Genomic DNA, 113892 nt, shown 5'->3' with positions numbered 1-113892 from the left:
CACCGACTGCCCCGCCGACGGCGGCGCCGATACCTCGGCGAGGTTGCCGACCTTGTCGTAGGCGTAGCGGGTGATGTCGGGCGTGCCGTAGCGGGCGTCGCCGGGATCGTGTGGCGAGTGCTTCTCGATGGGCCGGTTGAGTTTGTCGTAGACGGTGCGCGCGGCGAAGTCGTCCGGGTCGTCGGCGGTGTCGACCCCGCGCGGGGTGATCACCCTGGTCTGGTTACCGACCTGGTCGTACTCGACCCTGGTGGTGCGCACGACGGTCTTGCCGTCCACGTTGGCGTGCGGGGCACGCACCTCCACCACCGAGGAGCGTTCGTCGTAGACGTAGGTGGTGGTGACGCTCTCGGCGTCGGTGCTGGTGGTGACGTTGCCGTCGAGGTCGTAGGTCTGACTGGTGACGTGGCCGAGGGCGTCCGTTGTGGACACCTGCCGGTGGTTGCGATCGTAGGCGATCTTCGTGGTGTAGTCGGCCGCGTCGGTGGTCGCGTTCTTACGCGGATCCACCACCGTCACCAGGTTGCCGACGTTGTCGTAGGTGTAGGAGATCGTCTCCCCCGCGGCGTTGGTGGCCGCGGTGAGCTGGGAGATCTCGTCATACGCGTAGCGGGTGACGAAGTCGTCCGGATCGGCGGGGGTGAGGGTGCCCAACGGCTGCGTCTCGGCGAGCAGGTTGCCGATCGTGTCGTAGCTGAACGTCGAGCGCCGCTCGGGACCGTCCGGAGTGTCCTTCGGCTCGGTCGCGGCGGTGAGCTGGTCGGCCGGGTCGTAGGTCGCCGTCGTCATCGCGCCGTTGGGCGCGGTGGACTGCGTGACGTTGTCGTTCGCGTCGTACACCGGCGCCGGGGTCGTGATCAGCTCCCCCGCGTCGGCGTCCTTCGGCACCGTGGTCTCCAGTGGACGCCCGAACACGTCGTAGGCCGCCGTGGTGGTGGCGCCGGCCGCGTCGGTGGCCGAGACCACGTTGCCCCGCACGTCGTAGCCCACGGTGGAGGTGTTCTCCAGCGCGTCGGTCGTGGCCCGCGGGTAGCCGGCCGCGTGGTAGTCGGCGAACGTGGTGGTGTTGCTGTTCGCGTCCGTGGAGGTCAGCAGCTGACCGTGCGGATCGTAGGTGTAGACCGACCGGTAGTCGTCCGCCACATCAGGCGTGGCGACGCCCTTGGGGTCGGTGACCGTCGTCAGGTTGCCGTTGGCGTCGTACCCGAACGCCCAGCGTCTGCCCTCCGGGCTCACCTTCCCGGTGAGTTCCGCGGTGTGGCCGCCGGGTGCGGTCCGATACTCCAATGTGGTCGGTGGCGTGTTGTTCGCGACGGCTTCCGCGTCTCGGATCGACGTCGGATACCCGGTCTTCGGGTCGTAAGTCCACGTCGAGACCGCCCCATTGTCCTCCGTGAGCGACACGACGTTGTTGTCGGCGTCCCACGTCATCGCCGTGGTCTCGTTCTTGGCGTTGGTCGTGGAGGTGGGCCTGCCGAAGCCGTCCATCCGGTAGCTGGAGGTGTGGCCTTCGGCGTCGGTGACCGTGGACGTCATCTCCGATCCGGCCGAGCCGTCGGGGTCGGCGTAGGCGAATCCCGTGTCGTGACTCAGCCGGTCGGTGAGGGTCTTGGCCTTCCACTTGTCCTTCGGGTCCTCGGGAGCGGTGTAGTAGGCCAGACCGCTGGTGTTGCCGCGCGGGTCGGTCACCGCGACGAGCTTGACGTTCTTGTTGCCCTGCTCCGCGTCATAGGCGAACCGGAACGTCTTCGCCAGCGGTGTGCCAGCCCCGTCGACCATCTCGGTCAGCAGGCCCTTGTCGTCGTAGCCGAAGGTCACCTTGCGCCCGGAGATGTCGGTCACCGACTGCACCATGTCCAGCAGCTTCGGGTTCTTCGTCTCCCCCTTCTCCCAGTAGTCCAGCGTCAGGCTCTGCCTGCCCGCTGGATCGGTGACATAGGCCAGGAACTTGCGCGGCTGGTTGTTCGACTTGCGCTCGGTGTAGGTGAAGTTCTGGGTGTTGCCGTTGCGGTCGGCGACCGCCGACAGCCAGCCTTCGTCGTCGAAGAAGAACTTCGTACGGTCCGGGCGGGTCATCACCCACCGCCGCGAGGCGTCCTCACCGGAGGATCGCGCCAGATTCAGGTGTACGCCCGCGGGCTTGTCGTACGTCCACAGCGCCGGGTCGGTCGAGTCGTGCTTGTTCAAGGTGAACTCGTGGCTCGTACCGTCCCCGTCCGGCATCGTGACCCGCGACGGATAGTCCTGCCCCCTCGGATGCAGGTCCAGCGACGTGCCCAGCCGGGTGATTCCCGAGGCCGCCATCGACCAGCCGTAGCCCATCGAGGTGGCCGAGGTGTCCATGCTGTTGTAGGTCATCCGCAGGAACGTCGACAGCCCCCGCCCCGGGTTCGACAAGGCGTCGTAGGAGAACACGGTGTTGCCGGCGTACTGGTTGACCAGCACGTTCGATCCCGCCCCTGTGGACTTGCCCACATAGGAGTAGAACTTCTCCAGCCCCAGCTCATCGCTGGTCGGGTCCTCGACCGTCACGTTCTGCGGCAGCGCCGGAATCCCGCCCGTGCCGGAGAGCCAGCTGCCGTCGGTGGTGTTGCGCAGGTCCCAGCTGAGCACGAACTGCTCGCGCTTGTTCCCCGCCGCGCTCTGGATCGGCGTTTTCACCCGCGCCTGCACGGTAACCGTGCCCATCGGCGGAACATCCGCGGGCAGCGAGGTCTCCAGCCGGTTGCCGCCGGTGGTGACATCGGTGCCGTCCGGCAGACCCCAGCGGTAGGACAGCACCCGGTTGCCCGCCGACCAGGTCTCCCCGGTGGTGTTGGTCAGCGTCACCGGCACCGTGTACTCGTCACCCGGGATCATCCGCATCGAGGGGGTGTCCGGCGCGTAGTAGGTGGACTCCGCCGTCGGCTCGGTGTAGGTCACCACGAGGTTGGGCCGCAACTGCGGTTCCGCGGCCTCGTCAGACAGGAACAAGGCGCGCTGCTCGACCGTCGTGTCATTGAGCCGGACCAGCATTCCGTGGTTCGACGATGGATCGTTGACCCAGTTCTGCACCAAGTCGGAGACGTTCCACCAGTTCCACTTCGGATCGTTCGTCACCGTGGTCAGCTGGTCGGCCATCGTGCCGTACGTGCCGCCGCCCGCGGTCCAGGCAGTTGCCGCCGATGCCCGCCGCCAGGTCGCCTCACTCTCCACGAACGACTCATTCAGCTGGTGCACATTTATCCTGGCACCACTGCCCCAGGAGTAGAAGCCCCACAGGCCGACCTCGGCCTCCTCGATCCGCGCGTTCGCGGGAATCGAGGACAGGTCAGGGAAACTCACCACGGGCCTGGTCGTTCCGTAGGTCGACGAACCGATCCCGGCCGACAACCACTTCTGACCGCCGAACGTGTCCAGGTTCGTGTCCGGTTGTCCCGAGGACAACGTCGTCGCCTCGGCCGTCTGCAGGATCTGCGTGACTCGGCCAGCCTTTGGCAGCCGCGCGACCTGCGTCGGACCGGGGATCAGCTGCCCATCCCTGGTCTTGGCCACGATCATGTAGTAGTACGCCGCCCCGAACGGGTCCGGTGAGTCCGCGGGTGTCGGGCGTGCCGTCGTGTCCGTGAAACTCGTCGTATCCGGTGACAACGGCGCGACGAGCGTGTACCGCGACGGCGTGAACGCCTGATACACCGTGCGGTGCACCTGGTACTCCACGACGTCGTCGGCCGGGTTCGTCGGCTGCGGATCAACGTAGGGATCCCACTGCAACTCCGCACCCGTCGAACGGATCGTCGTCGGGTAGTGCAGGTTCACACTCGGCCTGCCATACGTCAGGATCAGCTTCGGCCGGTTCGCCACCTCGCCGCCGTAGGCGTACTCCGCGGCCTGGTAGATCGCTCCGCCCCGGTTCAGCGCCTCGTCGGTCGCCTTGAGCATCAGCCCGTGGTTCTGCGCCGAGCCCGACACCCAGGACTGCGCGATGTTACGCACGTCGAACTCGTGCCACACGTTCGCCTTGTTCGCCTGCTTGACCTCAGTGGACAGTCCCGCCTCGGCGAAGTCCTGGCTCGCGGAGTTCCAGGTGGCGGTGTCCTCCGAGAAGGCCTGGGTGATTCGACGTGCCTCGATCTCCACGTTGTTCACCGCGGTGTGCAACTCGCTGTCGTAGTACGTCCGCAGCCGCGCCGACGCCAACGACGTACCTGCGGGAACCACCGAGGTGTCGAACTTCAGCAGGCTCCGCGCCACACCCCACGGGTCGGTACCGACCGAGAGCCGGTAGCTCGAACCATCGTTTCGGGTCGGGGTGTCCGACCAGATCTGCACATCCTCGCCGGTGGTCGGGGTCGGCTCGATCTTGATCGTCGGGTCGATCACCACCGGATACTGGCGCTCCGGCGCCCCCAACCAATCCTCGTCCGCGGCCACCGTCACCGTGATGTTCGCACCCTGCTGCTCGACAGTCTGGGTGACCTTGTCGCTGAAAACCTTGCCGTGCGGCGACTTTCCGTCTTCGTTGCTGTCGAACATGAACGGACGCGGCATCACGAACAACGGCGGCCCATGCTCGCCGGCCGCGCCCTTGGCGAAGAACCCGATCGACCCGTCCGGCTGCTGCCGCGCGGTCACGCCGCCCAGCCGCATCGTGAAACGGAACACCGACTCACCCACCGGTGAGGGCAGCACGATCCGCTCCTTCAGGGCCTCCCCGGTCACCTCGTACTCGAGATCCGCGCTACCAAAGGCATCCGGATAGGTGACGGTGTCGCCCTGCACCCGCGGCGTCAGCTCCCGCGACTCGCCCGCGATCCCCAGCGCCACCTGCTTACCGGCCGCCTCGAACCGCACCAGCTTGTCGCTCTTGTCGCCGAAATCACTGCGGAACCTGTTCTTGTCGTTGCCGAACCGGTACCCGTCCCGGCCCCGCTCCACCACCGTCGTGTCGATGTCGGACCATCCATCGCCATCCCGGAAGTGCTGCGGCTCGGGCGAAATCTCCACCTCGGTCCGCCCGTCCGACATCGCGAACACCTTGGTCGTCGCCGACCGCTTCGCCACCAGCTCCTTGACCCGTTTCGGCGGCTTCGGCGGTTGTTCGGGTGCGGAAGCCTTCCGAACGGCCGGTTCCGCGGCTACCGGGTCGGGCGAGAACAGCCCGACAACCGAACTCCACAAACGACCCAGGCCGAGATCCGTGCTCCCGGGCGACGTCACGGGCGCACCCACCGGCATTCCCACCAGCAGCAGCGCCACGAACAACGCCGTGATCAGGGCGCGCGACAAGAACCCCGGCTTACGGGACGAACGCATGAGAGATCCCCTCAGCTTGCAGTGAGCGGCATCCCCGACAGACACAACCCCAGCCATACCGCGACTCCTTGAACAGGCAACCAGCCAGAGCCACAGCAAGCGATCAACCAACAGGAGTAATAACCAGGTAAAGCGCTGAGCCGAGCGGCGGTGTGGCGACGACAGGAACGGTGACACCCCACACGTTCAGAAGTTATGAAACTTAGGTTAGTCTGCCCTTCATACGACTGATCCGAGTCGAGCGCACCCAGCGAAGGACCTCACAGATGAACGCAACCTTGGGAAGACGGCGCCTGCGTGCGCTCGGCGCCGACCTCGCCGTCGCCGCCATCGGCCTCAGCGGCTGCGGTGCCGCGTCCACGACCGAGACCGCGTCGGGTTCCCGGGTCGGTGACGCCTTCCCCGTCACGATCGATAGCGCCCTCGGCACTGCCGAGATCCCGCAGCGCCCGGAACGGATCGTGACGCTGGGCCAGGGCTCCGCCGAGACGGCGATCGCCCTCGGTCAGACCCCGGTCGGAATCGAGAGCTACGAATGGGGCAGCGACGAGACCGGCTACCTGCCGTGGATCCACGAAGCCGTGACAGCCGAGGGTGGGCAGCTGCCCACTCAGTTCACCGGCGGCGAGGACATCGACTTCGAAGCCGTCGTCGAACTCGCGCCCGACGTCATTCTCGCGCCGTGGTCGGGCATCACGCAGGAACAGTTCGACATCCTCAACGACATCGCGCCGACCGTCGCCTACCCCGGCGAGGCCTGGAGCACCGACTGGGACGAACAGATCTCGATCATCGGCAAGGCGCTGGGCAGGACGGCCGACGCTGGCGAGTTGATCGCCGGGATCGAGCAACGGTTCACCGAGACGGCGGCGACGCGGCCCGCCTACGGCGACGTGACGTTCTCCTACATCTACACCAACGGCCCCGGCACGCTCGGCGTGTTCCTCCCCGACGAACAGCGCGTCGCGATGGTGTCCAAACTGGGCCTGGCCGTCGATCCCGTCGTGGAGTCCCTGCCCGAGACCGAGGGAACCGACTCCGCCCTGATCGGATTGGAACAGGCCGACCGGCTGCGTGACAGCGACCTGGTCTTCACGTTCTACGCCAACCCGGAGACGAAGCAGGAGATCGAGGCCCAGCCGCTGTACAGGAGCATTCCGGCCGTCGAGCGGGGCAGCGTCGTGGCCAGTGCGGACAACTCCTTCGTCACCGCCTCCTCCATCATCAACCCATTGACGGTTCCCTGGGTGATCGACCGCTACCTGCCCGAGATCGACGCGGCGATCGCCAAGCTCGACCGGTAACCCACTCCGCCCGTGACCGCACCACCCCAGCAGGCTCGTACCGCGGGCCCACAGCACACGTTGCTCCTGTGCGCCGGACTCGCGCTCCTGGTGACCGCCGCCGGGCTCAGTCTCATGCTGGGCGGCAAAGCCACTTCACCCGCCGACGTCTGGCACGCGCTGACGGGAACCGCGGACCCGTTCCTCACCACGGTCGTCGAGAGCCGATACCCACGCACGGCCCTCGGCATCCTCGCCGGTGCCGGGCTCGCCGTCGCGGGAACGCTCCTGCAGGCCATCACGCGCAACCCGTTGGCGGAACCGGGCCTGCTCGGGATCAACATGGGCGCGGCCGCCGCGATCGTCACCGCCAGCGCGTTGCTCGGCGCGCAGAGCGCAAGCGCGACGGTGTGGTGGGCGCTGCCCGGCGCGGTCGTCGCGGGTGCGGGGGTCTATGTCATCGGCACTGCGGGCGCGGGCACCGGACTCGTCCGGCTGGTGCTGGTCGGCGCGGTGGTGTCCGCCGTGCTCGGCGCCTACATCCAGGCCGTCACCCTGAGCCTGCCGGACGTGTTCGACAGCTACCGCTACTGGGTCGTTGGCTCGCTCGCAGGCCGGGACTTCGACACGCTGCTGTCGGTACTGCCGGTCACGCTCGCCGGATGCCTGCTGGCACTCGTACTGGCGCCCGCGCTGAACGCGCTCGCGCTCGGCGACGAGGCAGCGGTTGCGGTGGGAGCCAACGCGACCCTCGCGCGAGCGGGCGGCCTCGCGGCGGCGACCCTGCTCAGCGCGGGCGCGACGGCGGCCGTCGGCCCGATCGCGTTCGTCGGGCTTGCGGTACCGCACATCGTCCGGGCCGTCGCCGGGATCGACTTCCGGGTGCAGCTTCCGTGTGCGCTCCTGCTCGGCCCCAGCCTGCTGTTGCTGGCCGACGTACTCGGACGGGTACTCGTGCGCCCACAGGAACTCATGGTCGGTGTGGTCGCGGCGTTCGCGGGCGCGCCGTTCCTGCTCTATGCCGTGCGACGCATGCGGGGTGCCATGTGATGGGGTACGCGACCCTGCCCCGGGACGAGCGTCGTCCCGTGGTGCGGCTGGGTGGCGCGGTCGTGGTGCCGGTGCACCGCAGGTCGATGCTGCTGACGATCGCGCTCGCACTCGCCCTCGGACTGGCGGCGGTGGCGACGTTGACCGTCGGGAGAGCGGGTATCCCCCTCGCGGACCTGCCTGCCGCGCTGGCCGGCGGGGCCGAGGGCAGCGCGGAGTTCGTGCTCGAACGGCTGCGCGGGCCACGGCTGGTCGTGGCGATCGGCACGGGACTCGCTCTCGGGATTGCCGGAGCACTCTTCCAGTCGGTCGCCCGAAACCCACTCGGTAGCCCCGATGTGATCGGGGTTGGCTCTGGAGCGGGTGCCGGGGCGGCTTTCTTCGGCCTGCTCGTGCCTGGGTTGATCCCGGTTCCAGTGGGTGCCGTGCTCGGCGGTGCCGCCGCGGTGCTGCTCGTCTATATGTCGACGGGCAGCGGTTTCCGGCATCCGGGACGGCTGATCATCGCCGGGATCGGCGTCGCGGCGATGTCCGCCGCGTTCACGCACTACGTCGTCTATGTGGCGGCACGGGACAGGGCAAGCGTGCTTTCGGCCTACCTGAACGGAAGCCTCGCCGCGCGGTCCTGGGAACACGCGGCGACGATCTGGCTGGCACTCGCGGTCGTCGTACCGGCCGTGTCGCTGCTGGCGGGCCGCGTCGCCGTCACGGAGCTCGGCGATGAGCTGGCAGAAAGCCTGGGAGCCGGGCCGCGCTCGGCGCGGGTGTGGGTGGTCGTCGTCTCGGTCGTCCTTTCGGCTGCGGCGGTGAGTGTGGCCGGCCCCATCGCGTTCGTCGCGCTCACCGCGCCGAACATCGCCAAACGGCTGTCGGGCGCTCCGGGTGCGAATCCGATGTCGTCGGGGCTGACAGGCGCCCTGCTGCTGGTGCTCGCCGACCTCGCCGCACAGCACTCGCCGATCGGCGAACGGCTTCCCGTCGGGATCTTCACGATGGCTATCGGCGGTGTCTACCTCGGGCACCTGCTGATCCGCGAGTGGCGGAAGGGTGTGCTGTGAACGAAAAAGGACTGGATTTCCTGCGAGCCGACCAGGCGACACTGGGGTACGGCGGGGTGCCGGTCGTGCAAGACCTCAACTTGGACATCCCGCAGGGCGAGTTAACCGTCCTGATCGGCCCCAACGGGTGTGGCAAGTCCACTGTGCTCAAGTCCATGGCACGGGTGGTGCGGCCGCAGTCGGGCCAGATCCTGTTGCGCGGAAAGAGCTTGCGCGGCTATCGGGGCAAGGCGGTCGCGCGACAGCTGGCGTTGCTACCACAGAGTCCGGTGGCACCTGATCGAATCACGGTGCGCGACCTGGTCCGCCGAGGGCGCTATCCGCATCACCGGCCACTCCGGCAGTGGAGCCCGGCCGACGACGTGGCCGTCGCGCGGGCGCTGGAGCAGACGGATCTGGCCGGTAGTGCGAGCAGGCAGCTGAGCGAGTTGTCCGGCGGGCAGCGGCAGCGGGCCTGGTTCGCCATGGTCCTCGCGCAGGACACCGACATCGTTCTGCTGGACGAGCCGACCACGTTCCTCGACATCGCGCACCAGTTCGAGGTGCTCGAGCTGTGCGCGCGGTTGCATTACGAAGGGCGCACGGTCGTGGCGGTACTGCACGACCTGAACCAGGCGGCGCGCTATGCCACGAACCTCGTCGTCATGGCCGAGGGCCGGGTCGTGGCGGCCGGCGATCCGGCGACGGTGCTGACCACGGAACTGGTCACCGAGGTGTTCTGCCTCGACTGCGACGTCGTGCCGGATCCGAATGCGGGCACGCCGATGGTCATTCCGCTTCCCCGGCGGGACCGCGTTCGGCCTTGACCCGATCCCACTGCTCGGTGAGCACTTCGTGGTATCCGTCGAGCCAGGTCATGTAGTCCCGCATGTTCACCAGCCGGTTGCGGCTCTTGGCGTCGAGATGCGGCAGCCGGTCGAGCGCGGTCTCCGCCAGCGCGCGCTGCTTCTTCAGGTAGTCCCGCTCGTTGCGCAGGAAGCTGCCCCACACATCGACGTCCATTGTGTACATCCGCGCCTTGCTTTCGCCCGGAACCCGCTGGACGAAGCCGACCTCGGTCAGGCTCCTCAGGTACACAGAGGTCGATCCCCTGCTGACACCCGCACCCTTCGCGATCTCGTCGGCGGAGACGCGGTCCTTGCCGCACACGAGCATGAACCCGACGATCCTGCCTTCGGACTTAGCCGCGCCCTGCGAGCGCCAGAACTGCGCGAACTGGTCGATGAACCAGTCGACGACCTCGTCCTCGTTGCCCGTTTCGCTCACCACCCGAGTATCGCGCTTTACCGGGAAGCTGCCGGATCGGGGGCCAAGAGGCGCTTGAGGGCGTCGAGTTGCGCTCGCGCGAGCTGCTGCTCCTCATCCGCATCCAGCTCTTCGCGATGCCGCACGCCCCATTCGTCGAAGACGCGCACGATCGCCATCGTCATCTGGGCCTGCAACGGCGCGGGCAGATCGTCCCGCACGGAACCGCACGCACGCCCGACCGCGAGTGTCTGCTCGAGCCATGTCTCGATCGCCGCCAGCAGCCTGCCGAGAGCACTGTGCTCCCCCGCAGGCGCACCGGGCAGGTAGAACATCCTGCCGAGGTCCCCGAACGAAGGTTCGCGGCCCGCGAGGTCGAGCAATCGGTCCAGCAGTTCTTCGGCCCTTGCCCAGAAATCGCCGACGGTGAACTCGTGTGGTTGCGGTACCTCGATCTCGCGAGCAAGTGCAGCCGTGATGTCGTCGATGAGACGGTCAAAGAGTTCTTCCTTCGAGCGAACGTAGTGATAGAAGGAGCTCTTACTCATGCCGCAGGCCCGGATGATGCGATTCAACGAAGCCCGCTCGTAGCCATGCGAAGCGAACTCTCGTGCCGCCGCCTCCATGAGCGACTGCCATCGATCGGCAGCCATAACTCCTATCTCGTCCCGCGCCATGGAGCCAGACTACATCTCTGTGGACCAACCGGTCCACTAGGGTCGCATTGGTGTTATCGTTGATGTGGACCATCTGGTCCACACGGAAGGATAGATATGTTAACCCCAACTCCTGCGCTTATTCAGATTGCGACCACCGCGGATGACCCGCTGCGGATACTGATCGTCGGAGCAGGGGTCGCGGGAGTGACCATCGCCCAGTTGTTGCGGCGCCACGGACTCCATCCGACGCTGGTGGAGCGCGCGGGAGCCGACGCGGACGAGGGTTACATGCTCGCACTCATGCCCATGACCGATCCGGTCATTGCCGAACTCGAAGGACGCGACCGCTACCTGGCGGCCAGCGTGGCTCTCGGCCGGTACGGATTGCGCGCGCACACCGGTCGGTTGGTTCGCGAGGACTCGTTGGCCAGAATCGTCGGCCGTTTCGGGGATTACCGGGGGATCAGCAGGGGGCAGTTGCTGTCCGTGTTGTCGGCGGACGGTGGCACCGTCTCCTACGACACGTCGGTGAGACGGCTGAGCGATTCCGGCAAGGAGACCGTGGCGACCCTCCGCAGCGGGAACGAGGAGTTCGAGGCCGGCTTCGACCTGGTGATCGCCGCCGATGGTATTCATTCGACGACCAGGTATCTTGTGCTTCACCGCGATCAGGTCAGCGTCGTCGACACTGGTTGGGGCGGCTGGGTGATCTGGCTTGAGCCCGACGCGGCCACCGACCTCGGCGAGGAGTTGTGGGGCGAGGACTTCTTCGTGGGCAGCTATCCCGTGCGCAACGGCCTCGGCGTCTTTGTCGGTGGAGCGCGCGCGGACACGGAAGCCGGTCCCACACGCTTCGCCGCGCATATCCGGACGAGTCTGACCACATGCGACAGTCGGATCGCGCGGATACTCGACACACTCGCGACCAGCCGGAACCCCTACTACTGGCCGCTGACCGACTGCCGGGCCAAAAGGTGGTCGACCGGCCGGGTCGTTCTACTCGGTGATGCCGCGGCTGGTTTCCTGCCCACCGCGGGAATCGGCGCCGGGATGGCGATGGAGTCCGCGGGAGTGCTGGCCAGGACCTTACGGGGCGCGACCGCACGCGACGTTCCGGAACTGCTGCGCATATACGAGGAGAACCAACGTCCCCGTGTCGAAGCCGCACAGGACACATCGCGCAGACTCGCGCGGCTGATGTTTCGCCAGAGTAAGGTGTTCGCGACCCTGCGCGATCTCGCGATGTCAAAGGTGAGCGTCGAAGCCGCCCTGGGCCCGATCAAGAAGCTGCTGGCCGACAGCCCGCTGCCCACGGCCCCGACCGGCTCGCACGAATGACGGTCTCCCGCGCGCCGCATCGAGACCGTCAGTCATCTCCTCGGTCTAACACAGCGAGGATGCGGGGGTGCGGAAATGGCGAGAGATGTCAGGGGGCGACGTCGGGAAGTGGCAGCCAACTGGGGAGCCGGGAGGACTCGACGCCCCGGCAGGCGAAGTAGTCCATGCCCAGGAGCAAGTCTGGGGATTCGTCGACCTTTCGTTGGTTCGCTCACACCGAACCCTCCCACGCCGATGTTCAGATCGGTGGTGGGTCGAGGGGTTTGTGGAGTGGTTGGGGTCGGCTGTTGTGGTGTTGGCCGGTCGGGGTGGTGATGGTGAGGGTGTTGTCGGTGGGGTTGACGGTGTAGTGCCAGCCGGGCCGGTCCTTCAAGCGGTGGTGTGACTTGCAGAGGCTGATGAGGCGTTGTTCGGTGGTGGTGCCGTGTTTGCGCCAGTCGAGGCTGTGGTCGAGTTCGCAGGACTGCGACGGCCGGTAACACCCCGATGCACGGCACTCTCGATCCCGAATGCGAACGAACTCGTCCAACGGTGCGGTGGGGCGATACCGGGTACGGCCCAGGTCGATGGGATGACCAGTCATCGGATCGGTGAGGATGCGCCGCCAGGTGGTGTTGGGTCCGGTGGCGATCTGGCGGGCGAGCCATGCCGGGATGAACCCGTGTCCGGTCATCTCGGCGGGTTCGTCGTCCAGTTCGAGCAGTGTGGTGGCGGCGACGTAGACGAACACCTCCGCCCGCACATTTCCGGTGCCGGTGCCGTCGCGCAGGCACAGCTTGGCGAAGAGGTCAGCGCGGAGCTGGTCGAGAGTGTCGGTGGCTCCGGCGTGGCGGAGCCTGCGCGCGTCGCGGTCAATACGGGCATAGATCGAGGTGGCTATTTCGGCGGGCAGGTCGGCGATCAGGGTGGCCATGCCCTCACCCTGCTGCACCAACTGCAGCGACCGTCCCTCCCGGCGCCGCGCCACCCGCTTCGCATACCCGTCGGGGTCGACGGTGGCGACAACATGGTGCGCCGCCCGCCGCAACTGCGTCGGATCCTTGCCCGCCAACCGCTGCGAGAGCCGCTCATCGGCCAGCGCCACCAGATCATCGGACAGGGAACCGGTGACGTCGGCGATCTTCGACGCCTTGTACCCGTCCAGCATCCCCGCTTTCATCGCCGCCAGGGTGTGCGGCAGTCGGGTCGTCAACGCCACCGCGAGCGACACCATCCGCTCCGCCGCATGCGGCGTGATCGACAATGCCAGTGCGACTTCTTGAGCGACATCCCGAGTTGCCCCCGGAGATGTTGAGACCAGTTCGGCGATGTCGGACAGTTGCCGGGCCTCCATTTTGGACCGAGTCCGCTCGATCGACTGTAGCCGCGCGACGAGTATCGATCTTCGCCGGGACAGACCCGGCACCGCCACATTTCCCCCTGAACCAGTCACCCCACGATTATAGAAAGAGGGTCCGACAAAAACCGGCGCACAGCCGGTCCGTTCCCTGGGTAATTGTCGCTACCAGCCACCCCGCAAGGGTGATACGTGGAGCGACAATTGCACAGGGCGCGCCGAAGGCGTGCCCGAAACCCGACCACCCCACCCCGCGCCGCGCGCAAACCGCAAACTCGCGCCCCGAAACTGCCAACACGAGCCCCGAAACTGCAAACTCGGGGCCGGAAACTGCAAAGTCGGGTTAGCGGCGGGCTTCGCGGTGGGCGGCCATGCGGATGGGGGCGTTGATCGCGCCGTGGCCGGTGTAGTCGCCGACGCGTTGTACGACCTCGAAGAAGACCCGCGAGCCGAGGACCTCGGTGTGGAAGTGGAAGAACTCGCCGGTCTCGTCTCGGTCGTAGAGCACGTGGCATTCCCGCATGGCCGCCAGAACCTCGGGATCGAGTGCCAGCCGCGCGTCGAGGTCGTCGTAGTAGTTGTCCGAGATGGTCAGCAGCGGCGCTCCTCGCTTCCGCATCGCCCTCGCACAGGCGAACACATCCTCGGTCTCGAAGGCGATGTGTTGTGGATTCGGTACACCGGGCGACCAGCTTCCCCTGCGCAGCAATGTTCCGTGCAACGCGATCCGCACCCGCCTGTCCTGGTCTCCGACCATCCGGCTGCGCACCAGACCGAACGGTGCGGCGAACTCGCTGTCCCCGCTCGGTTCCAGCCCCAGCACGGCTCGGTAGAACAGTCCGGCCTCGTCGAAGTGGTCGAAGGGCTGCGCGAGCGCTACGTGGTCGATTCCGGTCAAGGCCGTGGCCGGGCGGTGTTCCGTGCCGGTGAGGATGAAGTCAGACAGCCAGCTCTTCGTGTCGTCAGCGCCGGTGCGGCAGAAGAACACCGACGTTCCGTCCGGCGCCGCGACCGCACTCAAGTCTGCCTCGGCCGGGCCGCGCGTCCGTGGAATCGCGGGTGCCAGCAACGCTTCCGCTCGACTGGCCGAGCGTGGAGGATCCGCCGACTCGACCGCCAGCGCGCTGATCGCGGTCGCCCCGTCCGCACCGGAATTGAGCAGTACCCGAGCGTCGCCCTGCTGCCACAGTTGCACGGGCTTCGAGCGGTGCTGGCCGAGGTGCGCGAAGCCCATCGCGGCCAGCGCTCGTTCCACCCGTGGTCCCGAGTCGTCGTCCACCGCGATCTCGGCGAACGCGAATCCCGACAGCTCCGGTGCGGCCGGTATCTCGATCCGCTCCCGCCCCGGTGCTGTCGAACTGTTCCCGAGTTGCTCCTCGAGTGCGATGAGTGAACGCATCGCGTCGACGGCCGCACGTTCCGGGGCCGACTGGCGGTACACGTCGTTGAAGACCTCCAGCGACAGCGGACCCCGATAACCGGCGGCCAGTATCGGGCCGACGAATGCGGCCAGGTCGAAGGAGCCCTGACCGGGAAAGAGGCGGTGGTGCCTGCTCCACTGCAGCACGTCCATGTTCAAACGCGGGGCGTCGGCCAGTTGCAGGAAGAACAGCTTCTCACCAGGGACGTCGGCGAGTCCGCTGACATCGCTAGACCGGGACAGCACATGGAAACTGTCCAGACAGAGCCCTAGCGCGGGATGGTCACCCCGCCGGACGATCTCCCAGGAATGCTGCCATGTATCGACAAATCGACCCCAGGCCAGAGCCTCGTAGGCGACTCTGATTCCGTGTTCGGCCGCGAGTTCCGCCAGCGTGTGGAGTTGTTCGGCCGCCAGGTCGTCATCGTCCACCGCCTCGGGGGACACCGAGGAGCAGACGAGGACGGTGTCAGCTCCCAACCGGCGCATCAGCTCGAACTTGCGCTCCGCCCGACGGAGATTGCGCCGCAAGGTCTCCTGCCCGACCGCCTCGAAATCCCGGAACGGCTGGTAGAGGTCGATCGAGAGGCCGAGATCCGCGCACCGGGCCCGGATCTGTTCCGGGGCGGAGGGTGAGGCGATCAGATCGTTCTCGAAGATCTCCACTCCGGCGAAGCCCGCCCCCGCCGCGGCTTTCAGCTTGTCCTCCAGTGTGCCCGAGAGGCACACAGTCGCGATGGCTTTGCGCATTCGCCCTTCCTCCATCATCAGGTTGCCACGAGCTGACCGGAGTCCGCGGCTTCGGCGATCGCCTGCGTCACCCGCAATGTCTCCAGGCCCTGACGACCGTCCACTATGGGCTGTTCCAAGCCTCGGACGACCGCATGGAAATGGGCGAGCTGTCTGGCGAGCGGGTCCGCATTCGGCACCTCGACGGTCGAGGTGCGCAACGGCTTCCACCACGAGCGTTCCCCGGTGAACACCCTCAGCCGCATGCTGGGGATCGACAGCGATCCCTCCGTGCCCGCGAGCACGTAACAGTCCTCGTCGGCGTAGCTCGGGTAGCCCGCGTCCTCTCGCGAGGTCTGTTCCCAGCTCCTCGCCGCCGCCGCGGTATCCGACAGCAGAAAGGTGCCGAGCGCTCCGGAGGCGAACCGCAGCGTGATCGCGACCGTGTCCTCCACCGCGAATCCCCTGACCTCGTTGGAGGCGGTCGCCTGCACGCTAACGATGTCGCCGCACAGCGCGCGTAGGTTGTCGATCTCGTGGATCAGGTTGATCAGGATGGGGCCGCCACCCGGCTCCCGCCGCCACGGCGCCTCGTCGAAGTAGGTGTCCGGCTTGCAGAACACCGCGCTACCCATGACCGCGACCAGACGGCCCAGCACCCCACGCTCCACAAGGGTGCGTGCAGTGGCCAGTATCGGGCTGTGCCGCCGATGGTGTCCCACCAGCAAGGGCACTCCCGACCCCTCGGCGGCCTCGACCAGTATCTCCGCCTCGGCGACGGTGTCGGCGATCGGCTTCTCCACCAGCACGGGGACACCCGCCTTGACGCACTGCAGGCCGTGCCGGACGTGGAACCTGTTCGGTGAGGCCACGATGACCCCATCCGGGTGGACGGTGTCGAGCAGGTCCGCCAGCTCCACATATGCCGGCACCCCGGCGGCCTCGGCGAACTCCCTGGCACCAGACTCGGGGTCCGCGATGCCCACCAGCTCACATTCCGCACTCGCAGACACCAGCGCCGCGTGCCTGCGCCCGATGAGACCGGCACCCGCGACGGCGAGGCGCACTCGACTCACGGCGTTTCCCTGCGAGCCAGCCAACGCAGCGCGAGTTCGTAGCCCTCGGGTCCACAACCGACGATCGACGCGGTGGCGACCGGGGAGATGTAGGAGTGCGCCCGGAACGGCTCACGCGCATGGACGTTGGTGATGTGCACCTCGACGAGTGGGCCGGTGAGCATCGCACACGCGTCCCGAAGCGCGACCGACGTATGCGTCCAGGCCGCCGGGTTCAGTACGACAGCCGCGCCTTCGTCTGCGGCCTCGTGGACCCAGCCCAGCATCTCGTGCTCGGCATTGGTCTGCCGTACCCGCACCGTCAGTCCCAGCTCCTCGCCCACCGTCCGGCACGATTCGGCGAGCTGGTCGTACGTCGTCGTGCCGTACTTGCCTGGCTCCCGGCGACCAGGCTTGGGCCGTTCCCGCCCGCGGTGCGCGGCGGTGCCGCCGCGGCCGATGCCGCATTCGGCCAGGGGGCGACCGCGGCCATCGCCCACAACGACCTGCTCGCGATCGGCATGCTGCGCCGGTTCGTCGACCGGGGGGTCCGCGTGCCGGAGGAGATCAGCGTGGTCGGCTACGACGACATCTTCGGCGCGGACTTCTGCTCGCCCCCGCTGACCACGCTGGCCGGGCAGTTCGACGAGGCAGGCAGGCTGGCCGTCGACCTGCTGCTCGGTGCGCGCGACGACGCGCGGCGCGCACGAGCGGGCCACCTGGTGCTGCCCTCACATCTGGTCGTTCGTGGCTCCAGCGGGCCGGCTCCGACCCGCTGACTCAGCCCGCCCCGCGGTCGTGAAATCGGCGGTGCAGGTCCCGGATCCGTTCCGCGAGTTCGGGTACCGGACCGTCCACGACGGCGTCCGGAACAATCTGCCTGATCGGCAGCGTACGCACGGGTGGTGGCGGAACCCCGAGCTCGGCGAGCCAGGACGCCAGTTGCTGCGACGAGCTCGCGTACACGATCCGGCCGAGGCCGACCCACCCGTGCGCGGCCGCACACATCGGACAGTGCTCGCCCGAGGTGTAGACGGTGGCCGCCGCCCGCTGGGCAGGCGTCAGGTTCGCCGCCGACCAGCGCGCCAGCTCGAACTCGGGGTGCCGGGTGTGGTCACCGCCCGCCACGCGGTTGTGGTCCTCGGCCAGCACGTCCCCCGCCGCGGAGACGAGCACGGAACCGAACGGCTCGTCGCCCGTTTCCAGGGCCTGCGTCGCCAGTTCCACACAACGGCGCAGGTACCGCAACTCGGCTTCGTCGACCATGGTGCTCAGTCGAGGGGCTCGTAGTCGATCTCGAGGAAGTCCTCGACCTCGGTCAGCCAGCGTTCGGCCACGAAACCCGTGTGCACCGGGTGTTCGTTGTAGTTCGTGTAGGCCGTCTGGTCGGCGAACTCCATCGAGAAGCCGAACCGGAAGTCGTTCTTGGGGCTCGTCTGACGCAGTTGTTCGAAACGTTCGACGCCGGGAATGTCGGCGAGTGCGAGCGCCGCCTTCAGGAACTGGCGCTCCTCGTCGGAGCCAGGGGCATGGCGAAGCCGGAACGCGACCGTATGACGAATCATGCGCCTCACCCTATCCGGGCAGGCTCCACACCCCCTCGCACTTTCCCGGGAACGTGCGATGCCATACCGCGCTTTCCCGGGAAAGTGCGACGCCGGGTGTGGGCGCCTTGCGGGTCCGGGTCGGGCCGGGTTAGGTGAGGTGGTGGACCTCCTGGAGGCCGTAGACCGGGGTGGGAATGTTCTCGTGGCGGGCCTTGAGCTGCAGCGCGAGGTACAGCGAGTAGTGCCGCGACTGGTGCAGGTTCCCGCCGTGGAACCAGAGGCCCTCCTGCTGCGTTGGCTTCCACATGTTGCGCTGCTCCCCCTCCCACGGCCCCGGGTCCTTGGTGGTGCCGGACCCGAGGCCCCAGCACTTGCCGACCTTGTCCGCCACGTCCTGACCGATCAGGTCGCCGGCCCAGCCGTTCATCGAGCCGAAGCCCGTCGCGTAAACGACCAGATCCGCGGGCAGGCGGGTGCCATCGGCCAGCACGACCTCGTGTTCGGTCAGCTCGCGAACCTGCCCGTGCGCGAGTTTGATGTCCCCGTTCGCGACGAGTTCGCTCGCACCCACGTCGATGTAGTATCCGGAGCCACGGCGTAGGTACTTCATGAACAGCCCGGAGCCGTCGTCGCCCCAGTCGTGCCGGAAGCCCGCCTTCTCCAGCCGCTCGTAGAAGTCGGCGTCGCGCTCGGCGATCGCCTGGTACACCGGGATCTGGAACTCGTGCATGATCCGGTACGGCAGCGAGGCGAACGTGAGGTCGGCCTTCTGCGTGGTCATCCCGCCGGCCACGGCCCGCTCGGAGTACAGATCGCCCAGTCCCAGCTCCATCAGCGAGTCCGACTTGACCACGTGTGTCGACGACCGCTGGACCATCGTGACGTCGGCACCCGCCTCCCACAGCGCGCCACAGATGTCGTGCGCCGAGTTGTTCGAGCCGATCACCACAGCGCGTTTGCCCGCGTACGCCTCCGGCCCCGGGTGCTGACTGGAATGGTGCTGGTCACCTGCGAATCTGTCCTGCCCTGGCAAGGTGGGCACGCTGGGCTTGCCGGACATTCCCGTGGCGAGCACCAGTTGCTTCGGCCGGAGCGTGACCTGCTCGCCGTCCCGGTCGACGTGAACGGTCCACTCCTTCGTGTGCTCGTCATAGGACGCCGAGGTGCAGGTGCTCGACGTCCAGTACGGCACCTCCATCACCCGTGTGTACATCTCCAGCCAGTCACCGATCTTGTCCTTCGGCGCGAAGACCGGCCAGGTGTCGGGGAAGGGCAGGTACGGCAGGTGGTCGTACCAAACCGGGTCGTGCAGGCAGAGCGTCTTGTACCGGTTGCGCCACGAGTCGCCCGCCCTCGGGTTACGCTCGATCACCAGCGCGGGAACGCCGAGCTGGCGCAATCGTGCACCGAGTGCGATTCCGCCCTGACCACCGCCGACCACGACCACGTACGGCTGCTGCGCGTAGCCGAGCTGAGCGTCCTCCCGTGCCCGCCGATCGGCCCAGCTGACCCGGTCGGGGTCGGCGCCGTGCACCGCACCGAGTGGGCGGCTCACGCCCTTGTTCTCCTCGTGTCCCTTGAGCTCGTGCATCGTGGTGAGCAGCGTCCACGCACCCTCGTCGGTGAGCCGCAGATGCCCGAGACCCCGGCCGACCGCCGTCTCGAAGCCGATCCACGCCGAGGTCACGCCGTCGGCTTCGGTCGCGGGTTCGGTGGTCCGGAATCCGGAGGGATCGGTGTCGTCGAGGCGCGCCGTCAGCATGTCCGCGACCCCCTCGCGGCCCTCCACCGTCTTGAGGTTCCAGGTGAACGCGACGAGGTCGCGCCAGAAGCTGTCGGTGGCGAACATGCCGGCTGCCCGTTGCACGTCACGTGCCGCCAGCGCGGCCTCGAAGTCCGCGAGCCAGGTGTCCACCCGCTGCTGCGGCGTGACGTTCTCGCGCTCCATGTCCTGCCGAATGTCGGGTTGGACCGTCTGCGTCATCGCAATTCCTCTCGCCGGACCTGTCTGTGACTCACAGCACAGTCCACGGGCGGGGTCGCGGACAAGGGTTGCAGCACGTTGCACGTGTCATGGCGCAGCTCACAGTCCAGCAGCTATGGTCGAGGAGGGCCCAAGGACGGGAACGGTGATCGTGAGCGGTTTCGGTGCGATCGAGCAGGGCACGGACCTGCAGGCGTACGCCCGCGCTCTCACCAGGACCCATCACGCGGTCATCGGAGGTTCCCGGCCACCGATGCGGCCACGCGACCTCGTCGCCCGATCGTGGTCCAGGGTGCTCGCACTCGGCCTCGATCCCGACGGACGCAACACCCGCCACCCACTGCCGGTCGAGCAGGTCGAGCGGCTGCGCAGGGAGTCCCCGCTGAGCTCGGTGATCACCGAGCTGAAAGGGCTGATCTCCGCCGTCGCGGACGCGTCTCAGTTCCTGCTGGTGGTCACCAACGGCGAGGGCGTGATCCTCTGGCGGGAGGGCGCGGCGCGCACCAGGATGCGTGCGGACAGCCTCGGGTTCGTCGAAGGTGCGCTCTGGACCGAGTCGGCGGTCGGCACCAACGCGATCGGGACCGCGATCGCCGAGGCGGCGCCGGTGCAACTGTTCTCCGCCGAACACTTCGAGCAGCCGCAGCACCCGTGGTACTGCACTGCCGCCCCGATCCACGATCCGCGTACTGGGGAGTTGCTCGGCATCGTCGATGTCAGTGGGCCTGCGCTCACCCTGCACCCGACCATCGGAGCGCTGGTGGAGACCGCCGTCCGGCTCGCCGAACTACGGCTCTGGCGCCACCATGAGCACCGCCTCGAGCAGCTGCGAACGGCCGCCGCGCCCCGGCTGGCCGCGGTGGACGGCCCCCTGCTCCTCGTCGACGAGCACGGCTGGGTGGCGCACAGCGCGGGTATCGCCGTGCGCGATCGCATCGCGGTACCCCGCGGTGACCGGGCGATCGCCGTGCCCGGGCTCGGCCTGTGTCTACCTGAGGCCGTCGCCGACGGCTGGCTGGTGCGGCCCGCGGGCAGCGACGACACGGTGCGGCTGCTGCTCGACCTCTCAGGTACGCCGTTGATCGAGGTGAGTGGCAGCGGTAACCCGTGGCGCAGCTCCCCTACCGCCCGGCACGCGGAGATCCTGCTCCTGCTGCACCTGGCCGGATCGTCCGGCCTGAGCGCGGCGATGCTCAGCTCGGCGCTCTACGGCGACACCGACCATGTGGTGACGGCACGGGCGGAGGTGTCCCGATTGCGCAAGATCGTCGGTGCGGTGGTCGACACACGGCCCTACCGGCTGGCCGACGGTGTCGAACTGCGGGTGGAGTTCGGTGCGGCGGAGCGCTTGCGCGACTGCGCCCTCATCCGCGACTCCACAGCGCCGGGGATTCGGCGAGTGGCTGATCGCCCTGTGGCGGAACACCCGCACCTGTGAGGTGATCGGCTCTGTTCAGGCCCGGCGGGCGGAAACGATCAGTGACGAGTCCCCGAAAGCCCGCAACGCGTCAGGAGCAACCCCAGCCATACGGCGGTGGTGAACGGCACCAGTACCCCTGGCAGGCGCCACCATCGGGTCACCGATGAAACGCCAGCACGGCGGCGAGTCCTTGGATCTTCTGTTACCGATCAGTGTGAGTGGTCGTGCGAATCCGGTGGCTCAGGATTGGCGGTTGGCGTGGGCGTGGGGGTGGTCTCGTGGTGCCCGGTCTCGTCCTGCCCGCCGGTCTCGTGGTGCCCGGTGCCGTCCTGCTCGTCGGTCCCGTGGTGCCCGGTCTCGTCCTGCCCGCCGGTCCCGTGGTGCCCGGTGCCGCCATGTGTGTGCTCGACGCCCGCGACGACGCCAGGCGCCATGACGGCGGCGACCAGCACGGCCGCACCGCCGAGCGCGAACCGGTACTTCCAGAGCGAGATCCTGGAGGCTTGTTCCCGTGGCAGCATTCCCCACGCCGCGCCTACCACGACCACCAGTTCAAGAAGCACCGTCAGAGTTCCCGCCGGCCCCAGTTGCTCCGGTACACCGGCGTCCGGGCCGAACGGTAGGCCATTGGTGCGGGTCAGGACCCACAGCGCTATCGCGGCGATATTCGCCGCGATGCCGATTCCGAGAACCGCCCGGTGCATCGATCGCAGCGCCACCACGGCCCAGCCGACCTGGAAGATCCCCAGCGCGGCGAAGAACAGCCCGGACAACAGCCACTCCCGCCAGTGGTCCGGTGCCGCCGCGAAATGGATCAGGGCCGCACCCACCGAGGCGAACGCCGCGACGGCCGTGGCCAGCTTGATGTCAGTCCGGTAGTACATCTCGAAGGCTTCCTGGCTCGTCCTGGCACGCGTGCGTGCATGGGTGAGTACCGAGGAGATGCCCGACAGGTGTCGGCGCAGCCACGAAGGGTAATGAGACCGAGTGCCGCCGCGTAGAGCTACGTGCTCGGCGTGCCGATCGCTGCATAAATCACCGTGTGGCCCTCGACGTCGCCCGGGATCGTACACGCGCCCCGGTACGTCACGGGCAGCCGCGGTCGGGCCAGGGTGAGCCTCAGCGGGAGATGCCCTGGTCGGCCAGGGTGCCCTCGTCCGCACTGACCAGTTCGTCGATCAGGGCGAAGAAGGCGTCGATTCCGGGCAGGTTGGGCCCCTTGGCCCGGAATGCGGCGAAATCGGCGGCGGAGCGCCATTCCACGATGTCCAGCCACTCTTTGCCCGCAAGCCGCACCAGGCGGGCATCGAGGAAGCCCACACGATCCGCACGGAAGTCCGCCAGCATGGCCGGATGCACCAACCCTACCCATCCGCATACATCTGGGTTCAGACGCCGACGCCACCGATCAGCGTGCGGACAAGCGAGGTCGCGAACTCGTCGTTGCCCTCCTCGTTCGCGTCTTCACCAGCGAAGTTACTGAGGAACGCGTGTTGCAGGCAGGCGCCCAGCAGGAGTGCGGCGGCGGCCCCGGCGTCGATATCGGCGGAGATCGCGCCCTCCCGCTGCTCAGCGGCGAGGAAACCGGCGACCGCGTCACGCACGGTCTCCGGACCCGATCCGCGCTCGGCCAGCACCTTCCGGTGGGCCGCGAGCAATCCCGGCTCGGAGAACACCGAGGCCGCGATCGGAAACGTCGCCCCGTAGAAGGCGATCGCCGCCCGCGCGACCTCCTCCAGCGTCTCCGCGACCCGCCCCTGCCCGACCCGCTCAGGCAACCCGTCCAGCACCACCAGGAGGTTGCTGGGCACACGCTCGTTCAGCACGCCGACGAACAGCTCGGTCTTGTCCCGGAAATGCTTGTACAGCGTCGCCTCGGAGTAGCCCGCCTGACGCGCGATCTCCTTCGTGGTGGCGTGCGCGAGACCTTTGGTGCGCATCACGTGGGCGGCGGCGTCCAGTACCCGGTCACGAGTGCTCACGACACCTCCCCACGCTGTACGGCCTGCCCCGCGCGACGCAGCATAGTCGGCGAGCGCTCACCCGGTCGCGGCCGCCGAGACGCCGACGATCTGCCGTACCGGCTCCGTTTCAGTGATCATCTCGAGCATGGCGTTGGCCAGATCCGCACGCGAGATCGAGTGACCACCCGCGACGGCGCCACCAAACGCCCGCCGGTGGTCGCCGGTGCGGGGAGTGTCCAGCAGCCGGGGTGGCCGGACGATGGTCCAATCCGTGTCACTGCGCTCCACCTCCTTCTCCATCACCCGCAGATCGGCGTAGACGTCGCGGAAGATGGTGCGCACGAGCGGGATGGCGAGGCGCCCCGCAAGCGTTTCACCCTTGGGCAGCGGCCCGAGCGGCGCGGCACTCACGACCAGGAGGCGGCGCACACCGGTGGTCGCCATGGCGGCCAGCATGCCGCGTACTCCGGCCGTGGCGATCTCGCCCTGTTTCCTGCTCGCCGCGAGTGCCGAGAGCACGGCGTCCTGCCCCTCGATCGCCGCTCGCACCCCCGCCGTGTCCGTGAGTTCCGCCTTGACCACCGTCAGTGCGTGGTGATCGATGGGCAACCTCGCCGGGTCACGCACGACCGCGGTCACCGCATGGCCCTGGTCCAGCGCCTGCTGGACCAGCTGCTTCCCGGTACCGCCGGTGGCCCCGAAAACCGTGATGCGCATTGGATCCTCCAGGATGGTGAGTACTTACTAACCATCCTACCCGAACTCATCGCGGCCGCGGGTCCCATCGGAACCGGCGAATGGCGATCACCGCCCCCACGACGCCCCAGCCGAACAGCACGCCGAGACTGGACCAGGCGAATCCAGTGCCGTGGGCGAAGGCGCCGAGCAGGGCCTCGTTGAACGGCCGCACCGGTAGCGCAGCGGAGACCGTCCGCAGCAGCTCGGACTCGACCGGCAGGTAGGTGCCGGAGACGAACAGCAGCGGGAACAGGACGAACTGCACGACCGCGGGGGCGGCCTCGGCGTTGCGGATCAATGCGGACACCGCGACCCCGAGCGCGCAGAAACCTGCCGCACCGAGCACGAGCACCACGGCGATCGCGAACCAGCGCGACGGACCCGGCAACGGCACACCGAAGAGTCCGCCCAGCCCGACGATCAGCAAGACGGTCACCGCGCTCACCAGTACGCAGTGCGCCAGCAGGCCGGCGAAGTACGTCCATGCCGGTAGCGGCGTTGCACGCAACCGCTTGAGAATCCCGTCCTGACGGCGAGCCGAGAGGACAACGGCCAACTGGCTGTAGCAGGAGCCAAGCACCGAAAGTCCGGCGATCGTGCAGACGTAGTACTGCATCGCCGAAAGCCCCGCGAAGAACGAGGTGGCGCCGACGTCGCCGAACAACAGGCCGAAGACCGCGGTGATCACGACCGGGAAGAGGAACGTGAAGAACACGCTCTGCGGATTGCGCCAGAAGGACAACTGCTCGTAGCGGATCTGGTGCCACAGCAAGGCCAGATCGTGCCGGCGCGAGTGGCGGACGACTGTGGTCATCGGACGCTCCTTCGCATCCCGTGCTCCGGCACGTCGTGGCCGGTGAGACGCAGGTAGACGTCCTCGAGGCTCGGGCGGTCGACCGTGAGCCGGTCGAGCACCGCCGCGCGCCGCAGTGCCCAGCCGGTCAAGTGGTGCAAGGTCTCGGTCGGCTCCTCGGTCTCCACGGTGACCAGCCCTTCGGCGTAGGTGGCCGCGAAGGGCAGCTCACCGAGCACACAGTCGCGCGGCAACGCGAAACGAACGCGAGCACGAGCGTTGTCCCGGCCACCGAGAGCCGAAGGGGCCCCCTCGGACACGATCCGTCCGTCGGCGATCACCGCCACCCGGTCGGCCAGTTCCTGCGCCTCCTCCATGTAATGCGTGGTCAGCAGGATGGTCGTACCCGCATCCCGCAGGTTCCGCACGAGCTGCCAGGCACTGCGGCGCGCGTTCGGATCGAAACCGGTCGTCGGCTCGTCGAGGAACAGCAGGTTCGGGTTTCCGATCATGCCCAACGCGAGATCGAGGCGCCGCTTCTGCCCGCCGGACAGTGTCCGGACCTTGCGTCGCCGCAGTTCCGTGAGGCCGACCAGCCCGAGAACCTCGTCGACATCGCGCGGCCAGCGGTAGTACCCCGCGTTGCGCGCGACCGTCTCGCGGACGGTCAGGTAGGGCTCAACCGCGATGTCCTGCAGCACCAGCCCGATGCGTTCGCGCAGCTCCCGCCCAGCTGCCCGCTCGCCTGGATCCATCCCGAGCACGCCGACCCTGCCCGCGTCCCTGTCCCGGAAACCCTCGAGGATCTCCAGCGTGGTGGACTTTCCCGCGCCGTTCGGCCCGAGCAACGCGAAGATTTCCCCTTGCTCGACCGTGAAACTCACTCCGCGCACCGCCTGAACGGTCCCGTAATCCTTACGCAGACCGACCACTTCCACGGCGTCAGGCATGTGTCGTCTCGCGTACCGCCCTGATCTCCAGCATCAGGTTCAGGTGCCGCCCGGCCAGACCGCGGGCCGCGGTCACGCCGAACTCGGTCCGGTCGACGCGTGCCGTGGCGCGAGCGGTGAACGTATCCCGCAACGCATCGAGTTCACCGACCGAAAGGACGATCCGCCGGGTGGTACCGCATGCGGTGAGCGCGCCGGTGACGGTGGTCTCACCGACCAGTTCGGATTCGAAGGACAGCAGCGGAAACCGTCCCGTGTCGAGGAAACGCGCCGACCTGACATCGGTGTCCCTTCGCTCGTTGCCGGTGTGAAAGCTTTCCGCGTCCACCTCGACGCGAACCGCCGAACCCGGCGCCTCAGCTGCGACGTCCACCGTCCCGTTCCGGATCCTGAAGCTGCCGCGTACCGGCAGGAGTCCAAATAGGTGTCTGCCCGCGAACGTGATGACCGACCTGCTCGTGTCGATCTCGTAGCGCCCCGGCAGGGGCGCGCCTGTGCTGTGCTTCTGGTTGGCTGTCATGGGACAATTGCACGACAGGCGTGAGGCCGCGCGGCAGGGTGAGCGGTCGGTTTCCGGACCGACGAAATGACCGCTGGAATCGGCACCGTGCAACTTTCGTAGGGTCCGTACCCGGCCGATGGTCTCGTCGGCCATCCCGGACGCCCGTGCATGCCATACCGTGTCCGCATGCGAGATCGGCCGTGGCACTGCCGGCACTGGTTTGCCGTCGATGTGGGCGTCGCCGCGTTCTTCCTCCTGCTCGACACCTGGCTGACACTGGCGGGAGCGTCGTGGTGGCCTGCCGATCCCGATACGCCTGCCTGGATCCTGCTGGGCATCCAAGCCGCGGCTTGTTCCACACTGGCCGTTCGCAGGCTCGCCCCGCTCACCGTCCTCACTGTCCTCGCCGGATTCACGCTCCTGGTGACGTTGTCGATCTCCCCGTTCGGCGTGCTGACACCGGCACACGATGCGAACCTGTGGGCTCCGTTCGCGACGGTGGTAGCCGCCTACGGCCCGTTCTTCTACGGCCGGACCAGGCAGGACCGCCGCACCGCGCTGATCGCGCTCGCGGTCCTCACCATCGTTGTCGCGCGCCCGTGGGAACCGTCGCTGATGGTCATCATGATCGGGGTGCTCCGCACGGCGCTCGGTCCGCTACTGGCGTTGTACTTCGATGCGCGCAGGCGACTCGTGCTGGCGTTGACCGAACGCGCCGAACGAGCCGAGCGGGAACGGCATCTGCTCGCGGAACAGGCTCGGACCGAGGAACGGGCACGACTCGCGGGCGAGATGCACGACGTCGTGACCCATCGGGTGAGCTTGATGGTGCTGCAGGCCGGTGCCCTGCGGATCACGACGACCGAGGAGACCACCAAACAGGCCGCGGAGGAATTGCGGGCGGCCGGCTGCCAGGCGCTGGACGAACTGCGCGACCTGATCGGCATTTTGCGGACGAAAACGGAAGGCGAGCAGACACCGCTGGCGGCGGGGCTCGCGGCGCTGGCGGCGGAGTCGACGGCCATCGGTACACCTGCCGAGCTTCGTGAACAGGGGGATCGCTCGCTCGCCTCGCCGGTGGTCGCGCGCACGGCATACCGCATAGTCCGGGAGGCATTGACGAACGTCCGCAAACACGCGCCAGGCGCTCGCGTGACCGTGCGGGTCGAATACCACGAGACGCGGGTAAGGGTCACGGTCCACAACACACCGCCGGCCGGGGAGCCCAGTGACTCTCTTGTGGGCACCGGCTCCGGCTTGGGCCTGGACCACCTCCGGCAACGCATCGAACTCGTGCACGGCACACTGCATGCGGGACCGACGCCGGACGGCGGCTTCGGTGTCGAGGCCACCATGCCCGCATATGTGCCGACGGCGGAGTCGGTTGGAGTGATCCCGTGATCCGAGTGATCGTCGTCGACGACGAGCCGATGGTGTGCGTCTTCCTGCGGACGATCCTCGGCTCAGCGGAGGACATCGAGGTGGTCGGCGAAGCTCACGACGGCGCCGCGGGTGTCGAGGAGGTCGCCCGGCATCGCCCGGATGTCGTGCTCATGGATCTACGTATGCCCGGTGTCGACGGGCTGACGGCGATCGAGCGCATCGGCGAGATGGCAAGCCCGCCCACCATCGTGGTGCTGACGACGTTCGACGCGGACCAGTACGTACTGCGTGCGCTGCGCGCAGGCGCTGCCGGGTTCCTGGTCAAGTCCACACCTCCGGAGGACCTGATCGGGTTGGTGCGCGTCGCCGCTGAAGGACACACCGTGCTCTCGGCGGCCGCCACTCGCCGGTTGGTCGCGGCCTCGACCGAAAAGCAGCCGGCCCGCGACCGCGCACGAGGTCTACTCGAATCGCTGACCGAGCGCGAAGTCCAGGTGCTGGCATTGATCGGGGAGGGGCTTTCGAACGCGCACATCGCGGGCCGGCTGCACCTCTCGGAAGCCACCATCAAGGGCTATGTGTCCCGGATGCTCGACAAACTCGGCTGCCTCAACCGCACGCAGGCCGGGCTCATCGCCCACGACGCGGGCATCGTCGGCCGGTAGTGCCTACGCTCCGTCCAGCCAGCCGAGCGGGTCGTCGACGATTCCGGCGAGGGCGCTCCAGGCGGCTCCCTGCAACGCGGTGTCCGGCCGTGCCGTACCCAACCGCAACCGCGGGTTGACGTGCTGTTCGGCAATCCGTTTGCCGAGCGGTTCCAGCAGGGCGTCACCCAGCGCCGCCAGCCTGCCGCCAATCACGACCACGGCGGGGCCGAGTACGGCCAGCGGCGCCGCGAGCGCGTCGCCCAGGGCGCGCGCGGCCCCGGCCGTCGCCGCGGCAGCCGCCCGATCACCGCCGTGCAGACGGTCGGCGAAGGGTTCCAGGCCGGACAGCAGCCTGGGCAGCGCGGTCTCCGGCTCGCCGATCGCCCTCGCCATGGCCGACCTGCCCGCATACAGCTCCAGGCAGCCGGACCGGCCGCATACGCACGCCCGTCCGCGCGCGCGGACGGGCACGTGCCCGAATGCGCCGAGCGCACCGGTACGGGAAACTCCCCCGCTGACGAGCACCGCGCCGACCTCGGCCTCCCCGCCGACGTACAGCACGTCCTCACCGCTGTGCCCGCATTCGACGTCCGCGGAGAACAACACCGGCGCGCCGAGCCGCACGTCGATACCCAGCGCGCCGATCGCCTCGAGTTCACCGGCGACCAGTTGGCGAACGTCGACGGCTGGCCAGTCGAGATTGGGTACTGAACGCACCAGCAACTGGCCGTCCCTGTCCCTTGAGTACAGCGCTGGCAGTGATACGCCGATGCCGGCGACGAGCTGGCCCGAGGTGGTCGCATGGTCGAAGAGCCTGCGCAGCACCGGCCGAGCAGCCCTGATCGCCTCGGCAGGCGACAACGACCTGGTATCCGTGCGGCGCAGTTCGCGCCTGCGTATCCGCCCGGAGAGGTCCACCACGCATCCCGCCACGTGATCGACCTCCACCTGGAAGCCGATCCCGACGGGGCCGAGCGGATCGGGTGCGACCCGGCTCGCGGGCCTGCCCGGCCCCCCGTGCCTGGTCACCCCCAGGTCGTGCACAAGACCGTTGTCGATCAGTTCGGCGACGAGGTTCGTGACGGTGACCTTTGTCAGGCCGGCGAGGTCCGCCAGCTCGACCCGCGTGACCGGACTCGAATCGCAGATGAGCCGCAGCAACAGGGCGAGGTTGTGCCTGCGAATCCCCCTGCCTCCCACGCCCGTCATAATCGGCCTCTCGCCTGGTTAGTAAAGACAGTAGCTTAATTATATCTATCCCTCGAGAAGGCAGCCGGGTAGACAGAGCACACCTGCACGATCGAGGAAAGGTTGCGAGCGGCATGGCCAAGGTCACGTACCAGTCGGCGTCCCGGATTTTCCCCTCAACTCCCCCGGTCCGTGCCGTGGACAAGCTGGACCTCGACGTCGCCGACGGGGAGTTCCTCGTGCTGGTCGGCCCGTCCGGTTCGGGCAAGTCGACCGCGCTGCGGATGCTGGCGGGACTCGAGGACGTCGACGAGGGTTCCATCCTCATCGACGACCGAGATGTCACCAACGCTCCACCGAAGGACCGCGACATCGCGATGGTGTTCCAGTCCTACGCGCTCTACCCGCATATGACCGTCGCCGAGAACATGGGCTTCGCCCTGAAACTCAAGCGGGTCGCCAAGACGGACATCGCCGCACGCGTCGAGCACGCCGCGAAGCTGCTGGACCTGACCAACTACCTCGATCGCAAGCCGAAGGCGCTGTCGGGCGGTCAGCGGCAGCGGGTGGCCATGGGCCGGGCGATCGTCCGCGAACCCGCCGTGTTCCTGATGGACGAACCACTGTCCAACCTGGACGCCAAGCTGCGAGTCGAGACCCGCGCGAACATCGCCGCACTACAGGAGCGGCTCGGCACCACCACCATCTACGTCACCCACGACCAGGTCGAGGCCATGACGATGGGGCACAGGGTCGCGGTACTCAAGGACGGGCTGCTGCAGCAGTGCGACACACCGCGGGGGCTCTACGACCAGCCGAAGAACGCGTTCGTCGCAGGCTTCATGGGCTCGCCGAGCATGAACCTCGAGACCGTTCCGCTGACCGCCGACGGTGCGCAGATGGACGGCCTGACGATTCCGGTCTCCCGTGCCGCCCTCGCCGATGCGCAGCGAGCCGGGCTGGAGAGTGTCACGGTGGGGCTCCGGCCGGAGGCCCTGAGGCTGGCCGCACCCGACGAGCCCGCGATGAAGCTGAGCGTCAAACTCGTCGAGGAACTCGGCGCCGACGCCTACGTGCACGGATCCGTCCAGCTCGGTCAGCGGTCGGCGAAGTTCGTCGTGCGGGCCGAAACCCGTCAACCGCCGCGGCTCGACGAGGTCGTCAGCGTCACCGTCAGGAACGCGGCTGAGGACGTGCACCTGTTCAACCCGGAGACCGGCGAGCGACTGTCCTCCTGAACGGCCTTGACCTCGACTTAGCTCGAGGTTCGATAGTGGTCCGTATGGACGCGACACAGCTCGAAGAACAGGACCGCTCGACCGAGGTCGAGAGCATCGAGCAGGTGGTGGCAGCACTCCAGCACGCCCAGCAGAACGAACTCGTCGAGGAGTTCGTCGGCCTGTTCAGGGCGGACGCGATCTGGACGACCGCGCACGGCAAGCGGCTGACCGGCCGGGACGAGATCTCGGAGTTCACCGCGAAGGTTCTGCCCGGAGCCATGGCCGGCTTGACGCCGTCCTACGAGGTCGTGCACGTGCTGTTCATCCGTCCCGATGTGGCCGCGGTCAAGGTGCGTCAGCGTTACTTCACCGGTGACGGGGCTCCGGTGACCGAACAGCCGGAAGGCACCCCGCTGTACGTACTGGCCAAGGAAGAAGGCAGGTGGCGCCTGGTCGCAGGCCAGAACACCCAGGTGCTCAGCTCCTGAAAGTTCCCCAATGTGGCATTCGGGTACTTCAACGTCCCCAATGTGGCATTCGGGAACTCCAACGTCCCCAATGCCACCACCGGTGGGCCCCCGGCGGCACCCTCGGTCTCGTAACCGGCGTTCAGCACGGGAGTCATGGTCGGATCGGGAGACAGCTTCACGCGCTGATCCTGTTACCGCCGGGGAATACCACTCGGCGGGCGGGGTACCCGGGGCGGATACCCGACGACGAGGAGGGCAACGATCCCATGCGCGTAGGCAGGCAGAGCACCCCCGAGGCGGAATCGCTGAGCAGGCAGTTCCGCCTCGGCGCCGGTTCCGGACTGACCAGGCAGCGGGCCACGGTGGCCGCCGCGCTGACCGCTACAGCGGCGTTGGGTGTGGTGAGCTGCTATCAGCTCGGGCTGCTCCGCCACCTACCGGATCCACCACTGTCGCTCTTCGACTCCGACACCGTGGACGCATCCGGTGAGGCCTACGTCCTCGGCCACACTCCGGACGGTGTGGCCGGCGCCGCCAGTGCCGCGGCCACTGCCGCGCTGGCCGCGCTCGGCGGAGCAGGCACCCAGCGCCCTCGGTTCCTGCGGGTGCTGACAGCGGTGAAGGCCGCGGGCGACGCGACCGGCGCGGCTCTGCTGTTCGTCGAGCAGTTGCAGACTCACCGCAGGTTGTGCTTCTGGTGCACTCTCGCCAGCGCGGCGCACCTGGCCACGGTGCCGCTCACCGTCCCGGACGCACTTCGCCGCCGCGAGCTCGCTTCGGGCTGACCCGGTTCACCGGCGCGCGAGGTCCGCCTCGACGGCGGCCAGTGCCTGCGCCGGTTCCGCGTCACGGACCAGGACGAGACCATCGCACACCAGTGCGCAGGCCGAGGTCGCGGCGTTGCACTGGCGCAACGCCGCTGGGATGGACAAGCCGCGCCGTCGCGCGTCTCGCCAGATCGCGGGCAGTACCCACGCCGTGTTGCGCGGATCCACGACGACGAGCTCCAACTCGTCCTCCGTGTACCGCTCACGCAGCGCCCGGTACACGGCGCCGACCCGCTCCATATCGCTACGGCAGTGCGCGTACGGATCTTCGCCGTTCCCGCCCAGCGTGCCCAGCGCCTCACTGTCCAGCCTGCCGCAGCAGCCCGAACCGCCCATCTGCTGGTCCCACTGCCGCACCAGCACCACTCTGTGCAGCGGCACGGTCCTCACCTCCGCATTCGAGCGCATGGACTCACTCTGCCGTGTCGAGCAGCGCCGAGGAGTCGACGAGGTGGATCGCGGCGTAACCCACGGAGATCAGCCCCCGCCGCTCGAAGTCCTTGAGGATCTTGTTCAGTGAGGGCCGCTGCACGCCGAGCATCGCGGCGAGGGTGCGTTGCGGCAGGAGCACGTCCTCGTCCACGGCCTCGTCCAGCAGCAGACGGGCGACCTGTGCGGTCAGGGAACGGCCGAGCAAGCCGATGATCCGGCCCTGACTCGTCGCCAGCCGTTGCGCCACGCTGGAGAGCCACCGGCGCGCGAGCCTGCTTTCGGACAGGAGCTGTTCGAACCCCTCGACCGTCAGGGACAGCACGACCGAATCGTCCACGGCTCTGGCGGTGTACGGAAAGGGCATGTCCAGCAGGTGCTGGATATCGCCATCGACATCACCCGGCCGAAGTACCTGAACCACCGCGCGGCGCCTGCCCGAACCGGCCGAAAGCTCCACCCGGCCACGCTGCACGATCCATACGCCCTCGGTGGCCGCACCACCACGGAACAGCACTTCGCCACGCTCATAGGTCCGGCTGTGCAAGGTGGCGGCGAGTGCGCTGACGTCGTCCTGGCTCAACGGGGCCGTATCCCCCCTGCCGACGCAGCGCGCCACCCAGGCTGCCTGGCGGATCGCGTCCTCCGCCGGTCTTCCCGATCCGAGCAGCCGTATCGTCTGCTCCATCGCAGCACCCGGCAGTCTTGACAAAGCCATGTCCTCATCGTGCCAGGGAAACCGCCGTTCGGCGCATTCCGGCCAGAAAGACTGTCAGTGAGATGACAGAGTTCGCTTCTTGTCGCGCATGGGATCAGCTCCAGAGCTTCGCGATTCCGCTGAGGGCGCTCCAGCCCAGGTACAGCGTCAGCAACCAGGCAGCCGTGCCGATCACCAGTAGCCAGCGCGGATAGCGGTAGCCGCGGAGCAGGTCCCTGCGGCGATAGGCGACGTACATCAGCACACCGAAGCCGACCGGCAGGATCAGGCCGTTGAGCGCACCGGCGAGGATCAGCAGTTTCGTCGGCGCCTGGTCGACGATCAGGAAGACCGTCACGGCGACCGCGATGAAGCCGACCACGAGCCAGTTCTGCCGCCGTTTGAGTGCCGGCGAGAAGCTGACGATGAACGACACCGAGGTGTAGGAGGCACCGACGACGGACGTGATGCCCGCGCCCCAGAGAATCATGCCGAAGATCCGCAGGCCGACCTCGCCGGCCGCCGACTCGAAAGCCTGCGCCGCGGGGTTCTCCCCGGTGAGCGTGACACCGCCGACGACGACTCCGAGAATCGCCAGGAACAGCACGGCACGCATGACTCCGGTGACCAGCAACGAAACCACCGCGCTACGGCTCACGTCCCGAATCTGCTCAGGGCCGGTGATTCCGGCGTCCACGAGACGGTGGGCGCCCGCGTAGGTGATGTATCCGCCGACCGTCCCGCCGATCAGCGTTGTGATGACGAGGAAGTTGATGTCGTCGGGAATGACGGCTTGGCGCATCGCCTCGCCGACGGGTGGGCTGGAGACGATCGCGACGTACAGCGTCAGAACGACCATGACGACGCCGAGGACGACCACGATGCGATCCATCGCGATCCCCGCTCGCCTGCTCAGGAAGATGCCGATCGCGATAGCCGCGGACACGGCACCGCCGATCTTGACGTCCAGCCCCAGCAGCGCATCGAGGCCGAGTGACGCACCGGCGACGTTGCCGATGTTGAAGACCAGTCCGCCGAACACGACGAGCACGGCCATCAGTACGCCGAGACCCGGCAGCACGCGGTTGCCCAGTTCCTGCGCCCGCAAGCCGGAGATTCCGATGACCCGCCAGACGTTGAGCTGAACCGCGATGTCGATGATGATCGACAACAGGATCGCGAACGCGAACGCCGCCCCCAACTGCACGGTGAACGTCGTCGTCTGCGCGATGAAGCCCGGCCCGATGGCGCTGGTGGCCATCAGGAAGACAGCGCCGAGCAGGGTGCCTCGCTTGGCGCCCTGCACCACTGTGCCCGTACCCGCCGCCGCTTCCGGCGCGGGCGTTGTCTGAGGAGCTTCCGACGGATCGCCGCTGTTGAGCTTCTCGGTCATTGTCACTCCGATCGCGTGGCGTGAAAGAGCAAAGTATCGAATTGTTCAACAATCCTGCAAGACCCTTGTGCAACGATTTTGTCGTCCACTGTCAGTTCCGGGTCCCGCTGAACCGGATTCGCATGCCAGGCCGTGCCTGTGCCGCCTTGTCCACGTCCGTGGCCACGACGACGGCGACCACCGGGTAACCGCCGGTCACCGGGTGATCGGCGAGAAAGAGGGTCAGCCGGCCGGACGGCGGAACCTGCAGTGCACCCGCCACCATTCCCTCGCTGGGCAACTCCGCGTCGTTGGTGCGAATCAGAGCGGGCCCGTCGAGGCGGATACCGATGCGATTGCTCTCCGGGGTCACGGTGTACGGCTCGCTCAGCAGAGTTACCAATGCCGAACGTTCGAACCAGTCGTCACGTGGTCCCGGCACCACGGTGAGGATCAGGTCGTCCTCGGGCAGGTTCGCCACCGGCGCGAAACCGATCGCCGGCAACGGTCCCGTCGGAGTCTCGATGGGCAGCAGAACACCAGGACGCAGGCACTCGGGACCCAGCCCGGAAAGCAGGTCGGTCGCCCGCGATCCCAGCACCGGCCGTACGTCGATTCCCCCGCGCACCGCGAGGTAACTGCGCAGACCGCGAACTGGTGGACCCAGCCGGAGTACCGCTCCCGCCCTCAGCCGCAGCAGCGAGTTGATCGCTTCGACACGATCGTCCACTGTGACCGGACAACTTGCTCCGGTCACGGCCACGGTGACGTCGTGGCGGGCGCGCACCACGAGACCACCGAAGGTCACCTCCACGGCAGCCGCCGCTTCCTGGTTGCCCACCAGCCTGTTCGCGAGCCGGAACGAGCCGCGGTCAGCCGCGCCGGAAGTACCCACCCCCATGTCCGCGTAACCGCTGCGGCCCAGATCCTGCACTGTCGCCAGTGGACCTGTCTCGATCACCTCGAGGGCGTTCCCCATCAGGTTCACACCACTTCCACGAAGCGAACCCGTACGCCGGGACGCAACAGCGCGGGCGGCTCCCGATCGGCGTTCCAGATCTCGAGCTCGGTACGGCCGATGAGCTGCCAGCCCCCGGGCGACTCACGCGGATAGATCCCGCTGAACTCCCCCGCGAGCGCCACGGCGCCCGGCGGCACCCTCGTGCGCGACTCGCCTCGCCGAGGCACCGCGAGCCGGGCGGAACCGCCTGTCAGATAGCCGAAACCGGGTGCGAAACCGCCGAAGCTCACCGTCCACTCGGTACCGGTGTGCTCGGCGACGACCTGCCGTTCGCTCAGGCCGGTGAGCCGGGCGACGTCCGGCAGGTCGACGCCGTCATAGCGCACGGGAACCCGCAGCAGTTCCGGCTCGTGACGCTTTCCGTCCCCGAACGGGGTAGACCGGACCGAGCGTTCGACCTCCGCCAGATCCGCATGCGACGGGTCCACGCGCAGCAACAACGTTCGTGCGGCGGGTACCAGGTCGGTCACGCCCTCCGGCAACTCCTCGACCAGCGCCGCGTGCAGGGCACGCACGGTGTCCGTGTCACCGAGTTCGACGAGCAACCCCGAATCAGCGCAACGGAGTACGCGCATCACTGATCGCCTCTCCCCCGGCCGGCAGGAACGCGGCCAGTCGCACACCGGCGTCGAGCAAGCGAGCCCGCACCGCTCTCGCGATCTCCACCGCCCGGCTGTTGTCCCCATGTACACAGACCGAGTCGGCGCGCACGGTGATCCAACTGCCGTCGACGGCTTCGATCGGCTCACCGTGGGCCAGCCGGACACACCGCTGCGCGATCAGTTCCGGATCGTGCAGCACGGCCCCAGGCTCCCGTCGTGAGGCCAGGCTGCCGTCGGGCAGATAGGCACGATCGGCGAAGGCTTCGTGAAAGACCGCGAGACCCGCCTCCTCGGCGGCGGTCAGCCACGCCGATCCCGTCTGCCCGAGCACCGCGAGTCCGGGGTCGTACTGCCGGACCGCCTCGACGACCGCCGCGGCCTGACTCGCGTTGCCGCCGATCGCGTTGTACAGAGCGCCATGCGGCTTGACATAGCCGACCTCGGCGCCGGACACCCGGGCGATCCCGGCAAGCGCGCCGATCTGGTAGATCACCTCGTCGGTCAACTCCGCAGGATCGACGTCCAGGAACCGACGCCCGAATCCGGCGAGGTCGCGGTAGCCGACATGGGCGCCGATCGCGACACCGTTCTCGACGGCGAGTCCGCATGCCCTGCGCATCACCCGTGGGTCGCCCGCATGGAACCCGCAGGCCACGTTCGCACTCGTCACCGTGCGCAGTAGCAGCGCGTCGTCGCCGAGTTCCCATCTGCCGAATCCTTCGGCCAGGTCCGCGTTGAGATCCACCGGTCCTCCTCCTCGGTCGGATCGCCGGAACCTACAATATTGTTGAACAATCCTGCAAGACCTTCGTAGAACTTCTTGCTAGGCTGAACTGGGCTCGCGAACGGAGGGTGAATGACCGGCACGGATCCATGGATCGAACTTCTCGCCGGTGACCGCTCCCTGCTCGACCGCACGAGTACCGTCGAACGGGTCGCGGACGTGCTACGGCAACGCATCATCGAGGGCGCCCTGCCACCAGGCACCCGGCTCTCCGAGGAGAACGCGGGAAAGGCGCTCGCCGTCTCCCGCAACACGCTGCGCGAGGCATTCCGGCTGCTGGTGCACGAGCGCCTGCTGGTGCACGAGTTCCATCGCGGCGTGTTCGTCCGGGTGCTGTCCGCCGACGACGTCGTGGACCTCTACCGGATCCGCCGAATTCTGGAGACCGGCGCCGTCCGCAACGCGGGCGCGGCCAAGCCGGAGCGGGTCACCGCGCTCGACACCGCCGTGCGCGACGGTGAGCAGGCGGCCGCGGAGTCCCGCTGGCGTGACGTCGGTACCGCGAACATGGTGTTCCACCAGGCGGTGGCCGGGCTGGCGGGCAGCCCTCGCGTGGACGACAGCATGCGTCAGTTGCTCGCCGAACTGCGACTGGCGTTCCATGTCATGTCACGGCCGCAGGAGTTCCACCAGCCCTATCTGGAGCTGAACCGCGAGCTCACCAAACTGATCATCGGCGGCGAACTGGCCGAGGTCGAGCGCCGGCTCAACGAATACTTCGACACCGCTGAGACCCAGTTGATCGAGGCCTACCGCCAGACCATGGAACTCGCCGAATAGGTTCCCGCGAGTCTTGACGTCGCGACGACGGAGACGCAAGCTCTGCTGATCATCTCCACGTGGGGAGGATCGATGGCTGAGCACGGTGACAACAGCGGCCTCGTCCGCGTACTCGGCAGGCTCGACGTGATCGCGATCGCCTTCGGCGCGATGATCGGTTTCGGCTGGATCGTGCTGACCGGGGGTTTCCTGGAGGACGCCGGTAGCGGTGGTGCCGCCCTCGCGTTCGTCCTGGGTGGCATCGTGGTCGGCCTGGTGGGACTCACCTACGCCGAACTGGTCTCGGCGATGCCGAGCGCGGGCGGTGAGCACAACTACACACTGCGGGCACTCGGGTCCCGGCCCGCGTTCGTCACGTCCTGGACCCTCGTGCTCGGGTACGTCTCGGTCGTGGCTTTCGAGGCCGTCGCCCTCCCCCAGACCCTCCTGTACCTGGCACCGGACCTGCCCGCGGGCAAACTGTGGTCCATCGCTGGCTACGACGTCTACGCGACCTGGGCCGCGGTCGGCGTCGTGGGGGCGATCATCGTGACCACCCTGAACTACGTCGGGATACGACCGGCCGCGGTGTTCCAGACGATCGCGGTGCTCTTCCTCCTCGTGGTCGGCGTACTGCTGACGACGGGGGCGGTGATCGGCGGTTCCGGGGAGAACCTGGAGCCATTGTTCTCCGGGGGCGTTTCCGGAGTTCTGCTCGTTCTCGTCGCCACCCCATTCCTGTTCGTCGGGTTCGACGTGATCCCCCAGTCGGCCGGAGAGATCAACCTGCCACCGCGAAGGATCGGCAGGCTGCTCGTGATCTCCGTCGGGCTGGCCGTCGCCTGGTACGTGATGATCATGCTGACCGTCGGTTCGGGTCTCGTTAGCGGGAAACGCACCGAGTCGGAGCTACCCACGGCGGAAGCGATGTCGGCGTTGTGGAACAGCTCCACGATGGGGACCGTGCTCGTCGTCGGTGGTATCGCGGGAATCCTCACCAGTTGGAACGGCTTCCTGCTCGGCGCCAGCAGACTGGTCTACGCGATGGCGTCCTCCGGGATGCTGCCGCGCTGGTTCGCGCGGATCCATCCGAGGTTCGGGACTCCGGCCAATGCCGTCCTGTTCATCGGCGGGCTGTCGATCCTCGCCCCGCTGTTCGGCAGGCAGATGCTGGTCTGGCTCGTCGACGCGGGCAGTCTGAGCATCATCCTGGCCTACCTGATGGTGGCGCTGAGTTTCCTCGTACTGCGTCGTCGTGAGCCGGAGATGGCGCGCCCGTTCCGGTTACGGTACGGCCGGATCGTCGGCACGCTCGCTGTCCTGCTGAGCTTCGGCACCGGCGTGCTCTTCCTGCCTGGTATGCCCGCCGAACTCATCTGGCCCGCCGAGTGGTTCATCGTCGGCGCCTGGTGGCTGGCGGGCGTCGTACTGGTCCTGCGCCTGCCAAGAATCCGCCCTGGCGCGGACGCCGAGCAACGACTGATCCGAGCCACACGCGCGAAAGGTCCCGCCAGGAACACCGGATGACACCGGCCTGCGCCGGGTCGCGGGACCGGCTATCCGGACCAGTTGTTCGGTTTGGTCGCGCCGGCAGCCCGTTCGTCGGCAGCCTCGACCGCGCGCCCTTCGTACTGTGTGGACAACACGATCGAACTGCGCATCTCGCCGTGTTCGCCGAGTCGTTCGAACAGACCCTCGAGATGCTCGAGCGAAGAGGCACGCACCTTGAGCATGGTGCAGTGATCTCCGCTGAGCTTGTGTATCTCGACGACCTCCGGGTAAGCGTCCGGCGATCCGGTTCGCAGCAGGCATTTACTGTGGACACACCGCAGTTCGACGAACGCGAGCAGCGGGCAACCCGCCTTGCCCGCATCGACCTTGGCCGCGTATCCGGTGATCACTCCGTTGTCCTCGAGCCTGCGCACCCGCTCGGCTACGGCGGGAGCGGACAGATTGATCCTGCGGCCGAGCTCTTTCAGTGACAGCCGCCCGTCTGCCTGGAGCTGGGCCAGTAGCTGCCAGTCGACGTTGTCCAGCGCTTTTTCCGATCGAAAGGCCATCTGCCGATTTTCCCTTTCTGTTCGCGGGTCACTTCGCCTGACTTCCTGTCAGAAAGTATTCGCTTCGCTGATCAGCCTGTCTAGCATTCACAGCCGTGACAACCCCGGTCCCCGTTTTGCCGCCCTCGGTCCGCAATCGGTCCATGGCAGCGCTGTTCGTCGGCGTCGCTGTGCTCAACATCGTGCTCGTCGGCGCGAGCACGGCCGGCAGCCTGCTCGCGGCGCACCGGCACGGACCGGGACTGAGCGGGCTCCCGGTCGCCGCGGGCGTACTGGGCACCGCCGCGGGCGCGCTGGTCACCGCGGCGCTGATCGCTCGCCGTGGCAACCGATTCGCATTGTTGACCCTGTACGGAACCGCCGCCGCCGGAGGCCTCGTCGCGTTCACCGGCGCGGTGACGGCGACCCTGGTGCCGCTGCTCGCCGGGATGGTGATGCTCGGCCTCGGTAACGGCGCAGCGCAGATCTCCCGCTACCTCGCCGCCGACCTGTTTCCGATGGAGCGCAAGGCATTCGGGCTCTCCACAATCGTCCTCGCCGGAACATTGGGCGCGGTGATCGGGCCCACGCTGCTCGCCCCCGCATCGGCGCTGGCGGAGTTCGCCGGCCTGCCCGGGCTTTCCGGCCCGATCGGGATCGCGGCGCTGGTGGCTCTTGCCGCCGTGGCGGCAGCCGCGACATTGCCCGCGTCGACGGTGCGACGAACGATCGTGGCACCGGCGGCCTTGTCGTTGCCCGCGATCGCGGGCGCCCTGCGCAAACGGCGTGTGCTCACTCCACTGGTGGCCATGGTCTCCGCCCAGATGTGCATGGTCGCGGTGATGACCATGACGCCGCTGCAACTGCACGAACACGGGCACGGCCTCGGCCACGTCGGTTGGGTGCTCACCGTGCACATGATCGGCATGTTCGCGCTCGCGCCGCTGTCCGGCTGGGCGGCCGACCGCTGGGGCGCTCACGCGACGATCCGCGCGGGCATCACCACTCTCGTCGCGGCCACGGCCATGGCGGTCGCCATGCCCGACGCCTACGCGGTGGGCCTGCCGGTCGCGCTGTTCCTGCTCGGCTACGGCTGGAACCTGGTCTTCGTCGGCGGAAGCAGTGCACTCAGCCGGGACCTGCCCGCCCGCGAACGAACTCGGCTACAGGGCACAGTGGACGCACTCGTCTGGACCGCGTCGGCGGTGGCCAGCCTCGGCGCGGGACAACTGTTCGGCGCAGGCGGATTCGTGCTGGTCGCGGCAACGGCCGGTGTGCTCGCACTACTGCCTCTGCCTCTGCTGCGCTCGGCACCTGCTTGACACCGTATATTCCAGTGTGGCTATATTGCTGTAATGGCAAATACGTTCGAAGTGCTCGCGGAGCCGCGTCGTCGCGAGATCCTCGATCTGCTGCGTACCGGCGAACGGCCAGTGGGATATCTGGTTGATCAGCTGACACTCACTCAGCCAACCGTCTCCAAACACCTCCGGATCCTCCGAGAGGCGGGTCTGGTGGAGGTGCGCCAGGACGCGCAGCGGAGGTGGTACCGGCTGTGCCCCGAACCGCTGGCCGAGATCGACGACTGGCTCGAGCCCTACCGGCAACTGTGGCGGTCGCGGCTCGACGCACTCGAACGCCACCTGGAGACCATGCCCGACGAGGAGGCGACCTCATGAGAACCGCACGACTGGAGACACTCGACGGAAACCCCGTACTCAGGTTCGAACGCCGGCTTGCGCACTCCCCCGAGAAGGTCTGGCGTGCGGTGAGTGACCCGGGCGAAATGGCGCACTGGTTCCCGGCACTGATCGAAGCCGAACCGCACGCCGGTGCCCGTATGCGCTTCTCCTTCCCCGGAGAGGAGGAGGTTTCCGCCGGCGAGGTCCTGGAGTTCGACCCGCCCAAGGTGTACGCGTTCCGCTGGAACACCGACGTGCTGCGGTTCGAGATCCTGCCCGAAGAAAAGGGCTGTGTGCTGGTCTTCACCCACGTGCTCGGCCAGGACGCCGGTTTCACCGCAGGGCGCTCGGCCGCTGGTTGGGACATCTGCCTTGCCGCACTCGCCGATCGGCTGGACGGCAGGGAGGCCGAGCCGGTCGACCACCGGCCGATCATGGCGTTCTACCTGACGAAGTGGAATCTCGCCGGAGCGGAAATGTCCCGATTGGACGATGGATTCCGGATCCGTTGCCGGCTCGACCTGGTGTGGCGCCCGATCGAGCAGGTGTGGTCGACGCTGTGCGCCGGTGAGCACGCGGAACCGGGCCAGACACCGCCGGAGCGGTTCACCGTGGCACCCACACGTCCCGGTTCAGTCTTCGAGGTGAACCCTCCACACGAGCTCGCTTATCGCTGGCCGCATGAAGGCGATTCCGTGGGTGAGGTGCGCTGGCAGCTCGTGCACGACCCGGAACTGGCCACCTATGTCGAGCTCACCCAGACTCTCCCCTCGGCGCGGGCACGGGAGCTGCCCGCGATTCGGGCGGCATGGCAGATCCACCTCGAGCGGTTGTTCGCGACCCTGCTCGGCGTCGAGCAGGAATCAACGACCGAACGCGTCCAGGATCTGCTCCTGCGATACGAGCAGGAGAGCCGGTAGCCCGGCGGGCGGATCGACACGCTGATCCGGCTCGTGCCCGGCCGGCGAAGGTAGGCTTCGCGACCATTGCAAGTTCAACCGGACCGTGCGATCTCGAGTGCGTCGGTGAGGCTGTGAAAGGCGGAGGCGGTGGGGCGCATGGAACTGGGCAAGGCGGTGGGGCTCGCGCGAGAGCTGGCCGACGACGTTCTCGCACCGCGGGCGGCCGCGGTGGACGCCGAGGGACACTGGCCCGAGGAGGGCATCGCCGCGCTGCGCGAGCAACTGGGCGGCCTGGTGGTGCAGGAGCAGTTCGGCGGGATGGGCCACGGCTTGCTGGCGGTGGCCCAGGTGGGCGAGGTGACCGGCCGAGCGTGCGCCTCGACCTCCATCTGTTTCGGCATGCACCTCGTGGCATCCGCCGTACTCGCGGCGAAGGCGAGTGACGAACAGTACGAGAAATACCTCGCCCCCATCGTGGCCGGGCGGCATTTGACCACGCTCGCGGTGTCGGAACCGGGTACCGGCGCGGAGTTCTGGCTGCCCCAGACCCGGATGGAGCGGGCCGGGGCGGACCAGCTCCAGCTCGCGGGAACCAAGAGCTTCGTCACCAACGGAAGCCATGCCGACTCCTATGTGCTCTCCACCGTGGCGGCCGATCCCGGCGTTCCCCCAGGCCAGTTCTCCTGTGTGGTGGTGGACGCCGGCGCTCCCGGACTGGTCTGGGAGCAGCCGTGGCGGGGTTTCGGCATGCGCGGCAACGACTCACGCGGGGTCCAGCTGCGAGACGTGCGGATCCCCGCCTCGCAGATCCTTGGCGAGGAAGGCGACCAGATCTGGTACGTCTTCAACGTTTTCGCACCGTATTTTCTGCTGGCCATGGCGGGCACCTACCTGGGTGTCGCCGCCGCGGCACTGGAAGAGGCGCGCGGGCACCTGCTGCGGCGCAGGTACGCGCACAGCGGCCGGTCGCTGAGCTCACAGGCGCTCGTGCAGCACCGGCTCGGCACGATGTGGGCGCGGGTGGAGCGCACCCGCCGACTGATCTACCACGCGGCCGCGGAAGCCGAGCTCGGTGGCCAGGACGCCATGCTGGGGCTGTGCTCGGCCAAGGCAGAGGTCGCCGAGACGGCCGAGGCGATCGTCAACGACGCATTGTCGTTGACCGGCGGCATCGGCTACGGCCAGGACTCTCCGCTGCACAGGCATCTGCGTGACTCGCGAGCGGCACACGTGATGTCGCCGCTCACCGACGTGCTGCGGATCTGGGCCGGCAGGACACTGCTCGACGAGCCACTCCTCGAGGGATGAGATGACCGCGACGGGACCCCGGGTTTTCCTGGTCGGAGTCATCCCCAGCCTCGAGTCGACGTTGAGGGCCGCCCTCGCTCGCGAAGCCGAGCTGGTCTCGGTCACCGCCGAGGAGGTCCTCGAACACGTCAACAGCTCCGACGCGCGCGGGCCGACGGTCGTCGTGCTCGGCCGGGAACTACCGGCTCCCGTCGGTCTGGTCAACGCGCTGCGACCGGACGCGATCAAACTGGCCGTGATCGTCGTGGCGACGCCGGCCACCGAGGCCAAGCTCAGCACGCTCCCGTTGCTGTTCACCGACAACCACGCGCGCAGGCTGCCCGTCACAGACGTCGGCAAGCTGCCGGGCATGGTCCGCGAACTACTCGCCAATCTCGCCCGTCAGGCTGCCTACACGGATATGCGTGCCGTAGCCCAACGTCAGTTGAGTGACGGCACGACGATCGCGCATCAGGTCGGTGACCAGCTGTTCGGCGAGTTCCTGACCCAGGCTCCTGTGGGTGCCGTGATGCTCGACGACCGCGGTGGCCTTGCCGCCTGGAACCAGCGGGCGGCCCAGCTCCTCGAGCTGACCGAGCCTGGTTCCCTCGGCCTCCCACTGACCGCCTACTTCCCGCCGGAATCCCAGGAGCCCCTGCGTACGCGACTGGCTCGGCCCGAAGCGGACGAACATGCGGACATTTTCGAACGCACGCGGGCAGGGGGTTGTCCACAGGCCCTGCGCCTGGCCCCGCAGCGAGTCTCGGACGGTGCCGGAGACGAGCGAGTGCTGGTGGTCATCGAGGACGTCACGGACCTGTTGCGGGCACAGCGGCACCTGGCCGAACGCACCGCGCACGCACAGCTCAGTGCCGAGGTCGCCGCCGCGATGACAGCTCCCGGCCCGCTTTCGCAGCACCTGCGCCGCTGCGCCGAATCCGTCGCGAACCGGCTGGACGCGGCCCGGGTCCACATCTGGACCGTTCATCCACGCGGGGACACACTCGATCTGGTGGCTGCGGCCGGGCTCGACCAGGACGACACGCCCGCACAGGTCAGATTCGGGGAGACCACGGCCGGCCGAATCGCGACCGAACGCCTCCCCCAGCTGAACAACCCGGCCTCTGGCGAGGCGAACGGCGTCACCCCCGGAGACGGAGGCCTCCTGTTCGCCGGGTACCCGCTGTTGTTCGACGCGGAACTGATGGGTGTGCTGGCGGTGCACACGCACCAGCCGTTCGCCGCGAACACCCTGGCCGTACTGGAGGGCATCGCCGACCAGATCGCCGTGGGCATCCGGCAGGACCGCCTCGTCCACCGGCTGCGGACGACTGCCGACGCACTCCAGCGGCCGTTGCTGCCGCCACACCTGCCGGACATACCCGGATTCGACCTCGCCGCTCGCTATCACCCTTTCGGTACCGGGGAACACATCGGCGGCGACTTCTACGACGCGTTCACCGCTCCCGACGGCAGTCACGTGCTCGTACTGGGAGACGTCTGTGGCAAGGGGGCGGAAGCCGCCGCGGTCACCGGCCTGGTCCGGCACACGCTGTGGGCGGCCGCGCAACACAGCGCCGATCCCGCCTATGTCCTGCCCATGGTCAACCAGGCGCTGCGTCGCGACGGCAGTCCGTTCTGCACGCTCGTCTACGCCCTGCTCGAGCCCGGAGCAGGTCCGGCTCGGGTGCGACTTGCCTGCGCGGGCCACCCGCCTCCGTTGCTGATCGACCGGGAAGCGACATCCCCGCTCGCACTCAGCGGGCCACTGCTCGGGGTGTTCGACACGGTCAACCATCCGGTGACCAAGGTCGAACTAAGACCTGGCGACACCCTCGTCCTCTACACCGACGGGTTCACCGAGGGAGCGGGCTCCTACCGGCAGCGCGAACCGGAGGACCTGGCAGGCATCGCGGCGGGGATACCCGCCCGGTCCTCGCGACCGGCAGCACAGCTCGCGACGGCACTGATGGAGGACGCTCAGCGCTGGTGGGGTGAGCGGCTGCGCGACGACCTGGCGATCCTCACCCTCACCGCGGTGGAGCCGTTGTCAAGTTGTGACGATCGCGCGAGCTGATCTAGAGTCTGAGCTGTTCGGTTCAAACCAGCAGCCGCGCGAAAGCAATGCTGCGCTGCTCGGTGTCGACGTGAACGGCGCAAACGCTTTCCGCGGCAGCTCGCCTACGAGGAGACACCGCATGACTACGAGTTCCTCGCCGTCAGCCCGCAGCGCCGTCTCCGAGGACCTGCTCACCGTGCGCACGCAACAGCGTGACGGCGTCGTCGTGATCCACCTCGACGGTGACGTCGACCTGGTGACTGTCCCGGTCGTGGCGACGGCACTGAACGAGGCGCTGTCCGCCGAACCGAACGTGGTCCTCGTGGACATGTCCGCGGTCGGATTCCTGTGCAGCAAAGGAGTCTCGCTCCTCATCGAGGTCGACGAGCAGGCGCGGGGAGCCGGCAAACGACTGTGCCTGGCTACCACCCAGCGAGCGGTTCTGCGTCCGTTACAACTGCTTGGACTGCAGGAACGCTTCCAGATCCTGCCTTCGGTATCGCACGCGCTGGCCGAGTTGGCCGGCGACTGACACCCGTCGGTCCGCTACCCCGTCGCCGATCCGGAGCGCTCGGGCTCGTGGGACTCCTTCTCGAACCTCGGCGGCCGGATACACAGCGCGGCGATCGCGACAGCGAGCGGAATCGGGACCGCGACCAGCAACGCGGGGGTGTAGCTGCCGGTGGCTTGGTACAGACCGGCGAACAGCAGCGGGCCGAACGCCGTGGAACCGACGCTGACCGAGGTGACCATCCCGCGGATCGCACCGAGGTGCCGGGTGCCGAAGTGACGCGGAAAGGTCGCCGCCTCCAACGCCCGGATACTGCCGCCCGCCGTGCCCAGAAGCAGACCGAACACGATCGCGAGCACACCGGGCAGCACTACTGTGCCGAGTAGCAACGCGGCCAGCAGGCAGGTCATCGAGGCCGCGATGAGCCACTGACTCCGCAGGCGGTCGGCCAGCATGCCGGTGAGCAAGGTGCCAAGGAGGTTGGCGACGGTCTGCGGCAGGAAGTTGGCCGCCGCCTCCACCGTGCTCAGACCGCGGGCTGTGAGCAGGCTGATCTGGTGGAAGTTGATCGCGGTGGACAGCAGTCCGGTCGCGGCGATACCGCCGGTGACCACCCAGAAGAACGGTGTCCGCAGCGCGATCGCTCGGGGGACGCCCCAGATCTCGCGTGGTGGCCTGGTCTGGTTGGCGGCCTTGCCGTCGGGCTGCTGACCGAGGTCGGCGGGCCGGTTGCGCATCGCCAGCAATGCGACCGGCAGTACCAGCACCGCGATGGCGATGCCCTCCGCCAGCCACGTCCGCCGCCAGCCCCAGTCCGAAACCAGGGTCTCCAGCAGCACCGGGGCCAGCGATATCGCCGATGCCCCCACCGCACTGACCAGGCCGACAGCGGTACCGCGGCGGCGATCGAACCACAACGCCACCGCCGTCGTGGCGACCAGGCCGAGCGCGCCCTGCCCGGCCATCCTGATCACGACGAAACCCGCGGTGAGTCCCACGATCGAACTCACCGCGGCCAGCGAGCACAGCGCCGCCGAGAAGACCACGCCGATCCCGGCCATCACCAGCCGAACGCCGAACCGGTCGAGCATTCTGCCCACGAACGGCATCGCCACCGCTCCGGTCAGCGTGCCGATCAGGTAGGCGGTGGAGATGGCGGCCCGGCTGACCCCCAGGTCGGCGATCATCGGGTCGATGAACACCGACACCGCCGCGGTCTGCCCCGGAGCGGTCGCCGCGACCATCAGGGCGGACCAGCCGACCATATGCCAGCCGTAGAAGCCCGAGGGCGACAGCGAACGCGGCCGGAAGCGAGCGAACGTACTCAGGACTACCCCCAGCGGAGTCGGAAGCCGACGACAACGTTGTCAGGACACCAGCGAAGGACGCCCGGCCAGACGATGACCACGGCCGCCCTCACTGGCAACGTAACGTTCACAGGCGGGCACGCTCGGCAAAGTTGAGCAATGCCACACGACGGGCTCGGCCGCGGCCACCGTCCATCAGTCGTCAGGAAACGGCCTTCCGCAGCCGATCGGCGAGCAGCTTCTTCACCTGCCCCGCGCACTGCTGGTCGTCGTCCTGCAGTTTGTGGAACAACTCGGCCGCGTCGTCATCGCCCGCCTGCTTCGCATCGTCGATGTACTGCTGCAGCGTCTCCACCTCCTGCAGGGTGTGGTACAGGACGCTGATGAGGTTGAAGTTCTCGTCGCGGGTGCCGGTGACGCGTTCGGTGGCCGTCATCGGTCCTCCTTCCAGTGGCTCGGACTGCGTGCCACCGACGGGTACCCCGCGATCCGGCGGTTAACTAAACAGAACCAGTGGCCGGTGCGAGAAGCCGCCAGACCAGGATGGTTCCGGTACTGGCCGTACCGCCCGGCAGCTGTGCCGGACTCCTGCCGACCGGAGCGAACCCCAGCCGCCGCGGTACCGCGGCACTGCGTTCGTTGGCCACGTCGTGCACGATCTCGACCCGGTCCGATCCCATCCGGAACGCCTCTGTCGTCAGCAGTCGTGCCGCTCGCGTGGCCCAGCCGCGACCGGTGCGCGGCTTCGCCAACCAGTACCCGATCTCCAGTCCGCCAGGACCGATCCTGGCCATCAGGCCACAGCTGCCCGCGACCTCCTCGCCGGCCCCGAGGATCGCGTACTCGAACGCCTCCCCCGACTCCCACTTCTTCCGGGTCAGCGCGAGGAAGGCCGCGGCTTCGCTCTCGCCGTAGCCGTCGACAGCCCACGGCATCCACGGAGCGAGGTGGTCGAGTGAACCGGAGACCGCCCGCCGCAGCGCTTCGGCGTCCGCCACGCGCCAGCGGCGCAACGTCACCTCGCCGTCCGACAGGATCTCCACAGGGGTCCGCATGCCGCCATGATTCCCACCTGCGTCGCGCGGCGCATCGGCTTTTTCCGGGGTCGGTATCTTGACCAGCGTCGCGCACGGAAGGACCCAGCCAGTGAGCACGATCGACGGACACGTTCGCAGTCCCGACGGCACCCGCTTGGCCTTCCAGCTCCGCGGCGCGGGCCCGGCGATCTTGCTACTGGCCGGACAGGCCAACAACCACACCTGGTGGAACCGTTCGCGCGAGGACTTCCACAACACCCGCGCCACGATCACGATGGACTACCGAGGAACCGGCGCCAGCGACAAACCCGACCGCGCCTACTCCACCCTTGGCTTCGCCGAGGACGCGATCACGGTGCTCGATCATCTCGAGATCGACCGCGCCGACATCTACGGAACCTCGATGGGCGGGCGCGTCGCGCAGTGGATCGCCGCACGTCACCCGCAACGGGTTCGGCGCCTGGTCCTCGGTTGCACCTCACCGGGCGGAACGCTCGGCATCGAGCGCGGCAACGAGGTCCGTAGAGCACTGAACCGCCCCGATTCCGCCGAGACGCTGGCCGACCTGATGTACACCCCGGCATGGCGCGAAACGCACCCCGGCCCCTACACGACACTCGGTGACCCGGATATGCCCGCCCACGCCAGACGGTGGCACCTGCGGGCCAGCAACGAACACGACACCTGCGCTGTCCTGCCCCAGATCGCCGCGCCCACCCTCGTCCTGCACGGTGACCAGGATTTGCTCGCCCCGCCGGGCAACGCCGCCGTCCTCGCCGCGCACATCCCCGGCGCGCGCACGCACATCTTCCCCGGCGCGCGCCACGGCTACTTCGACGAATGCCGGCCTGCCACCAGTGCCGTGGTCTCGGAGTTCCTTGCCCGGTAACCGGTACCGGCCTCCGGTTCAGCCGAACCAGCCGCTCAGCGCAGCGTCCTGCGAATCGCGGCGCTGGTGAGGTCGACCAGCAGGGTCAGCACGATCAGTGCGATCAGCGTGGTCAGGACCCCGCCGTAGTCGAAGCTGCTGAGCTGCTCGTTGAGCAGCAGCCCGAGACCGCCCGCGCCGACGACACCCACCACGACGGTCTCCCGGATGGCCACCTCCCACCGGTACAGCCCGTACGCGACGAAGCGGGGCGTGGCGGCCGGCACGACGGCATAGCAGAAGACCTGCATCTCCGATGCTCCGTGCGCCCGCAGGGCCCGCAGTGGCCTGCCGTCCAGGTTCTCCGCTGCCTCGGCCATGAGCCTGGCCAGCACGCCCGTGGTGTACACACCGAGTGCCAGCGCGCCGGGCAGGATCCCGGGGAACAGCACGAACAGGAACAGCAGCGCCCAGATCGGGGGCGGAATGGTGCGCAGCACGACGAGCAGCAGCCTGCTGACCGCGACGACCACAAGCCTGCCCCAGCGGCCGGCCGTTCCGGTGCGTGTCCTGCGGCCGAGGTGGGGCAGGTTCGCCGCGGGGAAGGCGAGCAGATACCCGGCGCAGAAGGCGATAGCGGTCGCGATGATCGACATCGCCAGCGTGACGACACCGAGCTCGAACAGGGTGCCGATGCCGGACGCGCCGAGGACCGGTGGCCAGGCCTCCGCCAGCACGGTCTCGGTCAGCTCCAAGGTGCGCCCGTCCCAGATCACCGAGACGTCCAGACCGATCCACCAGGTGGAGAAGCCACAGAGAAACACACCCGCGAGCATCGATCCCACCAGCACCGGGTCCCAGCGCGGCGCGCGTCCTCGCTCGTGCGGCGACGGCACCGCATTCCCCGTCGTACCACCCTCCAGCGGCACGACCCCACGGCGGCGCTGCCGGTGCGCGGCGGACCGGCGCGTGCGCACCACCGAGCTCCAGAAGTCGGCCGCGACGCTGACCAGGATGAGGGCGTAGAGCAGGGTCCAGATCTCCTGATAACGCAACGTCTGAAAACTCAGCGCGATCTGGAAACCCAGGCCGCCCGCGCCGACGAGTCCGAGGATCGTCGCACTGCGGATGGCGCATTCGAAGCGGTAGAAGGCGTAGGACAACAAATCCGACATCGCGGGCGGCAGCAGACCGTAGAGCAGCGCCGCCCGTTTGCCCGCGCCCGCGGCGCGCAGGGCCGAGTAGGGACGGCGCGAGGTCTCGTCGAGCAGTTCGGAGAACACCTTCGCGGTCACCGCGCCGAACGGGATGCCGATGGCGAGCACCGCGACGAGCGGATCGAGACCGAACACGACGAGGAAGAACAGCCCCCACACGACCTCGTGGATGCCGCGGGGCACCACAAGGACTCCCCGCGCCAGCAGCCACCCGGCCGTGCCTCGCCTGCGTCGCCGCCCAGACCCGGCCTCCCACCAGGTTTGCGAGGTCAGTACGCCACCGACCACGCCGAGCACCAGGCTGAGCGCCGTGCCGAGGACCGCGTAGCTGAGCGTGGTCACCGTCTCCTTGCCGACCAAGGCAAGGAATTCGGCGTCGGCCCGCGGATGCAGCGCGGCCGTGAAGAACTCGCCGATCAGCGAGAGACCGTCCGGTTTGACGATGGCGTCGCCGCTGTCGCTGCCCCATCCGGCGAGCACGACCGAGCCGATGACGGCGACGACAGCGGCGAGTATCCACCCCCGCCGGCGCCGCGACCGACGCTGGGTTCCCGGTCGGTCGGGCCGTGCGGGACGGGATGGCCGATTCCCGCCCGGAGTGCGATCAGGAGCGCGCAGGGAGACGGTCATGGCCCTTGCCTCACTCGCCGACGGGCCGCCCATCGCTGGGTGCCGTACCCGGCCAGACCACGGTGCCGGTCGCTCATGCCTCCTGCCTCAAGTCCTGCTCGAACGCATACAGCTCGGCCACGTCCCCTTCGTTGAGCTGTTGGGCGGGCCGGTCGAAGACGATGCGGCCGGCACGCAACCCGATCACCCGGTCGAACCTTCCGAGTGCCATCTCCACGTCGTGCAGGCTGGCGACCAGCGTCGCGTTCTCCTCCGCGCTCAGATCGAGCAGCAGGTTGATGATTTCCAGGCCGCGAGCTGGATCCAGGCTCGCGACGGGCTCATCCGCCAGGATCATCGCTGGCTGCTGAACGAGCACGCGGGCGATGGCGACCCGCTGCTGCTCACCGCCGGAGAGATCACCCGTGCGCTCGTTGAGTTTCCCGCCGATACCCACCCGGTCGAGCGCGGCGTGCACGTCTTTCAGGTCGCGCGGCAGCACCAGGGAAAGCGCCGCCTTCCAGAACGGCCAGGCGCCGAGCCTGCCCGCGTTGACGTTGTGCACCGTCCGCAACTGTTCCACCAGGTCGAACCGTTGGTGGATGGTGCCCACACGGCGCTGGGTAGCGCGCAGTTGTCTGGCCGAGGCCCGCCGGTAGTCACAACCCAGCGTGTGTACCCGTCCGCTGGTGGCGGGAACCGTTCCGTTCATCAGGCCGATGAGCGTGCTCTTGCCCGCGCCGCTCGGGCCGATGACCGCCACCCGCTCGCCCCGGAGGATGGTCAGTTCGATGCCGGAAAGTGCCTGCACGGAACCGAGCCGGACACTGACGTCGCCGAGGTCGATCGCCGCTGGATTCGCCATCGCGATCAGCGCAACAATCCGGCGGAGCGGGCGACCGTCTCGATCCGCTCGTAGTTGGCGGCTTCCGTACTGATGAACCGCTCCGCCTGGAACAGTTCGAGGATCTGGCGTTGCTGCTCGTCATCGCCGTCGAGGGCCAGCAGCACCTCCCGCAGTCGCTCGGTGAACCCCGGTCCGAACCGCTCGTCCACATCGGGCCGCGCCACCCAGTGGTAGTCGTGATACGTGGGTGTCCGGAAGATCTCGCGAACCTTCGTCGTATCGACGGTTCCTTCGCGGACCCGCGCATCCCACACGGCGGCGTTGAGTGCGCCCGCGTCGTAGGTGCCCGCCTCGACCAGCTTCGCCGTGGCGTCGTGAGAGCCGGAAAATCCTGCCTGCCCGTTGAGATCGTCGAGGGTCACCCCAGCCTCGCCGAGGAAGTACTGCGGCATGAGCCTTCCCGAGGTGGACGACTCACTGCCGAAGGTGAAGGAGTGCCCTGTCAGGGACCGCAGTCCGGCCACGTCCTGCACCGGCTTCAGATCACCATCGACACGGGCGACGAACACGCTGCGGAATTCGGCATCGATGTCGCGCTGGGCGATGGGCACCGCGCCGGGAACCTGCGCCCGCGCCTGCACTCCGGTCAGCCCGCCGAAGAACACCAGCTGCAGGTCACCACGCCGGAACGCGGTCACCGATGCGGCGTAGTCGGTAACCGGCACGTATCGGACCTCCACGCCGAGTTCGGCGGAAAGATGATCGGACACGGTGGCGTACAGCCGTTGCAGCTTGTCGGGGTCCTGATCAGGAATGGCGCTGATGGTGAGTACGGGGCCCGTGCCCTCGGCCGCGCTCGCACCGGGATCACCCGGCGCGGGACCACATCCGAGGAGAACCGTGGCGAGCGTGGCCGCGATGGCGGACACCGTGAACCTTCTTAGCATGTTGCCCCTTTTTCAGACTGGGATCACCAGTGACAGTTCGTCGAGCAATGCCGGCCTGCCGCGTACGACCTTCGGTTCGACCAGCGTGCGTAGTTCCGCGTACCACCGGGGTGGCGACTTCCAGTCTCCACCCACGTCAGTATCTACAATGGACGCGAATATTCCCTGCACCGGCTCCCCAGTTTCACCGATGCACCCCAGACCGCGGCGCCGCTGCGCGGGCCAGCGGAGTTCGTATCACCGCAGTGCGAAGGCGTCCTCCCGCCGGGTCGCTACGGTCCTCGTGAGTTGGTGCTCGCGGCCGACCGCCGCGCGGATAACCTTGGGGCGACCCGTTGGTGCCAGGTCGTCTGGGTCGAGAGTTGCCATCGCTGTCCGCCTCCCAGTCCGGTGTTGGTGATGAAAGCACAGCGAAGCGTTCGTGTCAGGACCCTACTCGAAAGTTTCATAGTTCTATGGAACTCGGGAAGGCGCCTGACTTGGCATTCCTCCTGCTGCCCACCACCTTATCGGGTTGGTAACCATTCGCTTCGACTCGCGCACAGCGGGTATGCGGGGTGCGGTGACAACAAGGCCCCTGAACGCCGACCAACAGAGGTTTGATCATGCGACCGGACAAGTCACAGCGCCTCAGCCTGCTCACCATCGCCGCCGCACTGGCGGCGAGCCCGTGGGCCGTGGCCGCGTGCGGGAACGAGAGCGGCTCGGTCCCCGAGGAGACCACCACGGAGCGGGCACCGCTCACCACCACCGCGGGCCAGCAGGGCCAGGGAGACCAAACGGGCAAGGACTACTTCGCCGGCGCGAACCATGTGGGCGAGCACGTCGACGTCACCGCCAAGGTCGATGTGTCCCTCAACAAGCACGCCCTCGTGCTCAGGGCGGGCGACTACGGCGACACCACCCTGCTGGTGCTTCTGCGGCAACAGACCCAGAACTTCACCGAAGGCGATCTCGTGACCGCCGAGGGGACCGTGCAGACGTTCTCCTACGAGAAGTACCGCGAGAAGTACGGCCTGGTCCAGTCCGCGATCTACGACGGCTACGCCAGCGAGGAGTTCCTGCTGAGCACGAAGGTCGAAGCAGCTGATGCACCGGAGTAGTACCGCTGAACGGGTCAGCCGTCCCGTTAGTGGTTGTCACTCACCTGGGCCCGCACCTGACCGGCCATCTGCCGGACCGGGACGACGAGGACTTCCTGCAACCGCCAGTCGAGGCCGGTGATCTGCTCGTAGAGATCCTCCAGCCGGTTCGCGTCCACCGCCTTGTCCCCCACATTGACCACCACTTCGCCGAAGTACACCTGGCCGTACTCGCGCAGGCGCACCTCCGCGTCGCCGGTCCAGTCGACCCGTTCGACAAGTCGCTCGACCTGCTCCACAAGTTCCACTGTCGTCCCGGTTCCGACCTTCGCCGGCATCCGGTCGACCAGCGCCAAAGCGGCCCGCTTGGTGTTGCGCACCCCGTCTCCCATGATCCCGATCGCGATGGCCCCCGCGGCGACGGCATCGGCCCACCACCAGCCGACGGCGATACCCGCCAGGCCGATGGCGGCGGCCAGCGTCGACTGCCAGTCGGCGGCCAGCATTCGCCCGCTGGCGAAGAGGATTTTGTTGTTCACCATGCGGGCCGGGCGAAGCATCATGCGCCCGATGACTACGGGCGCGGCCACACTCAGAATCAGCCAACTCATGACCAGCCATCCCTGCCAGACCCGCTCGCCGAACACCTCTCGGGAGCCGATCGTCGGGTGCTCCAGTTGCAGCAAGGACTGCACCGCCAGCGCGAAGATCACTACGCCGAAAGCCAGCAGTGCCAGGGCCGAGCCGAAGAACCCGAGCGTGACGACCCGATGGAATCCGTATGGGTACTTCGGCGTCGGCGGCTTCTTCCGGATCCGGGTCGTGATCACGAACAGCAGCGGTGGGATGAGTTCTAGTCCGTCCTCGATGACCAGTGCCATCGCCGACTGCGATCCGCCCATGAGCAGGTACAGCACCACGACGTCGACGACCAGGTACGCGATCATCGCGGTGACGAGACAGGTGCCCCTGCGCATCTCCTGGACGAGACCATCCGGCAGTTCGTTGTTCGGTGCCAGTTTCATCGCCCACCTCCCGGCAGGCGCTCCCGGACGGCCGCACCGTGCAGGTCGAGGAACTCGGCGAGTTCGAGCAGCATGCGGTTCTCCCCCGGCGGCACCGCGAGGACGTGCTTGTGCTCGACGAGCGTGACCGGCGTCGGTCGGAGGCCCCTTCCGTCGGCCTCCCAGGCCGGTACGGCGACCAGGGTCCGGCCGCCCGAACTCACCGCACGGAGGTCCTCGACCGGACGTGGTGAACCGCCCTTGTCCCGGATGTAGGCGGCAAGGGCGCGTTCGTCGGAGCGGTAGGCGACCACCTCACCGCCCAGCTCCTCGACCAGTGCCACCCCGGCCGGAGCCGCGACGATCACCCGCTCGGTGAGGTATGGCGGGCTCATGGCGATGTTGCTGCCCGAGGGCGACTTCGTGGTCAGGCCACCGATGATCAGGTCTAGTTCGAACCGGTGCGCCGCGGAGGCCAACTCCGACTCCGTCCCCGGATGGAACACCACCTCGGCGTCGATCGAACCGCCGAACTCGGTGGCCAGACGCGTCTCCACACCCCCGACAACCTCGCCGTCCTCGACGACCGTCCACGGCTCGTGGTCGATCACCCCCACGTGCATCTGGCCCCCGCGGGCTTGCGCGTAAGTGTTGCCAGGGTCGCCGGGCAGACCGCATGCGGCCGCAGGCAGGCATACCGCGAGCAGCGTGACGCTGCGCAACACTCGGCTCCACACCCCACAGCGGCTACCCGAAGCCGGAAGGTGAAAACTTGGGACGCCGTATGGCGATACTCAGGATTCGCCGGCCAGCAGCCGGCCTCGATAGTCACCGTGACCGTGCGCCGCCCACGCGAGCAGTCCCAGTCCCGCCAGCAGTGAGCCGAGCGTGTCCATCGCGAGGTCGGCGATCGTGTCCTCGTAACCGACACCGATGTGCACTCCTACCACGATCTCCGCGAACCATTCGTAGAACTCCCACACGACTCCGGCCGCCATGCCGACCAGAGTCGTCAGGATGACGATCGATGCGCGACGCTGCTCGTGGGGCGACGGCAGTAGTGGGCCGCGCACCAGGAGCAGGTACACCATCGCCGCGAGCGCGCCGGTCGCCATCCCGTGCATCACCCAGTCCAGCCACAACAGTTGCCGATACCAGTTCCATACCGACGCCATGGTCGCCAGGGGCAACAGCAAGCACGCCGCGAGGTCGAACGGCGGCGGAATCCGGAATCGGCGGGCGGTAAGCAGAATCAACAGCACCAGTGTGAACCTGACGGCGCCTTCCACGTCGTTCGAAAGGGCGACAACGGCCACACCCGCCAACACAGCGAGGCGCAGCACATCTGCGACAACGGTGACAGCGCGGACGACGGAGGAAGGACTGGTACTCACCACACCCGGGTACCCCGAACGAGCACGCGACACCCCGATCCGGCGTCCGTCTCCGACCGGTACCCGATTCCAAACTGGACCTTCGGGGCCGATCTCGCCGAGGGCTGCGGCTGCGGACCGTGCCTCGGGTGGTCACGCCGAACGCCCTGATGTGCCCGGTTCTGGTGTCGACGATGTAAAGCCGGGAACCGTCCAGCGCGAAGGCCAACCCGAAGCGGTGGTCGTACTCGGTACCTGACTCGAAGACCGACGTGGTTTCGCCACTGAAACTGCGAACTCATGCCCTGGAACTGCAAACTCACGGCCCGAAACTGCGAACTCGGGGGGGTTGCAGGGGGGCTGCCGTCGCCGACTCGATCTGTGCCTGGCTTACACCGGGCGCGCATTCGACGAGTTCGAGGCCGTACTCGGTCACGTCGATGACGGCGAGGTCGGTGATGATGCGGTCGACGCAGCCCTGGCCGGTCAGCGGCAGTGTGCAGCTTTCCACGATCTTGGGCGCGCCGTCCCTGGTGACGTGCTCGGTCATGGCGATCACCCGGCGGGCACCGTGCACGAGATCCATGGCCCCGCCGACCCCCTTGATCATCTTTCCGGGGATGGCCCAGTTGGCCAGATCGCCGGTGGCGCTGACCTGCATCGCGCCCAGCACCGCGACGTCGATATGCCCGCCGCGGATCATGCCGAAGCTCGCCGAGGACGCGAAGTAGCTGGCCCCGGGGCGAACGGTCACCGTTTCCTTCCCGGCGTTGATCAGATCCGGATCCACCTCGTCCTCGGTCGGATAGGCACCGACACCGAGAATCCCGTTCTCGGAGTGAATGACCACCGTGCGTTCCGGCGGTATGTGCGCGGGAACGCGGGTGGGCATACCGATGCCGAGGTTGACGTACGAGCCGTCGGGTAGCTCTTCGGCGACCCGGGCGGCGAGTTCCTCGCGGCTGCGGCTCACGACGCCTCCTTTGTGGTCCGGAATTCGACCGGTTTGACGAGGTCTGGCACGAGCACGACGCGTTGCACGTGGACTCCGGGCGTGTGCACACTGTCCGGGTCGAGCTCGCCTGGCTCGACGAGGTGCTCGACCTGCGCCACGGTGATCTTCGCTGCCGCGGCACAGTCCGGATTGAAGTTGCTGGCTGCGTGCCGGTACACGAGGTTGCCGTGCCGATCCGCCTTCCACGCGTGGACGAGTGCGAAGTCCGGGGCAAGGGCGTGTTCGAGCAGATACCGCGTCCCGCCGAACTCGCGGACTTCCTTGGCCGGTGAGGCCACGGCGACCGAACCGTCGGCGCCGTAGCGCCACGGCAGCCCACCGTCGGCGACCAGCGTGCCGACACCGGCCGGGGTGTAGAAGGCGGGGATGCCCGCACCGCCGGCACGCAACCGTTCGGCCAGCGTCCCCTGCGGGGTCAGCTCGACCTCCAGCTCCCCAGCCAGATACTGGCGGGCGAACTCCTTGTTGTTGCCGATGTAGGAGCCGATCGTGCGCCGGATCCGGCCCGCGGACAGCATGGTGCCCAGGCCGAAACCGTCGACACCGAGGTTGTTGCTGATGGTCTCGAGTTCGGTGGCGCCCTGCTCCAGCAGGGCCGCGATCAGCACGGTCGGCACACCGCACATACCGAAGCCGCCGACGGCAAGCGAGGCACCGTCGGAAATGTCGGCGACGGCCGCGGCCGCGGTCGGGAAGACCTTATCCATGTCCTGCCTCACTGGACGCGTTCACCAGGTGTGCGGCGAGCTCGTGATTCACGGCGCCGGGCGCCTCGACATTGAGCAGGTGGGCCGTATCCGGCACGACGACCATTCGCGCGTGCGGAACGCCTTCGGCGATCTGCCGCAACATCTCGGGTGGGGTGGCGGGATCGTCGGCGCCCGCGAGCGCCAGCGTCGGGACACGGATTTCGCCGAGGCGATCACGTACGTCGAAGGTGGCGATCGCTTCGCAACACCCGGCATACCCCTCGGCGGCGGTGCCGCGCAACATATCGAGTAACCGCCCGGATTCGGCCGGTTCCCTACGGGCGAACTCGTGGGTGTACCAGGTTCCGGCACGCGAGGCGAGCATGGCCGCCGTGCCTTCGGCGCGCACGGTGGCGGCCCGCACCGGCCAGGAACCGGGGTCGGCGAAGCGCGCGGAGGAAGCGCAGACGGTCAGGCTGGCGAGCCGGTGACCGGCGTCGAGCGCGAGCTGCAAGCCGATCGCGCCGCCGATGGAGACCCCCGCGTAGTGGCAGCGCTCGATGCCGTGGTGATCGAGCAACGCGAGCACGTCGCCTGCCATCCCGGCCATGCTGTACGGCCCGGGCGGAGCCGGGGCGCCGCCGTGGCCAGGCAGGTTGAACCGCAGGACACGGTACCGCTCGGCGAGGGTCGCGACCTGGGCGTCGAACAGGCCGAAGTCGGTCCCCAGCGAGGGCCCGAGGACAAGCACCGGTCCGTCCGCGGGTCCGTCGAAGACAGCTCGCATATCGGTCATCGCAACGCTCCATAGGTCTGTTCGGCGGATTTGACGGTGAACCGGCCGTGGTCCCACCCGTCGGTCAGTGGGGCGAAGTAGTCGAACGCGACCTGCTTGCTGGCGTAGCGCCACTGTCCGTCGAGGCGCACCAGTCTGTCGTGGTACCGCCCCGCGGCCACGTGCGGAATGCCGTTCTGCACGCATGGCTGCCACAGCGCGGAACGCACCTCGGCGGTGTCCCCTTCGATCGCGATCTCGAGGTTGGTGACGTAGTGCCAGAACGCGATCAGGCCCCCTTCGGCGAGCGCACCGAAGAACCGGCGCAGCTCTTCGCGGCCGCGTACCCGGTCGAGTCCGATGAACTCACCGTCCAGAGTGAACAGTTCGACGAGCCTGTCCCAGTCACCGTCATCCAGCAGACGGCAGTACGTGGCATCGAGCTGGCGGATCGCGTCGAGGTCCTCCAGCCGCCGCAGTCGTTGTTCGACGGTGTTCATCGCGGCTCCATCCGGTCGATGAACTCGACACCGCCGGCACCGCGTCGCACACCCGTGGACTCCAGGAGCAACCTGCCGTCACCGGTCACCCGCAACGTGATCGGCCCGGTCCCGCTGAGCCTGCCGAGGTAGCGGCCGGACGCGGGCACCGCGGTTCCCGGGGCGACCACGAGTTCGGTCGCCCCGGCCCCTGCGGGTCGCAGCGTGCCTTCGACGTGATGCGGCCGGCCGAGAATGCGAGTCGCACCGTGGACGTCGCCGAGACGCAGGCACTCCCGAACGGCGGTCGACGAGCATCGGGCACCAACCGCGTGCAGCAGGTCGACGCCGTGCGTGGAGAAGCCGTGCCGGGAACCGAGATCGCGCAGCGTCTCGACGGTGCCCGCGGCCCGGTGCCCGAAGGTGAAGTCGGCGCCGACCACGACCGCCTGCGCACGAAGCCCACCAACCAGAACCTGTTCGACGAACTCGGCCGGACCAAGCGTGGCGAACTCGGGGGTGAAGGGCAGTACGCAGATGGCGTCCACCCCGAGCCTTCGGGCCAGCTCGGCGCGCCGATCGACGGTACTCAGCTGTGCCGTATCCCGGGGCAACCCCAGCACGCGCGCGGGATGCGGGTCGAAGGTGACCACCACCGTGGGCAGCCGCCGGTCGGAACCGACCCGCAGGGCGCGCTCGACGAGCCGGGTATGGCCACGGTGCAGGCCGTCGAAGACTCCGAGCGTCACCACACAGGGACCGAAACCGGCCGGCACCTCACCCACCCCGTGCCACAGGGGCGCCGCTGCCTCAGCGACGGGCGCGCTCATGACTGCGCCGCCAGATCGGAGGGATGCTGTGTCAGCGCGGAGACCTCGATCCGCATGAACGGGAACAACGGCAGGCTCGAGAGGATCCGGTGCAGTTCGTCGGGTGAGTCGACGTCGAGCACGCTGATGTTGCTGTACTTGCCCACGATGCGCCACAGGTGTGGCCATTTGCCCGCGCGCTGAAGTTCCAGTGCGCGGGCTTTCTCCTTGGCTACCAACTCCTCGCGTACTTTCGGCTCAAGGTCGTGTGGGATGGCGACATCCATCCGGAGGTGGAACAGCATGGTTGGATCAGCTCCTGGTGAAGGCGCGTACGGCGTCGGGGTCGAGTTCAACGCCGAGGCCGGGACCGTCGGGCAGGTGCAGTTCGCCGTCGGCATAGCGCAGCGGTGTGGTCAGTAGCTCCTCGCGCAACAGGAGCGGGCCGAACAGTTCACTGCCCCAGGTGACGGCGGGGGCGGCACAGGCGACGTGCAGCGAGGCCGCGGTACCGATACCGGTTTCGATGGACGTGCCCGCATGGCACGGAATCCCCGCGGCCCCGGCGATTTCGGAGATGGCCTTGGTGTTCCGCAATCCGCCGGACTTGGTGGTTTTCAACGAGTAGACGTCGGCGGCGCGCAGCCTGGCCAGACGCAACGCGTCGGTCGGGGTGCGCAGACTCTCGTCTGCCATAACCGGTATCCGGAGCGTCCGCGTGAGTTCGGCAAGGGCCTCGATCTCGCTGCCGGGCACGGGTTGCTCGACCAGTTCGATGCCCGCGTCCGCGAGTTTGGGCAACTGGGCCAGCGCGGTGAGCCGGTCCCAGCGTGCGTTTATGTCGACGCGCACACCCGCGGTGCCCGCGAGTTTCTCGGCGATGGTCGTCACGCGCTCGACATCGGCCTCCGGCGATTGCGCACCCATCTTGAGTTTGAACGTGTGATGGGAACCGGCGTCGAGCTTACCGAGGGCCTCCTCGATCACCACGGGCGCCGATTCGGTGCCCAGTGCCCAGGTGACCGGTATCGAGCGGCGGGCCAACCCGCCGAGCAACGTGTGCACCGGCACGCCGAGACAACGCGCCCAGGCATCGTGCAGTGCGACCTCGACGGCTGTTTTCGCGTAGAGATTGTTGGCCAGCACATCGGCGATGTCCACCCCGATGCCCGCGATGTCGTCGACCTCGCGGCCGAGCAGGATCGGCGCCATATAGCGCTCGATCATCACCTGCATGGTCTCCACCGACTCGCCACCCCACCACGGGCCGCCCGGCACGACTCCTTCGCCGACCCCGGTGATCCCGCCCGCGGTACGGAGGAACACCAGTAGCACCGGCTGTGCGTCCATACCGACGCGGGCGAAACGGTGGGCGCGTCGCAGCGGTACATCCAGCAGCACCGTTTCCACGCGATCGATCTGCAGATCGCTCATCCTAGGACTCTCCAATCAGGCCGTGGGCGCTTTCCGGGGAGCCGCAAAGCGCCCACGGGATCAGGCGGGTTCGAGCACGAAGTCGTACTCGGAGCGACGCCGGCCGTCCGCCTGCGACCGCGGTTCGAGAACCAGCTCGGGTTTGGTCGCCTCGGCTACGTCCGAGTCGAGCCATTCGTCACCGGCGAAGTACAGCTGCGTGGTGATCGGCCGGAAACCCGGCGCCCGCACGATCAGGTGCAGGTGCGCGGGACGCCACGGGTGCCAGCCCGCGGCCTCGATCAACTTGCCGGTGGGACCGTCGGTCGGAATCTGGTACGGGGCGGGCTGGATCGTGCCGATCTCGAACCGGCCGTCCTCGCCTGCGACGACCACACCGCGAAGGTTGCCATCAGGAATGTGCCCGGCGAACCCGGAGTAGTAGCCCTCGTGGTCGGCGTGCCAGATGTCCAGCTCGGCGCCCGGGACGGGCTTGCCCTCGGTGTCACGTACCTGTCCGGCGAGCACGAAAGGCGTCCCCTGCTCGTCCGCACGCATGGGCAGCGTGCTCACCGCGGGCAGTTCTGGTGCGCCGGGCAGGTAGTACGGTCCGAGGATGGTGCCCTTGGTGCCTTGTTGTCTGGCCGCGGCCACCGCCTCGACCTCGTGCTCGACGAACACGTCGAGCAGTAATGGCCATTCGCCACCCTCGCCGACGTCGATCAGCCACTGCTTGGCCGCGACGAACTCGGGATAGGTGACCTGCTGGGTACGGATGGCCTCGTGCACGCCGTCCAGCACCGCCTTCACCACCGCCGAAACCCGCTCGGGGGACGCGGCATCCTCGGTTTGGTGCTGCCGGCTCGCACGAAACGCCTGTGTGGCCGAAACTCCCGAACCCGCCGCCGTCGCCGAATGTTCCGTTGCCGTCATCATGCTTCCCTTCTCAGCGTTGGTGCAGCGCCGCGATGCTGCCGTCGTTGTTGAACAGATCGGGCACGGTCCAACCGTCCAGGTCGTACTCAGCCATGCACTGTTCGGCGAAACCGCGCATCGTGTCGGCCTGGCCGGAGTTCTCCATGGCCATCAGTTGTTCGGCTCGGACACCCTCGTGGTTGCCCGCGTAGTTGCGCTCGTAGAGCTCGTGGCGGCCACCGAACTCGCTGCCGATGGAGTCCCAGATCAACTTCATCAGCTTCACGCGCTCGACCGAGTCCATCCCGTTCGAGCCGCGCACGTACTGGTCGAGGTACGGCCGGACCTCGGGGGACTTGAAGTCGGCGGCGTGCGAGGGCAGGTAGATGAGGCTGGATCCGAGATCCTGCATGATGATCTCGCGCACGCGCGGGTAGCCGACGGTCATGAACCAGCGGTAGGCCATCCCGTAGTTCAGGTTCGGCAGCAACGTGCCGTCCTTCCACTTGCCCGGGTTGGCGGCCATCGCGTCGGAGAGTCCCCAGAACATGTTGCGCCAGGCGATGACCTCACCGATCCGGGTCTGAATCCCGCGGAAGTCCTTGGTGCCAGTGGCCTCCACACCCTTGAGCAGCAGACCGGCGAGGAAGTCGAACTTGACCGCGAGCCGCGTCACGCCCTGGAAGGTGAACCGCTCCAGGAACCCGGAACCGGGCACGAAGCTGCTGACCTTGTCGGCGTCGCCGTAGATGAAGACGTTCTCCCACGGGATTTTGACCTTGTCCAGAATGAAGATCGTGTCGTTCTCATCCAGGCGGCTCGACAGTGGATAGTCGAACGGGGTGCCCATCTGGTTGGCCATGCTGGTGTAGGAGTTGCGGCAGATCAGCTTCATGCCCGGCGCGTTCATCGGCACCGTGCACACGAGGGCGAACTCTTTGTCCTTGAAGGGCAGTCCGTAGTGGGCGATGAAGTTGTAGTGGGTGAGCGCTGAACCGGTGGCCACGACCTTGGCGCCGGAGACGATCAGTCCGTCGTCGCGCTCGTCCTCGACGTGCACGAACACGTCCTTGACCTCGTTCAGCTCCTTGTTGCGATCCACTGGCGGGTGCACGATCGCGTGGTTCCAGTACAGGCACTTCTCCTGGGACTCGGCGTACCAGCGGCGGGCGTTGTCGCCGAACGGCTCGTAGAACTCGGCGTTGGCGCCGAGGGTGCCGAGGAACGCGGCCTTGTAGTCCGGGCTGCGCCCCATCCAGCCGTAGGTCATCCGCGCCCACGCCGCTATCGCATCCCGGTCGGCGAACAGATCGTCGACCGAACGGGCGGCCCGGTAGAACGGGAAGGTGAACCCACCGTTGCCGGTGTCGGTGGGGACGGTCAGCTCGTCCTTCCTGTCCGGGTCGTGCAATGAGTCGTAGAGCCTTGCGGTCATCCGGATCGGGTTGCGGAACGCCGGGTGCGTGGTGATGTCCTTGACCTTCTCGCCGTAGAGGTTGACCTCGCGGCCGTCGCGCAACGACTCGATGTACTCCTCCCCCGTGAACGGGCGGTTGCCGTTGGCACGCTCCGGCGTGGCCTGATCGTTTGGCGTTTCCTGAATGGTCATACTGCTGCTCCTTCGAATGCGTTGTGCTGTTGAGCTGGATTTCAGGACGAGGCGACGAACCACGACGTGCTGGGGCAGTCGGCGGATTCGAACCAGGGCACGGGTTCGTAGACCGGCCCGAGGTGGCGGAAACCGCCGAGGAAGAACACCAGCGGATCGCCGCCGGCGACCTCGAACCGCTGCACCTCGCCGAGGTAGAGAACGTGATCACCGCCGTCGTAGCTGCGCCATGGAGTACACGAGATGGTGGCCAGCGACCCGGCCAGCTGCGGCGCCAACCGCGAGTCGGGGCGCTGCCACTCGGGTTCGCCGTTCATCGGCTTGCCCGCGAAGTGCAGCGCGACCTCGTCCTGCGGTTCGGTCAGCACGTTCACGGTGAACGGCGCGCCGTCGAGGTACTTGCACGCCTTCGACTTGCGGTCCAGCGACACCAACACCAGCGGCGGGTCCAACGAGACCGCACTGAAGGCGTTGACCGTCGCCCCATGCGGCATGCCGTCCCCGGCACAAGTGATCACCGTGACCCCGGTCGCGAAATGACCGAGGCATCGCCGAAGTTCTCGAGCGTCGACCGACATCTGGCTCCACCTCCTGTACACTATGTGTACTCGTTGAACGGAGAGTGTACGATGTCTGATAGTGCGACGCCTCACCCTGACTGTCAAGGAGGACTGCGAAAATGACGTCGGTGAACGACGAGAAGAGCAGTCAGAACCACATCCAGGGGCTGGAGCGCGGCCTCGCGGTACTGCAGGCCTTCGACGCGGAGCGGCCGAATCCGACAGCGAGCGAGCTCGCCGAGGCCACGCAGCTCTCCCGCCCGGTCGTACGCCGGATCCTGCTGACCCTGCAGCGCCTCGGCTATGTGGCGACTTCCGGCGGAAGGTGGACCCTGACGCCGAGGGTGCTTTCCATCGGCCAGCACTACACCGTCACCCATGCGCTGACCGAGCTGGCTCAGCCCTACCTCATGCGGCTGGCGGAGCAGACCGGCGAGTCCACCACCCTGGCTACCCTCGATGGCAACGAGGTCGTCTACATCGCCAGGGTTCCGGTGCGCCGGGTACTCAGCATCACCGTGGCTCCCGGTACCCGGGTGGCAGCGCATGCCACGTCACTCGGCCGCGTACTGCTGGCCTGGGAGCCGGCCGCGCGGATCGATCAGGTCATCGCCGAATGCGGGCTACCCCGCTTCACGCCCTACACCGTCACAGACCCGGACCGCTTCCGCGAGATCCTGGCCGAGGTACGCATGCAAGGCTGGTCCATGGTGATCAACGAACGCGAGGAAGGCCTCATCTCGCTCTCCGCGCCCATCCGTGACCATGAAGAACGCGTCATCGCCGCGGTCGCCTCGTCCACCTCCACCGGACGTGCGACTCCAGAGGGACTACGCGAGGACGTGGTGCCCGCGCTGGTGGAGACCGCGAAACAGATCAGTGCCGAACTGGGCAACCACCGCACCCGTACACCCTGACGGCCATGCCCCGGAATCGCGCACGCTGCGGCGAGGTCGCAGGGACGTTGGGGTTCAGAGCACCTGCACGCCTGCCCTGCGGTCCTCGACGGCGAACGAAGCGAACGTCGATTCCGGCGCGTTCGACCTGCTCACCGTGCTGACCACCTGGAGGTCCGCCCGCAGTTGATCCCGATCGACACGGCAGCGCACGTAACCTCGGCTGTCGCCGTCGAAGAACTTGATATGCGGGTTGTGCTTGATCATCGGACCGTAGTACGGGCCGTAGACATCGCCGTCACCGTTGCTGGAGATCGACGTCCCGACGATCTCCGAGGCCACCACCTTCGACGACGGATCGTCGAAGTCGCGCAGGATGTCGTTGGCGAATGTCGAGTGCCAGTCGCCGGTCAAGGCGACCGGGTTGCGCACACGGTGCCGCTCCCACGCGTCCATCAGGCGGTTCCGGGCCGCGGGGAAGCCGTCCCAGGCGTCGTGCCAGAGCCGGTCACCCGCGTCGCCGTCGTGGTCGAGGCGGCCGAGCATCACGTTGTTGCCGAGGATGTTCCACCGGGCTCGAGAGGTACGGAAGCCGTCGTAGAGCCAGCGTTCCTGTTCGGAGCCGAGCATCGTCACCGACGGGTCGTAGGCGGCGGCACACGCGTCGGCCTCGCCCCAGCCACAGGGCGGCACGGACCGGTACTGCCGGCCGTCGAGCACATCGAGCTGGACGAGGTTGCCCCACCGCAGCCGACGGTAGATCCGCGGCCCGTTCGGTCCGGGCCGCGCCGGGGCGCGTACCGGCTGGTGCTCGTACCAGGCCTGGTAGGCGGCAGCCCGCAGCGCACCGATGTCGCCTTCGTACTGCGACCGGGTGTTGGCGTAGTCGTTCTGTACCTCGTGGTCGTCCCATGTGACGAGCCACGGGAACCGCGCGTGCGCGGCCTGAAGATCGGGGTCGCTCTTGTAGAGGGCGTACTGCATACGCCAGCGTTCCAGGTCGCGGGGCGCCTCGCGCAGGCTGTCGGGGGTACGTGTCCTCCGGTAGCCGCCGTCGGCCGCAATGCCGCCCTCGTACACGTAGTCACCGAGGTGCAGCACGAGGTCGAGGTCCTCACCGGCCATATGGCGGTACGACGGGTAGTAGCCGTTGTCCCAGGCCTGACACGACGCGACCGCGAAGGCGAGCGCTCCGCCATGGACCGGTGCCGTCCTGGTCCGGCCAACCGGCGAGGTGTCCTTGCGGTAGCGGAACCGGTAGAACCACTCACGGTCCGGCCGCAGGCCTTCGACCTCGACGTGCACCGAGTGACCGAGCTGCGGCAGGGCCCAGGCGGTGCCGTCCCGCACGATGTCGCGGAACCGCTCGTCCGAAGCGACCTGCCAGTCGACGGATACCTTCGCCGCGGGCATTCCTGCCCCCGGCTCGAACGGCTTGGGTGCCAGCCGCGTCCACAAGACGACCCCGGTGGCGGTCGGATCGCCACTGGCCACCCCGAGGGTGAAGGGGTACTCGTCTCGTCCCGGCCGGATCGTCGCCTCCGCGGGCATCGTGCCGAGCGCGGCCGCGCCGGCGACACCCGCGACCCCGGCGAGGAAACGCCTCCGGTCCACCCAAGCCATCTCGTTGTTCACAGCAAAGGTCTATCCTCGCGAAGTGGCCTCCGGGTAGCCGCCAAATGAGCGACAGACCAAAGGTGTCCTTCCGGCCAGGCAGGATGGACGTCCAACAGCTATGTCAACGCACCATGGTCGGGTAACGGCGGAGCTCCGAGCAGATCCGCGACCTGCTCGCGAGTCAGCAATCCGCGATCGGCCACCAGGTCCGCGACGGGCACCCCGGTGGCGAGCGACTCCTTCGCGATCGCGCTGGCCTGGCCGTAACCCACGGTCTGACTGAGTACCGTGACCATGCCGACCGAGGTGGAGACACTCTCCCTGAGGCGAGCGGCATCGGCGGCGATGCCGGGGATACATCGCAGGCGTAGCGCCCGGCAGCCGGCGGCAAGATGGTTTATGCCACTGAGCAACTTGTGTGTGATGAGCGGGGTGAACGCGTTCAGCTGCAGTTGACCGGCCTCGGCCGCCATGGTGATGGTGACGTCGTTTCCGATCACCTCGAAGGCGATTTGATTGACCACCTCGGGGATCACCGGATTGACCTTGCCCGGCATGATGCTCGAACCGGCCTGCACCGGTGGCAAGGTGATCTCCGCGAACCCCCAGGTCGGACCGGACGACAACAGCCGAAGGTCATTGCACATCTTCGACAGCTTCACCGCCACCCGCTTCACCGAGTTCGACACCGTGACAAACGCGGCGGCGTCCTGCGTGGCCTCGACCAGGTCGAACGCCTCCCGCACCGGTGAACCCGCGAGTGACGCGAGGTGACGGCGGGCCAGGGCCGGATACCCCGGATGCGCGTTGATACCGGTTCCGATCGCGGTGCCACCCAGATTCGTGTCAGCCAACCCTGCCGCTACCTGCTCCAGGCAGGCCACGTCATCGCCGAACGTCCCCCCGAAGGCGGTGAACTCGCGCCCCAGCGTCATCGGAACGGCTTCTTGCAGCTGGGTGCGCCCCATCTTGACGACGCCGGAGAACTCCCGGCCCTTACCAAGCAGCACTTCCCGCAGCCGGGAGACCTCATCGCCGAGCTCCCGAAGCCTTCCGCGCAATGCGAGCCGCGCAGCGGTCGGGTAGACATCGTTGGTCGACTGGCACAGGTTGACGTCATCGATCGGATCGAGCCGCGAGTAGTCGCCCCGATCGTGTCCGAGCAACTCGAGGGCTCTGTTCGCGATGACCTCGTTGGCGTTCATATTGGTCGAGGTGCCTGCTCCCCCTTGCAGTACGTCGACGACGAACTGGTCCCGTCCCCAACCCGCGCGAATATCGATGCAGGCCTTGATGATCGCGTCCGCCTTGACCGGATCGAGCAGACCGAGGTCCCGGTTCGCCATGGCGGCCGCCTGTTTGACGCAGACAAGAGCGCTGATGAAACCCTCATGCACCGCGATCGGTGTTCCGGTGATCGGGAAGTTGAGCAGCGCGCGGCGGGTGTGCACCCCGTAATAGGCGTGCGCGGGCAGTTCGAGGTCGCCGATCGAATCACGTTCGGTCCGCGTTCCGTCCACCATGGACTCCTTGGTCATGAGGTCAACCGCGTCGATATGCCGGTGTCGAGCGCAAGATCCACAGCGGTGAACGCCATCGCCGCGGCCGCATCGAGTACGGCATTGTCGGCCGCTGGACTGATGCAGTGTGCGGCGAACTCCTGCTGATGGTTGACCGCGGGCAGCGAGTCGATACCGATGTAGGGATGGATGGCGGGCAGTACCCTGGACACATTGCCCATATCCGTTGATGCCCGGTTCATCCTGCTCGCTGGCCCTGGATCGGCGTATCGGCGGCCGATCGCCACCGAGTTCCGGCGGTACGCCGCGACGAGGTCGGGATCGTTGAGGAATTCCGAGTACGGGGCGCTCTCCGGCTCGATCTCGAGTTCGCAACCCGTGGCCAGTGCTCCCGCCTCGAAACACCGCAGCACACGCGGTTCGATGTCGAGTAGTTCGTCGAGAGTGCTGGCCCGCACGTACCAGCGTCCCTCTGTGGACTCGGGAATTGCGTTGGGTGCCTCTCCCCCGTTCGTCAGGATGCCGTGCACCCTTGTCGAATGTGGCAGTTGCTGGCGGAGCAGCCCGATCGCCACCTGAGAAACGGTGAAAGCGTCCGCGGCGTTGATCCCGTGTTCGGGGTACGCGGCGGCGTGTGCCGCCTTGCCGTGGAACTTCACGTTGAGATGAGCGACGGCGAACGGATCCGCCTCGGCGACGTCCACCGGCCCCGGGTGCACCATCATCGCCGCGTGAATTCCGGCGAAAGCGCCCCGCTCCAACATGAGGATCTTCCCACCGCCGCCTTCCTCCGCCGGGGTCCCGAGTATCGAAACGGTCAGCCCGGCGTCGTCCACGACAGGTGCCAGCGCGGCCGCGGCAGCCACCGCCGAAGCGGCGATGATGTTGTGACCACAAGCGTGCCCCAGTCCGGGCAAGGCGTCGTACTCGGCACAGATCCCGATATGCAACGGACCCGTGCCGATGCGCGCGCGAAACGCGGTCGGAAGATCGCAGACCCCGGATGTCACCTCGTAGCCGAGGTCATCCAGTCGTCCGGCCACCCAGGTCGACGCACGCACCTCCTCCCAGGCGACCTCGGGGTTGGCGTGCAGTAGATGACTCAACCTGATCGCGTCCTGCTGACCATGAGCGATCCGGCGTTCGATACGCGAATGCAGATCCATGCCTCAACGGTCTCCCGGTACACCAAAGGCAGGCGCCGCCGCGGGAGCCAGTCCACGCTGGACATACGCGTCCTGTTGCGGCTCCCACATGTCCAGCAGTGCCGCCAGTTCGGCGATCGGATCTGCCTGCGTCCAGTCGACCCGGAGGTCCACGACCGGCCATGGCGCGTCATGGGTGACCAGAATTCCGGCAGACCGTACGGGACCTTCCTCCCCGCCCGCGGCAAGCCCACATTTCAGGGCGTTCAGCAATCGCCTCGGCATGCGTGTGGCCTCATCGTTCTCGAACGCCGAAACCATCGCGTCGAGCACGCCGGGCGTCGCCAGCAGGTTTCCCGCCGCCACGCTGTCGGTACCCACGACGGATCCGAATGTGCCGAGCGCTTTCTCGCCCGTGTAGCTTCCCGGCTTCCCCGTGAGACCTACCGCCGTCAGCTGGCGATAGCCGATGCTGGCTTCCGACCGCACGACCTGTTCGACCGCCTGGTCACTGGGAACACCGAGTTCGAGCAGGTGCAGGAGGCGCGGTCCGAGACGCGGATCGGTGATGTTCTGCGTGCAGACGGCACCCGTACCCGGTCGCACGAAGGCGCACCGGGCCGCGACCGCCGGGCTCGACGAACTGATGGCCACACCGAAAGCGCCGGTGCGCCCGCAGCGCGCGGCGATGGAGAAGGTCACAGTGTCTCCCCTCGTTGGTCCGCTTCCCGCCTGCGTCGCGCGGCGGCCTCGTCACGCCTGCGGGCAGGGATGACCGCGGTGGCGTCGATCTCCACCAGCCATTCCGGCCGCGCGAGGGCGTCCACGACCAGTCCCGTGGAGACGTAGTGCACCCCGGCCAGCCACCGGCCCATCACCCGGTAGACGGGCTCGCGGTAACGGATGTCCACCAGATAGACGGTGATCTTCACGATCTCGTCGAGTTCGCTCCCGCTCTCGGTCAGCAGCGTGCCGATATTGGCCATCGCCTGCTCGGCCTGCGCCGCCACGTCCCCGATGCCGACGCTTTCCCGCGTATCGAGGTCCTGCCCGACCTGGCCGCGCAGGTACACCGTGTCTCCTGCTACGACGGATTGCGCGAGGTCGTTGTCGAGGTTCTGTTCCGGGTAGGTCTTGGCCGAATTGAAGCGACGGATGCGTTGGTGTGTCGTCACTTGAGGCTCCCGAGCACGTTGTCCGACAGTCCCGCCGCATAACGGACCAGGTCGAGCGGGCCGTCCCAGTCGAAGTTGCGGTAAACAGCGGCCAGGTGCGCGAAAGGAGGTGACTGTGCGAAGAGCTGGAAGGTCAGCCGGTGGCCTGCGTAATCCGAGTTGAGCAGATCGCGGGCATAGGCCAGCAGCTTGCGCCGGTCCTCCGCGACCCAGTGCTCGTTGATCGAGTAGTACTTGTCCAGCCATGGCTTGGTGGCCGGGTGCTCGAACGACGCCTTGTCCGGGGTGATGCAGATCTGACCCCCGCACAACTCACGCGCGAGATGCATCATCTCGTGCAGCTGGGAACATGCCAGGATTCGTCCGGTGTAGAGCAGGGACTGGTTCGGCATCAGCAATCCGCCGGGACTCGTCTCGGCGGTCGCGATCGCGCCGGTGAGGTGGGCGTTGATCCCTTCCCGGTAGCAGGCGAGTGTGGAGAGCTTCTCCTGAACCGCGGGCTGGCGCTCCAGGCCGGTCTGCTTCACGTTCCACAGCGCGGCGCCGATCATCAGGTCGGCAAGGCGCAGGTTGCGCTGGACGAACGCGAAGGCGCTGTAGCGGTGCAGGGTCGCACGAATGAAGGTGGCAGCTCTCGTGTGCCGATAGAACAGCACGTTCTCCCAGGGAATTTCGACGTCGTCGAAGATCACCAGGGTGTCGACCTCGTCGAATCGATTCGCCAACGGGTAGTCGGCCGCGGGCGCTCTTCCGGCGAATCCCGTGCGACAGATGTACTTCAGGCCCGGCGAGCCCATGTCGAGGATGAAACCCACCGCGTAGTCCGACAGCGCGTCGTTGCCCCAGTTCGCGATCGTGGGTTTGGTGAACGCCTGGTTCGAGTAGGCGGCCGCCGTCTCGTACTTCGCGCCACGAACCACGATCCCACGGTCTGTTTCCCGCACGACGTGCAGCAGCATGTCGGGATCCTGCTCATCCGGCGTCTTGGACCGGTCGCCCTTCGGGTCCGTGTTCGCCGAAACGTGGAACGGGTCGGCGAAACACGCCTGCTCGATATGCCGCTTGACGTTCGCGGAGAAGGTGGGATCGATTTCGTCGAGCACGTCCTGACCGTCGATCAGTGACCACATCTCGCCGATCGTCTCGTCACCGATCCTGGTGACGACGCCACCGATGTCGGATAGGACGGCGTCGGTCGCCGCGCGCTTGGCGTGCCAGTCGTCGAGGTCTCGTGGCGGCTTCTGGGCAACCGCGTTGCGCTTGCCTGTGCCGGGGTCCACATAGCTCATCACGTCCTGGGTGGCCGGTTCGTGCGCCATGTCGTACACCCTGGCGCGGATATCGACGAGAGGCTTGAACGCCGGGTGCGTGGTGACGTCGCCGACCTGTTCGCCGTTGATCCAGATCTCGCGTCCATCACGCAGGGATTCGCGGTACTGCTCACCGGTACGGATCACTTTGTATACTCTTTTCTTTCAGAAAAATTCAGGCACCCAGCGGCAAGCAGCGGCCATATTGACGTGCCCGATACAGCAAGGGGTCCACCGGCTTGACCCGAGTTGTTTCCACGGCTCCGAGAAACAAGCGGTGTGTTCCCGATTCGACGACGTCGACGAGACGGCAATCGAAAGTCGCCGACGATTCGAGAAGTACCGGCGCACCGGTGCGCAGGGTGGTCCAGGACGCGCAACCGAAGTCATAGGGCTCACCGGCCTCCGGCCTGCCCGCGAAGGTGTCGGCTACCTGAGCCTGGTTCGCTGCCAGTACGTTCACCGAGAAGGATCGGTTGATCTCTGTCGCGGCCACGATAGGGCTGCGCCGGTTCACGCACACCAGGACGGTGGGTGGATCAGCGGAGACGGAGCACATCGCGCTCACGGTCTGCGCGAAGCGCCCGCCTTCCCCGTCGGTCCCGACGACGGTGACGCCTGTTGCGGCGTTTCCCATGGCGGAGATGAACTGCTCACGCAACTTCTCGGAGAACTCCGTGCAGTCGGCTACCGCATCGGATATCGCATTCATCGATACCTCCCGGTTCGATCGACCGTGCATTCTTAGTCTGCGGGAGGGCGAGATATCTGTACAACAGATGTTTTTGAACTAGGCCATCGATTTGATTGATGGTGAACGCAGCAATGCGCGGCAGCACTGGGCGAATGCCTGGGCTCGAGCGGTGAGCCGAGTGCCCTTGACGTAGGCGAGCACGACCGGAAGCGCGGGCAGATCGTCGAGCAGTTCCAGCGCGACCACCCGGCCCCCGTCGTAGGTGCGGTCGGAAACGGGACGCTGGTTGAGGATCGCGTAGCCGTGACCGGCGGCGACGAGCGCGCGCACCATCTCGTAGCTGCTCGTCCGATAGCCGATCCGCGGTTCGACGGTGGTGCGCATCGCCAGGGATCGGAAGTACTCCCTGCTGTGCGGCAGGTCCAGCAGCACCATCGGTTCAGCCGTGAGATCGGCGAGCCGGATCGCGTGCGCGTCCCGAAGAGGATGGTCGGGCGGGAGGATCACATACGGCGGAATCTCGGTGATCCGCTCGACCGCGAGGGCGTCGTGCAGATCAAGGTCATAGAGCAGGGCGAGCTCACAGGTGCCCGAGAGCAGGCCCTGTTCCAACTCCTCGGTCTGCCCTTCCACCGTCGACACCCGGACCGCGGGATAGGTACGACCGAACTCGGTCAGCACCCTGGGGAGGTAGAACGGCGCGAGCGTTTGGAAGCAACCGACGGTCAGGTCTCCGATGAGCGACTCGCCAAGCCCACGCGCCACATCCGCGATCTCTCCGGCGTGCGCGAGAAAGCCCCGCAGTTCCTGCAGGAAACGCACGCCGGCCTCGGTCAGCGCCAGGCCCTGGGCGTGCCGTCGAAGCAACAGTTGCACCCCGAGATCGCGCTCGAGCTGGGCGATCGCGGTAGAGATGGCCGACTGCGAAACGAGCGCCTGTTTGGCCGCCGCCGTCATACTGCGCAGTTCGGCCGCCGCCGCGAAGTAACGCAACTGCACGATCGTGAAACGTGGTTCGCTCGACATCGTCACACCTCCGCGGGCTCGATGGAGCCGCTCATGATCAACCGGTGGTCAAGGCCGGGAGATCGAAGTCGATCGCCTGGTTCGCGTAGGCGAGCAACAGCCCGCGCGCGCTCGCCAGGTCCAGCGACATGTTGTTACTGATCAGGTGCAGACCGAGACCGTCCTCCAGAACGACCAGCGTCCGCGCCACGTCCGCGACCGGCTGGGTCAATCGAAAGTCGCCGCAGGCCCGGCCGATCTCGAGCACCGTCGTATAGAGACTGACCTCGCGATCGAAGAGGCTGCTCATCAACGCTCCGTGCGGTGAGCTCCGGTCGGCGAGCGCGTGCATCGCATAGAGCGTCTTCGCGACGTCGTCGTCCCTGCCCGTCGGCAGGCCGGTTTCGATGGCCGCGACGAGCCTGTTCGCGGGTGCCTGATGGCTCTCCACCTGTTCCGCCCGCCGCCGATAGAAGCGTTCGACGACCGATCGGTGGACGTCGAAGATCAGCTCGCTCAGCTCCGGATAGTGATACAGCACCGAACCCGCCGAGACGCCGGCGAACTCGGCGATGTCTCGCACGCGCACGTTGTCTCTTCCCCGCTCGCTGATCGCCCGGGTTGCGGCGTCGATCAGCTGCTCACGGCGAGCGTAGTGCTTCTTGGTTCGGGCCATGAACACCATTATTGATGTAGTCGTTCAACTTTTTCAATGCCCCAGCCACTGGTGAAACGGCCCGAGCTGGCCAATACTTGCGATCCTGTTCAACTTCCACCCTACCCGCCCTGCGTCAGGACGAAGCAGGGATCAGGCGAAAGGAGCGCGATGGCCACCCCCAGCTACCAGCGTTGGCGCGAGCTAGCAGCAGCGCTTGTGCCCCGCACGGAAGCCTTCATCAACGGCAAACCGGCACCCGCCCGCTCCGGCCGTACGTTCGCGACTGTCAATCCCGCCACCGGTCACACACTCGCCGAAGTCGCGGAATGCGGCCCGGAGGACGTCGACGCAGCCGTGCTGGCGGCCCGCCGCAGTTTCGAGGACGGAGTGTGGTCGCAGGCGAGGCCGGACGACCGCAAGAGTGTCCTGCTCCGGCTCGCCGAACTGATCACCGAGCACGGCGAGGAACTTGCCCTGCTCGACTCGCTCGACATGGGAAAGCTCGTCACCGACGCCCACCAGATAGACGTGCCGGGCGCCGCGGGGCTGTTCCAGTGGTACGGCGAGGCGATCGACAAGCTCTACGGCGAGATCGCACCCACAGGGCCCGGTGACCGAGCGCTGGTCAGCAGAGTACCACTGGGTGTGATCGGTGCCGTCGTACCCTGGAACTTCCCGCTGGACATGGCCACCTGGAAGCTGGCTCCAGCATTGGCGGCGGGTAACTCCGTGGTCCTCAAGCCCGCCGAACAGTCACCGCTCTCGGCGTTGCGTCTCGCCGAACTCGCGACGGAAGCCGGTCTGCCCGACGGCGTACTCAACGTGATTCCCGGCTACGGCGAAATCGCCGGAAGGGCGCTGGGCCTGCATCCGGATGTGGACGCCATCGCTTTCACCGGCTCCACCGCCGTGGGCAAACTCTTCCTGCGCTACTCCTCGGAGTCCAACCTGAAACAGGTCTGGCCGGAGTGCGGTGGCAAGAGCCCCAACATCGTCTTCTCGGACTGTGCCGATCTCGACGCTGCCGCCGACGCGGCATGTGCCGGCATCTTCGCCAATCAGGGCGAGGTGTGCTCGGCCAACTCACGCCTGCTCGTCGCCCGCGAGGTCCACGAAGAACTGGTGGCACGAATCGCCGCCACCGCACCCGACTACGCACCAGGAGACCCGCTCGACCCGGCGAGTCGACTCGGCGCCCTTGTGGACGAGGCCCACACCAGGCGGGTACTCGAGTTCATCGAGGACGGCAGAAACACGGCTCACCTGGTCACCGGCGGATCGCGGACACAGGTCGGCGGGCGCGGTTGCTTCGTCGAGCCGACGGTCTTCGACAATGTGGAACCGGGCAGCCGGATCGAACGCGAAGAAATCTTCGGCCCGGTCCTCTGCGTGACCCCCTTCGACGACGAGGCGCACGCGATCGAACTGGCCAACGCCAGCCGCTACGGCCTCGCCGCTTCGGTGTGGACGTCGGATCTCGCTCGCGCTCTTCGGATGTCCGATGCCCTCCGGGCGGGCACCGTCTCGATCAACAACGTGGACGCACTGAGCCCCCAGACCCCGTTCGGCGGATTCGGCCAGTCCGGGTTCGGCCGCGATCTCTCGTTGCACGCACTCGACAAGTACACCGGCCTGAAAACCACGTGGATCAAGTACTGACGACGGAACCACCGACAAAGGAGCTCGCCATGTCTCTCACCACCCAGGCCGTGGATGTCAGTGTCGATCTGGCCGCAGTGGACCGCGATCGGATCATCCACCCGTACCTGCCATCCACCACTCAGGAACGAGTCATCATGGCTCGTGGACAGGGGTCCGCCCTCTGGGACACCGAAGGGCGCGAGTACCTCGACGCCACCGGGGGGCTCTGGCTCGCACAGGTCGGGCACGGCCGGAAGGAACTGGCCGACGTCGCCGCCGCGCAGATGCGGGAACTGGAGTACTTCACCAGCTTCTGGGAGTTCTCCAACACCCCGGCGATCACACTGGCGGACCGGCTGGCCGGGCTCGCCCCCGACCCGATCAGCCACGTGTACTTCACCAGCGGTGGTTCAGAAGGCGTCGAGGCCGCGTTGAAAATGGCTCGATACCACCACCACCGCCGGGGCGAAGGTGACCGCACGTGGATCCTCGCGCGACGCAACGCGTATCACGGCATCGCCTTCGGCGGTGCGACCGCGAACGGATTTCCGCTCTACCACGAGGGTTTCGGCCCGATGCTGCCGCATGTCGAGCACCTCACTCCGCCGTGGCCGTACCGGCAGGACCTCTTCGAAGGCGACGACTGCACGGACTTCTGCATCGACGAGCTGGAGAAGACCATCGAACGTATCGGCGCGAAGAACATCGCGGCGATGATCGGCGAACCGATCATGGGTGTCGCCGGTATGGTGGTACCCCCGGGCGACTACTGGCCACGGGTACAGGAAGTGCTGCGACGCAACGGGATCCTGCTGATCTTCGACGAGGTCGTCACCGCCTACGGCCGTGTGGGGAACTGGTTCGCCGCGCAACACTTCGGCGTTCAGCCCGACATCATCGTCACCGCGAAGGGCATCACGTCCGGGTACTTCCCGCTTGGCGCGGTACTCACGAGTGAGCAAGTTGCCGAGACGATGCGTAGTGAGCACGGGTTCCCGATGGGCTACACCTACAATGGACATCCGACCGGATGTGCCGTCGCGCTGGCCAATCTCGACATCATCGAGCGGGAAGGCCTGCTCGAGCGCGCCGGCGAGATCGGCACGTACCTGCTGGCGCGCCTGCACCAGGAGCTACAGGATCTACCGATCGTCGGAGAAGTCCGGGGCATCGGCATGATGCTCGGTATCGAACTGGTGACCGACACGAGCAGCCGCACACCACTGCCGAACCCCCAGGCCGTGGCCGACGCCGCACGGCGTGATCACGGCGTCATCGTCCGGGATTCGAGCCAGGGGATCGTCCTGTCGCCCGCACTGACCTTGACACACGAGGAAGCGGATCGCGTCGCCATCGCCCTCCGCGCCGTACTCGAGCGCACCAGCACCGACGGAACCGTGAGGAGCTGAGTGCCATGAGTGCTCCCGCACTTCAACGCGCGCTCGGGTTCTGGGGCGCGCTGTTCACCGGCATCGGGCTGGTCGTGGCCGCGACCACCCTCACCACACTGGGCAACGGGTTCGGTCTGGGTGGCCCGGCGTTCGCGGTCGCTGGGCTCGCCGCGCTGGCCATCATGATCCTCATCGCCTTCTCCTACTCGGAGCTGGCAAACCTGGTGCCGGGCGCGGGGATGATCGGCGCCTACACCGCACCCGCACTCGGGCGCGGTCCGGCGATCTTCGGAGTGCTCGCGGGTTACATCGTCCTGGTGGCCACGGTCGAACCGGCGAACCAGATGGTCGGCGGATTGGCCGCACAGCAGCTCGTCCCGGGAATCTCGCCCACCGTGTTCGCGATCGTCGTCACCCTGACGTTCTGTGTGATCAACCTGGTGGGTGTCCGATGGTTTGGCCGCGCACAAGCGGTGGTCACCACCGCGATGATGCTGGCGCTGGTCGGTTTCGGCATCGCCGGGCTGCTCGAGGTCGGCGGTGGCACCCCGCTGGCCGAGCCGGTTCCGTTCAATCCCGGCGGCTGGCTCGACGTCGCCCACCTCGTCGCGCTCGGTGTCTACCTGTTCATCGGGATCGAGTTCATCTGCCCGATGAGTGAGGAGATTCGCCGCCCTGGCCGGATAATCCCCCGTGCGATGATCGCCGGGCTCGTCCTCGTCTTCACCGTGGACATGATGTTCGGGTTCGCCGCCTTGAAATACGTCGGCCTCGCCGAACTCGCGACGTCGGCGGTCCCGCACCTGCTGGTGGCCGAGGGCATCGCGGGAAAGACGGGACTGCTCATCCTTACCGCCGCGACCGTGCTCGCCGCAGCGAGTTCCGTCTCGGCGATCCTCGCAGCCGTACCGCGCATGCTCTACGGTCTCGCCCGCGACGGCATGCTCCCCAGGGTGTTCGCCTGGGTACACCCGAGGTTCCGCACGCCATGGGTGTCGGTGATCGCCGTCGCAGCGCTCATTGTCATCGCACTGTTGACCGTGGCGGGTAGCGAGTCGGTCCTCACGCTGATTCTGGTGGCGACCGTCATGTGGCTTGCCTCCTACATTCTGGCGCAGGTCGACGTGATCGTTCTCCGCAGGCGCTACCCGGACGCCCCCCGTGGATTCCGGGCACCCCTGTACCCACTGCCGCAGATCGTCGGAATCGCCGCCTGCGTCTGGATGATCGTGAGCATCCATCCCGACTCCGGCGTCCGTACGACGGTCTGGCTCGGGGCCGCGGGATGCACAGCGGTCATCCTCGGCTACGCCTTCGTCTGGCTCAAGCTGATCAAGAAAGTTCCGTTCTTCGCACCCACGCCTCTGCACTCATCGGACGGGTCAGCCGAACCCGCGGCTTCGGTCGTGTCGGGTGAGCCACGATGAGGGCCCGCACCGGGATTTCAGGCGCTTCCCCGTCCGACCCGGTTCGGCAGAGCAGTGGCGTCATGGCACGTTCTCTGGCGGCCCAGGCGATGCCGTTCCAGCAGCACGGCACGCGGGTATCGGTCCGGCAGCCCACACGGATCGAACTGGAAGGCTCGCCTCATCCGATTGTGCTTCGCTACCGCACCCAGCGTCTGCTGCTGGCACGGATCCATCAGCTCCAGGTCTGCGTGACCGTCACCGGTGAAACCGGACCGTCTGAGCCCTGCACCATGGAATTGTCCCACCGTGGCAAGGAGAACGGTCCGAACTGGACCTGCCGTGGCGGCGGAACGGCGGTCAACGGCCCCACCGGTGTCGCGATCGAAGCCCTCGCGCGCACCGTCGATCTGGTCAGCTGCACGGCCGACTGGAGTCCGGCCACCGGTCAATGGCACTTCTGCATCGAGCCCTACGCCGGAAGCCATCTCCGCGTCTACTTTCCACCGATCACCTACACCACGTCGCTGGATCCCCGTGAGGCCGGGGTGATCAGTGGCGCCCTTGCCGAGTTGTCCACCATGCTGCCCGGCCGGAAGGACAAGCGCACTACCCATCTCGAGTCAGCAGGAGGCACGGTATGACCACCGAAACCAACGCCTACCCGGAACCTTCCCATCCCCCGCTGCTCGAGAAGCACACGATCGGCGCGGTTCCGCTGGCAGACCGGCACGGCTCGGGACGTGGACTGTTCGGTATCTGGCTGGGCATCAACATGCTCCCGCTCACGGTCGTCACCGGCGCACTGGCTACTGTCCTGTTCGGACTTTCACTGGGCTGGGCAATGGTGGCGATCGTCGCGGGCAATGTCCTCGGCGGTGTGTTCATGGCCCTGCATGCGGTTCAGGGACCGCAGCTGGGAGTCCCGCAGATGCTGCAGGCGAGAGGTCAGTTCGGTGCCCGTGGTGCCGCGCTCGTCGTGGCCATCGCACTGGTGATGTTCGTCGGCTTCTTCGTGTCCAATCTGGTGGTCGGGGCGCAGGCACTGCACCAGGTCATCCCGGACGTGAGCGTGACTTCGGGCATCGTGCTCGCGGCCGCGGTGAGCCTGGGAATCTCGATCTTCGGGCTTCGGCTGATCCGCTTCTTCATCACGCTCTGGGCCGTGGTCATCGGCATCCTCGCGGTGGTGGCCGCCATCTGGATCTACACCACCGGATTGACCGGATCCGCTCTCGCCGGTGGCGGCTTCTCCATGGTGGGGTTCTTCTCGATGCTGGCCGTCGGGGCCGTCTGGCAGATGGCCTACGCACCCTATGTGTCCGACTACTCTCGCTACCTGCCCGTCGGCACCGGAGCTCGTGGCGCGTTCTGGGGAACCTACGGAGGCTCGGTTCTCAGCGCGGTGCTGATGATGGGACTCGGCGCCGTCGTCGGCGTCGCGGCTCCGGGCGCGGAACCGATGACCGGCCTCGGCAACCTGATGGGCGGTGCGGGCGCGTTCATCCTGCTCGCGTTCGCGCTCGCCTCGGCGAGCACCAACGCGGGCAACATCTACTGCGCGATGCTCAACGCCCTGACTCTCGGCGAGACATTCCGCCCCGGCTGGCTTCCCCGGGTCCGGGCCCGAATCACCACGACGATCGCGCTGCATGTCATCGGACTCGTCGTCGCGATCCTCGGCCAGGGCGATTTCCTCAGCAGCTTCAAGAACTTCATCCTGATCCTGCTCTATGTCCTCGTCCCCTGGTCGGCGATCAACCTGGTCGACTACTTCCTCGTGCGACGTGGACACTACGAGGTCATGGACTTCTTCGCGCCCGACGGTGGCCGCTACGGTCACTGGAACTGGACCGCACTCGCGGTCTATCTGGTCGGCATCGTCGTCCAGGTGCCGTTCGCGGTGACGGCCCTCTACACAGGACCGATCGCGGTCGCGCTCGGCGGTGTCGACCTCGCCTGGATGGCGGGTCTGCTCGTGTCCGGCGGCCTCTACTACCTGCTCGCCATGCGCTCCGAGTCGTCAAGGGCAGGAGACACCGGCCGGTTGGAGACAGCCTCGGCGGTGACGGAATCATGAGCACCACGGGCTTCGACACGATTTTTTTCAACGGCAACGTTCTGACGAGCCCTGGGACTCCCGGCCGGACCGCGGTCGCCGTCAGTTCGGATCGAATAGTCGCGGTCGGCGACGACCGTCTGCTGGAGCACTGTGGCCCGCATACGGAACGAATCGACATGCGCGGCGCGACCCTGCTGCCCGGTTTCCAGGACGCCCATGTTCATCCCATCGAAGCTGGTCTGCGCAGGCTTCGATGCGACCTCTCCGAACTGCCGCATTCGCGCGACGAGTACCTGCGGGCCATCCGCGCGTACGCGGATGGGAACGCGGATGCCTGGATCCTCGGCGCGGGCTGGTACGGCGACGTCTTTCCCGGCGGACTGCCGTCCAGGCAAGACCTGGACGCGGTCGTACCCGACCGGCCTGTAGTGCTCGCGAGCCACGACGCGCACGGGATCTGGGTCAACACCTGCGCGCTCCGCCGCGCGGGAATCGACGACGCGACACCCGACCCGCCTGGCGGCAGGATCAACCGCGACGCCGAAGGAACAGCCACCGGGGTACTCGTCGAGTCGGCGGCAGATCTGGTCACCGAACTGATCCCGCCCCCCAGCCCCGAGTTGATGGAACGGGCTCTGCTGGAGGCGCAGCGGCACCTGCAATCCCTCGGTGTCACCACTTGGCAGGACGCGATCATCGGCTCGATGTGGGGAACCCCGGACAACCTGCCGACATATCTCTCACTCGCCCAGGACGGCAGACTCACCGCTCGTGTTGTCGGGGCTCTGTGGTGGACGGCGAACCGCGGGCTCGGGCAACTGGACGAACTGAAGGAGCGCAGGGCGGCCAGTGGACTCGGCCGCTTCCGCGCGACAAGCGTCAAAATCATGCAGGACGGCATCTGCGAGAACTGCACGGGATCCATGCTGACGCCGTATGCCTCGGGCTCGACCGGGCACGGCGACACCGGAATGTCCTTCATCCCGCCAGGTGAGCTGGCGCAGATCGCCAGGGCGTTGGACGCTGACGGATTCCAGATCCACCTGCACGCGGTCGGTGATCGGGCCGTACGGGAGAGCCTCGACAGCCTCGAGTACGCACTCGGGTCCAACGGACCGACTGACAACAGGCATCAGATCGCACACCTGGACGTCGTCCATCCGACCGACATACCTCGATTCAAACAACTGGGAGTCGTGGCGAACATCCAAGCGCTGTGGGCCAGGAAAGACCGCGAGATCGTGGAACGGAAGCTGCCGCTGCTGGGCCAGGAACGCGCGCGATGGCATTTTCCCTTCGGCTCGCTGGCCCGATCGGGCGCGATTCTCGCGATGGGCAGCGACTGGCCGGTCACCGACCCCAACCCGCTCTGGGCGATTCACACGGCGGTCCATCGAACCGGTCCTCCGGAGGATCCGCACGCCGTCGGGGACGAAGCCCTCACCGAACCGCTGGAGGCCGCAGAAGCCATCGACCTCCGCGCCGCGCTGACCGCGTACACGATGGGATCGGCGTACGCCAACCACCTGGACCACGAGACGGGCACCATCGAGGCAGGCAAACTCGCCGACCTTGTCCTGCTGGACCGGGACATCCTGACGACGCCACAGATCAGCTCGGCGCAGGTGACACTGACAATGGTTGGCGGAGAGACCGTATTCCGATCGCGGTGACGACAACCGGCACGCCGGCACGGTGGTGAACGGGCCGGACCGGGAGGACCGCGAATCGCCCTGCGGCGGGCTCATGAAAAGAATCTCGTCCGCTCTGACCGGAACAGATCGCGCTCGGCGGTGATGGACTCCGGTGCGTGCACCTGCCGACCCGGGCTGATGTTTCCGGCGAGTCGAGGATCCAGCGGAAGTCACCGGAGCGGGGTGCCAGTTGGGCTTCAGACGGCGAGAAAGCCACGGATCTCGCCGCTGATCGCCGGCCAATCACGACCGAGCCAGATGAAGTGGCTGTCGGCGTTGCTCTCGAGCAGATCGCCGTGCGGAAGCATCGCGGCAAGCGCTTCAGCGTGGGCGAACGGTACGGAACCGTCGTTACGGCTGGCGATCACGAGGGTGGGCTGCGACACGTCGGCGAGGTCGTCTCGGACAACGGCGAGATCGTTGCGGAACCCGCGACCTGACCGCATTCGGGAGAACAATTCGATCAACATCCCGCGTTCCTCGGTGGACAGCGCGGCCACGACTTGCCGGGCCGGAAGAGCGGCGAGGTCACCCAGCAGCATGCGCAGGCCGGTATCGGGCGCGGTGCGCATGATCGCGCGAACTGCCGACCATGTGGCGCGTTCGGTGGAAGGGGCGAACGCGACCCGGGCGGCCAAGCGGGTCCGCGCATCCGGCCACGGAATCGGACCGACCGCACTTTCCAGGATGACTCGCCGCACCAGGTCCGGATGGCGGGCGGCTGTCGCCATCGCGGTAGGTCCCCCGGCCGAAATGCCGACGACCGCGGCGACACGAGTGATGCCGAGATGGCCGCACAGCGAACGCACGACATCCGCGAATCCACTGGCTGTCGTGCCAGTCGCCAGGGGCGTACGACCGTAGCCGGGGCGCGAGGGCGCGAGGGCACGAGCACCGAACAGCCGGCATTGACGAACACGTCCTCGCCGAGCGCGAGTCCGGCACGCATATGCCCGCCGTGGAGGACCACCACTGTGGTACCGCCCCGCTGGTCGAACCGGTACTCGACCACGCCACTATCCAGTTCCGCGGTCACGGTGGGACGGGTGACAACGGTCATGACAGCCATGATGGCCCACCGCGTCGAGCGCTGGCGGGCAGCAGCGCGAACATCCGACGGCCACTTGGCGAACTGGGTCGTGCTCATCCGCGATCGGGCGGTCGAGGACAGACAAACTGAACACGGAAACGCCCCAGTGTCAGTAAGGTCGCACGCGCCACTTTCCATCCAGCACAACCAAAGGCCCGCGCAGTCGGGTGGAGGACATCTCTGATGACGACGAAGACAACGCGCGTCGCCGTGGTGACCGGAGCCGGGCGGGGGATCGGCCTGGCCATCGTCAAGGCCCTCGTCGAAGACGGGTACACGGTCGTCGCGGGCAGCCGCACCGTCACCGGCTCACTGAAGGAACTGACCCCGGACGCGCTCGAGGCCGATCTGAGTAGTCCCGACGAACCCGCACGCGTCGTGCAGTACGCCCTCGACCAGCACGGCGGCATCGACCTTTTGGTGAACAACGTCGCGGGCACCTCGACACCTCCAGGTGGCTTCCTGCAGCTCGATGACGAAGCATGGCTGCACACGTTCAACGTGACGTTCATGTCGAACATCCGCGCCACGCGGGCCGCACTCCCGAGCCTGCTCGACCGTCGTGGCGCGGTGATCAACATCAGTTCGGTGAACGCGAAGGTGCCACAGCCGCGCCTGATCGCACAGTCTGCGGTCAAGGCCGCGGTGTCGAACCTCGGCAAGGCGCTCGCCGAGGAGTTCGGCAGCCGTGGTCTGCGGGTGAACACGATCTCGCCGGGCCCGGTGTGGACCGACCTGTGGACCTCCCCCGGCGGGCCCGGTGACATGCTGGCCCAGCGAGCTGGCTCCACTCTGGAGTCCTTCAAGGACCAGCTCCCGGCCACGGTCGGCCTTTCGACCGGCGAGTTCGCCCACCCGGAGGAGATCGCCGCACTCGTGGTGTTCCTCGCTTCCGGGCGAGTGGCCAACATGAGTGGCGCCGATCTGGTGATCGACGGCGGGATGATGAAGACGGTCTGAGCCCACTGGGGATGGCAACCAGCGATCCCGCGCTTGCGGCGGGGTCGCTGGCTACCTGTCGGCGCTGGAATCCTCGATCTTGGGCGGTCTTGTGCCGACGCCGCTGCACGGTTGCGAGCGGGTTCTTCCTCAGCTGTCTTCGTTGACCAGTCGATGGGTGAGTTGCTGCGCGGCGCCGACAACAAATCGGCCTGCTGCCTCGAGCCGGTCCCCAAGGCGCGCTTTGGGTGCGGTGATGTTGATCGCGGCCACGATCCGGCCGTTGAAGTCACGCACCGGCGCGGAGCAACCGACCACTCCGTGTTCGAACTCCTCGTCCACTGTGGCGTACCCGTGTGTCCTAATATTGTCTATTTCGGACAGAAGTTGATCCGGATGCTGTATGCGGGGGTGCGCGCCGGCCGTTGCCAGCTTCTCCGCAGTGAAGAAGGCGCGTATCGCATCGGTGTCCCAGTCGGAAACGAGTACCCTGCCAGCCGATGTCGCCGCGGCAGGTACCGCCACCCCTTCCCAGCCCACCCCGCGGAAAGCGTGTGACGGAGTTTCGCTGGCAATGGTGAGGACGTCGTTTCCGCGGAGCACGCACAACACGGTGGTCTCCTGCACGCGGGCGACGACGCCCCGCAGGTAGGGCGTGGCGATGGTGACCAGCCGCGACTCGAGTGTTCGGGCAGCGAGCGCGAACAGCCGCCAACCGAGGCGGTAACCCAGGGTTTGCTCGTCACGTTCGACCAGCCCCTCTTCCGCCATGGATGACAAGGCCCGCGACACCTGCGACTTCTCCCGGCCGACCAGTTCGGCCACCTTGGTGACACCCATCGGCCCACCTCGGCCGGACGGCCCGTGTGCGAGCACATCGAGAATCTCGAGGTCGCGTCGCAGTCCCGCCGCGTTGACCCGCGTTGCCACATTCGCTCCCATCACCGTTGCCATATGGACAACTCGTATTGCTCGTAAACCTACCCGATTGTAGCTTCCTGTTGTCGCCGTCACACGAAAGGAGGTGGGCAGGTGACGTTCATCGAGTACCTCGACTTCAACTGGGACGACCTCCTCGTGATGAGTCTCGAGCACCTCACGGTCGTGGTGCTGGCGCTGGGAATCGCCACGGTGGTCGGGTTGGGAGTGGGCGTGCTGACCTGGCAGAGCCCGCGCTGGTCCGGCATCGCTGTGTCCACAGCGGGAGGACTTCTCACTATCCCCTCGCTGGCACTGCTGGCCCTGTTGATCCCGTTCTTCGGCCTCGGTTGGGTGCCCTCGGTCATCGCACTGGTGGTCTACTCACTGCTGCCGATCGTGCGGAACACCATCGCCGGGTTGCGAAGCGTCGACACGGCGATCCTCGAGGCTGCCAACGGCATGGGACTGTCGCGACCGACCGCGATCTGGCGCATACAGCTACCGATGGCGTGGCCGGTGATCATCACAGGCATCCGGGTCGCAGCGCAGATGTTGTTCGCCATCGCCGCCATCGCCGCTTACGTCGCCGGGCCTGGCTTCGGCAACGAGATCTTCGCCGGCCTTTCCCGGCTTGGCGCGACGAACGCCCTCAACCAGGCCATCGCCGGCACGGTCGGAGTCGTCCTGCTCGCACTGGCTTTCGACGCCGCTTTCATTCTCATCCGCCGTCTCACGACTTCGAGGGGGCTTCGTGTCTAATCCCGTTCCTGTCGCAGATGCTCGCCGTCCGGACCTTGACTCACCTGCCGCACGTTCGCATGGCGCTGCTATCCAACTCGTCGATCTGACCAAGCAGTACCACGGTCAATCCGTTCCCGCTGTAGAGAATGTCTCGATGGACATCGCCCCCGGCGAGTTGGTGATGTTCCTCGGCCCCTCCGGTTGCGGCAAGACCACCACGATGAAGATGATCAACCGGCTCATCGAGCCGACGAGCGGGCAGATCCTCATCGACGGGCAGGACGTCCTGCGGATCGACCGGAACGAACTCCGCCGCAGCATCGGGTACGTCATTCAGCAGATCGGACTGTTCCCACACATGACGATCGGGGACAACATCGGCCTGATCCCACGGCTGCTCGGCTGGAAGGCGACGAGGATCGCCGGCCGTATCGACGAGTTGCTCGAACTGGTGGGCCTGGACCCATCGGCGTACCGCGGGCGGTATCCGCGGCAACTGTCCGGTGGGCAGCAGCAACGGGTGGGCGTCGCCCGCGCGCTCGCCGCCGATCCGCCGATCATGCTGATGGACGAGCCGTTCGGTGCGACCGATCCGATCACTCGGGAACACCTGCAGAACGAATTCCTGAAACTGCAGAAGGAACTGCGTAAGACGATCATCTTCGTCACGCATGACTTCGACGAGGCCATCAGGCTCGGTGATCGGATCGCGGTTCTCCGAGAGCGTTCCGTGATCGCCCAGTTCGATACCCCCGAGCGGATCTTGTCCGCACCGGCGGACGACTACGTCGCGAGTTTCGTCGGCTCCGGCGCCGCGATTCGGCGGATGGGGTTGACGACGGTCGGCGACGCGATGCACCAGGGCGTGCTCGGTCCGGAGATACCGGGCGGAGGCACCGACGAGATAGTGGTGCGCTGCGAGGACACGATCCGGGACACCATCGACGCCATGCTTCGCGGAGGACGCGCGCGGGTCACCGTGCACGACGCGGCCGGACATCCGCTGGGCAGTCTCGACTTCGACCGGGTGTGTGAACTATGGGCACGAGCAGGCCAGGTGGATGGTTCCCATGTCCGTTGACACGCTCGGTTCAGCATTCGCGGTGAATGCGGGTGAACGCTGGTCGCGGCGCGCACTGGTCAGACATCTGCTGACCCCGGCGGTGCTGGCGAGCGTCGTCCTCGCGCTGTACCTATGGGTTTCGAACCAGGAACTCGACAGTATCGAGGCCAGGGTCCTCAATGCCGGAATGATCGGTGACGCGACGCTGCAGCACCTGAAACTCACGGCGATCGCCACAGCAGCAGTGGTACTGATCGCGATGCCGCTCGGTGTCCTGCTGACGCGACCGGGGACCCAGTGGCTCACACCATTCGCGCTCGTCGCGGCCAATGTGGGTCAGGCGACGCCCGCGCTCGGCGTCCTGGTCATCATGGCGATGGTGTTCTCCATCGGCCAGAACATCGCGATCGCGGCCCTGATCGCCAGCGCCGTGCTACCGGTCCTGCGGAACACCATCGTCGGTATCCAGCAGGTGGACCGGAACCTCGTCGAGGCCGCGAGCGGCATGGGCCTCACTCCGCTGCAGGTGCTGCGCAAGATCGAACTGCCGCTCGCGATACCAGTGATGCTGGCAGGTCTGCGCACCACGATCATCATCTGTGTCGGTGTCGCGACAGTAGCCACCTTCGTCAACGCAGGAGGACTCGGCGACATCATCATCGCCGGGATCAAGACGACCCGGACTCCGATCCTCGTCACCGGCGCCGTACTCACAGCCGTCGTCGCGTTCACCCTCGACTGGCTCGCGGGAGTCCTCGAAAAGTCGGTTCGCCCACGCGGACTCTGATCCGCACACCACCGTTTCTGGAGAACAACCATGTATGTGCGCAAGCTTCTAACCCTGGCGACCGCAGGCCTTGCGACGGTCGCGCTCGCCGGATGCGGGTCCGGGGATGCCTCGGTCGGTGAAGGATCGCTGGCAGGCGCGTCCTTCGTCGTCGGCGCAAAGGACTTCAGTGAGCAGAACATCCTTGCCTCTCTCACAGCCCAGCTACTGGCCGCCAACGGTGCCGACGCCGAACCCAAGCAGATCACCGGCTCGGTCAACACCCGTAAGGCCTTGGAGTCCGGCGAAGTCGACCTGTACTGGGAGTACACCGGGACCGGATGGATCACCTACCTCAAGCACACCAAACCGATCGGTGATCCGGAGGAACAGTACTTGGCGGTGAAGAAGGAAGACGGCTCGCGGAATGCCATCGCGTGGCTGGAGCCGGCTGACTTCAACAACACCTACGCCCTCGCCGTCCGGCGCGAGTTCGCCGAGGAGAAGGACCTGGCCTCCCTATCCGATCTTGCCGCGTTGGCGAAGTCGGATCCACAAGCAGTGACCGTCTGCGTCGAAAGTGAGTTCGCCGCGAGGGACGACGGGCTCAGCGGACTGCTCAAGACCTATGACATCGACGTTCCCCGCCAGCAGATCAAGACCCTTGACACCGGGGTGATCTACACCGAGACGGACAAAGGCGGCACGTGCAACTTCGGCGAGGTGTTCGCCACCGACGGCCGGATCGCGAATCTGGATCTGACCGTGCTTACCGACGACAAGCAGTTCTTTCCCGTCTATCAAGGAGCACCGACCTTGCAGCAGGCGACGCTGGACAAGCACCCGGAGATCACGCAGATCCTGGCACCTCTGTCCGAGAGGCTCGACACCGAGACGATGCGGCGACTCAACGCCCAGGTCGACGTCGATGGCCTGGACGCCGACGACGTGGCGGAGAAGTGGCTGGAAGAGGAGGGACTGCTGTGAGCGAGGTGCAGATCGGCGAGAGCTTCATCGGTGAGGGCGACGAAGCAGCGCACGTCAATACGGTTCTCGGCCCGCGAGACGGCTCCGTGGGTACCGCCTGGGCGAGTGCCTTGGCCAGCCCGAGCCCTGGGCACCAGCCGTTCGTCGCCATCCTTCGCCCCGGGTTACCCGTCAAGCCACTGACCCTCTTCGTCAACAAGGCCACGATCTCCGAGCACGACCACGGATTGCTGCACTGGGGTCCAGCGCAGGCAGGTATCGCGGCCGGAGTCGCGGACGCCGTTGCCGACGGAGTGGTTCGGGCCGAGCAGGTGGATGAGCTCGCGTTGATCACCGCGGTCTGGGTGAACCCGGCCGCGAAAGACCCCGACCTGGTCTACGGCAACAACCGTGCGGCGGTTCGAACCGCGCTGACCGCGGGGGCCGCTCGGGAACCAGACCTCGAAAGCGTGCTCAAGGCCCGCGCCCGCCCCCACAATCCCTTCTACACAGCGGACTGAGAATGAAGATCACCAATATTCGGCTAGACCGGCTCCGGCTGAACCTCGACCCGCCGTTCCACGCCGCATGGGACCCGACCCCGCGAACGCATTTCGACGCGACTGTGGTGCGGGTCGAGACCGACCAGGGCATCGTCGGCATCGGGTCCGGCGACACCATGGACGGGTTCGAGGCGTTCGAGCACCTGTTCATCGGCACCGATCCGTTGCAGATCATGCGTCAGATCAGGGCCATCGAGACCATCAACTTCCATGCCGGACGGTTCTGGCCGCTCGAAGTCGCGCTGTGGGACATCATCGGAAAAGTCACCGGAGTTCCGGTTTCGGTGTTGTTCGGCAACATGGCCACCCGCATTCCCGCTTACATGTCCACCGGGGAGCTGAAGAGTCCAGAGGAACGGGTCGAGTCGGCGCTCATCGCGCGAAAGCAGGGGTTTCGCGCGATGAAGATTCGGATCGACCGGCACGGCATCGAGCGGGGGATCGCGTCGGTACGGGGTGTGCGCGAGGCCTTGGGGGACGACTTCACCATCATGGTCGACCTCAACCAGGCATGGCGGATGGCAGGCGATGTCGACCCGGCATTGGACGTCAAGACCGTATCCCGCACCGTGCGCCGCCTCGAGGAAATGGGCGTGTTCTGGGTCGAGGAACCTCTGCCCTACACCGACCTCTCGGGCCTCAAGGACCTGCGCGCTTCGACGGGACTGCGGATCGCAGGTGGGGAGATGCTTCCCTCGTTCAACGACGTGCTCACCTATCTGGACCACGACCTGCTCGACGTGTATCAAATGGACTGTGTACTGGCCATCGGCATGCACCGCAGCCGTACCGCGGCGGAACTCGCACAACACCGCAACCGCCAGTTCACCCCACACAGCTGGACCAACGGCATCGGCGTGCTCGCCAACCTGCATGTCGCCGCGGGCGTCGGAGCGGCACCCTACTTCGAGTTCCCCTACGACCCGTCGGGATGGACCGCCGAGCGGCGGGACTTCATGCTCACGAAGCCGGTGTGGATCGACACCGATGGATACGTCAATGTCCCTGACACACCAGGGATCGGCGTGGAACTGGACGAGGACGCGGTCGAGAGGTGTGCGGTGCGATGAGCGACTTGCTGAAGCGCAGCCACGAGGACTGGGTGCGGGCCGCGAGGAACAGCACGCCGGAAGGACGCATGTTCGTCGACGGCGACTATCGGCCAGCGCTGTCCGGCGAGACGTTCGAGTCACGTACTCCTCGTGACGGCAGTGTCATCGCCAAGGTGGCGCGCGGGAGGGCGATGGACGTCGACTCGGCGGTCCGCGCCGCTCGATCGTCCTTTGAGGACGGATGCTGGCGATCGCTGGCGCCCCGCGCCCGCAAGCAGATCATGTTGCGGTGGGCCGAACTCGTCCGGGAGCACACCGAGGAACTCGCGCTACTCGAAACACTCGACGTGGGCAAACCGATCGCCGAGTCGGTTCGGGTCGACGTGGCGTCCGCGGCGTTCTGCCTGCAGTGGTATGCCGAAGCGCTGGACAAGATCTACGACGAGGTGGCGCCCAGCGGTGCGGGAACGTTGGTGACGATCACCCGTGAGCCACTCGGGGTGGTCGGTGCCGTTGTCCCGTGGAACTACCCACTGATCATCGCCTCGTGGAAGCTCGCTCCCGCACTGGCCGCCGGCAACAGCGTGGTCCTCAAACCGGCGGAACAGTCGTCGCTGTCCGCGCTGCTGCTGGCCCGGCTGGCGATCGAGGCCGGTGTTCCGGCCGGCGTGTTCAACGTGGTGCCGGGACTGGGCGCGGAAGCAGGCCAGGCCCTCGGCAGGCACCCCGACGTCGACAAGATCGCCTTCACCGGCTCAGGCGAGGTGGGCAAACTCTTCCTGCGCTATGCGGGCGAGTCCAACGGCAAGCAGGTGCAACTCGAGGCGGGCGGCAAGTCGCCGCAGCTCGTACTGGCCGACTCCAGCAACCTGCCTGCCGCGGCCGAGGCGATCGCCTGGGGAATCTGCTACAACGCCGGCCAGACCTGTAACGCGGGATCGCGGCTGCTCGCCGACCGCGCTGTGAAGGACGAACTGCTGTCCCGGGTCGTCGACATCACGGGAAGGTTCGTCGTCGGCGATCCGCTGGATCCCGCCACCACGATGGGACCGATCGTGGATCAGAGTCAGCTCGACACGGTGCTCTCCTACATCGATCTCGGCCGCGAAGAAGGCGCCGATCTGATCGGCGGACGGCGGTTGAATCCGGACAGTGGTGGGTATTTCGTCGAGCCCGCTGTCCTGGACAAGATCGCCAGCACCAGCCGGGTGGCACAGGAAGAGATCTTCGGTCCCGTCCTGTCCGTGCTGGAATTCGAGGGCGTCGAGGAAGGTCTGGAGCTGGCCAACCAGACCGCCTACGGCCTTGCCGCCTCGGTGTGGACCAAGGACCTGGCCACCGCTCACCGCGTCGCCAGCAGACTTCGTGCTGGGACGGTGTGGGTCAACACCTTTGACGCCACGGATGTCTTCGCTCCCTTTGGTGGTTTCAAGGCTTCCGGTTCCGGCCGCGACAAGTCCTTGCACGCCATGGACGAATACAGCGCACTGAAGACCACCTGGATCGACTTCTCCTGAACACCGGCCATCCGCGCCGGCCTTTCTCAACTCCGTCTTTCTCGCCAAGTGAGGTACTCGTGAAGGTTGGATTCATCGGACTCGGGCACATGGGTGGACCCATGTCGCTCAACCTGCTGCGGGCCGGTGTCCCGCTCGTGGTGCACGACAGAAACAAAGAAGCCGCGGAGCAGCACGTCACGCTCGGCGCGTCATGGGCCGACACGCCGGCTGAGGTGGCGGCCGAGGTCGACGTCCTGATCACGATGCTCCCCGGACCGCGCCAGGTCGAGAGCGTCCTGATCGGCTCCGGCGTGGTCGAGGAACTGCGCGCCGACGCCGTGTGGATCGACATGTCCACCTCGACGCCGGAGGCTGCGCGTACCGCGGGCGAACGCCTCGCTGAGCGTGGTGTCCATCGGCTGGACGCTCCGGTCAGCGGGATGGCGAGTGGGGCGACCGAGGGCACCCTGCAGATATTCGCCGGTGGTGACACCGAGATCTTCGAGCGGTGCAGCCCACTGCTGGAGATCATGGGCGATGCGGAGCGGATCTTCCTGGTCGGCGGCCACGGGGCCGGGTACACGGTGAAGCTGATGGTGAATCTGCTCTGGTTCTCGCATCTGGTCGCCACCGCCGAGGTACTCACCATTGGCGTAAAGGCCGGGGTCGACCTGAATGTGCTCCGGCAGTCCCTGATCGCGAGTCCCGCGAACTCCCGGTTCCTGGAACGGGACGTGGCAGGCATTCTCGAACACGGGGACTACGACGAGTCCTTCGCCATGATGCTGGCCTGTAAGGATCTCGGGCTGGCAGTCGATCTCTCCCGCGACGTGAACGTTCCCGTGGAGCTTTCGGCGGTCGTGGAACAGATCTACCGCCGGGGCAAGGCGAAGTACGGTGGCCTTGCGGGGGAGATGATTCCGGTGCGGCTCTATGAGGAACTGGCAGGAATCGACCTGCGCGTCCCGGCGGGAGCGTGAGCATGAACGAACTCGTCGGCCCGCTTTCCGGCACAGCGTTGAGTATCGAACCGCACGCGCATGTCGATTTCGGGGCCTCCGCGGTGGATCACCTGCCCCAGGCGATCGCCCACGTCGGACACCAACGGGCTTTCGTCGTCACTGACAAAGGGATGCGAGCGACGGGAATTCTCGGCCGGGTGCTTCGCATCCTGGATCGGGCCGACATCGAGACCGCACTCTACGAGGGCGTCGAATCGAACCCGACCACCCGAACGATCGACGATGCCGCTGCCCAGGTTCGGCGATTCGGCGCCGCTGCCGTGGTCGCCGTCGGCGGAGGCTCCGCTCTCGATGCCGCCAAAGGCATCGCCCTGCTTGCCGCGAACCGTGGTGTTGCCCGGGACTACGACTACACCGCGGAACCGCCGTTTCCCGGGCTGCCGATCGTGGCTGTACCGACTACGGCGGGGACTGGGGCCGAGACCAACGGCTTCGGCGTGATCGAGGATCCTGTTGCCCGCTGCAAGGTCTACATCGGCCATGCGAGCGTACGTCCGCGTTACGCCATACTCGATCCCGAACTCACCGTGGGCCTACCGGCGAGAGCGACAGCCGCGACCGGAATGGATGCCCTGACACACGGCATCGAGTCGCTTGCCTCCAAGGGAGCCAACCCACTGTCGGTGGCCTACGCGACCGAGGCCATCCGGCTGGTCAGCTCCAGTCTGGTGACCGCCGTGGCCGACGGTTCCGATCTCGACGCCCGATCTCGATTGATCATGGGGTCGCACCTGGCCGGCCTCGCGCTGACCCTCAGCGGGCTTGGCCTGGTGCACGGCATCGCGCACACCATCACCAATCACACCGGCGCCGTGCACGGACTCGCGCTGACCGCGGTGCTCGACGAAGTCATGAAACGGTCGGTCGACGTGGCCGAATCGCCGTACAGCCTGGTCGCACAGGCGATGACATTGCCGACGTCCGCCGATACACGGAGCGACGCCCGATCCGCGATCACCGCGGTTCGCGACCTGGCCGACGACGTCAAGGCCCGTCTTCCACTTCGAGACCTTGGCGTCGATGACTCCATGGTCGCCTCGATCGCGCGAGGCGCCCTCGAGGACCTCGTCAGTGGCAACCATCCACGGTTGTTCGCCCAGGCCGAGATCGAAGAGATCCTGACGGTTTCGCTGTGACCGAGCGGACAAGTGAGCGACGAAAGATGACCACGATTTCAGGCAAGCCGACCGGCATGCACACCGATCGGGAGCGACGAGTGCTCGATGCCGTGCGCACCGGCGTCCTCATCGCAGGCACCTGGCGGCCTGCCGGATCCGGACGCACGTTCGAGGTCGTCGATCCGGCTACCGAGCTTCCGCTGGTCGCTGTCGCCGATGGCGGCCCCACAGACGCGCGGGCAGCCTTCGATGCCGCCTGCGCGGCGCAGCCAGGCTGGGCGGCGACAGCCCCGCGGGAACGGGCAGAGATACTGCGCCGCGCCTTCGACGGGCTGGTCGCGCGCACCGAAGAACTGGCGCTGCTCATCACCCTGGAGATGGGCAAGCCACTGGCCGAGTCGCGGGGCGAGGTCGCCTACGCGGCGGAGTTCCTGCGCTGGTTCTCCGAGCAGGCGGCACATATCGGAGGTACCTACCGACCAGCTCCGGCAGGCACTCAACGGCTCATCACCCACCGGCAGCCGGTTGGCCCGTGCCTGCTGATCACCCCGTGGAACTTCCCGTTGGCCATGGGCACACGCAAAATCGGTGCGGCCATCGCCGCGGGTTGCACGATGGTGCTCAAACCCGCCGAGCTGACACCACTGGCCAGCTTCATCCTGGCGGAAGTACTCAGCGAAGCAGGTCTGCCGCCTGGTGTGCTCAACGTCGTCACCTCCTCGGATGCGGCAGCACTGGTGGCCCCCATCCTGGCCGATTCCCGGCTCCGCAAGGTGTCTTTCACCGGATCGACCGAGGTCGGCAAGATCCTGCTGCACAAGGCGGCGGACACGGTCCTGCGCGCGTCGATGGAACTCGGCGGAAACGCGCCATTGATCGTGTTCGACGACGCGAACCTCGACGCCGCGGTCGAGGGAACGATGGTGGCGAAGATGCGCAACATGGGCCAGTCCTGTGTGGCGGCGAACCGGCTGCTGGTGCACGAGTCCGTCGCCGAGGAGTACGTCGAACGGCTGGCAGAGCGGATGGCGGCCCTGCGCGTCGGCCGGGGTACCGACGACGGAGTCGAGGTCGGCCCGCTGATTGACGAGAAGCAGCGGCAGAAGGTCGCCGGGCTGGTGCAGGACGCCGTCACCCGCGGAGCCCGGCGCGTCACCGGTGGCCCGCTGACAGGCGATCGGGGTTACTTCTTCTCACCCACTGTGCTGGCCGATGTGCCCGCGACCGCTCGGATCGCGCAGGAGGAGGTCTTCGGGCCAGTCGCGGCCATCACGACGTTCCGTGGTGAGGACGAGGCCTTGACCCTGGCCAACCAAACCCGGTTCGGGCTCGTCGGCTACGTCTTCAGCCGTGACATCTCACGAGCGTTTCGCGTGGCGGAAGCCCTAGAAACCGGGATGGTCGGCATCAACGAAGGACTGGTGAGCAATCCAGCGGGTCCATTTGGCGGTGTCAAGCAATCAGGGCTCGGACGTGAGGGCGGCGACGAAGGCATCGAGGAGTACCTGAGCACCAAGTACATGGCAATGGCGCTGTAGCAGAAGTAGTGCTGGCACCGGCGCCCGTCAGGAGGTGAGCGGCAGGCGGGAATGCTCCACCAGCCCGTGCGGTTCGGCGCGCTCGAGCACCGCCACAGCCTCGCGGCCGTGCAGATCGAGCGTCATGATCGCATTTCCGAAGTACGGACCGATCTGGCGTTCCCACTCGACGGGCAGCGGCGATACCCCGGCCCTGCGCGCCAGCCACCGGGTCATCCTGGTCACGGTCCGGGACCACCCGGCATGGAAAGGTACTCGGACCACGCGGGGGGCCATGTTGTGGACAGGTGAACACGTCAGCTGGTGGACCGCCGAACGGACCCGCTCGGGAAACGTCGCCCGTGCGATGTAGGAGTGGTGAACGTCCCCGGACAACACCGAAATCGTCGCGGGGTGGACGTCGGCCCTGCCCACCCGGGCGATGAGGGCGGTCAGCCGGTCGAACGACGTGCGGAACGCGGCCCAGTGTTCGAGGTCAACGGCCTGGCGGATCCGTTCGGCCTGCCTGGCCCGCAGTCCCCCTCGGCCACACGCCACCTCGTTGATCGACTCGAGGTCGGAGATGGCGGGTGGCAACAGCCACGGCAGCGACGAGCCGACGAGCAGGTGGTCAACGTCGCCCTCGGCGTGCTGCTCGACCCACGTGAACTCGTCCTCATCGAGCATGGAGCGGTGGCCGGCGCCCAAAATGCGCCCGGCCCTCGTGTCGACCACAAGCAACCGGATCCGCCCGAACTGCCGGACGTAACTCCACCGGGCCTGTTTCACACCGCTCAGTTCGTCGTCGGCGACGTCCGCGAGCTCGCGCAGCACGGCTGTGCGGTCCCCTGGTTGCTCGAGTACCTCGGCGACCACCGGATCCGTGGCCAGTGCGTCCGGCCCCAGGTTGCCGAGGTGCTGGTACACCCAGTACGACATGAACGCGCCCCGCAGTCGCTCGGCCCACCACGGTTCCTCGCGCATCTGCTCACGCCAGACATCCGAGGTGTTCCAGTCGTCGCGTACGTCGTGATCGTCGAAGATCATGCAGACGGGAATCGTGGACAGGAGCCACCGCACGGACGGTTCCGACCAGGTCTCCCGGTAGAGGTGGGCGTACTCCTCGAAGTCCGCCACCTCGGTGCCCGGCGGCTGACTCAGGTCGCGGCGTTGCGCGAGCCAGTGCTGGGTCGCTTCCGTGGTCTCGTCGGCGTACACCTGGTCACCGAGCAGCAGCAGCGCCTGCGGCCAGTCACGCTCGGGTAGCTCCCGCATCCGCTCCGCGTAGCGGATCAGGGCGTCGTCACCGAGGGAAGGAAGCGTGCTCGGCTGGCGACAGGAACCGAAGACCAGGCGGAAGTGCCCATCGTCGCCAGGCAACGTCAGGATCCGGCTGGCCGGGAACCGGCTGTCCGGCTCTGGCCACACCGTCCGGTCGTCGAGCCGCACCTCGTACTCGGTACTGGTGCCCGGTTCGAGTCCGGTCAGCACGACCAGGGCGTAGTGGTGACCGCAGATCTCGAACGTCGGCGCCCGCGCGGTGTGGACAGCTACGACACACGGACCGCTCGTCTCGACCCACACCGTCGCGGACGACTCGTCGACGTGCCGTAGCAACGGCCCGAGCAACAGTTCGACATTCGTCACGAGTGGCAAGGCTAATCGCTTGGGGAAGCTCGATCGACACAGGCGGTGGGCCGCGCGGGACGGCCGCCGCTGATGAGCGGTACGCCGGGAGTTTGATCCGTAAGCAGGTGGGTAGCCACCTGCTTAGTCGAGAAGGCCGGATAACGGAGGGACGATGGCGGCGTTCGAAATCTCCCAGTTCCCGCCGTTGGCGCTGGGTTTCTTCGGTCTCGGGACGGGCTACCTGATCTGGGGTCCCCAGGAGCTGTTCGGGTTCCCGCCACGAGATCCGTCTGTTGATCGCACCGTCGGCGTCTGGGGAATCTGGCTTCCAGGCTTCTGCCAGTTCGTCACCGGCACCATCCTGTTCGTTGGGCTGACCTGGTTCCAGGTCTTCGACGAACCAGCTTTGTACATGGCCGCGTTGGCGTTCTCCGCGTTCGGAATCCACTGGTTCGCCCTCGGCTGGAACCGGTACCGGGGTAACGATCCACGACCCAACGCCGGCATGTCGGTGGCGTTCGTCGTGCTCTCCGTACTCGGGATGTTCGTCTTCTTCGGAGTCGGGGATTGGCCCGTGGGGCTCCTGTTCGCCGGACTGACCTGGGTCTATGTCACCGACTTCTTCGCCAGTCTTGGAATCTCCCTTGCCGAACGCGTACTCGGCCTCGCGCACGTGGTGACCGGTCTGTGGTTGATGTATCTGACGTTCGCGGTCACGCTGAACTTCGCCGCTGGCTATAGCCTGCCACCCGCCTAGCTGGACCTGGTAGCTGCTGACCTGCGGTTCTCCCCTGCGCTCGCCGGCACCGGCCTCGGTTCCTCCGGACAGCGCTGGGCGGGCAGCGAAGCTCCGGTGGTGAGAAGCGTCTGGACCGACTCCTCCAGTTGCCGGAGCTTCGCTGCCCTACACCCGAACCCGGCCGGGTCAGGTCAACCCGCGGAGAGCGGATCCGGGAGCGCCGTTTCGATCAGTCGCCGTGGAGGTTCTGAATCGAGACATGGACGTGGTCATAGTGACCGAGGGTCACACTGGACCCGCCGTTGTAGGTGCGCCAGCCCTCGGACGAGCGCGCGACGCTCCAGATCTTGCCGTCCCAGATCACGTACCGGACGTCCAGCTGGCTGGCGTACTGCTGCAGCCATCGAGCCAGCTTCCAACCCTGCGCCTCCTGCGCCGAGTTGGGGTAGGACCCGATCGCGTCCGAGATCGTGCAGTCGAGGGCATTGCCGGTGTTGTGGTTACTCGTCGACGACTCGTAGCTGCGGTAACCGCCCACCCAGCAGTGCTGCTCACCGGTCAGCCGGGCGATCTGGTCGTCGACGAACTGCGTGCGGTCACTGGCATCGGGGGCCCGGCTGTCCGACGCCGGGTACGGGTTGTTCGGCGGTGCCGGGTACGGACCCGAGTCGTCGCCACCACCGCCACCGCCATCGTTGTCGCCGCTGTCACCGATCCGGTGGGAGGCGTTCTCGTTCTTGATGCCCGTCCTGAGATTGACCTTGTCACCGGACTGGATCGTCTGGCTCGCGCCGCCGTAACCGCTGTTGTAGTACACCGTGACCGGCTTGCTGGTGCGGTTCCAGGCCGAGGCGCCCTCGTTCTTCACGCACAGGCCCTGACCATTGCCCGCGCCCTTGAACTCGTAGCAACTCGGCTGGCTGGTGCCGTAGTCCGAAACCGATGTCTGGAAATCGGACACCGAGCCCTGCTGGTAGCTGTTGTAGTACAAGCAGAACTCGCCCTGCTCACAAACCCCGTTACGAGCCGTCGCCGCATTGGCGGTGGCAGCTCCGAAGAACACGCTGATCAGCGCACCGATCAGCGCTATAAAAGTAAATCTCTTTAACACTACACACCCTTCTTGATCTTCGAAGAACCCGGCAGTGGAGACATTGAACGCCATCCTGAAATTCGCGCCTCTCCCCCTCTTCCGGAACTACCGAAAGCCCGCTTATCCAGAAGCTTCGTTTCGGCGGGGACGAAATTAGCAGCGAGTTTTCGCCAATCCAACGTTCTAATGCCCAAACAATCGCTCTGGCCATTTGGCCAAATCGCCAACCCCACCTTGGCGAAGCCGTTACCCCAGGTCAGGACGGATTTGGCAGAACAGGAGGCGACGAGTGAAAGCCGCGTCCGTTTGGCGTAATGCGGCAGCGATTCTGGTTCTACCGGCTATTCGCGGGCGCCGTTCGACTGTTCTCGATAGTCCGGTTTCACGTGCGCAAATGGCGATCGACCGGTAAGGGTCACTTCTTCTCGCGCACGGTCACGTCGAGGAAGATCGGGTTCTTGTCCGGGAAGAGCAGACGCCGAGAGGCGTCGGTTGCCTTCCAGTAGATCTTGCAATGAGCAGGCGTCGCACTTGCGGTGACTCGCACCGTGATACGCACCGACTCCCCTGGGTCAGTGGTCGGAATGGGCACCATTTCGGGCGCCGAACACTCGGTGGTGTTCATCCTGGTCACGTACCGGCCCTCCCACCGGACCTGTCCGGTGTTGCGAAGCTGCCATACCTTCGTGAACACCTGGGCGGGCGCGACCACGGTGCCGTCCGGGATCGTGATGTCGCCCTCGAAAACCGCGTCATCGAACTGGGGGCTGTCGACCACGTTCTCCGGTGCGGGCACGCCAGAGGGCGAGAAGGACCAGCCGACCAGCAGTCCGACGCTGGCGACCACGACCAAGGCGGCGACAACGGCCGCGGTCAACTGAGGAAAGGTCGGACGGACAACGGGCCTGGGAGACGTTTCCGCTTCGTGAACAGCGGATTCCTCTTCGGGCGGCACAGGCGCCTGAAGTGGCGCATCGGCATCTTCTTGTCCGGCCGCACCGGCGGCCTTCCAGCGAGCCCGCCACTCTCGTTTGGTGTCCTCCGCGTCCGCACCGAGCGTGTCGACGGCCAGGACCCGGACGAACTCCCAGGTTGTCTCCCAGCTCGGAAGTGCGGTCCCGCGGGTCGCCGCGGACAGAGACGACCGGGACACCGCGGCGCCGAGCCGGGTGCGCATCGCCGCGTACGACGGGTCGCCCGCACGGCGCTTCAGATCCCAGAGTTCACGGGCGAACGTGGCCACGGGACCGCCGTCCGGATCCGGCGGCGTCGCCTTCCTGCCCCGGCGGCCTGCCGTTTCCTCGTTCTCCGTCTCGCCTGCCGCACCGTTCGGGAGGTCGCCCGCCACCACTCGCTCCTCGCGTCTCACCCTTTTCAACCGGCACAACCTAGCCAAACGGCGCACAAAACACATAAACGACAACGACATTCGTAGCCAGCCGACCGTCGTCGCGAACCTGTGGAGCAAGCGAGTTCGCCCCATTCGATCGGCCGCCAATGATCAGAAACAAGCTGGTCAGAACGCCTGCCACGAACCTGGCCGGAGGGTCGGAATTCGCTGGAACCGCAGCAGCCCCGCCCCGGCCCGTGTGCCGCGTGTCACTGCCCTGTCGTCCGGACGAACACAATTCATGCGCACATGAACTATGCATGATCGTCGTGATTTTTTGCGCGAATCGTGGTCCGCAAACTTGTGCCATGGAGAACCGTCAATACGATAATTTCCACCGACTGCGCTGAATGGTCCAACCGAATTGGTTCATTGGGCTGTGGAGCAGAGGTGATTGCCCGTAATGGATCGCTGACGACTCGTTTTTCAGCAGCCGGAAACCAGGCTCAGTCATCGATGTGGGTCTGCAGTGCGAACCACAGCTCGGCGCGGGTGCCGGGTGAGTCGAGGCTGCGCTCGAGCAGTTCCTCCACCTTGTGCATGCGCAGCCGCAGGGTATGCCGATGGATCCGCAGTCGCGACGCGGCCGGGTCCCACTGGCCATGGTGTTCCAGCCATACCCGCAACGAGGTGACCAGGTCGCCGCGCCCGGTCGCGTCGTGGCGCAGCAGCGGCCCGAGCAGCGCCTCGGCGTGGATCTCGGCACGAGCGGGGTCGATGAACCGGCGTAGGCCCTCGCGGCCGAGATCACCGAACCGGGTGACCGGGGTACCTCTGCGCACGCCCGTCTCAACGGCCCTCTGGGCCTGCCGGTGACCGTCCGCGAACCGATCGAAGGTGGTCGGTTCGGACACGCCGGCTGTCAGACCGTCAAGACGGCCGGGCAGCTGCTGCAGCCACCTCCCGAGCGGGTGACCGTCGGTCGAAACGATCACGAGCACGTCCTCAGTGTCCGAGTGGAACACCGGCTCGTCTTTCCCGGCCGCCTCTGCGCTGAGCATCTCGGCCGCCGCCGCCCGCAGTCGTGCTGGCCCCGCGACCGCCGTGACGCGGATCGGCTCCTCGGGCAGCCCGCCACCCAGCTCCTGCGCCAGAAGTTGCGCGGTTGCGACCTGTGCGACGAGCAGCAGTCGGAGCACGGCGGTGCGCAACTGCCGCTCGGCGTTCTCGAGCCTGCGCGACTGCTCCAAGCCGAGCGTCAGCAGCGAGACGGCAGTGTTGACCACATGCCGGTCCTGGGGGCTGAGTGGATCGGCCCGGCCCACCGCGAGAAAGCCGCGAATCCGTGGTTCGTTGCCCAGCGACTGGACCACCACGTCGTGCTCGCCATGACGGAAAGCCGCGCTCGCCGGGGCCCGGCGGCCGCGTAGCCGGTCCAGCTCGGCGTCGAAGCCCTCGACGCGGCCGCTCGCGGACGACGGTGCCGCGTGCACGATCGTCCCACCCGGGTCCAGCAGGACGGCCCAGGCGCCGAGGCGGCGTGCGAGTTGAGCGATGAGCGCGCCGGTGCCCTCTGCCCCGATGGCGGCACGGGTGAGTGCCTGCTGCGCGTCGTAGGCCCGCTTGACCGCGGCGTACTCCTCGGCCGCGATCGCCCGGGAAACCGCCTTGCTGATCGCCATGAATGGGGTGTGCAGCGGGACCTTGACGAGCGCGAGCCCGACCTTCCTGGCGGTCATCACCAGCGACTCGGGGACGTGTTCGTAGCGGAGCCCGGTACCGAAGCCGAGACCGACCGCACCGACGTCGGCGAGCCGTCGCAGATAGCTCTGCCCGTTCAGCTCGGCCTCGTCGAGCAGCAGGCCGGTGGTGAGCAGCAGTTCGCCGCCTTCCAGGAACGGGGTGGGGTCGGCGGCCTCGCTGACATGCACCCAGGTGATCGGCTGGTGCAGTTCGTGCTCCCCGGCCAGCACCGTCAGGTCGAGTTCATCGAGATCGACGAGGTCGCGCAGCGTGAACGACATGGGCCGCCTCTGACAGATTGTCGATGTCCAGCGTCGAAAATATCCTAAACCGTCATTGTCCTGGTGTATGGCCGGACTCACCATTGCCGGAACGACAGGCCCGGTTCATGGGCAGGACAGGAGAAAAATGAGTAGTACGGACGGAACTCTTGTTCGCGTTCTTGGCCGCTGGGACGTGCTCACGGTGGCGTTCGGGGCGATGATCGGTTTCGGCTGGATCGTCCTGACCGGCGGGTTCCTCGATGACGCGGGCACTCTTGGCGCTGCGCTGGCCTTCGTGGTCGGCGGTATCATCGTCGCGATCGTCGGACTCACCTACGCCGAACTGGTGTCGGCGATGCCAGAGGCGGGTGGGGAGCACAACTATGTGCTGCGCGCGTTCGGGGCGCGCGCGGCGTTCCTGACGTCATGGGTGCTCGTCCTGGGGTATGTCGCGGTCATCGCGTTCGAAGCCGTGGCTCTGCCACAGAGCTTGCTGTTCTTGATCCCCGAGTTGGAGACCGGCCGCCTGTGGTCGGTCGCGGGGCATGACGTGTACGCGGTATGGGCCGGTGTCGGCATCCTCGGCGCCGTCGTGATGACGGCACTCAACTACGTAGGCGTCCGCGCCGCGGCCATGTTCCAGACCATCGCGGTGCTGTTCCTGATCGCTGTGGGAGTGACTCTGCTGACGGGCTCATTCATCGGCGGCGAGACCGCGAACATGCAGCCGCTGTTCTCCTCCGGCCTGGTCGGAATGGTCGGTGTGCTGGTTGCTGTCCCGTTTCTGTTCGTCGGCTTCGACGTCATCCCCCAGTCCGCCGCGGAGATCAAGCTGCCGTACAGACAGATCGGCAAGCTGGTGGTGATCTCCGTCCTGCTCGCGACCGTCTGGTACGTCCTGATCATGCTCACCGTCGGTTCCGCGATACCGGCGAATCAACTCGCGGCCTCGGACCTCGCCGCCGCCGATGGGATGGCCGCGTTGTGGAACAGCCAGACCATGGGCGACATCCTGGTCTTCGGTGGCCTGGCTGGAATTCTGACCAGCTGGAACGGCTTCCTCATCGGTGCGAGCAGGCTCGTCTACGCCATGGCGAACTCGGGCATGTTGCCTCAGTGGTTCGCCAAGGTGCACCCGCGCTACCGCACCCCCGGCAACGCGATCCTGTTCATCGGCGCCCTGTCGGTGCTGGCGCCGCTGTTCGGCCGGCAGACGCTGGTGTGGCTCGTCAATGCCGGCGGATTCTCCATCGTCATCGCCTACGCCATGGTCGCGTCGACGTTCCTGGTGCTGCGGCGTCGTGAGCCGGACATGGAGCGGCCGTTCCGGGTCGGACCCGCCAAGACGGTGGGTGGGCTCGCCGTCGTACTCAGCCTCGGACTACTGCTGCTCTTCCTGCCCGGAATGCCCAGCGGGCTCGCACTGCCCGAATGGGCGATCCTCGGGCTATGGGGGCTGTTGGGCCTCTGGTTCCTGGTCCGCGTGCCAAAAGTGACCGCGGGTCCGGACGCGGAGAACAGGCTGCTTGTCGCTACGGGTCGCGAATAGCTGTGCCCGCGACACTGGTTGCCCCTGCTAATCGGGTTCGGGGGCTGAGTCGTCGCTTTCGATCTCGGTGGCGAATGCGTTCTCGATGAAGGTGCTCCTCGATCCACGACGGCGGGCGACGCCGATCACCACCGCATCCTTGGAGCGTGCGTGGGGTCGGCGTACCTGGCCGGGCAGCCGTGATCGACGGCTTCGGGCGCAGTTCGTAGCCGTTGCACACCCTGACTCGTGCGACTGTCCGGTCCTCGGTTTCCTCAGTGTCCGCGGGCGATCCATTCGGCCAGGTACGGCGCTTCGGTGCCGATCGTGGTGCCGTCGCCGTGTCCGGTGTGCACCTGAGTGTCTTCTGGCAGCGAGAAGAGCCGATCACGAATCGACGAAATGATCGTCGGGAAATGGGAGAACGATCGACCCGTCGCGCCGGGTCCACCCGCGAAGAGCGTATCTCCGGAGAACAGAGCCTTGGCCTCGGGAAGGTGCAGGCAGACGGAACCGGGCGAGTGCCCAGGACTGTGGATGACCTCCAGCGCTGTACCGGCGATAGCGAGCCGCTCGCCGTCCTCCGTGTGCCAGAACCGCCGGCCGGGGTGGGTCATCTCCCACAGCTCCTCGTCAGCCGGATGAAGAACGGTCGGCGCGTCCAGGTGCTCGCTCAGCTGCGGAGCGACGGTCACGTGGTCGTTGTGCCCATGAGTACAGATGATGGCGACGACGTTGCGACCGTCCACGGCCTCGGTGATGACCTTCTCGTCGTGTGCGGCGTCCACGATCACGACCTCGTCGTCGTCCCCGACGAGCCAGACGTTGTTGTCGACGTCCCACCTCCCGCCATCGAGCTCGAACACCCCGGCAGTGATGACCCGCTGGATCCGCAGGTTCCCGCTCACAGGATCACCACCGAACGCAGCACTTCACCGGTGTGCATGGCGTGGAAGGCCTTCTCCACACCGTCGAGGGTGATCCGTTCAGTGACGAATCGTTCCAGCGGCAATCGGCCCTGCAGGTACAGATCGATCAGCATCGGGAAGTCCCGCTCCGGCAGGCAGTCGCCGTACCAGGACGACTTCAGCGCACCTCCGCGAGCGAAGAAGTCCACCAGCGGCATCTCGAGGCGCATGTCGGGCGTCGGGACACCGACCAGGACCACGGTTCCGGCCAGGTCACGTGCGTAGAAGGCTGCCTTCCACGTCTCCGGACGGCCCACCGCGTCGATGACGACATCCGCGCCGAACCCGCGGGTCAGCTCCTGGATCGCGGCGACCGTGTCGGTGTTCGAGGCGTTGACCACGTGAGTCGCGCCGAGCTCACGCGCCCACGTCAGCTTCCGCTCGTCCCGGTCGACCGCGATGATCGTGCTCGCACCCGCCAGCCTGGCACCGACGACGGCGGCGGCTCCCACGCCCCCGCAGCCGATGACCGCGACCGCGTCACCGCGTCCAACCGCGCCGGTGTTGACCGCCGCGCCGAGACCGGCCATCACACCGCAGCCGAGCAGACCCGCGACGGCCGGGTCAGCGGCCGGATCGACCTTCGTGCACTGACCGGCGTGGACGAGCGTCTTGTCCGCGAACGCGCCGATGCCCAGAGCCGGGGTCAGCTCAGTGCCATCGGTTAAGGTCATCCGCTGAGTCGCGTTGAAGGTGTCGAAGCAGTACTGTGGCCGACCGCGTTTACAGGCCCGGCACTGCCCGCAGACCGCGCGCCAGTTGAGGACGACGAAGTCCCCCGGCCGCACGGAATCAACGCCGTCGCCGACACTGTCCACAGTGCCCGCCGCCTCATGGCCGAGCAGGAATGGGAACTCGTCGTTGATGCCACCGTCGCGGTAGGTCAGATCGGTGTGGCAGACCCCGCATGCCGCGACAGACACGACGACCTCGCCCGGTCCAGGATCCGGGATCACGATGTCCGCCAGCTCTACCGGAGCGTTCCGCGAACGGGCGACCACTCCGCGAACCTGCTGTGGCATTCCCTGTTTCCTCCACGATTCGACAACATAGGCATGCTCGACGAAACATGCTCACGTCAGACTAAGCCAGGAATGCGGCGCCCGGGCCTGGCCACTGGTCGAGTGAGTCCTGTCCTTTCGACTAGGTCAGTCGCCCGCTACGCTGACCCCGTGCCACGCTCTGCCGATCTGACCGCACTGCGCGACGTCATCGAGGGACCGCTACGCGAAATCGCCGACCGGTTCTCCCGCTACCTCGCCGACGCTTGGCCACACGAGGCGCTCGTCATCTTCACCCGGGAGTGCACCGGACGGCCGCGTAAGGTCGCCGGCGCTCGGGAGATCACCGACAAGATCACCATCGCCGAGCTCGAAGCGCTCAAGACGACCGTGCCGCCCGGCCATCAACTGGCCACGACGGCTCCCCTCGGCGGCACCACCCGGACGGTCTGGGCCGCGCAAGACCCCATCGGCACCCTGCTCGTGCTCATCGCACGACCGCAACGGACACACTTCCCACACCCCACGCTGGTGGCCGAAGTCTTCGGCATCGTCGCGACGTCGATCCGCCAACAGGTCACCCAGGCCAGCCCCGAGTATCTCGCCGAATCTCGCGCAGCCTCCAGCGAGCGCGCACGAACGACCGCCGAAATGGCCGCAGCACACGAAACCGCGCTCGTCACCATCCTCACCACGCTGCGGTCCACCCGGTTGGACGACTACCGCGCCCGCCTCGCCGCGACCGACTCCGCGTCGGCCGCGCTCGTGGCGCTTCGGTCGGCACAGAAGACCGATCTCTCCCAATCCGAAGAATCCGTGCACGCCGCGTTCGGCAGGCTGCGCCGGGAAATCCGGCAAATGCTGCGCCACCACGACGCGGACCTGGAATTCGTCGCGCCACCGAAGAGCGAGCGGCCAGTACCCGGCGAGGTCGCCCACGCCGCCCGGGCCATGACCTGCACGGCGGCGCTGACCTTCACCAGCCAGCCCGATCTGACCCGCCTCCGGATCGCCTGGTCGAGCGACAGCACCGCGCTGCACCTCGACATTCGTGATCAAGACTCAGGGAACCTCGACATCAACAACCTGCGCCTGCAACTCGACGGGCGAGCGAAAACCCTCGGAGCCACCATCAAGATCGACACCGCTCCCGGCTGGGGAAGCCACGTCACCATCAGCATTCCCTTTCAGGCGGCGGCAGGCTGGACCGACGAGACCCCGCTGGCAGAACTCAACCCTCGCGAACTCGAAGTGCTGCAACTGATCGCACAAGGACAACGCAACAAAGCAATCGCCGGCACGCTCGGCATCACGGAGAGCACGGTCAAATTCCACGTTACCGGCCTGCTGAAGAAGCTGGACGTCCACTCCCGCGGTGAAGCTGCGGCCCTGGCCATGAAGGCCGGGATCAGGGACTCTTCCACGACCGGTGTGTTCGGCGTGACACCGCCGGGCTGACGTCCGGCGGGCATTGTGAGTGGACAATTTCGCAACTAAACGATCGACCCCAAAATTGTCAACAAAATCCGGTGTGGACTCTCTCGCGATCCTGCGCCGAACCGAATTCAGCAGGTTGGCACGTGGTTTCGAGCACGGACATCCACAAGTCGCCGTCGGGGTCCACCTGGTTGCGACGGCTGGTCATCAGTGACAACGGGACATGCACGAAGCGTCGCCGCCAGCGCGCGACTGCGGCTTCAGTATGACCCGCCATGGCAGCGTGCGCCGCAGCATGGGCCAGACGCAGGCAGTAGACACTGTCGTAAGCGTTGGCGGCGACGCTGCGGACCGCGTAACCCGGGTCTATGTAGCGCATCGTGGGGGCAAGGCCGACCGCGGTCAGGTGAGCTGTGATGCTCTCTTTGAGCACCTCCCCTATATTGCCGAGTTTGACGTTGCCTGAGGCGTCGGTGCCACGACCGTTGTGCTGAGGCAGGCCCTGTTCTTCGAGGAGGTCTTGGCCTGCCCCCTCGGCGAGGACGATGACCACGAAGCCCTTGGCTCGCACGTGCTGCTCGACGTGGGCCAGCAGGCCGTTCGCGCCCTCGAGGGAGAACGGGATCTCGGGGATCAGGACGATGTCTGCACCATTGGCAGACAACGCAGCATAGCTGGCAATAAACCCAGAGTGCCGACCCATTAGCTTCACAATCCCGACGCCATTCCGGCTGGCTGCGGCTTCGACAGAAACCGCGGAGATGAATTCGGCAGCCCGCGCGAACGCGCTTTGAAACCCGAACGACTGATCAGTGAAGGGTAGGTCGTTGTCGATCGTCTTCGGCACGCCAATGACAGCGATGTCGAGACCGCGCGCCCTGATCGCCTCGCTGAGGTACGTCGCGGCCCGCATCCCGCCATCGCCACCGATGACGAACATGATGTTGATGCCCTGCAGGACGAGGCTGTCGACCATTTCGTCGGCGTCTTGGCCACCACGTGAACTGCCCAGAATAGTGCCGCCAACGTTATGGATATCGCGAACGCGATCAGGCGTCAACTCGATGGTGTCATTGCGGTGTTCGGCAGTGAGTCCCTGGAGACCGTGCCGGAAGCCCAGAATCCGCTTGACCTTGTAATGCACAGCAAGTTCTTGGACGAGACCGCGGATGACATTATTGAGGCCGGGGCACAACCCCCCACAGGTGACGATACCGGCGGTCACGTGTGCGGGATCGAAATAGATTTTCCGGCGGGGCCCGGCGGCTTCGAAGCTCGGGACCTGTTCTGGAGGACGGCCGTGCTCGGTGAGCATGGAAACGGTATCCTCGAGCAGGACACGGTCGCCTTCCGCAACGTAATGCGGAGAGGTCTGCTTGGTGGAGAGCATCTCGGAGAACGGCGAACCGTAACGGCACTCGCCGAGGTGGCCAACGCGGAGGTCGTCCAGGTGCAACGTCACCGAATCTCCTTGATCGTGATGGTCTTGTTGACAACTCGAGGATGGATACCGTGGAGCATCAGAAATCGTGAGTGCAAACCATCCGGGAATTACTCGAAGGTGGTGTGTGTTATGTGGCGAACCTGGCCCCTGGATATCAGGAGCGACTCGGCGATTGTCGTACCAGCACATTCCCGTGGACGTCCGAGAAGAGGCCCTCCACTGACGCCAGTGGCAACGAAGAAGGCATCGCCGGCTACGAGCTCGTCGCAGTTGTAGATACGGTCGAGGGACATGCCCGCTGCGCGGATGGCCTTCGCTTCCTCGTCACGCTGAGGGGCCAGGCGGCCCAGCATGCCGCCACCCAGGGCACGGACCGCTGCGGCGGTCATCACTCCTTCGGGCGTGCCGCCGACTCCGAGGAGCAGGTCGACATCGAGCGTCGGCAGCAGCACCGCCAGGCTCCCCCCGACATCGCCTCCTGCCGGTGTTTGCACGGCGGCGCCAGCCCGCAGCACCCGCGCGATCAGGTCCGTATGCCGCGGCTTGTCCATGATGACAACGCGGAGTTCGCTGACCTGCTTGCCGAGAGCCTCGGCAACTTTGACCAAGGTTCGCTCGGGAGGGTCGTTGAGATCGATAACGCCCTTCGCTTGGGGGGGCACCACTATCTTGTCCATGTAGAACCCGGGGCCGGGTGACCACAGAGTTTCTGGCTCGCCGAACGCAATCGTCGCCAGGGCGCCAGGCAGATCCTTCGCGCAGAACGAGGTTCCCTCAAGAGGATCGACGGCGATGTCGAAGTCCGGACCGTTGCCGTTGCCCACGATTTCACCGTTGAACAACATCGGGGCGTCGTCCTTTTCTCCCTCCCCGATCACAACTGTTCCTCGCCCAGGTGCGTCGGCCAATGCATCGCGCATGGCCATGGTCGCCGCCGCATCGGCGGCCTTCTGATCGTGCCGGCCCACCCAGGCATAGCTGGCCACCGCAGCGCTGCGGGTCGCGGCCAGCGCTATCGCCTCCAAGGTATGGACATCGACGCGAGTTCGCACTGCGACCTCACTCTGACACTGCATCTTGGGCTCCCATTCTTGTCGTAGCATCAGGCCAGAGAGATCGCGGCACATACGCGATTGAGTACGTAGCGGTCACTCGAGATTCGCGTGAAGGCGCCACAGCTCACGGGCCTGGCTCCCGCCGGTCTTCCACAGCGTGTGGAACAGCGCATCAGTGATCAGCAGGACGGACTGTTCGAACAGACTGCCGGCATACTGGGCAGAGGCAGACCCGTCGAAGTCCTGCTTGTCCGCAGCCGGGATGACGAGTACTTCGGTTGCGGCTTTGGCCAGCGCCGAGTCGGCCGCCGTGGTCAGTGCAATCACATCCGCGCCCTGGTCACGAGCAGTCTGAGCGGCCCGCACTACCCGGGCCGTCGACCCCGAGCCCGATGCCGCCACCAGGACGTCGCGCGAGCCGATCGCCGGAGCAGTCGTCTCGCCGACTACGTGGGTGGGGAGTCCGAGGTGCATGAACCGCATCGCGGCCATCTGCAGGGCGAGCCCGCTCCGCCCCGTGCCGATGGTGAACACTGTCGGCGCCTTGAGCAACAAGGCCCCAGCACGAACCCAGGCCGGAGAGTGCACGCCCGTACTCACCCTGCCCACTTCACCGACAACAGCGCGCGCTGCGTCCACGAAAAGACTGGAATCAAGCTTCTTTGAAACTATCTGCGTCAACGAGATCTTCCTCCACTTTCGGGGCGGATGGCATTCGTTGGTCACTTGCGCTGCTACGGAGCCGGATTCACAGGCAGGAGCCTCTGTCCGTTGCGGTCAAGAAAGCCATCGCGCGGCTTAGAGCACGGATAATTTACTCAGACCACGATGATTGTCCACCCATGTGGTGACCAGCAAGGCTTACGACATTAGGAAACACTATCCCGTAATTTGGATATCTAATACGGATCAAAATCAATGCCTCAGTCTATCCTCAGTGTTGACGAAGACACTGCATGTCGAGGACAGAAAGAAGGCTGCGAAGAAAAAGCGACCCCGGCTTGTCACCGGGGCCGCTGGTGCAAACGGCTGTTCAGGAGATTCTTCTCAGCCCTCGTCGACGGGGGCTCGGGCTCATCACGGACATCTCCTACCGTCTGCGGGCGGGCATCAACTCGGCCGCGCGGCGTGCACGCTTCGTCGTGCCGCTTCGATCACAGCCTCGGTGGTGATGCCGAACTGCCTGAACAGGGTCTTGAAGTCCGCCGAAGCACCGAATCGCTCCAGCGACACGATCTCGCCCACGTCGCCGGCGAACCGGTGCCACGGCTGCGCCGTACCCGCTTCGACGACCACCCGGGCACGCACCAACGGGGGCAGCACCTGTTCCTGGTAGGACCGGTCCTGCCGGTCGAACCACTCCACACACGGCATCGACACCACCCGGGTAACGATCCCTTCGGACTCGAGAATCTTCCTGGCCTCCACGGCCAGCTGGACCTCGGAACCGGTGCCGATGAGCACCACCTCGGGACTGCCCGAGGACCCGTCGGCGAGTACGTAGCCGCCGCGGGCCACCCCCTCGGCGGAGGTGCCCTCCAGGGTCGGCAGGTCCTGGCGGCTGAGCGCCAGCCCGGCCGGGCTACTGGTGTCCTCCAGTACGGCTTTCCAGGCATATGCGGTCTCGTTCGCATCGGCCGGGCGTACCACCGACAGTCCGGGGATGGCGCGTAGTGAAGCCAACTGCTCGACGGGCTGGTGGGTAGGGCCGTCCTCGCCGAGGCCGATCGAGTCGTGTGTCCACACGTAGATGGTCGGCAGCCCCATCAGCGCGGCCAGGCGCACCGCCGGGCGCATGTAGTCGCTGAAGATGAGGAAGGTGCCTCCGTAGGGGCGGGTGCCGCCGTGCAGCGCGATGCCGTTGAGGATCGACCCCATCGCATGCTCGCGGATACCGAAATGCAGCGTGCGACCGTAGGGCTGGGCCTTCCATGCGTCCGTGGAGATCTCTGCCGGCCCGAAGGAATCCGCACCCTTGATCGTGGTGTTGTTGCTCTCGGCCAGGTCTGCCGACCCGCCCCAGAGCTCGGGTAGCACCTCGCCGAGCTTGGCCAACACCGCTGCCGACGCCTTGCGGGTCGCGACTCCCTTGCCGTCGGCCTCCCAAGTAGGCAGATCGTCCGCCCAGCCGGCTGGAAGCTCGCGAACGCTGATTCGGTCCAGCAGCTTCTTACGCTCCGGGTTGCTCTTCGCCCAGGCATCGAACTCGATTTGCCACTTCTCGCGGTCGGCCCTCCCACGCTCGGCCACCTCGCGGGCATGGTGCAGGACCTCGTCATCGACCTGGAAACTCTGCTCAGGGTCCAAGCCGACGGCGCTCTTGACCCCGGCGAGCTCGTCGGCGCCCAGCGCGGCACCGTGCGCCTTGCCGGTGTTCATCTTGGTCGGTGCCGGGTAACCGATCACGGTGCGCAGAACGATCAGAGTCGGGCGAGCGGTCTCGGCCTTGGCCTGCTCAATCGAGTCCAGGAATCCGGCCACGTCCTCACCACCGTGGACCGTGAGGACGTGCCAGCCATAGGCTTCGTAGCGCTTGGCTGTGTCCTCGGACAGCGCGATGCGAGTGTCGTCCTCGATGGAGATCTCGTTGCTGTCGTAGATCACCGTGAGATTGCCGAGCTGCTGGGTTCCGGCCAACGACGAAGCCTCGGAGGTGACGCCCTCCTCGATGTCGCCGTCCGAGGCGATCACGTAGACCTGATGGTCGAACACGCTCCTGCCCTGCTCGGCGTCCGGGTCGAACAGTCCACGCTCACGGCGGGCGGCCATGGCCATACCGACCGCGTTGGCCAAGCCCTGGCCAAGTGGGCCGGTGGTGGTCTCCACGCCCTTGGTGTGCCTGTACTCGGGGTGGCCCGGCGTCAGTGAATCCCATTTTCGCAGGGCCTTCAGGTCGTCGAGCTCCAAGCCGTAGCCGGAGAGGAACAGCTGGATGTACAGGGTGAGACTCGAATGCCCGGCGGAGAGCACGAATCGGTCGCGCCCAATCCACTCCGCGTCGCTGGGGTCATGCCGCATGACCCGCTGGAACAGGGCGTAGGCGACGGGCGCGAGACTCATGGCCGTGCCGGGGTGTCCGCTCCCGCAGTGCTCGACCGCGTCCGCGGCCAGCACGCGGGCGATGTCCACCGCGCGCTGGTCCAACTCGGTCCAGTCTTCTGGGAGTCGCTTGGTGGTCAAGCGAACAACCTCGTCAGTTGATTCGTTTGCTGCCATGGGCACGCACTCCTGTTAGTTTCGTTTTCTCGCGAGTTCCGGCCGAGGGTGGCGGTGTCAGGCGGCGCGTTTTTTGAGTTCTTTGGCGGCGGCGGCGGGGTCGGTGGCGTTGTAGATGGCTCCGCCGGCGACGGCGACGGTGGCGCCGGCGTCGCGAACGGACGCGATGGTCTCG

109 protein-coding genes (1 of these 109 only partly in view) are annotated in these 113892 nt (G+C 66.9%); 43 read left to right on the top strand and 66 right to left on the bottom strand.

The features are described from left to right. Positions 1–5295, bottom strand: partial view of a DNRLRE domain-containing protein gene (locus D0C15_RS16180; RefSeq protein WP_116046046.1) — the 5' portion only. It extends 1044 nt beyond the left edge of the window; the window shows 5295 of its 6339 coding nt (coding positions 1–5295); the start codon lies at positions 5293–5295; its stop codon lies off the left edge, out of view. 266 nt (positions 5296–5561) lie between these two features. On the opposite strand from D0C15_RS16180, the gene D0C15_RS16175 reads away from it, so the two are divergent. The 4 genes from D0C15_RS16175 to D0C15_RS16160 are packed head-to-tail and all read left to right on the top strand — an operon-like array spanning position 5562 to position 9492. Continuing rightward, on the top strand, positions 5562–6599 hold the full coding sequence (locus D0C15_RS16175) for an iron-siderophore ABC transporter substrate-binding protein (RefSeq protein ID WP_116046044.1): 1038 nt from the start codon (positions 5562–5564) through the stop codon (positions 6597–6599). A gap of 12 nt (positions 6600–6611) precedes the next feature. Next, positions 6612–7628: a FecCD family ABC transporter permease gene (locus D0C15_RS16170; RefSeq protein WP_116046042.1), complete on the top strand. Its 1017-nt coding sequence runs from the start codon at positions 6612–6614 to the stop codon at positions 7626–7628. Further along, positions 7628–8686 (top strand): FecCD family ABC transporter permease, encoded by a 1059-nt coding sequence (locus tag D0C15_RS16165; protein WP_116046040.1) that lies wholly within the window; start codon positions 7628–7630, stop codon positions 8684–8686. The genes D0C15_RS16170 and D0C15_RS16165 overlap by 1 nt, the downstream gene beginning before the upstream one ends. Then, entirely contained in the window at positions 8683–9492 is an 810-nt protein-coding gene (locus tag D0C15_RS16160; RefSeq protein ID WP_116046038.1) for an ABC transporter ATP-binding protein, read from the top strand. The genes D0C15_RS16165 and D0C15_RS16160 overlap by 4 nt, the downstream gene beginning before the upstream one ends. Here the strand turns inward: D0C15_RS16160 and D0C15_RS16155 are convergent. Beyond that, positions 9455–9952, bottom strand: coding sequence for a GbsR/MarR family transcriptional regulator (locus D0C15_RS16155; RefSeq protein ID WP_211323214.1), 498 nt, complete (start codon positions 9950–9952; stop codon positions 9455–9457). The genes D0C15_RS16160 and D0C15_RS16155 overlap by 38 nt on opposite strands. Before the next feature lie 17 nt (positions 9953–9969). Then, positions 9970–10584, bottom strand: a complete 615-nt coding sequence (locus tag D0C15_RS16150) for a TetR/AcrR family transcriptional regulator (RefSeq protein ID WP_116046035.1) — start codon at positions 10582–10584, stop codon at positions 9970–9972. A gap of 120 nt (positions 10585–10704) precedes the next feature. Between D0C15_RS16150 and D0C15_RS16145 the strand changes: the two genes are divergently transcribed. Then, the gene (locus tag D0C15_RS16145) at positions 10705–11928 is read left to right on the top strand and encodes an FAD-dependent oxidoreductase (protein ID WP_116046033.1); all 1224 of its coding nucleotides are present in this window, start codon (positions 10705–10707) and stop codon (positions 11926–11928) included. A gap of 238 nt (positions 11929–12166) precedes the next feature. Here the strand turns inward: D0C15_RS16145 and D0C15_RS16140 are convergent, their stop codons facing one another. The 4 genes from D0C15_RS16140 to D0C15_RS16125 form a co-directional block, all read right to left on the bottom strand. Then, positions 12167–13360 carry an HNH endonuclease gene (locus tag D0C15_RS16140; RefSeq protein WP_245975862.1) on the bottom strand — a complete coding sequence of 398 codons (1194 nt, stop codon included), beginning with the start codon at positions 13358–13360 and terminating at the stop codon, positions 12167–12169. 247 nt (positions 13361–13607) lie between these two features. Continuing rightward, on the bottom strand, positions 13608–15434 hold the full coding sequence (locus D0C15_RS16135; RefSeq protein WP_116046029.1) for a bifunctional sugar phosphate isomerase/epimerase/4-hydroxyphenylpyruvate dioxygenase family protein: 1827 nt from the start codon (positions 15432–15434) through the stop codon (positions 13608–13610). A gap of 17 nt (positions 15435–15451) precedes the next feature. Then, entirely contained in the window at positions 15452–16489 is a 1038-nt protein-coding gene (locus D0C15_RS16130) for a Gfo/Idh/MocA family protein (protein ID WP_116046027.1), read from the bottom strand. Continuing rightward, complete coding sequence (locus tag D0C15_RS16125; protein ID WP_116046077.1) at positions 16486–16929, bottom strand: type II 3-dehydroquinate dehydratase; 444 nt, start codon at positions 16927–16929, stop codon at positions 16486–16488. Before D0C15_RS16125 ends, D0C15_RS16130 begins: the two co-directional genes overlap by 4 nt. Here D0C15_RS16125 and D0C15_RS16120 point away from each other — a divergent pair. After that, complete coding sequence (locus D0C15_RS16120; protein WP_245975860.1) at positions 16903–17247, top strand: substrate-binding domain-containing protein; 345 nt, start codon at positions 16903–16905, stop codon at positions 17245–17247. The genes D0C15_RS16125 and D0C15_RS16120 overlap by 27 nt on opposite strands. A gap of 1 nt (position 17248) precedes the next feature. On the opposite strand, the gene D0C15_RS16115 is transcribed toward D0C15_RS16120, so the two are convergent. The 3 genes from D0C15_RS16115 to D0C15_RS16105 form a co-directional block, all read right to left on the bottom strand. Beyond that, the gene (locus tag D0C15_RS16115; protein ID WP_116046025.1) at positions 17249–17734 is read right to left on the bottom strand and encodes a nucleoside deaminase; all 486 of its coding nucleotides are present in this window, start codon (positions 17732–17734) and stop codon (positions 17249–17251) included. Positions 17735–17739: 5 nt separating this feature from the next. Then, the gene (locus D0C15_RS16110) at positions 17740–18033 is read right to left on the bottom strand and encodes a Dabb family protein (protein WP_116046023.1); all 294 of its coding nucleotides are present in this window, start codon (positions 18031–18033) and stop codon (positions 17740–17742) included. Between the two features lie 130 nt (positions 18034–18163). Continuing rightward, positions 18164–19999 (bottom strand): NAD(P)/FAD-dependent oxidoreductase, encoded by a 1836-nt coding sequence (locus D0C15_RS16105; RefSeq protein WP_116046021.1) that lies wholly within the window; start codon positions 19997–19999, stop codon positions 18164–18166. 115 nt (positions 20000–20114) lie between these two features. Here D0C15_RS16105 and D0C15_RS16100 point away from each other — a divergent pair, with 115 nt between their 5' ends. Continuing rightward, on the top strand, positions 20115–21437 hold the full coding sequence (locus tag D0C15_RS16100; protein WP_211323213.1) for a GAF domain-containing protein: 1323 nt from the start codon (positions 20115–20117) through the stop codon (positions 21435–21437). Between the two features lie 191 nt (positions 21438–21628). Here D0C15_RS16100 and D0C15_RS16095 read toward each other — a convergent pair whose 3' ends face one another. From D0C15_RS16095 to D0C15_RS16065, 7 genes are all read right to left on the bottom strand, one after another. Then, a complete protein-coding gene (locus tag D0C15_RS16095) occupies positions 21629–22303 on the bottom strand; it encodes a hypothetical protein (protein WP_116046019.1) in 675 nt (224 codons plus the stop codon). A 235-nt stretch (positions 22304–22538) separates the two neighbouring features. After that, positions 22539–22766 (bottom strand): hypothetical protein, encoded by a 228-nt coding sequence (locus D0C15_RS16090; RefSeq protein ID WP_245975858.1) that lies wholly within the window; start codon positions 22764–22766, stop codon positions 22539–22541. Positions 22767–22807: 41 nt separating this feature from the next. Continuing rightward, entirely contained in the window at positions 22808–23401 is a 594-nt protein-coding gene (locus D0C15_RS16085) for a TetR/AcrR family transcriptional regulator (RefSeq protein WP_116046017.1), read from the bottom strand. A gap of 57 nt (positions 23402–23458) precedes the next feature. Then, a complete protein-coding gene (locus D0C15_RS16080; protein ID WP_116046015.1) occupies positions 23459–24100 on the bottom strand; it encodes an NAD(P)-dependent oxidoreductase in 642 nt (213 codons plus the stop codon). 46 nt (positions 24101–24146) lie between these two features. Next, positions 24147–24935 (bottom strand): ABC transporter permease, encoded by a 789-nt coding sequence (locus D0C15_RS16075; protein WP_116046013.1) that lies wholly within the window; start codon positions 24933–24935, stop codon positions 24147–24149. Next, the gene (locus D0C15_RS16070; protein ID WP_116046011.1) at positions 24932–25864 is read right to left on the bottom strand and encodes an ABC transporter ATP-binding protein; all 933 of its coding nucleotides are present in this window, start codon (positions 25862–25864) and stop codon (positions 24932–24934) included. The genes D0C15_RS16075 and D0C15_RS16070 overlap by 4 nt, the downstream gene beginning before the upstream one ends. After that, a complete protein-coding gene (locus D0C15_RS16065; RefSeq protein WP_116046009.1) occupies positions 25857–26384 on the bottom strand; it encodes a YceI family protein in 528 nt (175 codons plus the stop codon). Before D0C15_RS16065 ends, D0C15_RS16070 begins: the two co-directional genes overlap by 8 nt. Before the next feature lie 168 nt (positions 26385–26552). On the opposite strand from D0C15_RS16065, the gene D0C15_RS16060 reads away from it, so the two are divergent. Further along, the gene (locus D0C15_RS16060; RefSeq protein ID WP_116046007.1) at positions 26553–27767 is read left to right on the top strand and encodes a sensor histidine kinase; all 1215 of its coding nucleotides are present in this window, start codon (positions 26553–26555) and stop codon (positions 27765–27767) included. Then, on the top strand, positions 27764–28414 hold the full coding sequence (locus D0C15_RS16055) for a response regulator (RefSeq protein ID WP_116046005.1): 651 nt from the start codon (positions 27764–27766) through the stop codon (positions 28412–28414). The genes D0C15_RS16060 and D0C15_RS16055 overlap by 4 nt, the downstream gene beginning before the upstream one ends. A gap of 3 nt (positions 28415–28417) precedes the next feature. Here the strand turns inward: D0C15_RS16055 and D0C15_RS16050 are convergent, their stop codons facing one another. After that, entirely contained in the window at positions 28418–29605 is a 1188-nt protein-coding gene (locus D0C15_RS16050) for an ROK family transcriptional regulator (protein ID WP_245975857.1), read from the bottom strand. Between the two features lie 113 nt (positions 29606–29718). On the opposite strand from D0C15_RS16050, the gene D0C15_RS16045 reads away from it, so the two are divergent. The 3 genes from D0C15_RS16045 (at position 29719) to D0C15_RS16035 (ending at position 32059) form a co-directional block, all read left to right on the top strand. Further along, entirely contained in the window at positions 29719–30822 is a 1104-nt protein-coding gene (locus D0C15_RS16045; RefSeq protein ID WP_116046002.1) for an ABC transporter ATP-binding protein, read from the top strand. 44 nt (positions 30823–30866) lie between these two features. Continuing rightward, a complete protein-coding gene (locus tag D0C15_RS16040) occupies positions 30867–31292 on the top strand; it encodes an SgcJ/EcaC family oxidoreductase (RefSeq protein WP_116046000.1) in 426 nt (141 codons plus the stop codon). Positions 31293–31540: 248 nt separating this feature from the next. Beyond that, entirely contained in the window at positions 31541–32059 is a 519-nt protein-coding gene (locus tag D0C15_RS16035) for a vitamin K epoxide reductase family protein (protein WP_116045998.1), read from the top strand. Positions 32060–32065: 6 nt separating this feature from the next. Here the strand turns inward: D0C15_RS16035 and D0C15_RS16030 are convergent, their stop codons facing one another. From D0C15_RS16030 to D0C15_RS16005, 6 genes are all read right to left on the bottom strand, one after another. Next, entirely contained in the window at positions 32066–32482 is a 417-nt protein-coding gene (locus D0C15_RS16030; RefSeq protein ID WP_116046068.1) for a hypothetical protein, read from the bottom strand. 31 nt (positions 32483–32513) lie between these two features. Then, positions 32514–33248, bottom strand: a complete 735-nt coding sequence (locus tag D0C15_RS16025; protein ID WP_116045996.1) for a Crp/Fnr family transcriptional regulator — start codon at positions 33246–33248, stop codon at positions 32514–32516. A gap of 94 nt (positions 33249–33342) precedes the next feature. Continuing rightward, positions 33343–34620: an NRAMP family divalent metal transporter gene (locus tag D0C15_RS16020; RefSeq protein WP_116045994.1), complete on the bottom strand. Its 1278-nt coding sequence runs from the start codon at positions 34618–34620 to the stop codon at positions 33343–33345. Positions 34621–34711: 91 nt separating this feature from the next. Continuing rightward, on the bottom strand, positions 34712–35578 hold the full coding sequence (locus tag D0C15_RS16015; protein WP_116046066.1) for a 5-oxoprolinase subunit C family protein: 867 nt from the start codon (positions 35576–35578) through the stop codon (positions 34712–34714). Positions 35579–35583: 5 nt separating this feature from the next. Beyond that, a complete protein-coding gene (locus tag D0C15_RS16010; RefSeq protein ID WP_116045992.1) occupies positions 35584–36195 on the bottom strand; it encodes a 5-oxoprolinase subunit B family protein in 612 nt (203 codons plus the stop codon). Next, positions 36173–36967: a LamB/YcsF family protein gene (locus D0C15_RS16005; protein WP_116045990.1), complete on the bottom strand. Its 795-nt coding sequence runs from the start codon at positions 36965–36967 to the stop codon at positions 36173–36175. Before D0C15_RS16005 ends, D0C15_RS16010 begins: the two co-directional genes overlap by 23 nt. Positions 36968–37078: 111 nt before the next feature. Here D0C15_RS16005 and D0C15_RS16000 point away from each other — a divergent pair, with 111 nt between their 5' ends. Next, positions 37079–37786, top strand: coding sequence for a GntR family transcriptional regulator (locus D0C15_RS16000; protein ID WP_116045987.1), 708 nt, complete (start codon positions 37079–37081; stop codon positions 37784–37786). 72 nt (positions 37787–37858) lie between these two features. After that, a complete protein-coding gene (locus tag D0C15_RS15995) occupies positions 37859–39292 on the top strand; it encodes an APC family permease (protein ID WP_116045984.1) in 1434 nt (477 codons plus the stop codon). A gap of 29 nt (positions 39293–39321) precedes the next feature. On the opposite strand, the gene D0C15_RS15990 is transcribed toward D0C15_RS15995, so the two are convergent. Beyond that, positions 39322–39825 carry an Lrp/AsnC family transcriptional regulator gene (locus tag D0C15_RS15990; protein WP_116045981.1) on the bottom strand — a complete coding sequence of 168 codons (504 nt, stop codon included), beginning with the start codon at positions 39823–39825 and terminating at the stop codon, positions 39322–39324. Between the two features lie 143 nt (positions 39826–39968). On the opposite strand from D0C15_RS15990, the gene D0C15_RS15985 reads away from it, so the two are divergent. From D0C15_RS15985 to D0C15_RS15960, 6 genes are all read left to right on the top strand, one after another. Then, positions 39969–41126, top strand: a complete 1158-nt coding sequence (locus tag D0C15_RS15985) for an MFS transporter (protein WP_116045979.1) — start codon at positions 39969–39971, stop codon at positions 41124–41126. Positions 41127–41159: 33 nt separating this feature from the next. After that, on the top strand, positions 41160–41483 hold the full coding sequence (locus D0C15_RS15980; RefSeq protein WP_116045977.1) for an ArsR/SmtB family transcription factor: 324 nt from the start codon (positions 41160–41162) through the stop codon (positions 41481–41483). Further along, complete coding sequence (locus D0C15_RS15975) at positions 41480–42406, top strand: SRPBCC family protein (protein ID WP_116045975.1); 927 nt, start codon at positions 41480–41482, stop codon at positions 42404–42406. The genes D0C15_RS15980 and D0C15_RS15975 overlap by 4 nt, the downstream gene beginning before the upstream one ends. A 138-nt stretch (positions 42407–42544) precedes the next feature. Then, positions 42545–43696 (top strand): acyl-CoA dehydrogenase family protein, encoded by a 1152-nt coding sequence (locus D0C15_RS15970; protein WP_116045973.1) that lies wholly within the window; start codon positions 42545–42547, stop codon positions 43694–43696. 1 nt (position 43697) lies between these two features. After that, positions 43698–45752 (top strand): SpoIIE family protein phosphatase, encoded by a 2055-nt coding sequence (locus D0C15_RS15965; protein WP_116045971.1) that lies wholly within the window; start codon positions 43698–43700, stop codon positions 45750–45752. Positions 45753–45873: 121 nt separating this feature from the next. Next, complete coding sequence (locus tag D0C15_RS15960; protein WP_116045969.1) at positions 45874–46266, top strand: STAS domain-containing protein; 393 nt, start codon at positions 45874–45876, stop codon at positions 46264–46266. Between the two features lie 14 nt (positions 46267–46280). Here D0C15_RS15960 and D0C15_RS15955 read toward each other — a convergent pair whose 3' ends face one another. The 3 genes from D0C15_RS15955 to D0C15_RS15945 all read right to left on the bottom strand — a co-directional run bounded on the left by D0C15_RS15955 (position 46281) and on the right by D0C15_RS15945 (position 48607). Further along, a complete protein-coding gene (locus D0C15_RS15955) occupies positions 46281–47510 on the bottom strand; it encodes an MFS transporter (protein WP_211323212.1) in 1230 nt (409 codons plus the stop codon). Positions 47511–47754: 244 nt separating this feature from the next. Continuing rightward, positions 47755–47988: a hypothetical protein gene (locus tag D0C15_RS15950; RefSeq protein WP_116045967.1), complete on the bottom strand. Its 234-nt coding sequence runs from the start codon at positions 47986–47988 to the stop codon at positions 47755–47757. 64 nt (positions 47989–48052) lie between these two features. Then, positions 48053–48607 (bottom strand): GNAT family N-acetyltransferase, encoded by a 555-nt coding sequence (locus tag D0C15_RS15945; RefSeq protein ID WP_116046062.1) that lies wholly within the window; start codon positions 48605–48607, stop codon positions 48053–48055. Between the two features lie 91 nt (positions 48608–48698). Here D0C15_RS15945 and D0C15_RS15940 point away from each other — a divergent pair, with 91 nt between their 5' ends. Further along, entirely contained in the window at positions 48699–49478 is a 780-nt protein-coding gene (locus tag D0C15_RS15940; protein ID WP_116045964.1) for an alpha/beta fold hydrolase, read from the top strand. A 35-nt stretch (positions 49479–49513) separates the two neighbouring features. Here D0C15_RS15940 and D0C15_RS15935 read toward each other — a convergent pair whose 3' ends face one another. From D0C15_RS15935 to D0C15_RS35485, 4 genes are all read right to left on the bottom strand, one after another. Beyond that, positions 49514–51304, bottom strand: coding sequence for a PhnE/PtxC family ABC transporter permease (locus D0C15_RS15935; protein ID WP_116045962.1), 1791 nt, complete (start codon positions 51302–51304; stop codon positions 49514–49516). Positions 51305–51377: 73 nt separating this feature from the next. Next, positions 51378–52148 (bottom strand): phosphonate ABC transporter ATP-binding protein, encoded by a 771-nt coding sequence (locus D0C15_RS15930; protein ID WP_116045959.1) that lies wholly within the window; start codon positions 52146–52148, stop codon positions 51378–51380. A 5-nt stretch (positions 52149–52153) separates the two neighbouring features. Next, a complete protein-coding gene (locus D0C15_RS15925) occupies positions 52154–53059 on the bottom strand; it encodes a putative selenate ABC transporter substrate-binding protein (protein WP_211323211.1) in 906 nt (301 codons plus the stop codon). 30 nt (positions 53060–53089) lie between these two features. Further along, the gene (locus D0C15_RS35485; RefSeq protein ID WP_281270707.1) at positions 53090–53212 is read right to left on the bottom strand and encodes a hypothetical protein; all 123 of its coding nucleotides are present in this window, start codon (positions 53210–53212) and stop codon (positions 53090–53092) included. Between the two features lie 470 nt (positions 53213–53682). Between D0C15_RS35485 and D0C15_RS15920 the strand changes: the two genes are divergently transcribed. After that, positions 53683–54180, top strand: a complete 498-nt coding sequence (locus D0C15_RS15920; RefSeq protein WP_116045954.1) for a hypothetical protein — start codon at positions 53683–53685, stop codon at positions 54178–54180. A 26-nt stretch (positions 54181–54206) separates the two neighbouring features. Here the strand turns inward: D0C15_RS15920 and D0C15_RS15915 are convergent, their stop codons facing one another. From D0C15_RS15915 to D0C15_RS15855, 13 genes are all read right to left on the bottom strand, one after another. Continuing rightward, the gene (locus tag D0C15_RS15915; RefSeq protein WP_116045951.1) at positions 54207–55184 is read right to left on the bottom strand and encodes a cation efflux transmembrane domain-containing protein; all 978 of its coding nucleotides are present in this window, start codon (positions 55182–55184) and stop codon (positions 54207–54209) included. Then, the gene (locus D0C15_RS15910; RefSeq protein WP_116045949.1) at positions 55181–55888 is read right to left on the bottom strand and encodes a transporter substrate-binding domain-containing protein; all 708 of its coding nucleotides are present in this window, start codon (positions 55886–55888) and stop codon (positions 55181–55183) included. The genes D0C15_RS15915 and D0C15_RS15910 overlap by 4 nt, the downstream gene beginning before the upstream one ends. A 69-nt stretch (positions 55889–55957) precedes the next feature. Beyond that, positions 55958–56557 carry a DUF2238 domain-containing protein gene (locus tag D0C15_RS15905; protein WP_162830098.1) on the bottom strand — a complete coding sequence of 200 codons (600 nt, stop codon included), beginning with the start codon at positions 56555–56557 and terminating at the stop codon, positions 55958–55960. 298 nt (positions 56558–56855) lie between these two features. Beyond that, a complete protein-coding gene (locus tag D0C15_RS15900) occupies positions 56856–57509 on the bottom strand; it encodes a 3-oxoacid CoA-transferase subunit B (protein ID WP_116045947.1) in 654 nt (217 codons plus the stop codon). After that, positions 57506–58258 (bottom strand): CoA transferase subunit A, encoded by a 753-nt coding sequence (locus D0C15_RS15895; RefSeq protein ID WP_116045946.1) that lies wholly within the window; start codon positions 58256–58258, stop codon positions 57506–57508. The genes D0C15_RS15900 and D0C15_RS15895 overlap by 4 nt, the downstream gene beginning before the upstream one ends. Further along, a complete protein-coding gene (pcaD, locus tag D0C15_RS15890) occupies positions 58251–59036 on the bottom strand; it encodes a 3-oxoadipate enol-lactonase (protein WP_116045945.1) in 786 nt (261 codons plus the stop codon). The genes D0C15_RS15895 and pcaD overlap by 8 nt, the downstream gene beginning before the upstream one ends. Then, positions 59033–59515, bottom strand: coding sequence for a nuclear transport factor 2 family protein (locus D0C15_RS15885; protein ID WP_116045944.1), 483 nt, complete (start codon positions 59513–59515; stop codon positions 59033–59035). Before D0C15_RS15885 ends, pcaD begins: the two co-directional genes overlap by 4 nt. After that, complete coding sequence (locus D0C15_RS15880; RefSeq protein ID WP_116045942.1) at positions 59512–60324, bottom strand: adenylyltransferase/cytidyltransferase family protein; 813 nt, start codon at positions 60322–60324, stop codon at positions 59512–59514. The genes D0C15_RS15885 and D0C15_RS15880 overlap by 4 nt, the downstream gene beginning before the upstream one ends. Continuing rightward, entirely contained in the window at positions 60321–60608 is a 288-nt protein-coding gene (gene catC, locus D0C15_RS15875; RefSeq protein ID WP_116045939.1) for a muconolactone Delta-isomerase, read from the bottom strand. The genes D0C15_RS15880 and catC overlap by 4 nt, the downstream gene beginning before the upstream one ends. Before the next feature lie 7 nt (positions 60609–60615). Beyond that, on the bottom strand, positions 60616–61737 hold the full coding sequence (locus tag D0C15_RS15870; protein ID WP_116045937.1) for a muconate/chloromuconate family cycloisomerase: 1122 nt from the start codon (positions 61735–61737) through the stop codon (positions 60616–60618). A gap of 60 nt (positions 61738–61797) precedes the next feature. Next, positions 61798–62649 carry a catechol 1,2-dioxygenase gene (catA, locus tag D0C15_RS15865; RefSeq protein WP_116045935.1) on the bottom strand — a complete coding sequence of 284 codons (852 nt, stop codon included), beginning with the start codon at positions 62647–62649 and terminating at the stop codon, positions 61798–61800. 13 nt (positions 62650–62662) lie between these two features. After that, positions 62663–64240, bottom strand: coding sequence for a 4-hydroxyphenylacetate 3-hydroxylase N-terminal domain-containing protein (locus D0C15_RS15860; protein ID WP_116045932.1), 1578 nt, complete (start codon positions 64238–64240; stop codon positions 62663–62665). A gap of 41 nt (positions 64241–64281) precedes the next feature. Further along, a complete protein-coding gene (locus D0C15_RS15855; RefSeq protein ID WP_116045930.1) occupies positions 64282–64818 on the bottom strand; it encodes a flavin reductase family protein in 537 nt (178 codons plus the stop codon). 101 nt (positions 64819–64919) lie between these two features. Here D0C15_RS15855 and D0C15_RS15850 point away from each other — a divergent pair, with 101 nt between their 5' ends. Next, on the top strand, positions 64920–65717 hold the full coding sequence (locus D0C15_RS15850; RefSeq protein WP_116045928.1) for an IclR family transcriptional regulator domain-containing protein: 798 nt from the start codon (positions 64920–64922) through the stop codon (positions 65715–65717). Between the two features lie 54 nt (positions 65718–65771). Here the strand turns inward: D0C15_RS15850 and D0C15_RS15845 are convergent, their stop codons facing one another. From D0C15_RS15845 to D0C15_RS15805, 9 genes are all read right to left on the bottom strand, one after another. Further along, positions 65772–67331, bottom strand: a complete 1560-nt coding sequence (locus D0C15_RS15845) for an alkaline phosphatase D family protein (protein WP_245975855.1) — start codon at positions 67329–67331, stop codon at positions 65772–65774. A gap of 98 nt (positions 67332–67429) precedes the next feature. Beyond that, entirely contained in the window at positions 67430–68851 is a 1422-nt protein-coding gene (locus tag D0C15_RS15840; RefSeq protein ID WP_245975854.1) for an aspartate ammonia-lyase, read from the bottom strand. Continuing rightward, complete coding sequence (locus D0C15_RS15835; protein WP_116045926.1) at positions 68848–69999, bottom strand: M20 family metallopeptidase; 1152 nt, start codon at positions 69997–69999, stop codon at positions 68848–68850. The genes D0C15_RS15840 and D0C15_RS15835 overlap by 4 nt, the downstream gene beginning before the upstream one ends. 3 nt (positions 70000–70002) lie before the next feature. Then, positions 70003–70680 carry a DUF1028 domain-containing protein gene (locus D0C15_RS15830; protein WP_116045924.1) on the bottom strand — a complete coding sequence of 226 codons (678 nt, stop codon included), beginning with the start codon at positions 70678–70680 and terminating at the stop codon, positions 70003–70005. Further along, complete coding sequence (locus tag D0C15_RS15825; RefSeq protein WP_211323210.1) at positions 70677–71153, bottom strand: RidA family protein; 477 nt, start codon at positions 71151–71153, stop codon at positions 70677–70679. Before D0C15_RS15825 ends, D0C15_RS15830 begins: the two co-directional genes overlap by 4 nt. Continuing rightward, positions 71150–72610, bottom strand: coding sequence for a 4-hydroxyphenylacetate 3-hydroxylase family protein (locus D0C15_RS34715; RefSeq protein ID WP_116045922.1), 1461 nt, complete (start codon positions 72608–72610; stop codon positions 71150–71152). The genes D0C15_RS15825 and D0C15_RS34715 overlap by 4 nt, the downstream gene beginning before the upstream one ends. 28 nt (positions 72611–72638) lie before the next feature. Next, entirely contained in the window at positions 72639–73175 is a 537-nt protein-coding gene (locus D0C15_RS15815; protein ID WP_162830097.1) for a flavin reductase family protein, read from the bottom strand. A gap of 78 nt (positions 73176–73253) precedes the next feature. Beyond that, positions 73254–74183 carry a LysR family transcriptional regulator gene (locus D0C15_RS15810; RefSeq protein ID WP_116046054.1) on the bottom strand — a complete coding sequence of 310 codons (930 nt, stop codon included), beginning with the start codon at positions 74181–74183 and terminating at the stop codon, positions 73254–73256. A 37-nt stretch (positions 74184–74220) separates the two neighbouring features. Next, on the bottom strand, positions 74221–74838 hold the full coding sequence (locus tag D0C15_RS15805) for a TetR/AcrR family transcriptional regulator (RefSeq protein ID WP_162830096.1): 618 nt from the start codon (positions 74836–74838) through the stop codon (positions 74221–74223). A gap of 150 nt (positions 74839–74988) precedes the next feature. On the opposite strand from D0C15_RS15805, the gene D0C15_RS15800 reads away from it, so the two are divergent. The 6 genes from D0C15_RS15800 to D0C15_RS15775 all read left to right on the top strand — a co-directional run bounded on the left by D0C15_RS15800 (position 74989) and on the right by D0C15_RS15775 (position 82993). Further along, positions 74989–76479 (top strand): aldehyde dehydrogenase, encoded by a 1491-nt coding sequence (locus D0C15_RS15800; RefSeq protein ID WP_116045916.1) that lies wholly within the window; start codon positions 74989–74991, stop codon positions 76477–76479. Between the two features lie 29 nt (positions 76480–76508). Further along, the gene (locus D0C15_RS15795; protein WP_116045913.1) at positions 76509–77870 is read left to right on the top strand and encodes an aminotransferase family protein; all 1362 of its coding nucleotides are present in this window, start codon (positions 76509–76511) and stop codon (positions 77868–77870) included. A 5-nt stretch (positions 77871–77875) separates the two neighbouring features. Next, complete coding sequence (locus D0C15_RS15790; RefSeq protein WP_116045911.1) at positions 77876–79279, top strand: APC family permease; 1404 nt, start codon at positions 77876–77878, stop codon at positions 79277–79279. 62 nt (positions 79280–79341) lie between these two features. Then, positions 79342–79902 (top strand): DUF3156 family protein, encoded by a 561-nt coding sequence (locus D0C15_RS15785; protein ID WP_162830095.1) that lies wholly within the window; start codon positions 79342–79344, stop codon positions 79900–79902. Further along, positions 79899–81338, top strand: a complete 1440-nt coding sequence (locus D0C15_RS15780) for a purine-cytosine permease family protein (protein WP_116045907.1) — start codon at positions 79899–79901, stop codon at positions 81336–81338. The genes D0C15_RS15785 and D0C15_RS15780 overlap by 4 nt, the downstream gene beginning before the upstream one ends. Next, complete coding sequence (locus D0C15_RS15775) at positions 81335–82993, top strand: amidohydrolase (RefSeq protein WP_116045905.1); 1659 nt, start codon at positions 81335–81337, stop codon at positions 82991–82993. The genes D0C15_RS15780 and D0C15_RS15775 overlap by 4 nt, the downstream gene beginning before the upstream one ends. 218 nt (positions 82994–83211) lie before the next feature. On the opposite strand, the gene D0C15_RS15770 is transcribed toward D0C15_RS15775, so the two are convergent. Then, a complete protein-coding gene (locus D0C15_RS15770) occupies positions 83212–83862 on the bottom strand; it encodes an alpha/beta fold hydrolase (RefSeq protein WP_245975864.1) in 651 nt (216 codons plus the stop codon). Positions 83863–84287: 425 nt separating this feature from the next. Between D0C15_RS15770 and D0C15_RS15760 the strand changes: the two genes are divergently transcribed. Continuing rightward, positions 84288–85064, top strand: a complete 777-nt coding sequence (locus tag D0C15_RS15760) for an SDR family NAD(P)-dependent oxidoreductase (protein ID WP_245975853.1) — start codon at positions 84288–84290, stop codon at positions 85062–85064. Positions 85065–85193: 129 nt separating this feature from the next. Here D0C15_RS15760 and D0C15_RS15755 read toward each other — a convergent pair whose 3' ends face one another. Beyond that, positions 85194–85973: an IclR family transcriptional regulator gene (locus tag D0C15_RS15755; RefSeq protein ID WP_245975852.1), complete on the bottom strand. Its 780-nt coding sequence runs from the start codon at positions 85971–85973 to the stop codon at positions 85194–85196. A 102-nt stretch (positions 85974–86075) separates the two neighbouring features. Between D0C15_RS15755 and D0C15_RS34710 the strand changes: the two genes are divergently transcribed. The 10 genes from D0C15_RS34710 (at position 86076) to D0C15_RS15705 (ending at position 96292) form a co-directional block, all read left to right on the top strand. Continuing rightward, complete coding sequence (locus tag D0C15_RS34710) at positions 86076–86723, top strand: ABC transporter permease (RefSeq protein ID WP_116045902.1); 648 nt, start codon at positions 86076–86078, stop codon at positions 86721–86723. A gap of 136 nt (positions 86724–86859) precedes the next feature. Next, positions 86860–87786 (top strand): ABC transporter ATP-binding protein, encoded by a 927-nt coding sequence (locus D0C15_RS15745; protein WP_211323209.1) that lies wholly within the window; start codon positions 86860–86862, stop codon positions 87784–87786. Further along, a complete protein-coding gene (locus tag D0C15_RS15740) occupies positions 87776–88555 on the top strand; it encodes an ABC transporter permease (protein ID WP_116045897.1) in 780 nt (259 codons plus the stop codon). Before D0C15_RS15745 ends, D0C15_RS15740 begins: the two co-directional genes overlap by 11 nt. Positions 88556–88591: 36 nt before the next feature. Continuing rightward, entirely contained in the window at positions 88592–89521 is a 930-nt protein-coding gene (locus tag D0C15_RS15735) for a glycine betaine ABC transporter substrate-binding protein (RefSeq protein WP_211323208.1), read from the top strand. Then, positions 89518–90021 carry a formaldehyde-activating enzyme gene (gene fae / locus D0C15_RS15730; RefSeq protein WP_116045892.1) on the top strand — a complete coding sequence of 168 codons (504 nt, stop codon included), beginning with the start codon at positions 89518–89520 and terminating at the stop codon, positions 90019–90021. Before D0C15_RS15735 ends, fae begins: the two co-directional genes overlap by 4 nt. Positions 90022–90023: 2 nt before the next feature. Then, positions 90024–91133, top strand: coding sequence for a mandelate racemase/muconate lactonizing enzyme family protein (locus D0C15_RS15725; protein ID WP_116045890.1), 1110 nt, complete (start codon positions 90024–90026; stop codon positions 91131–91133). After that, positions 91130–92632 carry an aldehyde dehydrogenase gene (locus D0C15_RS15720; RefSeq protein WP_116045887.1) on the top strand — a complete coding sequence of 501 codons (1503 nt, stop codon included), beginning with the start codon at positions 91130–91132 and terminating at the stop codon, positions 92630–92632. The genes D0C15_RS15725 and D0C15_RS15720 overlap by 4 nt, the downstream gene beginning before the upstream one ends. Positions 92633–92691: 59 nt before the next feature. Beyond that, on the top strand, positions 92692–93594 hold the full coding sequence (locus tag D0C15_RS15715; protein WP_116045885.1) for an NAD(P)-dependent oxidoreductase: 903 nt from the start codon (positions 92692–92694) through the stop codon (positions 93592–93594). 2 nt (positions 93595–93596) lie between these two features. After that, a complete protein-coding gene (locus D0C15_RS15710; RefSeq protein WP_116045883.1) occupies positions 93597–94772 on the top strand; it encodes an iron-containing alcohol dehydrogenase family protein in 1176 nt (391 codons plus the stop codon). 26 nt (positions 94773–94798) lie between these two features. Further along, a complete protein-coding gene (locus D0C15_RS15705; protein ID WP_245975851.1) occupies positions 94799–96292 on the top strand; it encodes an NAD-dependent succinate-semialdehyde dehydrogenase in 1494 nt (497 codons plus the stop codon). A 27-nt stretch (positions 96293–96319) separates the two neighbouring features. On the opposite strand, the gene D0C15_RS15700 is transcribed toward D0C15_RS15705, so the two are convergent. Then, positions 96320–97918: an alkaline phosphatase D family protein gene (locus tag D0C15_RS15700; RefSeq protein ID WP_116045881.1), complete on the bottom strand. Its 1599-nt coding sequence runs from the start codon at positions 97916–97918 to the stop codon at positions 96320–96322. A gap of 154 nt (positions 97919–98072) precedes the next feature. On the opposite strand from D0C15_RS15700, the gene D0C15_RS15695 reads away from it, so the two are divergent. Next, on the top strand, positions 98073–98657 hold the full coding sequence (locus tag D0C15_RS15695; protein ID WP_116045878.1) for a hypothetical protein: 585 nt from the start codon (positions 98073–98075) through the stop codon (positions 98655–98657). A 211-nt stretch (positions 98658–98868) separates the two neighbouring features. Here the strand turns inward: D0C15_RS15695 and D0C15_RS15690 are convergent, their stop codons facing one another. From D0C15_RS15690 to D0C15_RS15680, 3 genes are all read right to left on the bottom strand, one after another. Then, positions 98869–99750 (bottom strand): peptidase inhibitor family I36 protein, encoded by an 882-nt coding sequence (locus D0C15_RS15690; protein WP_245975850.1) that lies wholly within the window; start codon positions 99748–99750, stop codon positions 98869–98871. 397 nt (positions 99751–100147) lie between these two features. Further along, entirely contained in the window at positions 100148–101080 is a 933-nt protein-coding gene (locus tag D0C15_RS15685; protein ID WP_116045873.1) for an NBR1-Ig-like domain-containing protein, read from the bottom strand. 488 nt (positions 101081–101568) lie between these two features. Beyond that, the gene (locus D0C15_RS15680) at positions 101569–103086 is read right to left on the bottom strand and encodes a PucR family transcriptional regulator (RefSeq protein ID WP_162830094.1); all 1518 of its coding nucleotides are present in this window, start codon (positions 103084–103086) and stop codon (positions 101569–101571) included. A 127-nt stretch (positions 103087–103213) separates the two neighbouring features. Here D0C15_RS15680 and D0C15_RS15675 point away from each other — a divergent pair, with 127 nt between their 5' ends. After that, on the top strand, positions 103214–104617 hold the full coding sequence (locus tag D0C15_RS15675) for an APC family permease (protein ID WP_116045869.1): 1404 nt from the start codon (positions 103214–103216) through the stop codon (positions 104615–104617). A gap of 254 nt (positions 104618–104871) precedes the next feature. Here D0C15_RS15675 and D0C15_RS15670 read toward each other — a convergent pair whose 3' ends face one another. Continuing rightward, on the bottom strand, positions 104872–105504 hold the full coding sequence (locus D0C15_RS15670; RefSeq protein WP_116045867.1) for an MBL fold metallo-hydrolase: 633 nt from the start codon (positions 105502–105504) through the stop codon (positions 104872–104874). After that, on the bottom strand, positions 105501–106586 hold the full coding sequence (locus tag D0C15_RS15665) for an S-(hydroxymethyl)mycothiol dehydrogenase (protein ID WP_116045865.1): 1086 nt from the start codon (positions 106584–106586) through the stop codon (positions 105501–105503). The genes D0C15_RS15670 and D0C15_RS15665 overlap by 4 nt, the downstream gene beginning before the upstream one ends. Positions 106587–106736: 150 nt before the next feature. Between D0C15_RS15665 and D0C15_RS15660 the strand changes: the two genes are divergently transcribed. Further along, positions 106737–108023 carry a helix-turn-helix transcriptional regulator gene (locus D0C15_RS15660; RefSeq protein WP_211323207.1) on the top strand — a complete coding sequence of 429 codons (1287 nt, stop codon included), beginning with the start codon at positions 106737–106739 and terminating at the stop codon, positions 108021–108023. Positions 108024–108081: 58 nt separating this feature from the next. Here the strand turns inward: D0C15_RS15660 and D0C15_RS15655 are convergent, their stop codons facing one another. The 4 genes from D0C15_RS15655 to tkt form a co-directional block, all read right to left on the bottom strand. Further along, a complete protein-coding gene (locus D0C15_RS15655) occupies positions 108082–109464 on the bottom strand; it encodes an ATP-dependent 6-phosphofructokinase (RefSeq protein ID WP_116045860.1) in 1383 nt (460 codons plus the stop codon). A gap of 89 nt (positions 109465–109553) precedes the next feature. After that, positions 109554–110498, bottom strand: a complete 945-nt coding sequence (glpX, locus tag D0C15_RS15650; RefSeq protein WP_245975849.1) for a class II fructose-bisphosphatase — start codon at positions 110496–110498, stop codon at positions 109554–109556. Positions 110499–110594: 96 nt separating this feature from the next. Continuing rightward, positions 110595–111140 carry a 6-phospho-3-hexuloisomerase gene (hxlB, locus tag D0C15_RS15645; protein ID WP_342768573.1) on the bottom strand — a complete coding sequence of 182 codons (546 nt, stop codon included), beginning with the start codon at positions 111138–111140 and terminating at the stop codon, positions 110595–110597. A 471-nt stretch (positions 111141–111611) separates the two neighbouring features. After that, a complete protein-coding gene (tkt, locus tag D0C15_RS15640; protein ID WP_211323206.1) occupies positions 111612–113717 on the bottom strand; it encodes a transketolase in 2106 nt (701 codons plus the stop codon). Positions 113718–113892 lie beyond the last annotated feature (175 nt).

Source organism: Amycolatopsis palatopharyngis, assembly GCF_003385185.1.
Taxonomy (GTDB): Bacteria; Actinomycetota; Actinomycetes; order Mycobacteriales; family Pseudonocardiaceae; genus Amycolatopsis; species Amycolatopsis palatopharyngis.
The sequence above is the reverse complement of the archived record's forward strand: the minus strand, read 5'-3'. Positions and strand labels throughout refer to the sequence as shown.

Bases quoted from the DNA above. Each gene is read 5' to 3' on its own strand.
- D0C15_RS16175 (WP_116046044.1), top strand. From the start codon at position 5,562: ATGAACGCAACCTTGGGAAGACGGCGCCTGCGTGCGCTCGGCGCCGAC.
- D0C15_RS16165 (WP_116046040.1), top strand. From the start codon at position 7,628: ATGGGGTACGCGACCCTGCCCCGGGACGAGCGTCGTCCCGTGGTGCGG.
- D0C15_RS16150 (WP_116046035.1), bottom strand. From the start codon at position 10,584: ATGGCTGCCGATCGATGGCAGTCGCTCATGGAGGCGGCGGCACGAGAG.
- D0C15_RS16145 (WP_116046033.1), top strand. From the start codon at position 10,705: ATGTTAACCCCAACTCCTGCGCTTATTCAGATTGCGACCACCGCGGAT.
- D0C15_RS16135 (WP_116046029.1), bottom strand. From the start codon at position 15,434: ATGCGCAAAGCCATCGCGACTGTGTGCCTCTCGGGCACACTGGAGGAC.
- D0C15_RS16115 (WP_116046025.1), bottom strand. From the start codon at position 17,734: ATGGTCGACGAAGCCGAGTTGCGGTACCTGCGCCGTTGTGTGGAACTG.
- D0C15_RS16110 (WP_116046023.1), bottom strand. From the start codon at position 18,033: ATGATTCGTCATACGGTCGCGTTCCGGCTTCGCCATGCCCCTGGCTCC.
- D0C15_RS16105 (WP_116046021.1), bottom strand. From the start codon at position 19,999: ATGACGCAGACGGTCCAACCCGACATTCGGCAGGACATGGAGCGCGAG.
- D0C15_RS16100 (WP_211323213.1), top strand. From the start codon at position 20,115: ATGGTCGAGGAGGGCCCAAGGACGGGAACGGTGATCGTGAGCGGTTTC.
- D0C15_RS16095 (WP_116046019.1), bottom strand. From the start codon at position 22,303: ATGTACTACCGGACTGACATCAAGCTGGCCACGGCCGTCGCGGCGTTC.
- D0C15_RS16090 (WP_245975858.1), bottom strand. From the start codon at position 22,766: ATGCTGGCGGACTTCCGTGCGGATCGTGTGGGCTTCCTCGATGCCCGC.
- D0C15_RS16080 (WP_116046015.1), bottom strand. From the start codon at position 24,100: ATGCGCATCACGGTTTTCGGGGCCACCGGCGGTACCGGGAAGCAGCTG.
- D0C15_RS16075 (WP_116046013.1), bottom strand. From the start codon at position 24,935: ATGACCACAGTCGTCCGCCACTCGCGCCGGCACGATCTGGCCTTGCTG.
- D0C15_RS16070 (WP_116046011.1), bottom strand. From the start codon at position 25,864: ATGCCTGACGCCGTGGAAGTGGTCGGTCTGCGTAAGGATTACGGGACC.
- D0C15_RS16065 (WP_116046009.1), bottom strand. From the start codon at position 26,384: ATGACAGCCAACCAGAAGCACAGCACAGGCGCGCCCCTGCCGGGGCGC.
- D0C15_RS16060 (WP_116046007.1), top strand. From the start codon at position 26,553: ATGCGAGATCGGCCGTGGCACTGCCGGCACTGGTTTGCCGTCGATGTG.
- D0C15_RS16050 (WP_245975857.1), bottom strand. From the start codon at position 29,605: ATGACGGGCGTGGGAGGCAGGGGGATTCGCAGGCACAACCTCGCCCTG.
- D0C15_RS16045 (WP_116046002.1), top strand. From the start codon at position 29,719: ATGGCCAAGGTCACGTACCAGTCGGCGTCCCGGATTTTCCCCTCAACT.
- D0C15_RS16040 (WP_116046000.1), top strand. From the start codon at position 30,867: ATGGACGCGACACAGCTCGAAGAACAGGACCGCTCGACCGAGGTCGAG.
- D0C15_RS16035 (WP_116045998.1), top strand. From the start codon at position 31,541: ATGCGCGTAGGCAGGCAGAGCACCCCCGAGGCGGAATCGCTGAGCAGG.
- D0C15_RS16025 (WP_116045996.1), bottom strand. From the start codon at position 33,248: ATGGCTTTGTCAAGACTGCCGGGTGCTGCGATGGAGCAGACGATACGG.
- D0C15_RS16020 (WP_116045994.1), bottom strand. From the start codon at position 34,620: ATGACCGAGAAGCTCAACAGCGGCGATCCGTCGGAAGCTCCTCAGACA.
- D0C15_RS16015 (WP_116046066.1), bottom strand. From the start codon at position 35,578: ATGGGGAACGCCCTCGAGGTGATCGAGACAGGTCCACTGGCGACAGTG.
- D0C15_RS16010 (WP_116045992.1), bottom strand. From the start codon at position 36,195: ATGCGCGTACTCCGTTGCGCTGATTCGGGGTTGCTCGTCGAACTCGGT.
- D0C15_RS16000 (WP_116045987.1), top strand. From the start codon at position 37,079: ATGACCGGCACGGATCCATGGATCGAACTTCTCGCCGGTGACCGCTCC.
- D0C15_RS15995 (WP_116045984.1), top strand. From the start codon at position 37,859: ATGGCTGAGCACGGTGACAACAGCGGCCTCGTCCGCGTACTCGGCAGG.
- D0C15_RS15990 (WP_116045981.1), bottom strand. From the start codon at position 39,825: ATGGCCTTTCGATCGGAAAAAGCGCTGGACAACGTCGACTGGCAGCTA.
- D0C15_RS15985 (WP_116045979.1), top strand. From the start codon at position 39,969: ATGGCAGCGCTGTTCGTCGGCGTCGCTGTGCTCAACATCGTGCTCGTC.
- D0C15_RS15980 (WP_116045977.1), top strand. From the start codon at position 41,160: ATGGCAAATACGTTCGAAGTGCTCGCGGAGCCGCGTCGTCGCGAGATC.
- D0C15_RS15975 (WP_116045975.1), top strand. From the start codon at position 41,480: ATGAGAACCGCACGACTGGAGACACTCGACGGAAACCCCGTACTCAGG.
- D0C15_RS15970 (WP_116045973.1), top strand. From the start codon at position 42,545: ATGGAACTGGGCAAGGCGGTGGGGCTCGCGCGAGAGCTGGCCGACGAC.
- D0C15_RS15965 (WP_116045971.1), top strand. From the start codon at position 43,698: ATGACCGCGACGGGACCCCGGGTTTTCCTGGTCGGAGTCATCCCCAGC.
- D0C15_RS15960 (WP_116045969.1), top strand. From the start codon at position 45,874: ATGACTACGAGTTCCTCGCCGTCAGCCCGCAGCGCCGTCTCCGAGGAC.
- D0C15_RS15955 (WP_211323212.1), bottom strand. From the start codon at position 47,510: ATGGTCGGCTGGTCCGCCCTGATGGTCGCGGCGACCGCTCCGGGGCAG.
- D0C15_RS15950 (WP_116045967.1), bottom strand. From the start codon at position 47,988: ATGACGGCCACCGAACGCGTCACCGGCACCCGCGACGAGAACTTCAAC.
- D0C15_RS15945 (WP_116046062.1), bottom strand. From the start codon at position 48,607: ATGCGGACCCCTGTGGAGATCCTGTCGGACGGCGAGGTGACGTTGCGC.
- D0C15_RS15935 (WP_116045962.1), bottom strand. From the start codon at position 51,304: ATGACCGTCTCCCTGCGCGCTCCTGATCGCACTCCGGGCGGGAATCGG.
- D0C15_RS15930 (WP_116045959.1), bottom strand. From the start codon at position 52,148: ATGGCGAATCCAGCGGCGATCGACCTCGGCGACGTCAGTGTCCGGCTC.
- D0C15_RS15920 (WP_116045954.1), top strand. From the start codon at position 53,683: ATGCGACCGGACAAGTCACAGCGCCTCAGCCTGCTCACCATCGCCGCC.
- D0C15_RS15915 (WP_116045951.1), bottom strand. From the start codon at position 55,184: ATGAAACTGGCACCGAACAACGAACTGCCGGATGGTCTCGTCCAGGAG.
- D0C15_RS15895 (WP_116045946.1), bottom strand. From the start codon at position 58,258: ATGGATAAGGTCTTCCCGACCGCGGCCGCGGCCGTCGCCGACATTTCC.
- pcaD (WP_116045945.1), bottom strand. From the start codon at position 59,036: ATGACCGATATGCGAGCTGTCTTCGACGGACCCGCGGACGGACCGGTG.
- D0C15_RS15885 (WP_116045944.1), bottom strand. From the start codon at position 59,515: ATGAACACCGTCGAACAACGACTGCGGCGGCTGGAGGACCTCGACGCG.
- D0C15_RS15880 (WP_116045942.1), bottom strand. From the start codon at position 60,324: ATGAGCGCGCCCGTCGCTGAGGCAGCGGCGCCCCTGTGGCACGGGGTG.
- catC (WP_116045939.1), bottom strand. From the start codon at position 60,608: ATGCTGTTCCACCTCCGGATGGATGTCGCCATCCCACACGACCTTGAG.
- D0C15_RS15870 (WP_116045937.1), bottom strand. From the start codon at position 61,737: ATGAGCGATCTGCAGATCGATCGCGTGGAAACGGTGCTGCTGGATGTA.
- catA (WP_116045935.1), bottom strand. From the start codon at position 62,649: ATGACGGCAACGGAACATTCGGCGACGGCGGCGGGTTCGGGAGTTTCG.
- D0C15_RS15860 (WP_116045932.1), bottom strand. From the start codon at position 64,240: ATGACCATTCAGGAAACGCCAAACGATCAGGCCACGCCGGAGCGTGCC.
- D0C15_RS15855 (WP_116045930.1), bottom strand. From the start codon at position 64,818: ATGTCGGTCGACGCTCGAGAACTTCGGCGATGCCTCGGTCATTTCGCG.
- D0C15_RS15850 (WP_116045928.1), top strand. From the start codon at position 64,920: ATGACGTCGGTGAACGACGAGAAGAGCAGTCAGAACCACATCCAGGGG.
- D0C15_RS15840 (WP_245975854.1), bottom strand. From the start codon at position 68,851: ATGACCAAGGAGTCCATGGTGGACGGAACGCGGACCGAACGTGATTCG.
- D0C15_RS15835 (WP_116045926.1), bottom strand. From the start codon at position 69,999: ATGGATCTGCATTCGCGTATCGAACGCCGGATCGCTCATGGTCAGCAG.
- D0C15_RS15815 (WP_162830097.1), bottom strand. From the start codon at position 73,175: ATGAATGCGATATCCGATGCGGTAGCCGACTGCACGGAGTTCTCCGAG.
- D0C15_RS15810 (WP_116046054.1), bottom strand. From the start codon at position 74,183: ATGTCGAGCGAACCACGTTTCACGATCGTGCAGTTGCGTTACTTCGCG.
- D0C15_RS15805 (WP_162830096.1), bottom strand. From the start codon at position 74,838: ATGGCCCGAACCAAGAAGCACTACGCTCGCCGTGAGCAGCTGATCGAC.
- D0C15_RS15800 (WP_116045916.1), top strand. From the start codon at position 74,989: ATGGCCACCCCCAGCTACCAGCGTTGGCGCGAGCTAGCAGCAGCGCTT.
- D0C15_RS15795 (WP_116045913.1), top strand. From the start codon at position 76,509: ATGTCTCTCACCACCCAGGCCGTGGATGTCAGTGTCGATCTGGCCGCA.
- D0C15_RS15790 (WP_116045911.1), top strand. From the start codon at position 77,876: ATGAGTGCTCCCGCACTTCAACGCGCGCTCGGGTTCTGGGGCGCGCTG.
- D0C15_RS15785 (WP_162830095.1), top strand. From the start codon at position 79,342: ATGGCACGTTCTCTGGCGGCCCAGGCGATGCCGTTCCAGCAGCACGGC.
- D0C15_RS15780 (WP_116045907.1), top strand. From the start codon at position 79,899: ATGACCACCGAAACCAACGCCTACCCGGAACCTTCCCATCCCCCGCTG.
- D0C15_RS15775 (WP_116045905.1), top strand. From the start codon at position 81,335: ATGAGCACCACGGGCTTCGACACGATTTTTTTCAACGGCAACGTTCTG.
- D0C15_RS15760 (WP_245975853.1), top strand. From the start codon at position 84,288: ATGACGACGAAGACAACGCGCGTCGCCGTGGTGACCGGAGCCGGGCGG.
- D0C15_RS15745 (WP_211323209.1), top strand. From the start codon at position 86,860: ATGGACATCGCCCCCGGCGAGTTGGTGATGTTCCTCGGCCCCTCCGGT.
- D0C15_RS15740 (WP_116045897.1), top strand. From the start codon at position 87,776: ATGTCCGTTGACACGCTCGGTTCAGCATTCGCGGTGAATGCGGGTGAA.
- D0C15_RS15725 (WP_116045890.1), top strand. From the start codon at position 90,024: ATGAAGATCACCAATATTCGGCTAGACCGGCTCCGGCTGAACCTCGAC.
- D0C15_RS15720 (WP_116045887.1), top strand. From the start codon at position 91,130: ATGAGCGACTTGCTGAAGCGCAGCCACGAGGACTGGGTGCGGGCCGCG.
- D0C15_RS15710 (WP_116045883.1), top strand. From the start codon at position 93,597: ATGAACGAACTCGTCGGCCCGCTTTCCGGCACAGCGTTGAGTATCGAA.
- D0C15_RS15705 (WP_245975851.1), top strand. From the start codon at position 94,799: ATGACCACGATTTCAGGCAAGCCGACCGGCATGCACACCGATCGGGAG.
- D0C15_RS15695 (WP_116045878.1), top strand. From the start codon at position 98,073: ATGGCGGCGTTCGAAATCTCCCAGTTCCCGCCGTTGGCGCTGGGTTTC.
- D0C15_RS15680 (WP_162830094.1), bottom strand. From the start codon at position 103,086: ATGTCGTTCACGCTGCGCGACCTCGTCGATCTCGATGAACTCGACCTG.
- D0C15_RS15675 (WP_116045869.1), top strand. From the start codon at position 103,214: ATGAGTAGTACGGACGGAACTCTTGTTCGCGTTCTTGGCCGCTGGGAC.
- D0C15_RS15665 (WP_116045865.1), bottom strand. From the start codon at position 106,586: ATGCCACAGCAGGTTCGCGGAGTGGTCGCCCGTTCGCGGAACGCTCCG.
- tkt (WP_211323206.1), bottom strand. From the start codon at position 113,717: ATGGCAGCAAACGAATCAACTGACGAGGTTGTTCGCTTGACCACCAAG.